This window comes from uncultured Microbulbifer sp., from assembly GCF_913055755.1.
GTDB lineage: Bacteria > Pseudomonadota > Gammaproteobacteria > Pseudomonadales > Cellvibrionaceae > Microbulbifer.
On the sequence record NZ_CAJXKH010000001.1, the window covers coordinates 1 to 115,343 of the forward strand.

A 115,343-nucleotide genomic window follows, 5' to 3' on the forward strand; every position below is an offset into this window, starting at 1 on the left:
AGTCCATCCCGCGGGTGGCCATGTTCATCGCCGCCAGCCGCCAGGTGGTGGGGTTGGATTCCTGACCGTAAATAGAGATATCACCGATGCGGCCGCCGTGGGATTCGATAAACTTTTCCGAGGATACGAAGAAGCCACCGGAGCCCATAGCCGGGTCGTATACGCGCCCCTGGTAGGGCTCCAGCATTTCGACGATCAGGCTGACGATGGATTTCGGCGTATAGAACTGGCCGCCCTTCTTGCCCTCGGCGCTGGCAAACTGGCCGAGGAAGTATTCGTACACATGGCCGAGCACGTCCTTGGCGCGGTGTTCGGTGTCGTTGAAGCCGATGGTGGCGATCAGGTCGATCAGTTCGCCCAACCGCACCTGCTTCATGCGCTCGCGGCCGTACTCGCGGTTGAGAATACCCTTGAGGCGCGGATTCTCCTTCTCGATCGCGGCCATGGCATTGTCGATGGTGCGGCCGATATCCGCCTCGCGCGCTTTGGCCTGGATACTGCCCCAGCGGGCCTCTGCGGGTACCCAGAAGACGTTGGCGGCCAGGTAGTGATCGCGGTCCTCCAGTTCACCGGCGACATCCTCGTCGCTGGCGTCCTCCCAGTAGAGCTCGTCTTGGGGGTCCTGGATACGGGCGGTGAGCTGGCTGCGGAATTCGTCGAAGCTGTCGGAGATGTACTTGAGGAAGATCAGCCCCAATACCACGTGTTTATACTCGGCGGCATCCATGTTGGCGCGCAGCTTGTCGGCGGCGGCCCAGAGGGTTCTTTCAATCTTGGCGAGCGTCTGCTCTTCTTTGGCTTCAGCGGCTTTCTTCTTACTGCTCATTGTTCGTTTCGCTTGCTTTTGCTTTTCCGCGCCACCGGGTGTGGGCGGTGCTTGTTGTCGTTCTTTGTCGGCACCCCTGGCTGGGGCCTTGGTGATACCGAAGTACACCTGCAGCCGGTACCGCAATTCCGCCTTCTTGCCATGGCCTCCGATAGCGGCCGCCTCGCACACCGCCTTCAACTCCGGCCGGCTGAGAAAGGGCAGCAGATCGCTCACCTTGATGCTGTACTTGCGTGTCAACGTCTTGATCAACGTGGGCTCGGCAGCATTGGCGCGCCGGGGCAGCTCGAAGTGATCGACGATCTTGCGCAGGGTCTTGCGTTCCAGCAACTCCAGCAGGTCGCGCTTGTGCAGCGTCGTGGTCATGGGTCTTCCTTATCACTATTGGCAGCGATACCGAGGGAACCCCGCCCAAAAAACAGACAATCGGCGCCGTGAGTGGCGTCGATATCAGCGCTTGAGATTAGCAGGTTTACAGGTGAGGTTCATGGGGGCTGAAGTGTAGGCCAACAGCGATAGTGAAGGTGGTAAGTGGCACCGCTTTCGCCAACTGAAAACCCACGACCGGCACTGGCTCGACCAAAGCCGAAACGGCCCGCCCACCCCAGACCGATTTCAGTGATAAGACTTTTCAGAGCTGCCGAAGCACCCAGCGCTACTGGGACATGGCTAGGCCTTTCTGAGTGCCAATCAGAGAAACTGATCTCCAGACACTCTGCGCTCCCTAGCACTTCGCGCTTTTCGTGCGACGAGGAAATTTTCCAGCATGTCGTCCATTGCTGCATTGGACCCCTGCAGTGAAAATCTTACAACGCTGAAACTTCCGTGCTCCATCGCCATGACAATTCCTATACGATTCCCTTCGCGGATAATCTGGTCGATATCATCGAAAGGCGTGATGCCATAAATACCTCCCTCCTCATCGGAGCTGAGGCATTGCATATTCATGCTGTATGCGGCGCTGTCGGTACTAACGAGTACCGGGTAAGTTCCACCAAGCTCACAGGTCACAGGGAACATCACCTTGTACAAGCAGTTCCCGTCGCCGAAGTTACAGACCTGCGCTAGCCCCTTGCCGGTATCACTAAAAGTCATGGCGATCGTTCCACCATCGGCGTAGTCCCACGACCAATCTCCAAACTCGCGCTCCACGGCAAATCCGACAGAAGATACCGAAAGGAGAAAGGCACCCCACAGCAACAGCAGTGATTTGTTCATTTTTTCTACTCCCCTGCGCTCTCTTTACTCGGACAGCTGGCTGATGACGCCCTCAGCGTTATCAGCCCCCAACGTGACCGAGTTAACAAAATCGCTGTAGTTAGGTCAAGCTACGGTACAGGCTTGTGACGAAACGCCAATCGGATTACCGCAACAATAGTAGTGATAAACCAAACCAATGCGCATGCCCGGGCCTATGCCTGGAGCGACAATTCAGCAAGGTTCCGGTGAGCTCACGGAGCTGACAGGGCGCCTATCGTTTACTCTACAGAGGCAGAAAATACGTCCCCGCCGAGCTCTTCCCTGACGTCAGCTGGGCTGCGCAGCTGCGGTATATCAGCAGCTTCTAAAATCGCTGCCATCACTTTCAAGCCCTTCCGGCTCAGCATCACCGGCTTCCGGCGCCGATCGTTTGGGTCAACTCGCAGTTCAATTAGGCCGAGCCCGCCTCTGCCACCCCTACCGTAGTCTCCAAGGCTGGCCAGGGCTCTACTAACCCCTGAGGTGGAAAGTTGGAGAGCCCCCGAGATCTCACGACTATCGGCGGGGTCGTCCTGCGCATCCCGTAGCGCGACAAAAAGAAGCACCTTAATCTGGTGCAGAGTAATGTCACTGTGGCCCGTTTCTTTGCCAACGGTTGTCATCAGTTGCAGCAGCTTTTTAAGCGATCTGGTATCACTGGCGATCATTCGGTCCTCCCCCCGCCAACTTCCCAGCGGAATATTGAGGCACCTATTACAACGGCGTCAATAATCCCATGTTGACCAATCATGCACACCGGTACCTGCCACTACCAAACCCAAGTGGGGGAATGACTTCCCTGCGCTCACCGGTAATAAGTAAGGAACTCTGCTAGGTTGTGCAGCTGGGGTATATCTGGGGGCAACACGCTACTCACTCCGACAAATATCCGGCACGCACTATTTCACCCAACTGCGCCCGCGGCACCATCAACTCCACCTCCCCCATGGAATAGGGCGCGATGGTGTAAACGCCGTAGAGCAGTTTCAGCCCTTCGCCGGTCAGGCGGAAATCCTCGCTGTGGGCAAACGGCCAGTTCTCGCGGAAGTCGTCGCCCAGTTTCTGCGATTCCAGCCAGTTGCGGTGTGCCTCTTCCGCGAGCTTCCAGAATGCCTGTTCCTGCCCGGGCTGGATTAAATCCGCGAGGGTCACTGCCTTGTCCGCGGCCAGGTCCCAGTTGAGCCAGTGGGTGGCGGGGATACCGTGGGCGCCACCGCTGTACATATAGCTGCTGATGGTCACGGTGAGCAGGTTGCCGTGCCGGGCGAGCTTCTTGGCGTCGCCGCTCAGTTGCCAGCGCGCGGCGGAGATTCCCGCCACTTCGCCGGCCTGCTGGATGAAGGCATCCGCCACCTGCTCCAGGCTTGTAGCACCAGAGGCGGGCGCTGCTTCACCGTTGCCCTGCAGCTGCATTAGTAACTGCTCACTTACCGCCGCATTCAGCGCCGGCCGGCCGGCAAATACTTCGCGGGTGATCGATACCGAGGTGCAGTCCTCAGCCTGCTGGCAGTCCGGTGCCAGTCGCTCGAATGTCTGTACTTCGGACTCCAGCGGTGCCTGCTTCGATGCTGACGGCCTATCACAGGCAGCCAGGGTCAACAGCAGTACTGACAGCGCGGCCAGATTGGCGGCAAAGCGAAGCTTTCCGGCGGTGTTCATGATCCACATATACAGTCCTGAATTCTGTTTTCCTGATTGACGCAGAATACCCCTGCAAGCCTCCACTGGCGAACCCTCATCGAAGCATTGTGCGCCAGCTCTCGATAACCCCCGTAGCGTGCTAAAGTGCAGGGTTTGACTGCCACACAACGCCAGCACAAACGTCGTTACGGAGCCAACTTGGTCACCTTTACCCTCAACAGCGTCCACAAGATGGTCGACGACCGCACCTTCGAGCGCGGTGCGGATTATTTCGCCCGCGGGCGCGTGCTGGAGGTGGATTACGACGCGGAAGCGGATTGTTACCACGGCAGGGTCAAGGGCTCCGGGCGCTACGTTTACTGGGTCGAACTGGATCTGGACCGCGGCAGACTGGTGGGCCTCTGCTCCTGCCCGGTGGGGCTCAACTGCAAACACGCGGTGGCGACGGCGCTGGAGCTGCTCAATGAAGCAGAGCACCCGGACAGACCACCAGCAATAAGCACGGGCCCGGCTTCGCCCGCATCATCAGACTGGCAGCGCTGGCTGGACGAACTGCCCCCGGCGCCGCGCACCGATCCGATGCCAATGGAGTACGGGCGCCACTACCTGCTCTACTTGCTGCAGCAGGATTCGCAGCAGCGCCCACAACTGGTCACCAAAAAGGCCTACCTGAAAAAAGACGGCAGCTGGAGCCAGCTGCGGCCCTTTTCCCTGGACATGGTCAATCTGGGCTGGAACAGGCCCAGCCATATACGGGATGAAGACGTCACCATCCTGCAGCTTTTACCGCGCACCAACGTACAGGGCCGCCTGGAGCTGGTGGGGGAGCAGGGCCACCGCGCCCTCAACCTGCTGCTCACCAGCGGACGCTTTTATTTTGACGAAGCCAACCTTACCCGCGGTCTGGCAAAAAACCTGTCGTGGCAGTGGCAGCAGTCCGCGGACGGCAAGCAACAGCTGGTGGCGGAGCTTGAAGACATGGAATCCACACAGCAGTGGCTGCTGATCCCGGTAACCCCACCCTGCTATCTGGATATGGAAAATGCCTGCATCGGCGAGATCATCACCGAGCTGCCCGCCGCGCGGCTACAGCACCTGCTGCGCATGCCGCCGGTCAGCGATGAGGCCCTGGGATTGATGTCGGTTCAGTTGCGGCAACAGATTCCGCAATCCCAGCTGCCGCTTCCGGTGGAGCCCAAACTGGAAAATGTCAGCGAGTTTACTCCGCACATTACCCTGGTCGGCTGCGAGCTGGAACACTACCGCCTGCCCGCACTGAAACTGCATTTCGACTACGCCGGGTTTGCACTCGCGCCACCCTACAGCCACGACTTTGAGGGACCGCAGCTGACCCGTGAGCGCGACGGCACCTATTACCAGATCCGTCGCGATATCGAAGCGGAGCACCACTGCTGCGAACAGATCCATCAACTGGACATGTACCTGATTGCGGACGACCTGGGTGGGCAGCAGGAGGTGTGGTTGCTGGATTCCGCAAGCCCGCAGGACATCCCCCAGCGCTGGCGCCAACTGGTAGAGCATGCCCTGCCCGGGCTGGCGCAGCAGGGCTGGGTGATCGATAGCGACCCCAGCTACCAATTCGCATCCCGGCAGGCGAATTTCTCCATCGAGCTTGTCGACCGCGATCACAACTGGTTCGAATTCGGCCTCGACCTGCACCTGAGTGATGGCCGCCAGTTACCCTTTATGGAACTGATCGAACACTGGCTAGTACAGGATGCGCCGGAGGAAATGACCATCAGCGTCGCCGGTGACTGGGTCAACGTGGATACACGACCGCTGCAAAATATCCGCGGGCTGTTGCTGGACCTGCTCAGGGAGAAAAAACTCGACGACCGGGTACGCCTGCCCGCATTCCAGGCGGCACAGTTTGCCGGCCTCGCCGATCTCGACCAGCGCAAGGCGCCCGCCACCCGCAAACTGCTCAACCGGCTGAAGGATTTTTCCGGCCTGGAAAACATCCCCGCCCCCAAAAATCTCAACGCGACCCTGCGCACCTATCAACAGGAAGGACTGAACTGGCTGGTATTCCTGCAGCGCTATGGCTTCGGCGGAATTCTCGCGGACGATATGGGCCTCGGCAAAACCCTGCAGACGCTGGCGCTGATCCAGCACATGAAAGAAAGCGGCACACTGAAAAAGCCCGCTCTGATCGTCGCCCCCACCAGCCTTACCGGCAACTGGCTACACGAAGCGGCGCAATTTGTCCCGCTGCTGAAAGCCACCCTGATCCACGGCGCCGACCGGCACGCCGCGTTCAGGCAAATTGCCAAAAGCGACCTGGTGATCACCACCTACCCGCTGCTGGTACGGGACAAGGCCCGCTATGACAAACGCAAGTTCAGCCTGATGGTGCTGGACGAGGCCCAGGCAATCAAAAACCCCACCACCAAAGTGGCCGAGTGTGTGCGCGGTATCAAAAGCGACACCCGCCTTTGTCTTTCCGGTACACCGCTGGAAAATCACTTGGGGGAACTCTGGTCACTGATGGACTTCGCGCTGCCGGGACTGCTGGGGGGACGCAAGAGTTTCAACGAAGCTTATCGCACGCCCATCGAAGGCCGCGGCGATGCAGACCGGCAGCACGAGCTGGCGCGCAAGGTGCGCCCGTTCATGTTGCGGCGCACCAAGGCCGAAGTCGCCACCGAACTGCCACCGAAAACCGAAACCATCCAGTATGTGGAACTCGGCAGCAAACAGCGCGCACTGTACGAAAGCGTGCGCATCAGTATGGAGAAACGCATCCGCGAGCTGGTGGCCCGTCAGGGCATGGCGAAAAGCCATATCGAATTTCTCGACGCCCTGCTGAAACTGCGCCAGAGCTGCATCGACCCGCGCCTGGTAAAACTGGACAAGGCAGCGGGCATCCAGGAAAGCGCCAAACTGGAATGGCTGGCGGAAAGCCTGCCGCAGCTACTCGAAGAGGGCCGCAGTATTCTGGTTTTCTCCCAGTTCACCGAGGTATTGAAACTGGTGGAGCAACAGCTGCAGGCGCAGAAAATCGACTACACCAAACTCACTGGCCAGACCCGTAAACGGCAGCAGGCCATCGACCGCTTCCAGAACGGCGAGGTGCGGGTATTCCTGATCAGCCTCAAGGCGGGCGGCGCCGGCCTCAACCTGACCGCGGCGGATGTGGTGATCCATATGGATCCCTGGTGGAATCCCGCGGTGGAGAACCAGGCCACCGACCGCGCCCACCGCATCGGCCAGGACAAGCCGGTGTTTGTGTACAAGCTGGTGGCGGCGGACACCCTGGAGGAGCGCATTCACCAGATGCAACAGGAAAAGCAGGCACTGGCGGATGCGCTGTTTGATGCCACCAAGGGCAGCAACCTGCCCCGCAATAAAGAGGACCTGCTGGCCCTGCTGGGGGAATAGCCGATGGGGTTCATATCTTTGCCCGGAACCGGCGCCATCCTCGCCCAAAAACTGAAGTCATTAGCGGTGACCGCCATCGAAGCCCTGTGCGCGTTACCCGTCCTAAACTGGAATGCTCGCGCATATCTGAATCAGCGGATCACGCGCCCATAAATACGGTACTGGATTCTGTTACGTCTACTCTTCCTGCTTTTCGGGTTCAGCTGTCTTTGTTCCCGGCCCGTGCTTGCCGAAACGGAAGCGTACTATCCGCTCGCGCAACGCATCAGCAGCGATACCGGCCTGTCCCAGAATGTCGTCCTGGATCTGGTGGAAGATCAGTACGGCCGCGTGTGGGTGGGCACACAGGACGGCCTCAATCTTCTCAATAACAATGAGTATCTGGTATTCAGAAGTGACCAGCGCGAGCGCTACATATCGGGCACGGTGATCTTTGATCTGGAAGTTGGCGGGGAAAATTCACTCTGGGTGGCGAGCGATGCCGGCATCGATCATATCAATACCACCACATTGAAAACCCGCCATCTCACTCTGCCACAGGCCTCCAGAATGGTCAGTCGCCTGCTGCAGACGGATGACCGCAACCTGTATTACCTTTCCGATGGTATGCTTTATCGCTACGACTTGAAGCGTGAACAGGCGCAACAGGTTCCTTTACCCACAGGTTACGGCCGCCTCGATTTCTTCCGCCCGGTCTCCCCGGATCACCTGCTACTAAAAGGCGACAAGCTTGGCGTCCTGAATTTGCGCAATGATCGGGTGCAACCGTTTGTGCCCGATATTCCGCAGGGAGAAGTCAAGTCGGCCGTAGCCGCCGGCAAGCACATCTGGTTCAGTCTCCGCGACCAGGGCGTTTTCCGCTGCCAACTGGATGGCTCAGCATGCGCGGAATTCTCGCTGCACCGGGGCAATTTCCCGAGCAACAATATCGCCCAGCTGAAAAAGCAGGGAAGCACGCTTTACTTTGCCACAGACCGGGGTATCGGCCGCCTCAACATCGATCATGATACGCTGCGCTGGATTTATCCCCACAGCAAAAACCGCGCTTATCAGGCGTCACACATTGCCCGCAACCTTCTGGTCAGCCGTTTCGGAGATATTTTCGTGGGTACCTTCAATGGGCTGTACCGGATACCCGCGGAGTACACAAAAATTCAGGCGCTGAACACCGACAGCGACACTTTCCCCGATTCCCTGATCGACCTGACGACAGTGGAACTTGGCGGAAAGGAGTGGCTGGCCATCGCGGAAGCGGAGCAGGTGAGTCTGTGGCAGCTGGTTAGCGGCAGGCTCAGAGCGGGTCCGCATTTCTATTATCCGCCAGGCTTCGAGGCAACACACATCCTGACCGATGGGAAAAGCCTGTACTTGTCTTCATTGACATCGGGAAGCTATCTGCTGGAGCCGGACAGCGGCCGCTACACACCACTGCAGCAGCGTTTTTCAGGGCTTAGCAACGACGAAATTTCCAACCTCGATTCACCCCAGGCGGATATCCGTATATTCCACTCCGACCGGGGAATGCAGGTATTCCGGCAGCGTGATGGCCGGTGGCAATTGCATTGGCAACAGGCATTTCCTGCGGGCAGCGCCGCTGCGCGGTTTCGCGATGGGCGACTGTACGTGGCCAGCTATCACAATGGCCTGCGCTCCGCGTCCATAGAAAAGGATTGGCGCAAACCGGCAACATGGTTACAGCATCGGGGACTGGGCATTGCTATCAACCTGTTCTCGACCGACGAACAGCTCTACGTACTGACTGCCAACCGCGGCCTGTTCCAGATCGAGACCGCAGCCGCCAGTTCACAGCCACGCATCACACGGGTACCGGTCAGTGACTCACTGTCGTCGCAGACACTGGTGTGCGCCCTGCAGGATGATCGCGGAAGGCTGTTAATCGCGACCCACAAAGGACTGAATATTCTCGACCGGCAGCGCCGGATACAGGCTATCCTGACCGGTCAGCAGGGGGTACACGAGCAGGAATTTGCACAGTTCCGCTGCGGAAAAATGGACGGCATTCCCTTTTTCGGCGGTGACGCCGGCCTCACCCTGCTGCACGATACCAGTATCCGCAGTACCCAGCCGGGCAAAGCCACCTGGAGCTATCTGGAAACAGAAGAGACCACACAACGCATCAACGCCGACCAGCCGTTGCGACTCACCTCACCCGGGCTATTGCGTCTGCACTTTATTGCGGTGCCGTCGCAGCTGCCGCAACAGGCAGTATATCGATACCGCATTCTGCCGTTGTCCGACAGTTGGAGCGAATTGAAATCCTCATTCGTGACTCTGACCAACCTGCGCCCAGGGAACTATCAGGTGGAATTGCAGGTGTGGAATTACGCCGCGCAGTCGGCACCATTGAGTCGAATCTCGCTCGATATCAAACCAACGTTCTGGGAATCCCCTCTCGCCATTGCCGGCTATATTCTTGCGGCACTGTCCGTGATTGCACTGATTGTCGCGAATAAACTGCGGGCTGATCGCGCGCGTCTGGAGCTGGCAGTGGAGCGCAGCCAACGCCAAGAAAATTACGCCCGCCAGTTGGAGAAGGAAGTGCAGGCGCGCACCGAGGAGCTGGAACAGAAAAAGGAGGAGGCGCAGAATGCTAACCGCGCCAAGACCCGGTTTATCGCCGCAGCCAGCCATGACCTCAAGCATCCGATTAACCTCATCAAATTCCAGGTGCAGCAGGAACCAGCCAACCCCCTTCGACACCGTATCGAAAGCAGCTTGTCATTCCTGGAAAAACTGGTGGACTCGGTGGTAGAACTCGCACGCCTGGATGCGCGGGTGATCAAACCGAATATTGCCCCACTGGACCTCAACGCTTTCCTGCAACAATTGCGCGACGAACTCGGGGACTTTGCCCAGCACCAGGGAGTGACGCTGGAGCTCCGGGCCGCAGCTGATTTATGGGTAGCCAGCGACGAGCTGCTATTGCGACGGGTTCTCGGCAATGTGCTGGACAATGCGATCAAGATCAGCGCGCCCAACACCAGTGTCACAATTTCGGCCATTCGCGAAGGACCGCGGGTTGTCGTTTCCGTAAGCGATCAGGGACCGGGCATAACCGATGCCATGCGCGAAACCCTGTTTACGCCGTTCAAACGCTGGACCCAGCGCTACCAGGGTTCCGGGCTTGGGCTCTCGGTGGTAAAAGGGATGTCCGACCTGCTCGGTATGGACCTGCAGGTGCACTCCAAACCGGGACTCGGATCCCGCTTTACCTTTACGCTACCCGTAGCCGAGCCCGTGCAGACGGTCAGCCGCGACCGGCGAGCGGTGTCGCTGGCGCTGGTTGAGGACGACCCCGAACAACGCAAGCAGCTCGAAACACAACTTTCCGCACGATTGACCGAAGTCACCAGCTTTGCCACTGCGGAGGCACTTATCGCCAGTGCCGGACACTTTGATGTCATACTTTCCGATGTGGACCTGGGGCAGGCACAGGATGGCTTCGCTTATATCGAGGCATACCGCCAGCGGCTAAAGGGAGCGAAGGTCCTGGTGTACATGTCCGGCAACCCCGAGGCTCGTGCTCGCATGCCCGAGCAGCGCGACGTGTTCTTCCTGCCCAAACCCCTAAAAATCGGTAAGCTCATGTGGATACTGCATCAGGCCAATAGGAGTCAGCTTTGAAGCCCAGCGCTCGCATTTTCGTCGCAGACGACCATCCGCTGTACCTGGAGGCTATGGTGACGGGGCTCACACGGCAGCTCCCCGACGCCGAGGTCACCACCGCTGACAACTACCTCGACCTGTTCGACGTGCTCAACAGCAGTGCCGACGATCTGGACCTGCTGGTGATGGACCTGTTGATGCCCGGCAGTTCCGGCAACAGTGGACTGTACTTCCTGCGCCGCCATTTCCCAGAACTGCCGATCATCGTGGTCAGCGCCCACGACGACCTGGCAGAGCGCAATCAGTGCCTGGCTCTCGGTGCGGCGGCCTTCATTTCCAAGTCCGCGGCACCGGCCACCCTGTTCGAGGTAGTCGAACAAATTCTCGAGGGCTGCTATGAATACTCGGAGCCGAAGGCAGTATCCCCGGAACCCGAGTCATATCAACGCCTCGCCAGCCTCACCCCCAGCCAGTTCAAGGTACTGCATCTGATCGCCGCTGGTCACACCAACAAAGAGATTGCGGAAAGGCTCAACATCTCGGAAAAAACCGTCAAGACGCACATCACCGCCATATTTTCCAAACTCGGTGTCAGTAACCGCACCCAGGCCGCACTTCTGCTGAGCGACGAGTCCAACTGATCTGACACTCGAACAAAAACTGACCGCCACTACCGCACTAATTTTGCGCAGCTCAGGATTTTTCCGCGATTCCTGTACAGATTTGGCGCAACGACCGCAAAGTTTCACTCCGCATCTACAGACCTAAGACTTTAGTCTGATAAAAATCCGAAAAAGGCCCAATAGCTGCCTCCCGCCTGGCTCCCTATAAAGAACCACCGAATAAAAAAACGTTAAAGGGAGCGTCATCATTTTGCCTCACAAAAAATCTTTAGCCCTGGCCATTGCCATGGCCACCGCCGCCTCGGCACCGGTTTACGCCCAGTGGTCGAGCGAGCCCGCCACCAGCGCCATTGAAGTCACTGACAGCGGCACCCTGCCCCTGGTCACCGCGGAAAAAGACGGTGGCATATATGTCAGCTACCGCAACGGAGTATATTTCTGCCGTCCCTGGTTGGGTCCGTGCGACTCCACCGCCAATGGCTTTGATATCTGGCTGCAACACTACGATGCCAACGGTAACCAGAGCTGGGAATCCCCACAGCTGATCTTTGATACAGACAAGCAATACACCTTTGCCTACGACATGGTTACCGATGACGAAGGCAACGCCTATATCGCAAACGATGTCTTTCCCGGCACCATTCCCTCCGTAGAAAGTACAGTCCAGATTGCGAAAATTAACCGCGACGGCACCCCGGGCTGGGAGACACCTCTGAACCTGACCCCGGACAACACCTTTGAATCGAACGGCGGCGGCCTGTCTATGGCTACCAACGGGACGGTCATGGCGGTTGCCTGGGCCAAAGGGCCGTCACGTATAGAAGATGCTTTCGGGGCACTGGCGCTTTTCGATAAAGACGGCAATGTACTCTGGAATCAGGATATTCAAATCGATGGGCGCTACACCACCGTCACCAAACCGATAGTGACGGACGACAGCGTGCTCGTGCTTCTGGAAGTGGGGCAGCAGGTAGGCACGACACAGTCCCATTACTATGTACAGAAATATGCACTGGCAGACGGCAGCCCCATGTGGAGCAAGCCGTTGGCGATCACTTCCGGTGGCAACTTTTCTCACCCGATCAATAACGGCCGTGCGGTACAGATCGTCGCGGATGGCGAAGGCGGCCTGGTGATGAGCTGGTACCACATCCTCGGCATCGGCGAGTCGTATGTGATGCTGCAACAGGTATACGCAAACGGCGACAAAAAATTCCCGGGCCAGGGTCTTCGTATCTCCGGCGACCACCTCGGCAATAGCTCCACGTCACTGGCCTATGACGGCGACACCGCTTACGTCACCTGGGTCGTTTCCAAGACCGACTATGACGAAGAGGGCTCGGTGCAGCCGTACTCAGGGGTACGTGGCGCCGCCATTTCTGCCGACGGTGAATTTATCTGGAGTGAAGACGGCTCCACCGAGCCCGCCACACTGCTTCCGTGGCGCGTCCTGGAAACACGCGCCGATTACCAGGACCAGTGGTTCCGGGGCTACACCAAAACCGCCCTGTCGCTGAATCAGGACGACAGCCTGAACCTTACCTACGCAGAGGAAAAGATCACCGCACAGACCTACGCACTGTTCACCCAGGTGTTCGATCCCGCAAATGGTGCCCCGGTTGGGGAGCCGGTTGCGTTTACCGATGGCGCTATCGCCATGGGTTCCGGTGGAGGATACGACCGCACCATCTTCGGCCAGCCGGTGTTCGCCTATACCGCGGGCAGAGAAAACGGTACCGGGCCAGTGAAACTTGTCAATTTCGATGGGCAAGGCCTCTCTGGTGTAAGCGAAGATATTCTGGTCGAAAAAAGGCCGGTTGCCACCCTGTCTCCGGGCCAGCACAAGACCCTCGAGCTGAAAGTGCTGGACAACGCCGGCAGTGCGCACGACAACATGGTTGAAAGCAATTCCAGCCTGGTCGACCTGGCACTGAACGGCAGCGATACCGACCTGCAGCTGGATGTCGGTACCGCTCACCTGCTGCTGGAAACGGTCCCTTTGAAGGTCAAGGTCCAGGATGTGAGCGACAGCAGCCGGGTGGGCACAAGCACCATCAAAATCCGCGCGCCGCACAGTGTTGTACCCACGATCGCGCCTATCGCCGATCAGACCGTAGACGAGACCGAATCGGTCACCATGATCGCGGACATTCTCTCCAGTGGTAGCGAGCTGCAAATGCACTGGCAGCAAACCGCAGGCCCGGCAGTAGAGTTCACCGGCAACGGCGCCGAGCTGACCGTTGTCACCGACTATGTAGCGGTTGACACCCTGCTGAGCTTCTCCCTCACCGTACTGGATGGCATGCAACAGGCCAGCACCAGCGTGGACATTCTCGTTGCCAACACCTCTGCACCATCCATCAGCGGCGGCGACGCCAGCGTGGCCGTCGGCGAGAGTTTCAGCTTCTCCCCGGAAATCTCCGGTGCTAAAGCGCCTTACTTCCTGAGCTGGGCGAAAACCGCAGGGGCAGACACCGTGTGGACCGAATCCTCGGACGGCACCCTGACCGGCACCGCACCACTCTCCACCGGTACCGTGGAGTTCACCCTGACTGCGGAAGATGCCAACGGCGAAGTGTTCAGCAAAAACTTCAAGCTTTCGGTCAACCAACCTGAAGAGTCCAACGAGAAGAAAAAGAGCGGCGGCAGCTTCGGCTCAGCGGCTGTACTTCTGCTGGGCCTGGCCGCACTCGTACGCCGCCGTTTCGGCAAGTCCATTTAATTCGAGCCCGGGAACTAATAATGTTTAAGAAATCTTTTATTGCCATGGCGGTCGCGGTCGGCATGACCGGCGCCACGCACGCTGCCGAAAATAGCAAACAGTTTGGCTGGCAGCACAAAGTGAACCACATCATCAATGCCGAAGCCGAGGTCGCCAGCGACGCCTCCGGCCGCAACCGCTATATGGTGCAGCTGGTGGACAAGCCCGCGGCATTGCACGCGTCGGAACTGCTGGAAAAAGAGAACGGCTTCAGCATTCTCGGCCTGAAAAAATTCCGCAGTCCACAAAAGCCTGCCGCGGTCATGCAGGCCGCGCTGAAAACCTCCGCCATGACGAACTATCGCCAGCAGGTGAATAAACACCAGGCCACGTTCATGAACGGTGCCAAAAAGGCACTGGGTCGCGAACTGAAGCCCGTGCTGAAATTCGACCTGGCCTACAACGGCATGGTGCTCGACCTGACACCGGCAGAAGCCGAGGAGCTGCTCAAGCAGCCGCAGGTGATGCGCGTGATCAAGGAAGTGCCCAACCAGCTGCACCTTGATAACGGACCCGATCACATCGGCTCCGGCGCCATCTGGGATGGCAGCGCCACCGGCGTTGACGGCGCCATGGGCGAGGGTGTGGTCATCGGCATTCTCGATACCGGCGTAAACACCGACAACGCCGCCTTTGCCGCCACCGGAGGCGACGGCTACACCGTGCAGAACCCGCTGGGGACCGGCAACTACCTGGGCGACTGTAAGATCGATGCGAGCCTGTGTAACGACAAGCTGATTGGGGTGTACAGTTTCGACGCCATCACCGCCAACTACGACGGCCTGCGCGCGGCCAACGGCGAAGACTACAACGGCCACGGCAGCCACACCGCCTCCACCGCCGGCGGCAATATCCTGCTCGACGTCCCGGTGCTGCGCCCCAGCGTGGGCGAAGCGGTGGGCGACGGCATTGAAAGCGGCTCGCTGCTGCCGCAAATTTCCGGTGTCGCGCCCCATGCCAATATCATTGCCTACCAGGTATGTGACAACAACGGCTGTTACCCCAGCCTCACCGTGGCCTCCGTGGAACAGGCCATCGAGGATGGCGTGGACGTGATCAACTATTCCATCGGCCCCACCGGTGCACAGGCCGATCCCTGGTCCGATGTCAGCCATATTGCCTTCCTGAGCGCCCGCGAGGCCGGTATTTTTGTCGCCGCCTCCGCCGGTAACGCCGGTCCCGGCCCCTACACCACCGGTAACAACTCCCCCTGGACCACTACCGTCGGTGCCAGCACCCACCAGCGCACCTGGGTGCACGATGTGGCCGGGAGCAGTGAGATGGGGGCCACCTTCGAGCCGGTGGACGGCTACGCAGACATCTATGTCATGGACCTGGCCAACCCCGGCAGAACCAATACCGTACTGACCCCCACCGAAGTGGTTTACGCTGGCGACTTCGAGGACCGCAATGGCAACAACATGGCCCTGTGCGACCAGAGTGTGTCTTTCATCGATCCCCTCAGCGACGCCTGGAAAGACAAGATCGTCGTGTGCGACCGCGGCGAAATTCCGCTGGTGGAAAAACTGAGCAACATTCGCAATACCTTCACCAATCGCATCGGCGGAATCATTATCCGCTCCACCGCCCAATCCGAGCAGAACATGGCGGCGATCCGGTACGACTACGTTGCCGGTGCCCTGCTCAACCGGGCCGATGGACAGGCCCTGCTGGACTGGATGAACACCACCCGCGCGGCGGGCGACGTACCCATGCTCACCATCGGCGCCGGCAAGCCCCAGTACGAACCCGCGCTCGCGGACGAGATGGCCCGCTTCTCCTCCCGTGGACCCTACGCGGCGCGCCCGGGTGTGATGGTGCCGAACATCTCCGCACCCGGTGTAGACGTCTACGCGGCCTATTCCGATGAACAACCGTTCCACGGCGACGGCGCAGCGCCCGCCGATTTCAGCTTCCTGAGCGGGACCTCCATGGCCTCCCCGCATGTGGCGGGTGCCGCAGCACTGGTACACCAGGTGCACCCGGACTGGACCCCGGCAGAAATCCAGTCGGCGATGATGCTGACCGCAGACGCGACAGTCACCAAAAGGGACGACGCGGGCAACGTCAGCAGCGCGGGCTATTTCGATACCGGTTCCGGCCGCCTGCAGGTGGACAAGACCGTCCAGGCCGGCCTGATCATGGACGTGCCCATTGCCGACTACATGACCGTGAGCTCCGACCACCGCGGCGACTACACCACACTCAACATGCCCTACCTGAGCAACAGCGAGTGCCCGGGAACCTGTACCTGGAGCCGCACCTTTACCGCAACGGAAGACGGCAACTGGGATGTTTCGGTTGCCGGGGATATCGATGGCCTGTCCCTCAGCGCCTCGCCCTCGAGCTTTGATATCGCCGCCGGCGAGAGTGTCACCGTCAAGTTCACCGCGACTGTGGCGCAGCGCGTGAGCGAAGACTGGAGCTTCCTGCGGGTGCAGCTCAACCCGACGCACGAGAGCCCCGCGCTGTCCATGCCGGTAGCGATCAAGCCGATGATTGCGGGCATTCCGGAAAACATGTCGCGGGACCATTACTGGAGCCGCGGTGAGGTGAATGTTGGTGAGGCCCAGTTCCGCTACCCGGGCAACGCCATGGTTGTTGCCGCCCCCCTGCAACGGGCCACCAGCTACCCGCTGACCCTGGCTGCGGACACGGACAGCGCATCGCCGTTTGACGACCTCGGTGACGGTACCGCAATCCAGTACATCGACGTTCCCGAGGGCAATGGCGAGCTGCGCGTCATCGTTGGCGACACCACCGCCAAAGACGTCGACCTGTTTGTTGGTCAGGACAGCAACAACGACGGTATTCCGCAAGTCGTGGAGATCAGCCAGGTGTGTGCCACTACCCTCAGTGTCGATGAGTCCTGTCGCTTTGCCGCGGGCACCGGTCGCTACTGGGTACTGGTGCACAACTACAAGGGCAGCGATGCGGAAACCGACAGCGTGCGTCTCGACGTGGTAATGAGCCCGAGCAGTGAGACCCAGGACGCGACCGCGCGCATGGCAAGCAGCTACCTGAACCCCTACGACCTGGTGGATGTCAGCCTTAACTGGGTCGGCGACCTCGGCGAGGGCGTCTACTACGGCAACCTGGAATTCTTCGACCGGGTTTCCAGCAGCGCCACGCGCGCGGTGGGCAACACCCAAGTGAAGATCAACCGCACCGCACCCGAGGCACAGATTGTGGCCACCCAGCCGGAGCTGTCGCGCGGGCAGGAAGCTGTGGTCACCATCACCCTGCCGGCCAATGGCACCGCGGAAGATGTCACCTACCAGGTGACTCTCGACAGCGACGCGGAGCTGGCAATCAGCGATGTATCCGCTGAAGGCGAGGCCCAGGCCAGTGCCAGCGGTGACACCGTCAGCATTACCGTGGCCGCCGGCGCCGAAGGTGCCACTGCCGTGGTGAAACTGGCGCAGCCGGAACCGAAGAGTGGTGAGTTTACTGTTCACTGGACACTGGATACCGAGCGCGAGGGCTTCTCCAGTCAGAAAGGCGAATTCACTGTCAGCAACAGCAATCACGCGCCGGAAATCGCCGGTGCCCGCAGCCTGACCGGCGACATGGGCAGCGTACTGAACTTCAGCGCCAACGCCACCGATGCAGACGGCGATGAACTCAGCTACACCCTGGTGCAGACCAGCGGCCCCGCGGTCGACATCAACCATGAGGGTGACGGCAACTTTGCACTGAGCTTGCCGGAAGTGGACACGGATCGCACCGCCGTTTTCGAATTGAGCGCGAGCGATGGCGAGTTCAGCGTCACTTCACAGCTCCACCTGACCATCGACCGGGTTGCGGAGAAGAAGAAAAGCGGTGGCTCCGCCGGCTTCGGCTTCCTGTTGCTCGGCCTGATCGCCGGACTGCTGCGCAGAAGACACATCTGATCCTGTGTGAAACAAGCCATCGCTAAAGTGGTGGCAGATCTCCACTCTTGTTGCCCCGGCCTTGTGGTCGGGGCTTTTTTATGTGCGGGAGAAAGTGGCTGCGCGAAAGCGCAATACAAGGCTTCAGAAAGAAACCGTCAGGCCGAGTCCGGAGAAGTTCGCATTCTCGTACTGCCCCACGAATTCCTGTGAGCGGCGCGCGTGGTACAGGGTGAAGCAGTAGCGGTCCGCGGTAAAGACACCGCCGAAGCGCAGCTCCGCAACCCGCGGCTCTTTCTCGATACCGTGGCTTGCCTTGTCGCTGTTGCCATCGAGGAAAATATCCCGGTCCACAAACCGCAACTGCCAGTCCGCAAACAGGAACCAGCTGCCCGGTGCAGAGGAACCGCTGAAATCAGGTGCAACGGTAGTCGGCTGCAGGCCGCTGACACCGGCGCTGGCAAAAAGATTGTTGCCCAGCCGCAGCCCCAGCCCGGTTGCCAGTTGAGTGGTGACATTGCCGGCACTGCCGCCCAGCCGTGCGGATAGTTCCCAACCGGTGCCGGAATTGCCCAGCGCGCGGATCAGCGCCCACTTTCTCGCGTAACTGACCATCAACGTCGGCTCGTCCCGCAACTGGTTGTGCCAGCCGTTGACGTCGTAGGTATCCAGCATGCGATGGGTCCAGCGCTGCGTCTGCTCCGCGCCCGCCGAGGGCCCGACAATCCCCAGGTTCAGATCCAGGCGCTCGGCACTGTACAGGCCGCGCTCCGGGGAAAGGTGTTTGGTGTGCAACCCACCACTCAGATACAACCAGCCCGCATAGGGTCGATCATCTTCGATCAGCTCGGTTTTTTCGATTTCGTAGGGAGTAAAAATTGCCTGCCCCAGGGAAAACCGGGTATGAATTTCCCGCTGTGCGTAATATTTCGGGAGAATTTTTCTGGGCCAGGAAACGGGGGTATCCGGGATATAGGTGAGTTGCAACCCCTGGGTGTAGTAGGCGTCACTGGCGCCATCGAAGGAATCGTTTTCCAGCTGCAGGGAAACACTGCCGGCTGTGGCAGTGGCGGCGCCGACAGCAAGCAACAAGGTACCCATTGCGCCCGCCAGCGAAGATCCATTTCGCGTTATATTTTTCACCCATGGAGTCTAGGAGAACCGGAAAATTCCTCCAGATTCGCGAGTTGACACAAGCGTCTGTTTTTCCAGCGCCTGAATCTTTTGGCTGTACAAGCGACTGTCGCGGCACAAAAAATATCGGCGCATGGGCGCCGATATTTTTTGCCGACTGATAACAATGTCACGGTGTAACGATATTGAACCAGAAGTCAAAGTCCTGGACGTAGGACATCAATTCGCTCACCTTGGCCTCACTACCGGCGACCTTGACCTTGCCGCCGGAAATGGCATCTTTCAGGGATACCTGCTTGAGCACAATATTATTGAGGGTTTCCCTGGTCAGTTGCAGGGTGGCATCGGCATCTTTCGCCTGGCGTTTCGGAGTGTGGTTGAGCACGCCGTTAACCATTTCCAGTTTGTATTTTTCACCGGAATCAGTGAAATCCATATTGATCACGATGCGCTTGCCCGCCGCCTTGGGTCCATTGAGTCGCATGGCGAGAAAGTCGAAGAACAGGTCAAGATCCATAGCGCGCACGGTATCCGGACTGGCAGTGTTGGGCGTCGGCAGCTTGGCAACACCATTGCGCAGCTCCTTGGCGCCGGTCAGATAGAAGTTGCGCCAGGGTCCGCTTTCCGCCTGGTAACCGAGTTGTTCCAGCGCATCCGCCTGCAGGTTTTTCGCCGCCTGGTTGCCCGGGTCGGCGAATACCGCGTGGTTCACCACCTGCGCCACCCAGCGGTATTCGCCCTTGTCGTAATAGGCTTTGGCCTTCTTCAACAGCGCATCCACACCACCCATCATTTCCACATAGCGTTTGGAGGCATCCACCGGGGTCAGTACGTGCAGGGTGGCGGGGTTGCCGATAAACCAGCCCAGGTACAGCACATAGGTGGCCTTTACATCGTGATTGACCGAACCGTAATAGCCGCGGTTGGAAAAGTGCTTGGCAACCGCTTCGGGTAATTCGATTTTTTCCGCTATCTCCACCATGGTGTAACCCTGGTTGGCGAGGCGCAGGGTTTCGTCATTGATATAGCGGTACATGTCCCGCTGCAGGCCGATATGTTTGTTCAGCTCCCTGTTGCCCCACACCGGCCAGTGGTGCATGGCGAACATCACTTCCGCCTCATCGCCCCACATGTCCATCGCCTGGTTCAGGTACTTGGACCACGCCAGCGGGTCGCGAATCTTGGCGCCGCGCAGGGAATAGGTGTTGTGCAGGGTATGGGTGGAGTCCTCGGCGGTATTCAACGCTTTTTTCTCTCGGATATAGAACAGCATTTCCGAGGGTGCTTCGCTGCCCGGCGCGTACAGAAACTCGTAGTTGAGCCCGTCGATCACACGGGTCTCGCCGGTTTCCTTGATGATGTCCGTGGGTGGAATCAGGGTTACGGTACCGGCAGAAGTGGTCGAGCCGAGCCCGGTACCCACCTGGCCCTTCGGGTCCGGCGGCAGCAGGTTGCCGTACATGTAACTGGCGCGCCGGCTCATGGCATTGCCCGCCATTACATTCTCCGCCACCGCGGCCTCGAGGAAGCCCACCGGCGCATAAATCTTGACCTTGCCGGACTTCACATCAGCCTCATCCACTACCCCGCGCACGCCGCCATAGTGATCCACATGGCTGTGGGTGTAGATCACCGCCACCACCGGCTTTTTCGGCCGGTGCTGGTAATACAGATCCAGTGCGACTTTGGCCGTCTCGGCGGAAATCAGCGGGTCCATGATGGTGAGGCCGGACTTGCCCTCGACAATGGTCATGTTCGAGAGGTCCTGGTTGCGCACCTGGTAGATACCGTCGGCGACCTCGAACAACCCGGAAATATTGATCAGCTGGGATTGCCGCCACAGGCTGGGGTTGACCGTGTCCGGCGCCGGTTCCCCTTCCTTGATAAAGCTGTATTGCTTGGGATCCCAGATCATGTTGCCCTGCTTGCCCTTGATCGCGGCCTGGGGCAGCGGCGCAATAAATCCCTTGTGCGCCTGCTCAAACGAGGTCTTATCGGAGAAAGGCAGGTCTTTTAAAAGAGCACTGTTGGCGGCCTTGGTGGCGGTGGTTGCCGGTTTCGGCTTATCGGCGGCAACGGCACTGATTGCCAGGCTGGCACCAATGACCAGACCCGCAACAAGTTTCAAACAGAGAGCATAATGCATGACGGTGACCTTTGTTGGCGAAACCCAGCAAAAAGCCTAGCCAACTGTGAACCGGCAGCCCGCTCGTAAAACTGAAGCAGGCGCCGTAGGTCATCACATTTTGTGATTACATTCTTATTTTTATATTTAAAAAGTCAGATAAAAATTGGCTCGGATTTCGGCTCTGACGGAATTTCCTCCCGCGAACCTTTCTCCTGCAATTCTTTCTCGCGCTCTTCCCTGCGCTCTTCCCTGCGCTCTTGCTCACTTTCTTCCAGCGCCCGCTGCATGGACTCGTCCAGCTCCTGCATGGTCCGCTGCAGCTCCTGGGAATACTTCTCCAGGGCCTCTGACGCCTGCTCGCTCATTTCTTTGCCGGCATGCTCCAGCTCGTCGAGCATCTGGTCCATCTGCACCCCGGCCTCGTCCGCCGAGCGCTCGAACTCTTGCGACAGATCTTTGCTGAACAGATCGAATTTGCTCAACAGGTCGCCGAATACGCCGCCCTTTAAACTCATCCCGGTGCGCTGGTAATCCACCAGCCACACGCCATCCCGTTGTACCAGATAGGTGGTGAAAGAGCGCGTGCGCGCGCCCTCCGGGCTGGACAGCTGGGACGCCACACTGGCCTCATTGCCGTCGATGATCACCCGCCCCCACTTCGGCTGATAGCTACCCCAGTCCGTTGCAAATGCGTCATAGCGCTCGGGGCTGTCGAGGGTGGAATAGCGGACGACGTCGGACCTGTCGTCGCGTACCGCCGCATCCCAGAATGCCGCGGAAACCTCCTGCGGGGATTCCGGCCCGGAACAGGCGGAGAGGAGGACCATGAGAGCGGCTATTGCCGCGGCATAGAGGTGGCGTAACTTCATATTCAGATCGTCAGGCTGTTCCACAGGAAAACGCCGGTATCGGGGATTCCCGGCACCGGCGCCGATCCGGACAATTTAACACATGGCCGCCATGACTGATTATTCAACGTTCATCTGGCCGCGGCTTTAACAGCCCACCAGCCAGCCCAATCTCAATCGACCTCTGCCTGACCCACCCGCGCACTCAACGCCTTGAGCAGCACGGCTGTCACCATGGTGGTCACTGCTTTTTCAGTACACATACCTGATCACCGTAATAGTTGTTTGAGTAGTTGCATTCGATCTCACCGGTTACCCGGGGCGTGGCTTCATGTTTGGTCATCACATTTCTCCCTGACAGATTGTTGCTACGGGGGTAAAGATAGGGATGATCCAGCCAACGTTGAAATCAAATGTTTCTCTCGGACAGATAACATAAATCTATCAATACACAACAACTGATAAACATAATCGACTGACAATTCAGAAAACTCCCGCTACCAGCCACTGGTATTCCCGACAGGACTGGGGCACACTAGTCACAAAATGAAAACGTTTACATTTTGCTGCCACACCAGATCCGGGAAGCGGCAAAGCGATAGATGGGATAGCGATAACAATCATGGACAAGCTCAGTCAGCTGCGGGCAATGACCGCTGTGGTTGCGGATACCGGCGATATCAACGCCATCCGCCAGTTCACCCCGCTGGATGCCACCACCAACCCCTCCCTGCTGTTGAAAGCGGCACAGCAGCCGGAATACCAGGCGCTGATCGACCAGGCCATCGCCTGGGCCGCCAGCCAGGGCGGCAGCAGCAGCGAACAGACCGCACTGTGCGTCGACCGCATCGCCGCCAGGATCGGCAACGAAATCCTGCAGATAGTCCCGGGACGCATCTCCACCGAGGTGGATGCACGCCTGTCCTTCGACACCGCTGCCACCCTGGAACGGGCGCGGCGGCTGATGGACCTGTACGCGCAAATGGACGTGGCGCCGGAGCGGGTACTGATCAAGATTGCCTCCACCTGGGAAGGCATCAAGGCCGCTGAAATCCTCGAGCGCGAGGGCATCCACTGCAACCTGACCCTGCTGTTCAGCTTCGCCCAGGCCCGCGCCTGTGCCGATGCCGGTGTCACCCTGATCTCGCCGTTTGTGGGCCGCATCCTCGACTGGTATCTGCAGAATACCGACGCCACGGCGTATGCCCCCGCAGACGATCCCGGCGTACAGTCGGTACGGCGCATCTACGACTTCTACAAAGCAAACGGTTATGACACCACGGTGATGGGCGCCAGTTTCCGCAATACCGGACAGATCGAGGCGCTGGCCGGCTGCGACAGCCTCACCATCAGCCCCGACCTGCTGGCACAGCTGGCAGATGACAGCGGCGATCTGCCGCGGGCACTGACACCGGCGGCCCGCACCGGCGAATCCTCGGCGCCCATCCGCGAAAGCGAATTCCGCTTCCAGCACAACGACGATGCCATGGCCCACGAGAAACTCGGCGAGGGCATCCGCAAGTTTGTGGTGGACCAGATCGCGCTGGAGCAACAGCTCGCGGCGCGCAGCAAGTGTGTTGCGGAGGTGATGCAATGAGCGTGTACCTCGGCATTGATGCCGGCACCCAGAGCCTGAAACTGCTGGCCTACGATGCCGAGCGCAAGGAAATCCTGCATGTGAGCGCGGCACCGCTGGAGCTGATCAGCCGCGACGACGGCAGCCGCGAACAGATCGCCCAGTGGTGGCTGGATGCCCTGCACCAGTGCATGGAGCAACTGCCCACACAGATCAAATCCCGCGTGCGCGGTATCGGGGTCTCCGGCCAGCAACACGGCTTTGTCCCGCTGAACAAAGCCGGCGAGGTACTGGCGCCGGTGAAACTGTGGTGCGATACCAGCACCATTGCCGAGTGCGAGGAAATCACCGCGCGCTTTGGCGGCAATGAAAATGCACAAGCGCGCTGTATCGACGCGGTGGGCAACCCGATCATGCCCGGCTACACCGCATCCAAGGTATTGTGGTTGAAGAAAAATAATCCCGAGGCCTACGCGGCGCTCGCGCATATTCTGCTGCCACACGATTACCTTAATTTCCATCTCACCGGGAAAATCTTCACCGAATTCGGGGATGCTTCCGGTACCGGTTACCTGAATATCCTGCGCCGGGAATACGATCGCGAAATGCTCGCGGCCATCGACCCCGAGCGCGATCTGCTGCCCCTGTTGCCACCGCTACTGGAGGCAAACGCCACCGTCCCCCTGAGCCCACAGGTGGCAGAACAATTCGGACTGCCCTCGGGCATCAAGGTATCCACCGGCGGTGGTGACAATATGATGGCCGCCTTCGGCACCGGTTCGGTCTCCCCCGGTGTGCTGACCCTGAGCCTGGGCACATCCGGCACCCTGTTTGCCCACAGCGGCAGCCCCGCGATTGACCCCGACGGTGACCTGGCGGCGTTCTGTTCCTCTTCCGGCGGCTGGCTGCCGCTGCTGTGCACCATGAACTGCACCGTGGCCACGGAACGCACGCGCAAGGCGCTGGGCAAGTCCATCGAGGAGTGCGAACAACTGCTGGCCGAATCCAAACCCGGTGCCGGCGGCCTGCAGGCACTGCCGTTCTATAACGGCGAACGCATTCCCAACCTGCCCCACGCCCGCGCCAGCCTGCACGGCATCAGCGACACCAACATGATCGCGGAGAACCTGTATCGCGCGGCCATGGAAGGGGCCACGTTTACCCTGCGCCGCGGCCTCGATGCCTTTGCCCGCGCCGGCCAGCAATTCACTGCCATCCGCCTCACCGGCGGCGGGGCCAAAAGCCCGCACTGGCGGCAGATGGTCGCGGACATTTTCAACCTGCCGGTGGAAGTACCGGCACAACAGGAAGGCGCCGCGTTCGGCGCCGCCATGCAGGTGCTGTGGGCCAGCGGCGGCGACGACCTGGCAACACTGATAGATGAACACCTGGCGGTGGACGAGGCCATGGGCTGCACACCAATCGCCGAAAACGTAACGGCGTATCAAGCGCTGTATCAAAACTTTCTGGATCTGCTCAGCCAGCAGTATCCGCAAATTCAATAAATATTCAGAAAATTCTGGAGAGAATTATGAGCAGAAATCTTTTTATCGGCGACAAGGAATACTTCCCCGAAATCGGCCAGATCAAATTTGAGGGCCGCGAGTCCGATAACCCGCTGGCATTCAAGTTCTACGATGCCAACAAGGTCATCGGCGGCAAGACCATGGAAGAGCACCTGCGCTACGCGGTGTGCTACTGGCACACCTTCTGTGGCAAGGGATCCGACCCCTTCGGCCGCGACACCCAGACCTTTGCCTGGGACGACGCACCCGATGCCATGACCGCCGCACAACAGCGGATGGACGCGGTATTCGAGTTCGCCACCAAACTGGGCGTACCCTATTACTGCTTCCACGATGTGGACATGTCTCCGGAAGGCAACACCGTCGCGGAAACCGAGAGCAACCTGGCGAAAATGGTCGAGCTGGCCGCAGAGCGCCAGAAAGCCTCCGGCATGAAACTGCTGTGGGGCACCGCCAATATGTTCTCCAACCCGCGCTACATGAACGGTGCCGCCACCAACCCGGACTTCAACGTGGTGGCCTACGCGGCGAGCCAGGTCAAAGCTGCGCTGGATGCCACCGTGGCACTGGGTGGTGAAAACTACGTGTTCTGGGGCGGCCGCGAGGGCTATATCAGCCTGCAAAATGCCAATACCAGGCTCGAGCAGGAAAACCTCGCGCGCTTCCTCACCATGGCGCGGGACTACGGTCGCTCTATCGGTTTCAAGGGCACCTTCCTGATCGAGCCGAAGCCCATGGAACCCACCAAGCACCAGTACGACTTCGACGCCCAGACCGTGATCGGCTTCCTGCGCCACTTCGGCCTGGAACAGGATTTCAAACTCAATATCGAAGCCAACCACGCCACCCTCGCCGGCCACACCTTTGCCCACGAACTGCAGATGTGTACCGATGCCGGCATGCTGGGCTCCATCGACGCCAACCGCGGCGACTACCAGAACGGCTGGGACACCGACCAGTTCCCCACCGATATCTACGATGCGGTACACGGCATGATGGTGGTACTGGCAGATGGCGGCTTCAAAACCGGCGGCCTCAACTTCGACGCCAAGGTACGTCGCGAGTCCATCGATATGGAAGACATTTTCCTCGGCCATATCGGCGGCATGGACACCTTTGCCCGCGGCCTTGAAATCGCCCACAAAATTCTCACCGAGTCCCCCTACCAGAGCTGGAAGGAACAGCGTTACGCCAGCTTCAGCGAGGGCAACGGCAAGGCGTTTACCGAAGGTAAGCTGAGCCTGGCAGACCTGCGCAACCTGGCCGCCGAAAATGGCGAACCGCGCCCCGCCAGCGGCAAGCAGGAACTCTATGAGAACCTGATCAATCAGTACATCTGAGTATCACTATCAACCCTGGTGACACTCAGCTGATTGATGTTCACCCACGTCAGATGACACTCTTGGGCCTGCAAATGCAGGCCTTTTTTGTATCCGGCGCCAGATATCAATTTCACCGCGTAAGCGGTAACATGCGTTTTTCCGCGCCCGCCGCTGCCGTGGTCGCCTTTTCTAGTACCCAAATAGTACCCAAGCACAGGATGAACGGTGTCCATCAAGCAAGTCGCCAAACTCGCGGGTGTCTCTACCGCCACGGTTTCCCGCTACCTGAATAGCCCGGAACAGGTAAAGGAAAAAACCCGCGACAAGGTACAGGCGGCAATCGACAAGATCGGTTACGCACCCAATGCGCTTGCGCGGAATTTCCGCCGCGGCAAGACCAGCCTGATCGTGGTGGTACTGCCCAGTATCGGCGACCCGTTTCTCGAGAGTGTGATGCGCGGTGTGTGGAAGGTTGCGGATGAACTCGGGTACAGCATCCTGATCCGCGATACCCAGTCAAACTCCCACGAATTCGACGAGTACACCGACCTGGTGTTTTCCAAACAGGCGGACGGCATTCTGCTGCTCGCCAGTATCTCGCCATTCAGCGAACCCGAAGCCCAGCGCGGCAGCCGCGGCAAAACCCATCCGCCGCTGGTACTCGGGTTGGAGAGCGTGACCAGAGAGCTAATCCGCTTCCCCAGCGTGCGGGTCGACAATGTCGCGGCGGCGGCAGAGGGTACCGATTACCTGATCCAGCTGGGGCACCAGCGCATCGCCTTTATCGCCGGCAAGCGGGACTCGCTGCTGACCCATGACCGGGAGCAGGGCTACCGCAATGCCATGGGCGCGGCCGGCCTGGAAATAGCCGAGGACTGGGTAGTGGAAGGAGAGCAGACCATCGACGGCGCCCGCCGCGCCACCCGCCAGTTGCTGCAGCTGCAACAGAGGCCCAGCGCAATCTTCTGCGCCAACGACGAAATGGCCCTGGGCGCCCTGCACGAAATCAAAAGCGCCGGACTCAAGGTGCCCCAGGATATTTCCGTGATTGGTTTCGACGATATCCGCTATGCGGAAATCACCGATCCGCCGCTGACCACCATCGCCCAGCCCGCAGAGGAAATCGGTGAACGCAGTATGCGCCGCCTGTGCCAGATCATCGACGGCAACAGCGACGAGCGCGGGCCGGAAACCGTGCCCCACAAGTTGATCGTGCGCAACAGCACCGCAAAGATTTCCGGTCGATAGTCCCGCGCGCCCAAACCGCCTTCGCTAGCACCGAGCGCCTGCTATCTTGAAAGTTTTCCACAGACTTCGAGGTAGCGCCCATGCCCGCAGCGGCACTCAAAATTCTCGGTATCAGCGGCAGCCTGCGCAAGGATTCCTTCAATTCCGCAGCCCTGCGCACTGCCGCCGAACTGGCTGGAGACACCGCAGACTTCACCTTCGGCGACCTGTCACAGATTCCCCTGTACGACCAGGATCTGAAGGACCGGGAGATACCCGCTCCGGTAGCCACGCTCAGCCAGCAGATTCTGGCGGCGGATGCCATCCTGTTCGCGACCCCGGAATACAACTACTCGGTATCCGGCGTACTCAAGAACGCCATCGACTGGCTGTCACGGCTCGACCCACAGCCGTTCGCCGACAAACCGGTGGCCGTGATGAGCGCAAGTATGAGCCTGTTCGGGGGCGCGCGGGCACAGTATGACCTGCGCCGGATCCTGATCTACCTGGACGCGCATTTCGTGAACAAGCCGGAAGTGATGATTGCCTCGGCGCACACAAAATTCGACGGCGATGGCAGGCTCGGTGACGAGGATACCCGCGCACATATCGGCAATCTGGTCACCTCACTGGAGCGATGGGCCAGGCGATTGCAGCGCTGAGCCTCGAAATACAAATATCGAAACATAAATTTCCAAACATAAACTTCCAAACAGCAAGTTCAAAAACAACAATTTCCTTACAGGAATATCACCATGAGCAACCTGGTTGCAGATGTGGTACTGCCATGTGAAGTGGACGTCGGCTGCGGTGCCATCGATATCATCATCGAACCGCGCCGCAAGGAGCTGGGCGGCTTTTCCGTGCGCCGCGCACTGCCCACCCGCGAGCGCAAAATGGTGGGCCCCTGGATCTTTTTCGACCATATGGGACCGGCGGACTTTCCCGCCGGCGAGGGCATCGATGTGCGCCCGCACCCCCATATCGGCATCGCCACCGTCACCTACCTGTTCGAGGGAGAAATACTCCACCGGGATTCCCTCGGCAGCCTGCAGGCGATCCGCCCCGGGGATATCAACCTGATGCTGGCGGGGCGCGGCATAGTCCACTCTGAGCGGGAAACCCCGGAGGTGCGCAACAGCGACCACCGACTGCACGGGCTGCAGCTGTGGCTGGCACTGCCGCAAGCGGATGAGGAGCTGGCGCCGGCCTTCCATCACTATCCCGCGGCAGAGATTCCCACTGCCTCGGTCGACGGGGTATCGCTGCGGATAATGATGGGCAGCGCCTACGGCTGTACCTCGCCGGTAAAGACCTTTGCGGAGACACTCTATGTGGAAGCCCACCTGAGTGCCGGGCAAACCCTCACCCTGCCGGACGTCGATGAGCGCGCGGTATATGTCGCCTCCGGTGCGCTGCGGGCAGCCGGGAGCGAAATCCGCGAACATGCGCTGGCGGTATTCCATCCCCAACCGGGGGTAGTCGTCGAAGCCGCCGAGGATAGCCGCATTGCAATTATTGGCGGCGAACAGCTGGGGCAGCGCTTTATTGACTGGAATTTTGTCTCCAGCCACAAGAGCCGCATTGCGCAGGCGATCGAGGACTGGAAGGCGGGGCGTTTTGACCGGGTACCGGGAGATAGCGAAGAATTTATTCCCTACCCCGGCGGCTGAAGTAGCGCGTTTCTGCCGGCTTTTTCACACACCGCGCACGGTAATAAATTTCCCGCTTGCGGCGCGCGCAAAATGCCGCTGCGCGGTGTGGATTTACACTACAGTTAAAAGGAGTAATCAAGGAGTGTGCGAGTGCGCACTCGCGATCCCAGGAGAGCCGTACCGGTCATGAACACGCAGTTACCGGCAAAAAAACAGTCCCATTCCCCCCGCCCGGTGCAACTGGCCGAGCCCTCGAAGCAGACTTCCACCAAACACCGCCGGCACGGCCACCCGGTTGAGGCCCACCCCAGCGTGGATGTGAGCCCCCCCGAAGAACTGGAACGCTGTTTCGTAATTGGCTACAACTGACTGGTCGACACCTAAAGGAAGGCAATTTTTTAGATAGCCTTCCTCCAGCTGCAACAACGCTTACCGCCAGATCGTGGACTTGTCGGTCACAGGTTTTCGTATCGATCTACTTGCCCAGCAACAAGTCAGGCTCTATGGGGTAGAACCTGCTGGCCGCGGTGATCAGCGAATTGGCGGTCAGTGATTGGACACCATAAACCTCCACGCGCTTGTCTTTCTCCACACGCAACTTATCCACAAGTATGGAGAAATCCCCGTCGCCAGAGACCAGAACCACAACATCTGCCTCGGGCGCGTACTCCAGCGCATCCATGGTGATTCCAACATCCCAGTCGCCCTTTGCAGAGCCATCGGAGCGCTGGATGAAGGGTTTCAGCTTTACCTCAAACCCAATCGCCCGCAGGATATTCTGAAACTCCTTCTGCTTCTGGTCACCACGATCCACCGCGTAGGCAATGGCCTTTACCACTTGTCTGCCAGACGTAGCCTGCGCCCAGAACCTGTTGTAGTCGAAATTACGGCTGAAGGCGTGTCGGGTTGTGTAGTAGACGTTCTGCACGTCTACCAGCAAAAGGACATTTGTAATGGTGCACCATCCCGGGATCAGAGCGTATTGGTAGAGCGCTCGATTGTACCCGACCTGGAGCGGCGCACGTAGAGCAGCACCCTAAGGCAGGACGCTCACGATGTTTTCAGGTTGCTAACCGCAATAGCCCTACCGCCCCAGCCACCACGAGTGAAAGATTCACAACCTGCTGCTCCCGGAAAGGACGACATCGGAAAAGTTGAATCGATAGCTTTCACCCGGGCGCGTGGAGAACTCAAAATCTTGAACGTGAGGCAGTGAAAGCTGACCTATATTAGCCTCCGGGGAGATTCTCGGTTTTCCGCGTTCTGGCAACGCAAAGAAGACGTTTGGATTGACACTATCCCGATTCACTGGGTGCAAATCCTCGTCCCCGTGCGCCGTAATGGATGATGGCAACCGCAAGCGACAATTTCCACCCAGACGGGAAGTCACCGTCAGGCTTTTTATCACCCCGTCTTTCCAGCTCATATCGACAACGAATCCACCCCGGGCAACCAGTCCTTTAACGCTGCCCTGGGGCCAGGCGTCCGGAAGTGCAGGCAACAGCTGTATGGCACCGTCATGACTCTGCATCAGCATTTCCGCAATACCGGTGGTAACACCGAAATTACCATCAATCTGGAAAGGGGGGTGGGCGTCGAACAGATTGGCATAAGTGCCTCCGTGCTCGGAAATCTCCTTGCCAGTGTCCTCGACCAGGGTCAGCTGATCCTCCAGTAGCTTGTACGCGCGGTTACCATCAAGAAAGCGCGCCCAGAGGTTAACCTTCCAGCCCATGGACCATCCTGTAGAAATATCACCACGGTATTCCAACGAAGTTCTCGCGGCAGAAAACAACTTGGGAGTACGGTACGGGGAAATCTGGTTGCTCGGGTAAACGCCATATAGATGGGAAACATGGCGATGGTGGTCCTCCGGATTGTCCCAATCCCAAAGCCACTCCTGCAATTGCCCGAGTCTTCCGATCTGCATAGGCATTAGCTGGTCGCGCTTGTGGGAAATTGCCTCGGCAAACTCTGTATCGACTTCAAGGATCTCCGCCGCATTGATCACGGCAGAGAAAAGGTCGTAGACAAGCTGGGTATCCATCGTCGTCCCTGCGGATACCGAAACACGGAGTTCACCAGAAGTCCGGTATGCGTTTTCCGGGGAATTGGAAGGTGCCACGACCAACCAGCCGGTCTCCGGCTCGCGCTGCAGGCTATCGGCAAAAAAGAGCGCGGCCCCGCGGAGCACCGGATAGTATTCCTGTAAAAAAGCTCTGTCACCGGTATACAGGTAGTGCTGCCAGATATGCTGGCTCAACCAGGCACCACCGCCCTGCCACTGACCGTAAAAGGCGGGGTCAACCTGTCCGGTAATACGCCAGATATCCGTGTTGTGATGCATCATCCATCCGCGAGCATTGTAGATTTTGCTCGCACTTTCACGCCCTGTCTCCGATAGATCCTTCAGCATGGAGAATAGCGGCTGGTGTAGTTCGGACAGATTGGTCACTTCCACTGGCCAATAATTCATTTCGGTGTTGATATTGACCGTGTACTTGCTTTCCCAGGGCGGGCTGACGTGAGGATTCCAGATCCCTTGCAGATTGGCGGGCTGGGTGCCGGGCTGAGAGCTCGAGATCAATAGATAGCGCCCGAATTGAAAGTACAGCGCCGCCAGTGCCGGGTCGCCATCGCGGGAAAACCGCTTTACACGTACATCAGTGGGCAGTGTGCTGTTTGGGGTATTACCAAGGTCCAGCGCAACACGCCGAAACTGTCCGTGATAAAAACCCGTATGTGCACGTTTCAACGCCGGGTAGCTTTTCCCCACCACGGACTCAAGCTGTTCTTCGGCGCGCTGTAGATCATCACCACTGACATCGCGATAACTGTTGAAGTTTGTACCCGTAGCAATGAACAGGGTTACAGCATCTGCGCCGCGAATGCTGAGAGTATCTCCCTCCGTCTTCAGGCTACCGCCATTCAACTCAGGGCGCACGATAGTACTGTAGCGGATCTTCCCTTCCAGCCCCTCATGATCTCCGCCGCGTCCGCGCACCAGCAACCGCTCCCCATCGACCTCAACATGGTGCTGCTGGGGGCTGTCAAAGGATAAATCGAGACTAATCTGTCCCGGATTATCGGCAGTCAGGCGCACAACCACAACCGGATCGGTAAGGGAGGCAAAGACCTCTCTTGAATATACAACGTCCTCTACACGATACGAGACATTTGCCAGGGCATTGCCTATATCGAGCTGTCGGCGGTAATCGTGGACGTTTTCGTGACCGGGAAAGTCCAGAAACAGGCTGCCCAAAGTCTGGTAAGGCATGCCGTTGTTGGTTTTGGAATGTAAATGCTTGTTGGCGAGCCGCTGTGCATCGGTAAATTCGCCCTTAAAAAGAGCCTCATTCACTCGCCCGATATGTGGGGCAATATCCGGGTTTACATTATTATTCGGCCCCCCGGCCCAGACCGTATCTTCGTTTAACTGCAACGTCTCACGGGCGGTGCCACCATAGACCATCGCGCCAAGGCGGCCATTCCCCACCGGCAACGCCTGATTCCAGTTGTCCGCTGGCTGGTCGTACCAGAGAGTTAGGGGCTGGCTATTCAGGTCTCGTACTTGCTGCGCACTGGCCAGGCATGCCACCGACAGCACTGCTCCGAGGCCACAGATCAGGGCGACATGCCAGAACTTAGTTTTAATTGGTTGAATGGCAATAACCACAATGCAGAACCCCAGTCTCGTCTGAATTTACTCGTAGCTGAACGTCAAGTGCTTAGGCCTGGGCGTCCGCAGTTTTTCTATCAGCGGGTGACCAATTTTTTTCATTTCTCTCAGGGCAATCTGCGCGACCTCCCTGGCTCCCAATTGATTCAGATGCGTATCATCGCGCACACCATTCGGGTAGTTGGGATGGGTGTCGGGTTTGATGTGCAGAAATCGTAGCGCGGAATTCTCATCACCCTGCTGCTGAAAGTGCTCGCGGGTAACAACTTCCATGTCAATGAAATCCACTTTCTCTGCTTTCGCCACTTCGCGGCTCAGAGGCGCATACTTGGCGTGCGTCTGTTTGATGGTGCCATCATCATTGAAGTAACGCCGGGTAATGGGACTCATCAATAACGGGTGCGCGCCTCTGGCACGGGTTTCACGTATAAAGCGTGACAGATTGGCCTTGTACTGGTCCGGCGGGGTATAGCGATCTTTCTTGCTTTCCGACGCGTCATTATGCCCGAACTGGATGATGACGAAGTCGCCCGGCTGCAAAGCCTTCTCGATGCTGTCCCAGCGCCCCTCCTCGATAAACGTGCGGGTGCTTCGACCATTCATCGCACGGTTTTCCACCGTGACACTCTCATCAAAAAATCGCGCGAACGGCATTCCCCAACCATTCTCCGGAAAACTCATCTCCGGCTTTATAGCCATGGTGGAGTCGCCGGCCATATACACGGTTTCGGCGTTGCCAGTGACAGGGAGTAATAGTGCGAAGTAAAGAAAAATTTTTTTCACTCTATTTACCTCTATTGGCAGAGCCCCGCACGCCATTCGCGGATGCGAGGGCTCTCCATCTTTAATCGATGTGTTTAGAAGTAACCCACGCTATCCGCATAGGCAATCAATTCACTTCCGTAGTTCCCACCCCACTCGTAGCCATAGCGACGCTCGGCGTCGATGGCCATGATGTCGTATTGCTTGATACCGGAGCGGTCGGCGAAGAAGCCGACATCCTGTTGCAGGTCGTAGAAGCGGTACCACATAGTGCTGCCGGATTTAGCCTGAATCGGATTCCAGGTATCGTCGCTGCTGCCGCTGGGGCGCTTCACGTAGGCGGTATCCGCCTCCTGCACCACCGGGCTGCGGTACCAGGCGAGCGCAGAGCGCACGGCATCTTCCACTTCGGCAGTCTGTGGCCGCGACATCAGGAATGCGGTCACCAGCATGGATTCCTTACCACTTTTCGATGGCAGCTCGTAGTCGCGTGCACCGCGCGGCTCGTAGGTCTCCGGGTCGTGCTGGGCACACCAGACGGTCTTGGCATCGGCCTGCACGATCTGAGCCTTGAGAATAAACTCGACACCGCCGGCGATGGCGGCCTCCATACGCGCGCGCTGGTCATCGGTGAACAGGTCGCCATCCAGCGGCGCTTTCTGCTGCACGGCGTGATCCAGCAGAATCAGCACACGGGCCATGGCACCGTCGTTAAAGGTGACATGGTTGGAATAGGTGGTGCCGGCGCGCGCGGGGTAGACCTGGGGCCAGCCGCCACTTGCATACTGCATGGTCAGCAGGAATTCCAGCGCGTCGCTCGCGGCGTCGCGATACTTGGTGTCGCCGGAGCGCTGGTAGACATCCGCCAAGAACATCAACTCGGTGACGGTCGCATCGTTGTCGATGGTTCCGAGCTCTACACCGCCAGACCCGGTCCAGCCGGAGCGCGCATCGCTGCCATTCCAGGGCGCGTCGTAAGTGGACTCACCGTTTTTATAAAAACCGCCGTGCTCCAGCTGCCAAGTAATTATGTTGTCGGCGCGGGTCGTGTCGGCGTCCAGGCTGCTGCCGAGCCAGGATTTATAATTGTCCAGCTCGCCGTAAATCGGGTTGCCAGACTGTGACAACATCGGGGCCTCGCCACCACCGGAGGAGGAGGAGCTGGAACCACCGGAGGAAGAGCTGCTGCTAGAAGAGCTTGAGCCACCTCCGGAGGACGAACTGCTGGAAGAGCTTGACGATGAACTGGAGCTCGAGGAGCTGCCGTTTACCGGCGGAATCGTTTCCGGCGAGCCGCCGCCACCGCAAGCGGTCAACAATACTGACATCGCCATTGCGGCCAGACCGGGTAAGAGCTTGTATTGCATGGATTTACCTATTTTCAGGAGCTAGATGTACACCCGCCCTGGCGCTGATGGCCGGCAGGCTCCCATTTTTATCGAGCAATTATTTTTTATACGCCCCCTTAAGCCAAAAAAGCCCCGCGGAGCGGGGCAAAAATGGCAAAAGAGGAAACCTTGTTTAGAAATCTACCGTCAGGCCAAGCTGGTAGGCCGGACCGTACTGCTCCACGTTGTAGAGAATATGACCGCCAGCATCGTCATTGCCGGCAAAGTAGTACTGGTCGACGCTGTCGCTGACATTTACCGCATCGAAGTAAACGCGCACCGCATCCGTTACCCGGTAGGTCGCCTTCACATCGAAAGTCATCGACTCATCCTGGTACATATCGCCCCAGGCACGGCAGTTCTTGGCATAGCCGAGTTCCGCATCCGCCGCCTTGTCTTCCGCGGTACAACCACCGATCTGCTTCAGGATCTCACTGGTGTAGTTGGCGATAAAGCGCAGGGAGAAGTCATCGTTTTCCCAGCCCACGGTCAGGTTGGCTGCGGTATCTGCAGTCTCCGGCAGCTGAATGGAATCAACGCGCACGGAGTCACCCACATTACCTTCACTGCTCTGCAGGGTCAGGTTGGACTGGATGAAGATATTGTCCAGCCAGCGACCAATATTGTGGTCTTCCCAACGGCCGTCGAAGTATTGGCTGTAGCTCAGCTCGACACCGTAGACTTCTGCAGACTCACCGTTCAGGTAGGTATTCACGTTGGTGAGTACGGTGTCACCCGGGATCTTGAACATGGTTACCTGATCGATCGGCAACACAAATGGCAGATCCGTGGCGATATTCACCTTCACGCCGTTGGCATCGACGATAAAGTCGGTGATGTCCTTGTAGAACAAGGCACCCTGCAGGAAGGTGTCTTCGCCGTACCAGGACAGCGACAGGTCGAAGTTGGTGGCCCGCATCGGATCCAATGCCGGGTTACCGATACGCACGGTATTGTCCGGTGACATTTCGAAGAATTCAGCCTGATACTCGAAATCACCGCCGCGGGTTGCGCCGATTTTGCTCGGGTCATCGGAGCAGACTTCTTCGCCGGTGTAGTCCGGATCGGTATTACAGAACACCACCCGGTCGGTCACTTCAAAGAAACCGCGGCTTTTACCAAAGTCCGGACGGGAGAAGCTGGTCCAGATAGAGGCGCGCGCCAGCAGGTTATCGCCCAGGTCGTGGCGATAGTGCAGTGCCGGCAGGAAGGCATCGTACTCGTTTCCGGTTTCACCCAGTGGCAGCGCGATATCCAGTGACTCCAGGCCTTCGCTCTGTTCGTTGCGGTCGTTGCGCAGGGCCATGTAACCGGTAGACGCAAACTCGGTCTGCGCGTAACGGGCACCGGCAATCAGCGTCGCATCCGGCAGCACCTGGAATTCCGCCATCAGGTAGGCCGCGGCGGTATCCTCGGACAGTTCGTAATCGAGCTTGGTGGAGTCGATTTCTTTCTGATCCGGGTCGTAGTTGTCGCCGATGGCACGGGTGGCTTCGATCAGGCGCTCTGCTTCGGCACGGGTAATTACCGCGTGGTCGAAGTTGGGGTTTTCCGGTACATAGGTGGCGAAGTCACCCAGGCGGGAACCGGCCATGGCGATACAGTCCAGATCACCGGCACAGCCTGCCACCGCCTTGTCGAACGGCACGATGCTGGCCCGGTTCTTGTCGTTGCTGCGGGTGCGCTGATTGACCTTAACCCCGGTCTTCACGTAGTTGACCATGCCGGAATCCCAGTCGTGGCGCAGGTTCAGGGAGAACTGATCTACCTGGTCTTCGCGCACGCTGTCTTCCATAAACAGGTTGTCGTAGTTCAGGTTCGGCTGCGACACCTGGCCATACTGGTAGCCGTTGGGGCCGGATACCGCCGGAGTGGTGATCTGCCCGGATTCAACCAGCTCGTCCAGCTGCGGGCCGGAAATCAGCTGGCCGTTGAGGAACTCGTCTCCGAAGCTACCCAGGGCATTCAGCTCGCGCAGGCGGAACTGCACCCGACGGCCGTCCGGCTTTTCGTTTTCACTGCGAGAAGACACCACTTCGTAATCCAGTTCCCAGCCGTCGCCGAAACGGTTTTCACCGCCGAGGGCGAAGGTGTCGGTGGTCACTTCCGACTCCTGGATAAAGAACTGCTGCTGCAGGTCGACACTGGCACCACCGAATACCTGATTTTCCGGATCCAGGAACATCAGGTCTTCATCGCCATCGCTCCAGTTGAAGCGATAGTACTCGCGCATGGCGATGTCGTTATCGGAATAGCTGGTGTGGTTTACCTTCAGGTGGTAGCGGCTGTTGTCGTCCGGCTGGTATTCGACGTTCAGCAGGCCGGCGATACGTTCGCGCTCGGCATTTTCCTGGAAGGTGGTGAACTCCCACGGAATCAGCATCTGCTGATCGCCAACGCTCACGTACTGCGGCAGGGTGCTGCCGTGATGCTTGGTCTGGTAGCCCAGGGTTTTGCGGTTTTCCCAAGAACCGGTATAGGCCACACCGATGGTGTCATTCAGGAACAGGTTAGTGCCCTGCAGGGTGACCTTGGGGGAATTTTCCTGGTACTGGTCCTGGTAGTAGTTCTGTGCGCGGAACTTGAAGCTGTTCTTGCCGCGGTCCAGGGCCGACAGGGTTTTCACGTTGATGGAGCCACCGATGGCATCCAGGTCCATATCCGGGGTCAGGGACTTGTTGACCTCAATGGACTGCAGTACGTCCGACGGCAGGCTGTCGAGGGAAAACGCGCGGTCTTCCAGGGTCTCGTTGGTACCGCCGCCGGCGTTCGCCATGGCACCGCCGTCCATGCGCACGCTGACCATGCCCGCGCCGAGGCCGCGCAGGTTGACGAATTTACCTTCACCCTCGCTTTTCTGCAGGGTGATACCGGGCATGCGCTGCAGCAGCTCGGCCACGTTCTGGTCGGAGAAGTTACCCGCGTCGTCCTGGGTAACCACGGAACTGAAGTTGTCCTTGCCGCGCTCTGCCGCACGGGCATTGACGTCGGCACTGCGCACACCTTCCACATAGACTTCTTCAACGGTAACGTCGGAAGCCTTGTCCTGTTGCGCTTCGGTTTCTGCCTCCTGGGCCACCAGGCTGGCAGAAGTTGCCATGGCGATGGCCATGGCGAGAATCTGTTTCTTATAAGTCATTTTGACTCTCCCATCGTTTTTTATTCGGCCCGCAATTTTCCTTTGCAGGCCGCTTCGATGATTCTTGTTGGTCGCCGGCCGCGATACTCACCCGACCGGCGACCCGCCCGTGGCTTACTGGTAGCTCACCTTGAAGTTGTCGATCACAACCGGCAGGTCTTCGGTGCCGCTGTCGCAGCGCACCTGCAAGAAGGAATTCGCCGTACCCAGATCACTCTCGATGGTCACGGTGCCGGTCGGCTGGTCGCCGTCCGCCAGCTGGGACGCGTACTTCTCGATCAGCTTGGAGCTGCCGCCGTGCATGGACTTGCTGGAGCTTGACGTGTTGTTGTCCACATACACCTGGCACTTGCCGGTCTCCACGGAGGTGTTGGGGTTTTCGACCACGTCAAAGGTGATGACATAGGGCTTGCTCAGGTCCAGGTCACCGCGGCCACTGGTATCGGTATCCGCAGTGTCGGTGCCCTGCAGCGCATCGCCGATGGAGAAGCGCGCGTTGTGCAGCGCCAGGGTGCCGCCGGCAACTTCAATGCGGGAGCTGCCACTGGTCACGTAGAACATGGGCTTGCTGGCGTCGCCGGACTGACCGCGGTACTCGGCGGTGAAGAAGTTGGTGTCCTCGGTATCCGAGTCTTCTACCAGGCCGATGCCGTTGAAGTTTTCTTCAAACGCTGAAGAGGCATCCGCGCCCGCATAGGCACCCAGCTCACCGATATCCGCCGGCAGTTCGCCCACCAGCTGCTCCGGCGTCAGGCCCGCAGCAGTGGCGTTGTCGGTCCACACCAGCCAGTCCATATTCGCGTGGAACTCGCTGGAGGAGCCTTCACCGATACGCATGCGGCTGCTGGAAGAGCCACCATCGCGGCCGTTACCGGTGAAGCTGCCCACTTCCACACCATCGCGGTAAACCTTGGCGGTGATGTATTCATTGCCGGCAGTAGCGGGGTCGTCGACGGTGAAGCTGACCTGATAGATGTGGTAACCATCGGTCATATCCATGTCCACTTCCGCGGTGCTGTCGTCGGAGAGGAACTTGTCCAGCTGGATCTTGTTGCCATCCGGACGCCAGATAGCTTTGATCCGTGCCGGGCCGCGGGTATCCACGCCGCCGTCACCCAGGTGCGTTTCGATCTCGAAACCGCGCACGCTGTCCTGGGTGGTGGCGAAAGAGGTATCGATACGGGCGATAAAGGTGAAGTGCTTCGGATAGGTCGCGGCGTCACCGGGAATCACGTCGTCCAGGTCACCTACCGGCTTGATATCAAAGCCAATGGTATCCAGGGTCATAACGCCGAGATCGCTGGCCTCGAAGTAAGGCAGTTCTTCCTCGCTGAATGCGAAATTGGACGCGGAGCTGCCGTCGACAACCACGGCGCCCAGGTCACCCGGGTGCATACAACCGTCGTACACATTCCACTGGATCATGTTGGTCGCCGACGGATCCACGCTGGTGGTCGGAGAGCAGTTGTCGCCCACCGGTGCTACCGGGGTTGCGGAAGCGAGTTCACTCCACTCGGAAGCGCCAACATTGTTCACCGCACGTACCCACACGTTGTAGGCACTGCCGTTTTCCAGTTCGGTCAGGGTGGTGCTGGTCTCGGTAAGGCCTTCAACCAGATCCGCAGCGGCCACGTCGGTGCCGGTGCTGTAGGCCACGTCGTAGCTGGTTGCGCTTACGGTCGAGGCCCAGCTCACGGCGATCTGTGCATCGGAAGCAAACAGACTCGGCGCTTCCGGTGCCGCTGGCGCTACCGCCGGCTGGAACACGGTACATTCCGGCAGGTCACCCTGGCCGTCGTCGCTCTGCGGTTCGATCAGCAGATCGTCGAAGATCACCGAGCTGCCACCTTCCACGCGGAACTGCAGGAAGGAGCTGGCGGTACCAACCTGGCCCGGACGCTGGTCCTTGATCTCGCCGCCCTGTTCGTAAGTCACATCGCCGGGCACGTTGATCTGCACACGCTTGCCGGGAATCAGGTCGCCCGCGGGCACGTTGAAAATACGCGAGCCCTGGCTGCCACCACCCCAGATGGAGTTGGCTTCACCGGAGGTGTTGTTGTCCACGTAGACCTGCATGTTGCGGGTACCGGAGGAGTCCTTCACACAGAAGGAGATTCGGTAGGGCTGGCTCAGATCCAGCTCACCCCAGGTAGAGACATCGTCGGAGGTAGTGGTGTCTTTTTTCGGGTCCTGGTCATCGATATCCAGGCGGGTCTGGCCGACGGAGAAGCGGCCGGTATTCAGCAGCATGGCGGGGTTGCCGTTGTCGCTGACAAGGCCCATCTGATCCAGCGCAACTTCCGGGCCATCGGCCGGATTGTCGTTGGCAAAGAAACAGCAGGTGGGATAGTAGAAGGACGGCCAGGTGTCGTTGGCGTCACTGGTGTTCAGCGCCTTGTATTCCTGGCTGAAGAAATACTGGGTGTCGGCTTCGTCGAAGTTGGCGAAAGAGCCATCGCCAAAGCTTTCGTACAGTGTGGCGCCCTCGCTGCTGCCGCCACTGGAGGAACCGCCACTGGAAGAACTGCTGCCACCGGTCGCGGGCGGCGGCGTGTTGACCACGTCCCCTTCCAGATTGGCATCACTACCACCACCGCCGCCACAGGCGGTCAGGGTCCCCATAATACAGAGCGCTAGCGCGGACTGAGTCCAGCGTAAAGGTTTCATGCTCACCCCTTTCTCTCATTGTCGATCGTTATTCTTATGAGCCTGGATACCACTGAGGCCCAGCTTGTAATACTTATTGGTTTGGCAGTCTAACCAAATTGGTTAGGCATATACAACCGTTTCTCGCAACTGGCCTGGAAGTTATTTGTGACCGACGTACCAGTGTAGAAATTCGCGACACAAGAGCACAATAATTGGGCGAAACAGGGGTTTTTGTAGCAAAACTACACGACTGTGTGCAGCGCGACGGAGACAGGTGCCCCTCCCCGTGGCGTAAAAATGATCACAAACCGGCCAGACCACATTGACCCGGAATGGCCAACCGAGCGCAAAGCGAACGGCTGCAGGTGATCGAAGCGGGTCAAAAGCGGGAACAGGAAGACAAGACAGATGAAAGACTGGCCATCAATGCAGGACGCAGTGAACAGGCCAATCTTCACCGCACCGCTACCAATAGGTGCTGGCAGCGGGCGGGAATAACAACCACAGACCCTTATTCAACGGCCTCGATAAGCACGTCGTCCACCACCACGGTGGCGCTGCTCTCGGTGCGCAGGGTTACAAAAGAGCTGTCACTGGCGGTGAGGCCGGTCACGGTGTAACTCTGCCCCTCTACCAGCTCGCTGAGCAGTATCTGGTGGAACTTGGAAGCGCCGCCCCAGATGGAATTGCTGCTGGAGGCGGTGTTGTTGTCCACGTAGATCTGGAAGTACTTACCGGTGTCGCCGCCGACACTCACCACCTTGAACGAGATCTGCCAGGGCACACTCAGGTCGAACACGCCGGTCGTCGCACTGTCGCTGCCGCTGGTGTTGACCGCCGGCGTGCTGTTGCCGATGGAGACGCGGCTGCCGGTAAGACTGAGGGCGCCGGTCTGGATTTCCGCGGTGCCGGTTACCCGGTGATACATGGGTGTGCCATCGCCGGGAGCGCCAGACAAGTCACGGTAGGCGTTGGTGAAAAAGGTACCGGTATCGGTGGCAAAGTTTTCTCCGTAGGGCAGCGCCACGTCTTCCACAGTCGGTTCCTCTTCCACCGGCACCTCACCTTCCGGCGTTACCGGGTCGGGAATGTCCAGGCTGGACTGATCCAGCTTGCCCACACCGGCGTTGGCAATCACGTAATCTTTCAGACCGTCGGTGGCATCCAGAGTGTAGCTGTAGGGCACCTGGTAGGTCGAAGTGGATTCGCCATCCTGGGCGGTAATATCGGTACCGCCACCACTGGTCCAGGTAACGCCACTGCCGAACACGTTGCCGTTCAGGTTCCAGTAGCCGATCACGTCGGAATAAAACGACACTACCGGGTTCTGAGTGTTTTCGAACAGATTGTGCTCGATCAGCATCTCGGCGCCGGCGCGGGAGTTGATCGCGGTGGAATTGATCTGGTTGTAGTAATTGTTGTACACGTGGCCCTTGCCATGGCGGTACAGGGGTACGCGGGATTCCAGATTTTCGAAACGGTTGTGGTGGAAAGTTACCAGCCGGTCGGTATCCGGATTGGTATCGTTTTCCGTGTGGCCGTGCAGTGAAGTTTTCCAGGCATCGTGCAGATAGTTATAGGACAGCGTGATATAGCGTGCGCCGCTCTTGGAATCGATCAGGCCATCGTAATAATTCTTGTCTACTGCCAGGGAGTTGTAGATCTCGCAGTGGTCGATCCAGATATGGCTGGTGGTGGAGCCGTCGTCATCGCCCTCGATACTGATATTGTCCTTCTCCTGCCCCGGCCAGGCTTCGTGGAACAGGATATTCTGCACAATGATATTGTTGGCGCGACGAATGTTCAGGCCAATACCGTCAAACTCGCCGTTTTCGCCCACGCCGATCAGTGACACGTTATCCATATCCTTGATCTGGATATCGGTACCGGTTCCGGTGTTGAAATCGGTAATGGTGCCATCGATGTAGAGGGTGATTGGCTGGCTCGCGTCTTTGGCCTCGTCCAGCTTGTCCTGCAGGTCGGCGCCGTTATTAACGGTATATACCAGGCCTCCGGCGCCGCCGGTCAGGTTATAGCTGTAGCCGGCGAAGCCGCCGTCGATACTTTCGTTGCCCCCGGAGGAGGATCCGGAGCTGCTGGAAGAGCCCGATGAACTTGACGAGCTGCTGGACGAACCGCCTCCAGATGAAGAGGAACTCGACGAGCTACTGGAACTGCTGGAACTGCTTGAGGAGCTGGATGAACTGCTGCCGGAGCCGCCGTTATCGCCACCACCGCCACCACCGCCGCATGCGGTGATGCCGGCACATAGCGCCAGGGTAAGCAGGAATTGCAATGAATTACGCATGGGTATTTCTCACAAGTGAAAAGCCCCGCGGCAGGACCGCGGGGCTTTTTTGTTTACTGAGTCAATTGAATATCTTCGAAAGTGAAGTTCTGATTGTCGTTGTAAGGTGCAGCAAACAGTCCCACTTTTATGCTGTCAGGCAGGCCGGTAAACGTGTTGGCCCCCAGCTCGGTGTAACTGACACCACCATCGGTTGAGACAGATGCGTAGTACGCCTGCCCCTGGCGCTCCAGCTTGAAGTACAGGCTGTCACCGGCAACCACGGCATCACCGCTGGCTTTGCCCCAACCTCCGGCGGCTTCGCGCACGTGGCCGTACTGGGTCACCCACTCGCTGCCGGACATGTGCATGCCCACATGTGCCAGTGGTGAGGTGGTGCCTGCGGTTGCATCGCACTCACACATCATCAGGCCAACCGGGAACTGGTTCGCCGCATAGTTTTCACCGACACTTTTCAGCTTGGCGGTCAGGATGAAGTCACCGGTTACCTGCTGGGATACCAGGTAGAACGACTGCGCCATGGTTTCGAATTTGCCATCGCTGGCGGTGAAGGTGACGCTGTTGTCGGTCTGCTCGCTGATGCTGCCGCTCGCCACGGTGGCGGAAGACTGGCTGCTGTCGCCCACCAGCAGGCCGTTGCCACTCCAGGTTTCACTGGGGCCACTGGCAACGACACAATCGTCATCACTGGTATCTTCCGGATAGGGATCCCAGCCTTCACCGCTGTTCCAGCCGGCAAAAATCTGCGCGCGCGAGCAGAAGCGGGTTGCCACTTCTTCCGCACTCAACTGGTAACAGGTGCCATCGTTGCTACAGCGGTTGCTGAGGTCCAACGGATTACCTGCGAGATCGGTGCTGCCGTATTCGCGCCAGCCAGAATCCGCGCTCGCGGTAGACGGGTTGGGGATCGGGTCCGGACGCCAGCCGATATCGGCCACATGGGTATCCATGGCTGTGTTGATGAACGCAATATTGTCGAAGTAGCTGCTGCTGCCGCCACTGCGCGCGAGGTAGGTAGTCCCCGGTTCGATGGTGACACCGGTGGGGCCAGCCCCGTGGGTCAATTTTGAGTTCAGGAATACAAAGCCCGGCACGGATTCAGTCGGGTTGCGCGCCTGCAGGATGTAGCCGCCACCGCTGGTCGCTTCGCTACTCTTGGAGTCGCCCAATGAACGGATCTCGGACTCCTCGAATACGGTAGCGGTGCTGTATCCCCAGATAAAGTCCACGTTACCGGCCACTAGCGTGTTGTAGAACCAGTTATAGCCCTTCAGCAAGAGGGTATCCTGCTCGGAGATAAAGCTGGCATCGCGTGCGATCAGACGACCTTCACTGTTGAAGTAGATGGTCTCCGCCTGATCACCGGCACCGGTGCGCTGATGGGTGTTTTCGATGGTGAGATCTGTCAGGGTGATCATGTCACCGCCCTTCACCAGGAACAGGCTGCGTCCCTCACTGCCACCGTTCAGGCCGTCGTAGTTCTCGTAGTGAATTCGGGTCTGATCGGCGCCGGCACCCTTGATGGTGAGATTGTTTTTACCGCTCAGGTACAGCATCTCACGATAGTCACCGGCGTTAATGGTAATGGTGGCGGGATCATCCGCTGCAACATTCTCCATCACATGGTTGAGGGCGCCCTGCACGGTGCGGAAATCACCGGCACCATCGTCATCCACGGTTACGTCTGCGCCACTGGGCAGTGCTGCGCGGGTGGTGAAGGTCCATGCCGCGTCCTTACCAAGACCCACAAAATCGCTGCCATTCAGCTTCGCGCCCTGTACCAGATCGGAGCTGATCGCGACGAAGTATTCCACTCCCGGCTGCAACACATCGGTGTGCGGGGAAACGGTGAGGGTATTGCCGTCGATGCTGAACGGTGTTGCGTTCAGGGTGCGGGTCTGCGCCTGGCCGTTGTAACCGAGGGTGTCGGTTTCACCCGCTGCGCGGATGGCGTCGACTTCTGTGTTGTCATCGGCGCGGAAGATACGCACAGAGCCAACTTCTGCATTCAATGTCGGTGCGTTATCGAAGGTGATGCTAAGGCGGGTGTCTTCGTATTCGCCGGTAGCGCCGGGCAGTGGAGTAACCAGGCTGCTGATATCGCCATAGGTTGCGGTGGGCATGGCAAAGGCCTTCGCCACCTCCACGTTGATACTGCGCTGCAGGCTGCTGTCGGATCCGCTGATAAAAGTAACTTCCGCGCTGCCTTCCGCCAGCGGTGACAGTTTCACCAGGTTACCGGATACTTCCGCAGACACCACACTGTCATCGCTGGAAACCACCTCGAAGGTATCCGCGGTCACACCGTCACTCTGGATTGCGGTGACATTGATTTCCAGCGCCGGATCACCGGCAGTGGCAGTCCAGGAGGGCTCAGCGTAGTCAATGGTGAGCTGTACTGGCTTCACCGCAGGATCGCCGACTTTTACATAGTCCACTTCAAACGAGCGGTTGTAGGTGAAAAACCCGATACGACCGGCGGTGGTGTACTTGCTGTCGGCATCGGAGTAGGTGCCCAGCTCTTCACCATCCAGGTACACGGTGATATCGCTGCCCACTATGTCGTAACGGACGGTATACCAGCTGCCATCGGTGGCACCTTGCTCGCCCAGCAGGATCGGCTTTTTCGCCTGCACTTCGCGGCTCACGGATCCGGTCGCACCGGCGTCTTCGGTGGCGGCATAGCCCGCTTCCACCTGGGTGGACTCGCTGCTGTTCTGCATATTGAGGCCGCCGAAATACCATTGCAGCGGCCCCTGGTAGCGGCCGATGCCGTACAGGTATTTATTGCCGGTATTGCCGTTCTGGCGCGGCCGGATGCGGTATTCCACAAAATAGTCTGCGGGCACGCTGCCGAAGACCGCTTCCTTCACCAGGATCAGCTCCCCCTCACGCAGGTTTTCACCGCGGGTACCGGCGGTGAAGCGCAGGGACTTGCCCTTATCGCCTTCATCGAGGATATCGAAAACACCTGGATCAGCGAGTCCATAGCCGTCGATCACCGCATCCCAGCTGCTGGCGAATTCCCCATCTTCAAAGTCATCGCAGAAATAGAACCCGGAATCCGGGCAGGTAAATACCGTGGGCTCCGGATCAGGTTCCGGCTCCGGCTCCGGCTCAGGTTCTGGTGGTGGATCAATGGTTACCAATTCCTCGTCCGGCATTGGGTTTAGCTGGGTGAGTTCTCTCTTCGAGCTATCATCACTACAGCCAGCCAGCAGGCTGCCGAGCAATGCGGCTATCGCCACTCTCGTATAGGTGCCGTGTACTCGCATGGAATACTCCTGTTTTAGTTATCGGCTTGTTGTTATCCGGCAGCTCTGAAGGCTGCCAGCTCTCTCACTATCTCACCCCAATGGCGCCCGTTGTCCCCAATTGGCATAGGGTAAGACAAATGATTTTTGCGCTAATAAAACCGGGCTACGCACACTCGCTCATGCAACCCGGATATCGCTTTCTAAAAACTTTTTCCAATCGGCATATCTACTTCATGCTTAATACCGATCAGAATTGTCTTCAGTAACCAACGCTCTCGGCATAGGAAATTATTTTCTCTCCGTAGCCTCCACCCCAGCTGTAACCTTCGCGACGCTCTTCAGAGATATCCATGATGTCGTAGTAAGTTCCACCATCGCGGTCACTGAAGAAGCCGTCATTGGTATACAGGTTATAAAATCGGTACCACATCCGATCCCCCGGTGAATAGACAATTTTTTCCGTGGTCGACTTGTCGTATGTGTAATCTTCGAGAATGGTATTGGGACTGCGATACCAGCCGAGTGCGGCCTTCACGGCCGTGGCAACTTCTGGTGTCTGTGGTTGCGTCATCAGGAACGCGATGATTTCCACTGACTCGCTGCCACTGAGGGATTCCAGTTCATATGCGCGCGCAGCTTTTGGCAGATAGTCGGTAGCGCCGTGTTGCGCGCACCAGGCAGTCAGCACGCCGTTCTGCTTCCACTGAGATTTCAGGATATAGTCCACACCCAGATCGATAGCCGACCTGAACTGCGTACGATCAGCGCCATCGAAAATATCACCATCGAAGGGACCCGAGCCCTTTTCCGCGTGATACAGCACCGTCAGCACTCGCGACATCGCATCATCGTTAAATGTAACGTGATCCGCATAGCCACCCTTTAGTGGATAGAACTGCGGCCAGCCACCGGACGGATACTGCATTTCTAAAAGAAAATCCATCGCCCTTCTGGCGGCATCCCGATAAACAGTATTGCCGGTGCGCTTGTACATCTCCGCCAGGTACGTCATTTCCAGTGTGGTTGCGCCATTATCAATGGTCGCCGAACCGCTGCCGCCATTCCCCGCACTGCTGTAGGATTGATTTTTGGGCCAGCCACCATTGTCGTACTGGTAGGAAAGGATGATATCGGCCTGGCCGCTATTCAGGCTCCATTCGGTCAGGTAGCGATTGAATCGATCGTGTACCGGGTTGCCTTCCTGAGGCAGAAATACCGCCTCACCATTGAAGCCGGGCAACCAGCCATCGAAAATATTTGCCACGCTATAGCTCTGGGCTTCAGCGTCTGAAAGCTGGCTGGACTGAGACACCCGCTGGGAAGTGTCCGCCCCAGGGCCACTATTCTGGTATTCGGCAAATCGCGCGGTGTCCAGCGTGTTACTGCCCATCGCCTTCCAGCCTGCGGGCAATACATGGTCGCCAAGCTTTACCCCAAGATAAGTCGCTGCGCCGTAAGGGCGCCAGTTCCTGCCAAGAGCGACGCTGTCCGCGCTGACCGACGGCGATGCCGTTACCTCACCGCCCAGAAAAACGATTCCATAGGCCTGGGTTTCCTCGGTACTGGGGGCGGTAATTGAGCTACCGCCGCCAGCGCTGTGGATTGTGCAATTGTCGAATACCGCGGTGGCACCACCAAAAATATAATCGACGGTACCTTCGACATAGCAATCGCGAAAATACTGCGACCCACTGTGTACGTAGAGGGTGTCCTGGTTGCCGAGGAAGCGGGTATTCCGGAACTGCACCCGGTCTGCAGAAACGCGCAGTGCAACCGCCTGGATTCCCGGGCCGTGGCTGTTTTCCATGGTGAGGTTTTCAACCGAGATATCATCTGCGGTTATGGAAATACTTGTACTACCGGAAGTTCCGAGTGTGCCGCCATTGCCGTCGGAGGTATCCGCCGTATCGTCATAGGTCAGGACTGTCGACGCGGCTTGGCCCTTTTCTCCACACAGAGTCAGGTTGGGACGGTCGATCAGTAGTTTTTCATAGTAGGTCCCCGGCTTGATGCGAATCAGCGTCGGCTGCGTATTCGAGGAGGAAATGCTATTGATCGCCGACTGTACCGTGTTGTACTGGCCACTGCCGTCTTTGGCGACAGTGACAACCGGTACCCCGGTAATATCGTTACAGTCGGCTGCGTCACCGTTAACCACGCCGCAGGCGCCTGTGGTCAGGCTGCTTCCGGCGGCGGTCAGCGAGTCGATATTCGGCAGCCCTCCTGAGGTTTGTGCAACCAGCCGGATAGTGTTTTCTCCCGCCTGCAACGGAAGCGTGGCGCTTTCCGTAGTCCAGCTTGTCCAGGCGCCGGTGGCGGTCAAATAGGCCGTACCGACTACAGCGCCGTTTACCTCGATATTCGCAGGACGATCACTGGTCGAAGCGTAGCGGATATCCAGCAGTGCACTATGGGCATACTCCGCGTTAATACTGTAGCTCACCGCCGCGCCGGCCTCGTTATTTGTATTCAGGAATCCGCTGCCTGAAAAACCGGTGTGATTGCTGTCGACGGAACCATCCACCGAACAGAAACCGTCGGCCTCTTCCAGGGTCAGAATGGTACTGGTGGTGGCGATGACCGCGTCATCACCATTGGAATTGAATACATTGCCGCTGGTGTCGGTGACCTTGATCCAGTAGTAGTAGGTACCATCTTGCAGGCCGCTGTCGGTATAGGTGTTGCCGCCAATACTCGACACAATACGGGTACGACCTTCCGGGTTTGAGTCGGTATCGCGATATATCGACTGGTACGCGACATCAATATTGCTGATATCCCAATTCAGGTTCGCATCGCTACCATTCACGCTGACGCCGAGATTGACCGCGCCTGTTGCTGCAGGTGTGCCGCTCGCGTAAGTTTCAAATTCAGCCACGGTCGGCGTGCCACTGCTACTCAGGATTTCAAAGTTGAGTTTGCCGAGACTGACCGCATCAAAGTTTATGGTTCCCACACCACTTCCTTCGGCCAACACCTCGCCGGTCTGGTGGTTAACCAGCTGCCAGGAGCCGATATTACCCTCGTACCCCGACGCCTCGCGGATGACCGCACTGGCAACCATGGTGGCACTGGACCACTTTACCGATACCCGCCCGGTTGCGCCTGCGGGTGCCCAGTACGAAGTCATATCTCCGTCGATCACATTGCCGTAGCTACTGCCACTCTGCTTGGACGAACCATCTGCTCCCGCACCGAGCGAAAGGTTACTCCCGGTCTGCGCCTGCAGACAGGTGGGCGCCAGCAAAGACAGGGCGACGCCGAAACCGAAAAATAATTTTTTCGCGGACATGAGATTATCACCACCAATTAGCATTATTTTTTTAAGCACTTCGGCCAAGCACAAAACTCTCGATTGCCGACAAACCGTGCTCGTTTTTTCTTTTTCTTCGAAATTTTAGTTTTGCTCAAAGAACACGAAGACCCATCCGCCAAAGGGCGGATGGGTCTGAGCGTGGCTCTCGATATTTAGCTAGTAGCCATCACTGGCAAATCACTTCCCCAAGCCCGATCACGTAACCCTGGTCATAGCCCAGCGGCGAGTTGAACGGGATCTCTCCGTCCTTGCCCGCGGTGGCGATGATGTAATCCGCCATCGCCTGGGATGCCGGCAGGTTCTGTGCGGCCATGACGTCGCGGGAATACTGGGTGTAGTCCTGGGACAGGTCGCCGACAGAGCCGGAGGCATTGGTAATTTCGTACTCGATCGATGGGTCCTGGTTACAGGCGGCGTCGGAGAACCAGAGCATGGAACCGTCGGTGCGGAAGTTGCCGTCGGCCACGTCCCGCGCCAGCTGGTCTCCGCGCTCATACAACGCCTGTACCGGATCATCCTTCTCCTGGAAATCGCGGTTGATCAGGAACATGTTGTCTTCCCACAGCACGCTCGCACCGACGCGCACACTGAGAATGTCCTTGCGATAGTTCATGAAGAAGTTGTTGAACATGTGCGAGGTACCGCGACGAATCAGCGGGATACGGCGCAGGGTATTGCCCAGCGAATCGTAGTGATCGTCGGTGGTAATGAACGCGTTGTGGTGCATGGTGGTGCGAATCTGTGCGTTGATCTCGCGGCTGTCGCTTGAACCATGCAGCGCCGCACGCTTCACATTCACCAGTTTGTTAAAGCTCATGGTGATGTTGTAAGCACCCACTTTCACATCAAACGCCGAGTCACCAGTGGTGTCGAAGGTGTTCTTGTGAATCCAGATTTCGTGGGAGGCACCGGTGTTGCGGATCATATCCGGATCGAGACCGTGGTCTTCGGTGTGACCGGCACCACGGAAATCCAGGTTGGTGAGGATCACATGCTCGGCGGTCTGGGTCGGTGCGCCCGAACTGTCGGCACCGATGGCGAAGCCGTTGAAGCGGAAGTAGGCGTTGGCCTGGCGACCGTCCAGGGTCTTGTGGGAACCGATCTTGGTATTGCGAATCGGCAGGCTCTTGTCGTTCAGGCGGTTGTTAAAGAATTCCGCCATACACGCATCGTGATCAGCATAGCCGTTGTCTGCACACCATTGCTGGTAGTCGATGCACTGTGCCTCGGAACCACTGATTGCGGCCTGTACGGAAGCATCACCACAGTGATTGCGGTACATCGCCACTTCGGTTTCGCTGGCAAAATCGAACTTGTCGAACACAATCCAGTTGAAATCATCACCGGTCACCGCATCCAGAATCTGCTGCTCGACACTGCGACCCTGGGGATCGTTCTTGGTGATGACCGTCAGCTGGCTGTTGCCATTCGGATCGTAACCGCCCATGGCGTTTTCACCGTAGCCCACTGCGCGGCCCAGAGTCTGGAACAGGCACTCTACGATTTCCTGGTCGGTGTCGAGCTCGGCGGAGTCGCGCCAGTTGACGTTCGGGTCGGTGGCCAGGATGTAACAGGCATTGCTCACTTCCGGAGACGGGAAGGCACCACCCGAGGAGGAACCGCCGCTGGAAGAAGAGGAGCTACTGCTGCCGCCAGAAGACGAGCTGCTGGAAGAGCTGGTACCACCGGAGGACGAACCGCTGCTGGAACTGCTGGTACCACCGGAAGAAGAGCCGCCAGAGGAACTGCTGGAGGAACTGCTTCCGGAAGCGCTACCGCCGGCACAATCACCGGCCACCGGGGACGCACCGGTTACTGACAGGCTGTCGATATTGGCGAGACCGGAACTGCCAGTCGCTTCCAGACGGATTTCGTTGTAGCCAGCGTTCAGGCTCACGGTAACGGAACCACTGTCCGCGTAGCTGCTCCAGGCTCCGGTATCCACCATGGTCACAGAGGCCTGACTGCTGCCGTTTACCAGCACCGCTGCCGGGCGATCGCCACCGCCATTGGCAAAACGCCAGTGGAGGGTGTAGTTACCCGCAGTGGGCACCACGACCGACCAGTTAATGCCCATGCCGCTGTCGTTGTCGGTATTGGCATAGCCGGCGCCCGCGTATCCCGCGTGCTCGGTTTCAATTGCGCCATCCACCGCACAGAAGCCGCTGTCATTTTCCTCCAGGGTCAGGGTGGAAATCGTACTGCCACCACCACTGGAACTGCTGGAAGACGAACTACTGGACGACGAACCACCGGAAGAGGAACTGCTGGAAGAGCTCGAAGAAGACGTATCTCCGGTCGCGTTGTAGATTTCAAACTCGGCAATTTGCGGTGCGCTGCTGGCGGCGTCGATCATCAGGTCGATCTTGTCCATACTCACATCGCCGAGATATACCTGCATCGCGGAACCGATACCACTGCCCGCAGCGAGCTCCTCGCCGTTGTCGTGGTTTACCAGGCGCCAGCTCTGAACACTGTTGCCGATCTCGCGAATGATCACGGTATTGAAATTGCTACCAAAGTTTTTCGCCGAAATACGCTCACCGCTGGTCGAACCCGGCTGCCAGTAGCTGGAGAGGTCACCGTCTACCGCATTGCCGTAGCTGGTGCCACCACCTTTACTGGAACCATCGGCATCACCGGACAGGGCGAGATTGCTGCCGAGCTCTCCACCTGAAGAGCCACCAGAAGATCCGGTACCGCCGGAGGAACTGGAGCTGCTGGATGAGCTGCTGGTGCCGCCGGAAGAAGATGAACTGCTGCTGGAGGTGCCCCCGGAGCTGCCAGAGGAAGAACTGCTGGAAGACGAGCTGCCGCCAGAGGAAGAGGAGCTGGAAGAGCCACCCTCTACTTCACAGGCGCCATCGCTCACCAGCAGCCCTGTATTGGCACCGGCGGCCGCCAGTACGATCTGCGGCACACAGGCTGCGTCGTCCAGGCTGTAGCTGTAGGGAATATTGATGGAAGTGGTCGATACCGGGTTGGGTCCTGCCGGGTGATTATCGGTATCGTCTGCGGTCCAGGTAATGTTGGACCAGATATTACCGTTCACTTCCCAGTAGCCCATGTCGTCGGTATAGAAAGTACCGAGCGGATCCTTCGAATCCTCGAAGTAGTTGTGTTCCGCCTTCATTTCACCGCCGATGCGGGGGTTCATCCCGGATTTGTTCAGCCCGCGGTAATAGTTGTTGTAGGCGTGCGCGGTGGCGTGACGCAACAGCGGCGTGCGGGAATCGATATTCTCGTACAGGTTGTGGTGGAAAGTGACCGGGCCGTTGTTGCTGTCGCTATCGCTGGAGCCCACAAGGCCGCCGCGACCGGAATTGCGCAGGATGCTGTAGGAAAGCGTGACGTACTTGGTCTCCGCCTTCATGTCGAACAGCGCATCATAACCGTCACTTTCACCACCGGACGCCTCCAGGGTCAGGTGGTCCGCCCACACGTTGTAGACGTTGCTTTCCATACCGACGGCATCGCCACCGTTGGAGGTGGGAGAACCGGACTTCTTCACGTTGCGCACGTGCAGGTTCTGCAGAATGATGTTGGACGCGCTGCGCAAATGGATCCCCAGCTCGTCGAACAATGCCCCACTGCCCACACCAATGATCGAAACGTTGCTGACCTCTTTGATTTCGATTTTGTCGTCGGCGGTATTACAGCTGTCACCGGATACCTTACTGGTATTGCCGTGATTGATGGTGCCTTCGACGTGAATGATGATGGGGGTATCGCTGGAGGGGCGATTACATAGTGCGGCGTGGATTTCGGTACCGGTAGTGGCGTATACCACTTCACCCCCGGCGCCGCCGGTGGTGCCTCCGTTCTGTGTGGCAAAGCCGTCTTCCGCGACTGCTCCCGCGGACATCAGGCTGCCCAGCAATGCACTCAGCATCGCTGTTCTCTTCAGCTCGAATTGCATGTGACCTTCCGTTTTTATTTTTAGAAGTTGATCAGGACGACCGGCCACGGACCTATTTCCGGGAAGAGCAACTACCCCGGGATACAGCAGAAGGGGAATTTGGACCAATCATCATCGCTGTGGGCGGCAGGTACAGCGAGATCCGCCCGGGTAATTGGATTGCCGTTATTGTTATACCAACTCTGCAACCACAAGAGTTAATTGGCAATACCAAAATTCAGATCAAGGTTAGCCAGATGGAAATTTTATGTAAAGCCTATTTTTTGAAGTGTTTGTCCAATAACCCAGAACTGTGCAGCAGTCCCTGTCGACAACAATGAGGGATGCGCCAAATACAACGGCCTATGGATATTGGCGCCATATTTCAGGCAAAAAAAAGCCGGGCTGATAAGCCCGGCAAGTCCATCCTGATGATGATGCGAGGAAATTCAATGTGCGTTGCAGCCACCAACGCGAGTGCCGCGGCCAGTAGCCGGCGGCGATACAGCCTTCCGGTCAGGCCACTACCGGCTATTCAATCAACCCCAGCGCGCGCGGCAAAAACTCGCTGATGGCCGGTACCAGGGTCACCAGCGCCAGTACCACGAACATCATCAGGTACATGGGCAGCAGCGGACGGATCAGTGCCGTAATTGAGGTCTTGGAAATACTGGCCCCCACAAACAGCACACTGCCCACTGGCGGCGTGCACAGGCCGATACACAGGTTCAGGATCATCACGATACCGAACTGCAGCGGCGACATCCCCAGCTCGGTCACAACCGGCAGGAAAATCGGGGTAAAGATCAGCACCGCCGGCGTCATGTCCATAAAGGCACCGACCGCGAGCAGGATCAGGTTAATGGTGAGCAGAATCAGCAGCGGGTTGTCGCTGATGGTGATCAGCGCCTGGCTGATGGTCTGCGGGATATTCTGGTAGGACATGATCCAGGACATCGCGGAAGACGCCGCAATCAGGAACATGACAATGGCCGTGGTCTCCACCGACTTGGTCAGCAGTGCCGGCAGCTCAGCCCATTTCACTTCCTTGTACACCACACAGGAAAGCAGCAGGGAATAGAGCACCGCAATGGCACTGGCCTCGGTTGCGGTGAAGAAGCCGCTGATGATGCCGCCGATCACAATAAAGATCAGGAACAGGCTGGGCACCGCATCCACGGTTTTCTGCAGCGCTTCCTTCACGGTGGGCTTTTCACCTACCGGATAGCCCTTCGCCTTCGCCCAGATTCCGCACACGATCATCAGCCCGAGGGCCAGCAACAGACCCGGCAGATAACCGGCGATAAACAGCGCGGCAATGGAAACCCCGCCGCTGGCAAGGGAGAACACGATCAGGATGTTGCTCGGCGGAATCAACAGGCCGGTAGTGGACGAGGCCACGGTAACCGCGGTATTGAAGTTCTTGTCGTAGCCCTCTTTGGTCATCGACGGAATCATGAAACCACCGATGGCTGAGGTGGCCGCTACCGCAGAGCCGGAAATGGAACCGAACAGGGTGCAGCTGATGATATTCACAAACGCCAGGCCGCCGGGCAGCATGCCCACCAGTACCCGCGCAAAGTCGATAATGCGCCGGGCGATACCACCACTGCCCATCAACATGCCGGAAAAAATAAAGAACGGGATCGCGAGCAGCGCGAAACTGTCGATGCCACTGGCCATGCGCTGAGCCATGGTGATCATCGCCGGATCAAAATCGATGGTGCACAGCATGGTGAGCACGGTGGCGGCACCAATACTGATGGAAATGGGTACGTTCAGGGCCAGAAGAACCAGAAAACTGACCAGCAATACGATAACTGCGACTTCCACGGTGATTCTCCTCGCTTAGGCTTCTACAGCTGCAGACTGTTTTTGATTTTCTTTCTGCCCCGCAACAGAGTCGGAAGCTTCGGCAATGTCATCGGTATAGGGATGCATCTCGGAGTCGAATTCCGCAGGAAACTCCTGATCGCTGCTCACCAGTTCGATCAGGTGGTCGACCGAGAACAGGCAGATCAGCAGGCCGGACAGCGGCAGTACGCTGTAGACATAGCCCATGGGAATATTCAGCGCCGCGGAGTACTGCTCCAGCTCAAAGGTAAGCAGCATCAGCTTGGCACCACCGTAAACCATCGCGGCCGCGGCAAAGGCGAAGCACACCAGCACCACAAACACCTGCAAGGCCTTGCGCTTGGCGCCGTGCAGGGCATTGGTGAGCAGGTCGATACCCAGGTGGGATTTTTTGCGATAAGCGTAAGCGCCGCCGAGCAGGCCGATCCACACCAGCAGGTAGCGCGCCAGCTCTTCGGTGTAGGAACTCGGCTGCATCGGCAGGAAACGGGTAAGTATCTGCCAGGTCACATCCAGCACCATCAGTGCCAGCAGGGAGGCGAGAAATACGCCCAGGACCTTTTCAATTTTCTGCATCATCTTTGCCTTCCACTTTTTATATTTATTCAGTGGGATTTTTCGTTTTACGCGCGCAGCGAACACCTGGCGGACTGCGCGCGCCGGGCGAGCGCTCTAGTTGATCGCTTTGATTTCTTCCAACAACGCACCCACCTCGGTGCCCTGATAGCTGTCGTGCAGGGGCTTTACAGCATCGATAAACGGCTGCTTGTCCGGGTAGATCACCTCCACACCTGCAGCCTTGACCGCAGCCAGGGATTCCTCGGTGGATTCCTGCCACAACTTGCGCTGGTAGGCCACGGCCTCCTCGACCGCCTGCTGCAGCCATTCCTGCTGCTGCGGCTCCAGCTTGCTCCACACCTCGGTGCTGATCAGCAGCAGGTCCGGCACATAGGTGTGCTCGTCCAGGGTGTAGTACTTGGAGACTTCGTAGTGCTTGGAGAGATAGAAACTGGGCGGGTTGTTCTCGGCGCCGTTAACCACGCCCTGTTGCAGCGCGGTGTACAGCTCACCCCAGCTTACCGGCGTGGCGGCGCCGCCGAGGGTGTTGACCATTTTGATTGCGGTCTGGCTATTCTGTACGCGGATCTTCTGGCCGTTCAGGTCCTTCGGAGTCTGCACCGCAATATCGTTCATGTAGAAACTGCGGCTGCCGGCGTCCAGGTAACCCAGGCCGCGCAAGCGCGCGTCTTCACAGGCCACCAGTAACTCCTTGCCGATATCGCTCTGCAGTACTTTCCAGAAATGCTCGGAGTCACGGAATACGTAGGGAAGGTTGAAGACCTTCATTTCCGGCACGAAGCCCTCCATGGGACTGGCGGAAACCTTGGTCATGGCCAGGCTGCCAATCTGCAGCAGCTCGATCAGTTCGCGCTCGCTGCCCAGCTGGCCGCCGGAATAGATATCGATACGCATGGAATCACCGGACAGCTCCCGCAGGCGCTTGTCCATAAATACCATGGCACGGTGCACGGAGTGCTGCTGGTCCAGGGTATGGGCCAGCTTCAGGGCCACCTGTGACTCTTTGAAGCCGCAACTGGCGAGTATCAGGGTGGTTCCAGCCAGCGCTGTCGCCAGCAGACGGCGGAGGGACCGTGTCATTATCATCATCGTTACCTGCGGTTTATTTTTTTCGGCTACAGGTTCTCTGGTAGTTACCGCGAACTTGCGGCAACAATCCGTCACCTCGGGCAACGGCAGACCAAACTGGTCAGGCCATTGTAGCGAGCGCAGTCAGGAGGTGCAACGCACCTGCCCGGGATATATCCGCTGTGGCCCGGGCGCGGGCCAGGCGGATGTGAAATATAACGCCAAATCGCACACTTTTTAACCATGAATGTGCGCAATTCGCGCCCGCTCAGCAGGCCTCCGCCGCGGGCGTTGCCGCCCCGAGGAATTCCGCACGGGGGATAATGGCGCCGCGATGGCCGATCACCCGCGCCGCACAGCGGTTGCCCGCAGCAATGGACCGCTCCGGAGTAGCGCCCTGCAAGCGCGCCCCCAGGTAGCCCGCATTAAACGAATCGCCGGCGCCCGTGGTATCCACCACGCTCGCAACCGGCGGCACCTCGAGGGCGGTCAATTCACCGTCAAACTGCAGCAATACCGGCTCTGCACCGCGCTTGATCACCAGCTCGGAGACCCCGAATCCGGTATTGCGCTTGATACAGCTACCGGGACGGCGGTCGCCCCACAGTGCCTGCTCGTCCTCGAAGGTCAGCAGCGCCATATCGGTCTGCCGCAGGAATTCCGCCACCGCATCCCGCGCCGCTTCCGGCGATGCCCACAGGCGCGGACGATAGTTGCTGTCAAAGGCCACACGACCACCATCGGCACGATATTCCTCCAGGAAGGCGAGCAGCTCGGCACGGGCCTGCGGGCTCATGATCGCGAGTGTGATGCCGGAAAGGTACAGGCAATCCATCTGCCGCAGATGCGCCTTGAGCGCCTCGCGACGGGCAGTATCGGCAAACAGCTCGCGCGCCGGGGCCTCGCCGCGCCAGTAGGTAAAGTAGCGCTCGCCATCGGGGGTATTCTGGATCATGTAAAGGCCGGGGCAGCGCCCGGGCAGACGCGCGATGGCGCCGGTATCGATACTCTCGCCGGCGAGAATAGTGAGCACTTCCTCACTGTAGGGGTCATCCCCCAGCAGGGTGACATAGCTGACATCGACCCCGTGACGGGCCACGTACACCGCGGTGTTGTAGGTATCCCCGGCGTAGGACTGGGCCAACAACGGCTTGCCCTGCTGCCCTCCAGCCCGGCCTGACTGGCCCGCGGCCTGCGGCGCCAGCTCCACCATTACCTCACCCAAAGCTGCCAGCTTCACTCGACTCTCCCAATCGTTATTAAGTTGCGGTCTAATAGTCATTATTACCATTTGGCGGGCATCAAAGCCACGGGGACGTACCGGGACACACCCACCAGGCGCTTACGCTAACATTTGCGCAAATGCCTTACCAGAATAGTTGACTGGTATAACCAATTTTTGGCAACATGGCAACAACCGGTGCAGATACCCGAATTTTTTCTGCACAGCGGTTTTCTCCATCGCCTGGCGCTCCCGGCGCAGTGGGACTGGTTTGGGCCCCTCGCCTTCTTTTAAGCGCATGCCGCCCGCTCCCGTTACAGTTTTTGCTGAACGGAGAGCCGGGCTTTTTCTTTGCGTGGCTTTCCCGCGACACCCACGCTCGTAACGTCCTAGTTAGTGGCGATGGCGATAGCACACAACAATAAGCGGAGCCGGCGCTTGCCCCCGACTCCAGATGGCAAACACGAAACCTGGAAGCCCCCAACATGACACGTCCTCTTATCCTGCATCCCGACCGCCTGTTTCCGGCCGACAAGGTAAGCCGGGATATCGCACGCAAGCTCTACGAGAGCGTGAAGGATTTGCCGATCATCAGCCCCCACGGCCACACGGATCCGTCCTGGTTTGCCGAGAACAAGCCGTTCGGCAACCCGGCCAATCTGCTGATCCGCCCGGACCACTATGTGTTCCGCATGCTCTACTCCCAGGGCATTCCGCTGGAGAGCCTGGGTATCCGCACCCAGGACGGTTCCGAAGTTGAGCAGGATCCGCGCAAGATCTGGCAGCTACTGGCGGACAATTACCACCTGTTCCGCGGCACCCCGTCGCGCACCTGGCTGGATACCGTATTCCACGATGTGTTCGAGCTGGACGTACAGCTGAGCTCCGAGACCGCGGACCTCTACTACGAGCGTATCGACAGCTACCTGCGCCAGCCGGAGTTCCTGCCGCGCGCGCTGTTCGAGCGTTTCAATATCGAGGTGATCGCAACCACCGAATCCCCGCTGGACGACCTGCGTCACCACCAGAAGATTCTGGACAGCGGCTGGAAGGGCCGGGTGATTACCGCCTTCCGCCCGGACCCGGTGCTGGACCCGGACTTCGAGGGCTTTACCGATAACCTGGCACAGCTGGCGGAAATCACCGGCGAGGATACTTCCACCTGGTCCGGCTACCTGGCGGCGCTGCGCAACCGTCGCGAATTCTTCAAGCAGATGGGTGCGACCTCTACCGACCACGGCCACCCCACCGCGACCACCGCGAACCTGTCTGCGGCGGAAGCGGAGGCGCTGTTCCTGAAGGTGAGCGCAGGGAATTGCAGCGCGGAGGATGCGGAGCTGTTCCGCGGTCAGATGCTGACCGAGATGGCGCGTATGAGCATCGAGGACGGTCTGGTGATGCAGATTCACCCGGGCTCATTCCGCAACCACAACAAGGTGGTGTTCGAGCGCTTTGGTCGCGACAAGGGCTGTGACATTCCGTCCCAGACCGATTACGTGCACGCGCTGCAGCCACTGCTGGAAGCCGTTGGCAACGAGCCGAACCTGAGCATCATCCTGTTCACCCTGGACGAGACCAGCTACAGCCGTGAGCTGGCGCCGCTGGCAGGCCACTACCCGGCGCTGAAGCTGGGCCCGAGCTGGTGGTTCCACGACAGCCCGGAAGGCATGCGCCGTTTCCGCGAGCAGGTGACCGAGACCGCCGGTTTCTACAATACCGTCGGCTTCAACGACGACACCCGTGCCTTCCTGTCCATCCCCGCCCGTCACGATGTGGCGCGCCGCATGGACTGTGTATGGCTGGCGCAGCTGGTCAGCGACCACCGCCTGCAGGAAGACGAGGCCTTCGACCTGGCCGCGGACCTCGCCTACAACCTGGCGAAGAAAGCCTACAAGCTTTGATAGGTAGAGAGAAATGAGCCAACAAAGACTCAATAACGAAATCCTTGAGAACCTCCCCGCGGAGGTGATCAAGCCGGCCTACGACCGCAACGAGGTCACTACCGGCATCGTGCACCTGGGCATCGGCGCCTTTCATCGCGCGCACCAGGCGTGGTACACGGAAAATCGCATTGCCGCTGGTGAGAAAGACTGGGGTATCGTCGGCGCTAGCCTGCGCTCCGCCGGTGTGCGCGATCAGCTGGTTCCGCAGAACGGCCTTTATTCTGTGGTAGAGAAATCCAATGCGGGCACCAAGGTGCAGATCATCGGTGCGGTGAGCGATGTGTTTGTGGGCCCGGAAAGCCCACAACAATTACTCGAGTTGCTGGCCCAGGAAAGCGTGCGTATTGTTTCCCTGACCATCACCGAGAAGGGTTACTGTCACGATCCGGCCAGCGGCAACCTGAATCCGCAGCATCCGGATGTGGTGCACGATCTGGCCAATCCGCAGACTCCTAAATCTGCATTGGGCTATATCGTCGGTGCACTGGCGCTGCGCAAGGAGCGCGGTCTGCCGGGCTTTACCGTGCTGTCCTGCGACAACCTGCCGTCCAACGGCAAACTGTTGGGCAAGGTATTGTCCCAGTATGCGGCGCAGGTCGACGCCCAGGGAGAAAACCAAGGGCTGGCGGCGTGGATTGCCGAGAACACCACTACCCCGGCCACCATGGTGGACCGTATTGTACCGGCCACAACCGATGCGGACCGCGAGGAGCTGGAGGCGATTCTGGGCTGCCGCGACGAGGCGGCGGTGATGGCGGAGCCCTTCTCACAGTGGGTGGTGGAAGATAATTTCCTGCGCGGTCGTCCGGAGTGGGACAAGGCCGGCGCGACCTTTGTGGACGATGTGGAAGTCTACGAGCTGATCAAGCTGCGCCTGCTGAATGGCAGCCATTCCATGCTGGCCTACAGCGGCTATCTCGCCGGTTGCGAGACAGTGGCAGACGTGATGGCGGTACCGGCGTTCAACAAGCTGGCACTGCATTTCATGCAAACCGAGGCCACCACCTCCATCGATGTGCCGGCGGACTTCGACATTGCCGCCTACCAGGCGGAACTGATCGAGCGTTTCGAGAACCGAGCCCTGCGCCACCGCACCTGGCAGATCGCCATGGACGGTTCGCAGAAGATTCCCCAGCGCTGGCTGGGCACCCTGCGCCATCAGCTGGCAAACGAGGGCCCTATCGAGGTCCTGAGTTTTGCCCTGGCGAACTGGATTCGCTACGTATCCGCGGTAGATGAAAAAGGCGAGGCTATCGAGGTATCCGATCCGCTGGCAGCGGAATTGAAGGCGCTGTGCGACCAGCACCAGTCCGAGGGCCCGCAGGCGCTGACAGCGGCGTTCCTGGCCTTTACCCCGGTATTTGGTGACGACCTGCGCAACAGCGAGCGCCTGCAGCAGGCAGTCGCCGGCTGGCTGGATAAGCTGCAGGCGGAAGGCACCCAGGCCTGTGTCGAGAAGTATTTTTCGATTTAAGGCCAGCAGCCAGTACTTATACGTGTTTTTTTGCAATTAAGCCCTCTTCCAGGCTTTAAGTTTCCAACTCCCTTGGAAACCCATCCTTTGGCCCGCGGCACATCACCGCGGGCCTTTTTTGTATATAAAGCACATACACAAAAAAGCCGGGCAGTGCCCGGCAATATGAAAATCAATACAAGGGAAATAACTGTGGATTATTCGTTGGACGGCTTGCCAATAGTCGCGAGGATACCGCCGTCCACGTAAACGATCTGGCCATTGACGAAGTTACTCGCCTCACTGGAGAGGAATACCGCAGCGCCCTGCAGATCTTCCGGATTGCCCCAGCGTCCGGCCGGGGTACGGCCGATAATAAAATCGTTGAACGGGTGACCGTCGACGCGAATCGGCGCGGTCTGGCTGGTAGCGAAATAGCCCGGCCCGATACCGTTCACCTGAATATTGTGGCGCGCCCACTCGGTGGCCATATTGCGGGTCAGCATTTTCAGGCCACCCTTCGCCGCCGCGTAGGCTGATACGGAATCCCGGCCCAGTTCGCTCATCATGGAACAGATATTGATGATCTTGCCGGCACCGCGCTCGATCATGCGCCTTACCACCGGACGGGTCATCACCATCACTCCGGTGAGATTGGTGTCCAGCACCTTGTTCCACTCGGACAGCTCCATCTCCAGCAGCGGCACGCGGCGGATAATACCGGCATTGTTCACCAGCACATCGATCGGCCCCTGTTCCTGCTCGATCAGGCCAACCATATCGTTCACTACCGGCTCTTCGGTGACGTTGAACAGGTAACCGTGGGCGTCGTAGCCTTTTTCCCGCAGCGCCGCCACGGCGCCGTCCAGCTTTTCCTGGGAAGAATGACCGGTGATTACCAGCTTCGCCCCGGCATTGCCCAGACCTTCCGCCATTGCCATACCGAGGCCGTGGGTGGCACCGGTTACCAGGGCAAGCTTTCCGGTCAGGTCAAAGAGTGATGTAGACATAGGTACTCCAGAAATTATTGATCAGCGCAGCTCGGTGGGTTGCACCTTATCCATATCGTCGTAGTCGTGGTTCTCGCCAGCCATACCCCAAATAAAGGTGTAATTGCTGGTACCCACGCCGGAGTGCAGCGACCAGGTCGGGGAGATTACCGCCTGCTCGTTGTGCATCCAGATAGTCCGCGTCTGCTGGGGCGGGCCCATAAAGTGACAAACTGCCTGCTCTTCCGGCAGATTGAAATACATATACACTTCCATGCGGCGACTGTGGGTATGGCACGGCATGGTGTTCCAGCAGCTGCCCGGGGCCAGTTCGGTCATACCCATCTGCAGCTGGCAGGTTTGCAGCACATCCTTCACCAGCAGCTTGCGCAGGGTACGCTTGTTACAGGTCTCGCTGGCACCCAGCTCGATCACCTGCGCATCCCCCTGACCTACTTTTTTGGTCGGGAACTCGCGGTGGGCCGGGGTGGAGAGAATGTAGAACTTTGCCGGCGATGCCTTCACGTTGCTGGAAAATTTCACTACCTCGGAACCGCGGCTCACATACAGCGATTCCTTGGTGCCGATCTCGTATACCGTGCCGTCAACCTCGACACAGCCTGCGCCACCGATATTGATAATGCCCAGCTCGCGGCGCTCCAGGAAATAATCGGACTTGAGCGCGTCCACGGTTTCCAGTTTCACTTCTGCATCCACCGGCATCACCCCGCCGACAATCATGCGATCCACGTGGGTGTAGGTCAGGTTCACGGTATCCGCGGTGAACAGAGTCGGCACCAGAAACTCGTCCCGCAGGCGCTCGGTATCGTAATTCACATAGTCAGCCGGGTGGCTGGCGAAACGTTCTTCAAAAACAGTGGTCATTTTCTTCCCCAGTTGTACATCAAGATTCCCGATAACCTCTGAGCTTGGCGGCTAAGGTTCTGATGACCGGGCCCCTTTTGCGAGACTATCGAAAAGAGGGACCTTTTCGACAAGCCCCCAGGGATGGGTTTAGGGCGTGTCTCGCAAAAGGGGCCCGGCCAGCAGAACCGCCACGGTGCAATTCAATAGCACCGGGAATCGTCTGGTAAATATTTAGGATTCGGCTTTCAGCAGCTTGTACATCTCAACGCCGGAGGTAATGAACGGCGCGGTGCCTTTGGGGTCGTCGTCGTAAATCGGCTCGCTCATGTAGTACTCGTAGCTGCCGTCGCGACCGTATCCCAGGCCGGCCACCTGACACATATCGGTGATGCTGATGGTGCCGTCGGCGTGCACCTGCACGAACTCATCCAGCAGCCCCTGATAAGCCTTCTTCGCGGTATCCAGGTACTCGTCCTTCGGCAGGTAACCCTGGTTCAGCGCCTTGGCAAAGAAATAGGTAAACATAGTGCTGGCCGTGGACTCGCGGTAATTAGCGCGCTTACCGGGCTTATCGATAATCTGCCACCAGGTACCGGTTTCCGGATCCTGGTATTTTTCGATGACCGGCGCAATTTCCGCAATCATATCCAGCAGGTACTGGCGGTCCTCAGCGTTTTCCTGCGGAATGAAATCCAGTACATCCACCAGCGCCATCGCCAGCCAGCCCATGCCGCGGGCCCAGTGGTAACCGGAAAGACCGGTTTCCTTGTCCGCCCATACCTGCTCGCGCTTTTCATCCCAGGCGTGATAGAACAGGCCGGTTTCGGGATCCTTCAGGATCTCGTTGACTACCTTGAATTCCGCCAGCACCTCGTCGACATTCGGTTCTTCCTGCATCAGGGTTTCATAGTGTGCGAGGAACGGAATCCCCATGTACACGCCATCCAGCCACACCTGGTAGGGGTAGCGTTTCTTGTGCCAGAAGGCACCTTTGGAAGTACGCGGGTGGTGTTCCAGCTGCTCGAACAGGGTATCCACGGCCTTCTTGTAGCTGGGATCCTGGTTGCGCTCGTACATGCGCAGCAGCATGGTGCCGGCGCGCACACTGTCGATGTTGTACTTGTCCTGTACGTAACCGTTGATGCTGCCATCTTCGTTGACGAAGGAACCCATCACGGTCTGCACCGCATCTGCGTAACGCGCTTCCGGCGCAACCTGGTTCAGCTCGTCGTAGGCCTGCAGCACCATGCCAGTGGTGTATTCAAAGTAAGACGGGCGCTTGCGGATATGATCGTAACCACCGAAGCGATAATCCAGGGTTTTGCGCTCCAGCTCGGAATCCGCCAGCCGCTTGCTCCACTCCAGGGCAACGCCCGCGGTCAGTGGCTGCTCGGTTTCCGCCTCGCTCGCGGCAGTCGTCAGTCGCTGGCGCAGGGGCATGGTCAGCTTTTCCGCTTCCTGCTTCAGGTAAGCTTCAAACTCGGCCTTGTTGGTAATCGGGCCGTGCTCGCTCGCCACCTCTTTTTCCCAGGCGGCGAGGAAATAGTATTGGATTTCCTTGCCTGCCGGCTTGAGGATAGCCACCTGGTTGTGCTCGTCGGTGGTCACCTCGTCGATCACCTTGCGCTTGGCCAGTACCGCCATACCCAGGTTGCTGCCGTCGAGGCTCTGGGGGCCATAGGTGCCGAGATAGGTATAGGCGTGACCGGTGATATCCATGTCGCCGACAATCAGTTCGGTGCCGGGATGATTGACGATACCCGCCACCATGTTATCCAGCTCATCGCTGGTTTTTGCATTGACCTCTACCAGGCGGCTGCCTGCGTGCATGGACAGCACCGCGCTGAGATCGGTCTGCACACCTTCAACCGGCTTCCAGCCCTGGTAGTTGATCTTGAACGCGGAATACAGGCTGCCGTTCTCGGCAATCTCCGCTCGCCAGTCCTGCACGTCGCTCACGCGAATGACTTTTTCGCCGTCCCAGTAGCCGTAACCACCGACACCCACGGCACTGCCGACCTTGAGGATATCCATACCCCAGTCTGAGGGTTCGTGATAGGAATCAAAGCCGTCCTGGCCCACGCCCTGCAGTACCGGTGCCTGGGTCTGCTTGCCGAAAATATCGAAGCCATTGCGCCAGTCGAGGTACACCCGGTAGCCCACCAGGTCGGACTCGATACCCGGGCCCTCGTAGCGGATATACCAGGAGTGATCGGTGTGCTCTTTTGGCACATCCAGCGCGCTCACGTTCTGGAAACTGCCACCCAGGTACTCGCGCTCTTTCCACTCACCACCCACCTTGTGGGAGATTTCCGCCTGGGTCAGCTTGGGGCCTTCGTGCGCCGCGTCCGCTTCGGCGATACGCAGCTTGATTGTTTCATCGACGGCAACATCCACGGTAAACAGGATCCCGTCCTTGTTGCCATCCGCATCTTTGTCGATGGCCTGTACCGGAATCTGTTCCGCCTGGTTCCACACCGCAAGCGGCGATGCGAATCCCTGTTTCAGTCCGAGTTCGTAGTAGCTGAGATATACCGCTTCATCCAGGCGCGGGAAATCAGAGGGGTTGGAAAGCTCCAGAGTGGCAACAGCGCTCGGCTTTTCTGCCTGGGCGGCGGGTGCTGCGGTTTCCGCCGGGGTCTCTACGGCTTTTTCACCGCAGGCGGTCAGGGTTGCCGCGGTCAGCGCAAAGGCGAGTGCACTCAGGCTCTGATTGCGAATGGACTTGTCAAACAGTTTCACAGACATCTCCACGAATCCGGTTATTGTTTTGTGTTCATCGGCCCAAATTACCGGGGCCAAATTGAAAAAACGGCCGGGTGCGAATTCGAATCCTTACGCCGGTGTTTCCACCGGCAGATCCCTGCACCCGGCCGCTACTTTCAGCTCTTAATCATCCTGTGAGATTAGAACTTGTACTGCGCACCTACAAAGTACTGAGAACCAGTGCTGATCTCGTTGATCATACGCTTGGCATTCCCGTCCATGTACTCGAACACCGGCTCGTCGGTGAGGTTGATCGCCTCAAAGTTAACCTTGAGGTTGTCGTTCACGCGGTAGCTGGCAGAGAAATCCAGGAAGCTGGTCGCGTCTACGTAGCGACGTTTTTCCTCGTCGGTCTCTTGCGGGCGGGTGGAGTACTCGCCGCGGTTCGCCATGGAAATACGCGCGGAGAACACGTCGTTTTCCCAGTACAGGGTCAGGTTGGAAGAGTCGTCGGACTGGCCGCTCAGGGGACCTTTGAACTCATCCGGCTCTCCGGCTTTATAAGTTACTTCGGAGTTCACCTTGGTCAGGTTGGCAAGGATACCGAAGTTGCGTACCCAGTCCGGTCCCGGCAGGAAGGTCAGCGGCTGCTGGTATTGCAGTTCCCAACCATCCAGCTCACCGCCTTCCTTACCATTTACAGTGCGCTTCACTTCGAAGTCCGCGTTGTACAGGTCGTCGTACTGCGCGCCCAGCAGGCTGTCCGGCAGGCCGGTCTCAGCCCAGGACATCACGTCGGTCTGGCCGATCGGCAGGGACTCGATGTCCTTCTGGAAGTAAGCCACAGATACAACGGCGCTTTCAGCGAAGTACCATTCAGCACCCAGGTCGTAGGCTTTCGCGCGGAACGGCTCGATGAACGGGTTGCCGTAGCTTACGGTCGGGTCGCCAAAGATGCCTACGCTGCCGCCCGGGTTCAGTGTACCCAGGTTCGGGCGGGACATTACTTCAGCGGCGGCACCGCGCACGATGAAGTCTTCGGTCAGCTCGTAAGCCACATTCAAGGACGGCAGGGTATCGCGGTAGTCGTTTTCAACGGTGACTTCCACGGTACCGTTCTGCAGACCGGTAGAGGTCAGCTCGGTCTCGACTGAGCGTACACCGACGTTACCACGCAGGCGGCGGCTGAAGAGTTCGGTATCAAAGTCTACCTGTGCGTATACACCCAGGCTTTCCTCTTCCACCTCGCGAGTATCGCCAGCGCGTACTGCGTGCGGCCAGCAGCCACTTGCCAGCGCTGCATCGACCAGGGCGAGGTCACCCTTGAAGTAAGGCAGGCCGGTAGGAGAGTCGACTGAACCCATGTCGCTGGTGATGGTGGAGCCGATACCACAGGCTTCGCCATCTTCAACCCCGTCACGTCCGTCGGCACCGGACAGGGAAGTATCCGCCCGCAGGCCGGCAATTTCATAGCCGTAGGATTTCTGGGTAACACCACCGCGCAGGGTCAGGGCATCGTTCAGCGCGTAGTCCAGGTCCAGGCGGAAAGTAGAGGTGGAAGACTCGGCGTCGAACAGGCGATCGCGAATCTCTGACAGCTCCCAGTTGGCCGGGTTGGTCACGTCGAACCCGAACATGATTTCCGGGGAAGTCATGTTGCTGTAATCGTAGGTTACGGTGTCGTTGGACTCGGCGTAATCGATCATGCGACGGGGATCGGTTTCGCTGAAGTGCTCCAGCACCAGGGTGCTTTCGCGGTTATCCAGCTGGGAATTTGATCCACCGGCGAGGATTTCCATATGGAAGTCTTCGCTGAAGTCGTGCTCCAGAGACAGGGAGTACTGGGCAAATTCAGAGCCCCAGTCCGCGAGGAAGTTTTCTGCGCGGGTGTCCACACCGTCCATAGTGGCGGAGATCAGGTTGTTGTTGCCGTCGATGGTGTAGGCGGCCACGTCGGTCTGCGCGTTGCCGGTATCACCGGTACGGGCCAGGGAAATCGGGTTGATGTTCGGCTCGGTACGCTGGGAATCCATGTTGGAGTACAGGCCGTCGAAGCTCAACAGGGTGGAGTCCGCGATCTGCCACTGCAGGGAAGAAGTAACCCCCAGGCGATCCTGAGTGTAGTTACGGTTCATGTACCGGGGGATACGCGGGTGCCAGGCACTCTTGACCCGGTCGAATTCGGCTTCGCTGTCACACGCGGTACAGCTGGCGAAGTTGTCGTCTTCCCAGCGGCCGGTGTCCGCACCGTAACCGTAGACATTGCGCTCGGACACTGCGACCGAGAACAGCGCACCCAGGGTCTGGTCTTCGTTGGTCATGCTGACCAGAGCAGAGGTGCGCGGGGTAAATTCTTCACTGCCGTCGTTGTAGCTGCCCTGAACATTGGCAACCACGGTAAGCGGGTCGTAATCGAACGGACGCGCGGTACGCAGCGCTACGGTCGCGCCCAGGGAGCCCTCTTCCAGCTCTGCGGAAGTGGTCTTGTACACATCCAGGCGATTGAACAGCTCGGAGGCAAATACGTTGAAGTCAAAACCGCGGCTGGTCTGTACGCCGCCGGAACCGGCAGCCAGAGACTGGGCCTGCATGCCGTTGATCTGCACCCGGGTAAAGGTGGAGTTCAGACCACGCACGGTGATACCGCGGCCCTGACCGCCGTCACGGTCAATGGCCACACCGGGAATGCGCTGCAGGGATTCTGCGAGGTTCTGATCGGGGAAATCCGCGATATCTTCCGCCAGGATGGAGTCAACCATTCCTGAGGAGTCGCGCTTGGTATCCAGTGCTTTGGCAAGGCTGCCCGCATAACTGGCGGTTACGGTGATCTCTTCCAAAGAGGCATCGCCGTTGGTGGAATTGCTCTCTTGCGCCATGGCCGGCACCGCTATCATGGCCATTGCAAGAGTGAGGGGCTTCAGCTCGAAGGTCTTCATGACTCTCATCTCCGCTTATCGTCGTTATTTTGGTAAAACCTGTTTTTGGTAATACCGCTTATTATTGATGCAAACCGATATTCGCACACGGATTACCAACTGGCAACTTTTGGCTGACCAATCCAAGGGCTTATTTGCGATTATTTCGCCTCATCGGATGATTTTTGCGCCATTTTAGCGATGGCAGCGGTGATTGCCACCGCTATCACCGCTTCCACCCTTCAGCTAGACCGATTTAACCTGATCCGGCTGGAAAGCCTCCCCGTTGATTTGAACATCGTCAACGGTCAGACCAGTCACCTCTTCGATGACACCCAGGGAGCCAGCCCGCTGGATACGGCTGTTGGAGATCTGCAGCCCGCGGATGGGCGCACGGGCGAAACCGCGGATATGGAAGGCGCGCTCGGCCTCCTCACAGACCAGATTCTCCACCTGAATGTTGTAAACATCCGGGTCGAAATCTCCCTTGTCCCCTTCCTCGTAATAGAAGTTGATCACAATGACGTCCTTCACCTGGCCAATAGTCAGGTTGCGCACGTAGATATCGTGAATCTCGCCGCCACGCATGGCATTGGTCTTGATACGCAGGCCGCGATCCAGGTTCGGACTGCTCATGACACAGTCTTCCAGGAAGACGTTGCGCACACCGCCGGAAATCTCACTGCCCAGCACCAGGCCGCCGTGACCGTCGCGCATCTGGCAGTTGCGCACCACCACGTTTTCCGTGGGCACATTCACCCGGCGGCCGTCTGCGTTGCGACCGGACTTGATCGCGATACAGTCATCGCCGTTATCGAACAGACAACCATCGATCAGCACATTGCGGCAGGACTCGGGGTCGCAACCGTCGGAATTGGGCCCGTGGCTTCTGGTGGTCACACCGCGCACGGTAACGCTTTCGCACAGCACCGGGTGAATCACCCAGAACGGAGAGTTTTCCAGCGTAACCCCTTCGATGAGAACATTGTTGCACTCGTAGAACTGCACCAGCGGCGGGCGTAGGAAAGCACCTTCGGCGTATTCCCGCTCTGCAACCGGCACCCCGTTCTCCGCATCCACCATCAGCGCGTCGCGCGCGGGGTGCTGGGTATCACCTTCATTGGAGCTGTTTTCACACTTGCCGTTCTTGCCTTTCCAGGGCCACCAGGTGTCGCAATCCGCGCCACCATCGATCAGCCCCTTACCGGTCAGGGCGATGTTTTCGCACTTATGGGCATAGATCAGCGGCGAGTAGCCCATCAGCTCCAGACCCTCCCAGCGGGTTTTTACCGCTGGCAGATAGCGTTCGGGCTCGGGAATGAAGTGGATCTCGGCACCTTCCTGCAGATGCAGCTCGGTATTGGAGACCAGGTGAATGGGGCCGGTACGGTAGTTGCCCGCCGGCACCACAATGCGCCCACCGCCGGCCTGGCGGCTGGCGTCCACTGCCGCGGCAAACGCCGCGCTGGCATCTTCACCCTCACCACGGGCACCGAATTCCCGGAGATCGAAATCCCGCGCCGGAATTGCCGGCAGCTTGATATCTGACAGGATCTTCGGCACCGCACTCCAGGGCCCGGTGTACTGGGCGCGGGGCGGGCGGCTCATCGCTACAGCCTGGGGGATAAAAGACGGAATGGCGGGTACCAGCGCAGGAACTACGGCGGCAGCCATCAGGGATCGCAGAAAAACTCGCCGGTTCAGTCCGGTCATAATTGCCTCCCGGGGCTTATTGTTTTGGTGGTATTCCGGCGCTGCCAGTCTAATCTGGCAAGACCAGAACGGAGGTTTCGGCAATACTGTCATACCAATTTTGGCAGGGCAATAACCAGACGGTCACTATGTAAGTAACAGCAACGGTATTCGCAGGGGATAAATCACACTGAAGACAGCGCGCGGAGCAGGGGCGAGGGGAACCACGGGGCAGAAATAAAACTGGCCCGACGGCGATACCGACGGGCCAGGGATGCAGCACACACGTGTGCGGGCGGTCAGGGCAGAGCGAAACGCTGGCGGGCGGCGCTCATTTCCCGGCGCGCGGCTTCGAGCGCCTCGGCCTCGGTGGCATCCAGCAGCTGCTGCACCACCCGCTGCAGGTGGTCGCGCATGGCGTTGCGGGCAGCCTCTGCGTCGCGGCTCTTGATCGCGTCAAGGATCTTGCGGTGTTCCTCAATACGGGGCTTGGAGCCCGCCTGACGCACCTTCTCGAGAATGCGCGCAGACACGGAGGAACTGTTGCGCAGGCGCCACAGGTGTTCACATACGGAGACCACGGCGTCATTGTGGGTACAGCGGGCGACATGCAGGTGGAATTTTTCGTCGGCAACCTCCGCGGTGGCCTCGGTAGCATTCTCCGCCACCATTTCTTCCAGGATCGATTCCAGCTCCTGCACTTCTTTCGCTGACATCTCGCGGGCGGCCAGGCCGGCGGCCTCACCCTCGAACATAATGCGCGCCTGCAGGATCTCAAATGCACCAATATCGGACTCGCCGGGGGCGAAGCCGCTGGCTTCCTGGTCAGTCACATAGACACCGGAACCGCCCTTCACCTCGACGCAACCCGCCAGCTCCAGGGCGATGATCGCCTCGCGCACCGTGGGGCGGCTGACCTCGAAACGTTCCGCGAGCTTGCGCTCAGCAGGCAGGCGAGTGCCGGCAGGGTAATCACCCGCGGCGATGGCGGCGGCCAATTTTTCCGCCACTTGCTGGTAAAGTCGCGCACCCTGCATCAGGCCACTCCCGTTTCTATATATGACGCACTAATAGTAAGCATCGGCGCAGTTTAGCAGATGGGGTTTAACCACCACAACATAATAGTCACACTCACAGTCTTACCAAAATGTTCTAGTCTTTGGATTGCGGCCTTACCAATATAGTGTTAGATTGCAACCAATCATAACGACAACCATAACCAGAGCTGACTGCAAGTCCCTAGGCGGAGTCAGAAACAGATGGATCTCATTCATATTCACACAGACGATAACGTCGCCGTCAGCAAAGCTCCGCTGCCCGCCGGAACCCTGGTGAACTGGAGTGGAAGCATGCTGCCGCTGGTAACCGACGTACCGGCCATGCACAAAGTGTGCGTGCGTGCCATTCGCAGTGGCGAGGCGGTTATCAAATACGGCCAGGTCATCGGTTTTGCACGGGAGGATATTGCTCCCGGCAGCCACGTGCACGAACACAATATGGAAGCGGGCAACCACCGCCCAGAGCACGACTTCTGCAAAGACTATACTCCCACCGAACTGGTAGCGCCGGATCAGCGCGCGACCTTTGACGGCTACCTGCGTCCCAACGGCAAGGTAGGCACGCGCAATTATCTGGCCGTAGTCTCGACGGTAAACTGCTCGGTAACAGTTTCCCGCGCGGTCGCCGCGCATTTCCAGAACAGTGGCAAACTGCGCGATTTCCCCAATATCGACGGCATCGTGGCCCTGGGTCATGACAGCGGTTGCGGCATGTCCACCGCCGGCGACGGCTACCAGACCCTGCTGCGCACCCTGCACGGCTATATCTGCCACCCGAATTTCGCCGGTGTCCTGCTGATCGGTCTCGGGTGCGAGGCGATGCAGATCACCAGTATGATGCGCGAGACCGGCCTGCAGGAATCCGACGCCTTCCAGGTAATGACGATCCAGCAGCTGGGTGGCACCCGCGCGGCCATCGAGGCAGGTATTGAACGCCTGAGCGCGATGCTGCCCGCGGCCAACGCCTGTGAACGCCAGCCGATCCCGGCCTCCGAGCTGACCCTGGCGGTGCAGTGCGGCGGTAGCGATGCGTATTCCGGCATCACTGCCAACGCGGGCCTCGGTGCTGCTGCGGATATCCTGGTACGCCAGGGCGGCACGGTCATTTATTCGGAAACCCCGGAAATTTACGGCGCAGAGCACCTGCTGACCCGCCGCGCGGCTTCTCCGGAAGTGGCACAGAAGCTGGTGGACCGAATTCACTGGTGGGAAAACTACACCCGCATGAACGGGGTAGAGCTGAACAATAACCCCTCCCCGGGCAACAAGGCCGGCGGTCTGACAACCATCGCCGAGAAATCCCTCGGCGCCCAGGCCAAGGGCGGCACCACGGCGCTGCAGGATGTTTACCTGTACGCAGAGCAGGTGCGCAAGAAGGGCCTGGTGTTCATGGACAGCCCGGGCTTCGATCCGGTGTCGGTAACCGGTCAGGTGGCCAGCGGCGCAAATGTGGTGTGCTTTACCACCGGACGCGGTTCTGCCTTCGGCGGCAAGCCGGTGCCGAGCATCAAGCTGGCGAGCAATTCCATGTTGTTCGAGCGCATGCGCGAGGATATGGATGTGGATTGCGGGGGCATCCTCGACAAACGCTACACGGTACAGGAGTGTGGCGAGAGGATTTTCCAGTACATTCTTTCTATTGCTTCTGGTGAGCAGAGTGCCAGTGAAAAATTGAATTACGGCGATAACGAGTTTGCGCCCTGGCATATTGGGGCCGTGGTTTAAGTGACCTCCGCTTGCAGTAAAAAAACCGGCTTTTAGCCGGTTTTTTTGGTTCCGGACACTATGCTCCGGAGCCTTCGATTCTGGATTCTTAACTTCGTAAGCAGGAAAGTTAACCGTAGGGTTTTTCTGGAACCTTACTCAAAAGAACAATCACAAGGGTTGCCAGGGGGCCGAAAATCAAACTGAGCACCCACCACAGCAGTCCACTGCGGTTCTTCCCCTGTGCCAACCCAGCATTGATCAGAGACAAAGTTCCCCAACCTACCAGCCATTCCCGCGATTGGATCATTACCTGATATTCTTCCATGCGCCCATACCCCGTTAGTTATCCATTAAAAACCGCGCAATGGTCCTAACACCATGCCCTTTAGCGCCCTGTGCCCACTGGTCATTCGGCGCTGGCAAGTAGGAGCCGGACAGGTCCATATGTACCCAGGCCCGCCCTTCATCGCGCACAAACTTCGCCAGGAAAGCCGCCGCGGTGGAAGCACCCGGGCTGCCATCGATTCCCACATTGGCAATTTCCGCAAAACCGGAAGGAATCTGTTCCATGTGGAATTTCTCCAGCGGTAACCGCCAGGCTTTTTCATTTTCCGCGCCGGCCGCAGCCAGTACCTTCTGCGCCATCTCGTCCTCAAAACTCAACACGGAATTGAAGTCCCGACCCACCGCCATTTTTGCCGCACCGGTCAGCGTCGCCGCATCGAGGATGTAGCGGGGGTTTTCCTCGCTCGCCGCAATCAGGCCATCCGCCAGTACCAGGCGACCTTCCGCATCGGTATTGAGAATTTCCGCGGTCACACCATTCTTGTAGCGAATGATATCGCCGAGCTTGAATGCGGAACCGGAAATCAGGTTTTCCGCGCAGCACAGGTACAGCTTGATACGCTTGTTGAGACCGCGCGCGATCGCCAGCGCCAGGCCGCCGGATACCATCGCCGCACCGCCCATATCGGACTTCATGGTGGCCATGCCCGCAGAGGGCTTGATGCTGTAACCGCCGGAATCAAAGGTAATTCCCTTGCCCACCAGGCAGATATCCACAGGCGCATCGGCGTTACCGGTCGGGTTGTAGTCCAGTTGCAGCATTACCGGTTCGCGCACGCTGCCACGACCCACCGTGTGGATACCGGCAAAGCCCTCTTCCGTCAGCTTGTCACCGGCGATGATGCGGTAGCTGACGGCATCCGGGGCCAGTTGCTCGAGCATGTCCGCGGCACTTTCCGCCAGCGCCCGCGGGGAGATATTTTCCGGACTGCCGTTGGTGATTTCCCGTACCCACAGGCTCGCCGCCTTGCGCGCTTCCAGTTCTTTCAGCTCCGCCCCGTCAGCCAGGCCCCAGTCCAGGGTGCTGTTGCGATTGGGGTTGTAGTAACCGGCCCAGAAACACCAGCGGGATTCGATATCCCAGTTATCGCCGGCGAGCAGGATATCCGTCACCCCCATGCCATCCAGACGCCGCGCGGCGCGCTGCACGGCGGTCAGGGTGCCGCCGGTGGCCTCTGTGGCGTGAATGCGGGCTTCGCTGTCGCTGAAGCTCAACAGTGCATTTTTGCCCCAATGGTCCGCCGCTGCGGTGGTTTCCAGCCGTACCTGCATCGCTGTTGTCATCTGTACACCTTGTTTATGGAACGATTAAAAAGGAGTGGTGTGTCGCATTTTTCACACCGGAAGGGGGAGATATGGGGGTCAGTTTAGCACTGCACAAGTGGCGGATTGCGCCAGCGCCCGCGCAGCCGATAAACTGCGGTAAAAACGAAACATGGAAGTACAAAATCATGGGCGAGTCCTGCCACTACCACTCCAGTGCCGATAGCACCTGGCACTGCCAGTCCTGCCAGAAGAACTACTGCGGCGACTGTGTCCCCGGCGCCGCCGACAATTACCACAAATCCACCCCCAAATGCGTGCTGTGCAACCAGCGCCTGAGCAATGTCGGTGCCAGCAACAAAGCCAAACCCTTCTGGCAGATGGGGCCATTTTACTTCCGCTACGCCATTTCACCGGGCCCGCTGACCATTTCCGGAATATCGGCAGTTTCCGCCATCGCCATGACCGGGCTCGGATTTTTGTCGATTTTTGTGCTAGTGGCGGTAATGGCAGTGGTGATCCGCTACAACCTGCTGGTAATCGAGAAACTGGCCGGCGGACAGCTGGAGGCTCCCACCTTCAGTGATGCCCAGGACGGGCGCAGCGCCGCGATGTTCGCCAAGGTGATCGGCATGATCCTGGTGGCCGGCGGCGGCGGTGTGCTGCTGGCAGGATTGGGCCAGGGCGCGGTGCAGGTCTATTCCATCGCCCTGTCCCTGCTGGCGCCGGCGGCGATGATTGTGCTGGCGCTGGAGCACAGCATGCGCGCGGCGGTGAACCCGCTGAAACTGCTGCACTTTACCCTGATTATCGGCTGGCCCTACTGGCTGCTGTGGCTGTCTACCAGTGCGGTGTCCGCGGCCCCCGCCTATCTGCTGCCGGTGGTGGCGGGCAAGGTGCCCAACTGGATGCTGCTGCCGCTGCTGGCGTTCGCCACCAGTTATTTCTCCGTGGTGACCAGCGCGATGATGGGTTACATCTGCCTCACCCGACAGCAGAAGCTGGGTGTGACCGCGCTGCTGCAGGACGAGGAGTTCCTCGAGGAGCGGGAATTCGACCGGCGCAAGGCGCTGGCGGATGCGCTGATCCTGCTGCGGGAAGGGCGCGGGGAAGAAGCGCGCAAAAGCCTGGTAACGGCCCTGCGCCAGCACCCCAACGATATTCCCCTCAACGAGCGCTACTACCGCCTGCTGCTGGCGATCGACGACAAGAAAGCCCTGCGGGAACTGGGCCCGCACCTGCTGGAGCGCTTCGTCAGCCTCAACCAGCCGCACAAGGCGGCAGAGATGTATCTCGCCACTATACAGGCCCAGGGTCAGCCGCCGGTAATCGATAAATCCCGGCTGCGTCACCAGTTGGCGGAAGCACTGTACCGCCAGCGGCAGTTCAAACCGGCCCTGGCACTGATCAACAACCTGCACAAGGAAGACGCGGATTACATGCGGCTGGATGCGGCTTACCTGCTGCTGGCAAAGATTTACATGGACGGATTCAACCGCACCGACAACAGCCGCAAGCTGCTGGCCTTTGTGCGGCAGAAATTCCCCGACAGCGCGGTAATCGCAGAGGTGAAGCAGTTGCAGGCGATCCTCGCCGCGGAAACACCGGCTACCACCTGATATACAGCGGCCGCAAAATCAGACTGCGGCCGCCGCCGGGCGCGCGGCCTCCGCCAGCGCCAGTGCGCGCCGCGCCTTTTCCTCTTCGCCGCTGCGGCGGTAATGATTGACCAGCGCCTGCGCCAGCCGCCCCATCAGCGGATGGCGTTGTTGCCGCGCCACCAGCCTGCCGAGCAGATCCTCCACCAGCGCCCAGTCCTTCTCCTGCCCCGCACGCTGTGCCAGCAGCAGGCAGGTCTTGACAGTGAGTGCCCGCGGCGCGCTGGTGCGTCCGAGATAGTCCCGCACCCCCTGTGCCACCGGGGCAAAATCCTGCTCCGGCGATTTCGCCAGCGCGAACAGCGCCAGGCAGGCGCGGTGATGGGCTTCGCCATCCGGCGCCAGTGCGCTCAGTTCAATACTTTTTTCGATCAGCGCGAGGGAGCCGGGATGCTGGCGGGCCGCGGCGGCCGCCGCCTGTCCTGCTTCCAGCAACTTGCCGTGATTCTGCAGGGACTCGATGCGCGCCAGCGCCAGTTGTTCCGGTGACGGCGGCAGATCTTCTTCCACCTGCAGCGCTTCCGCCGGGCGCAGGCGGATCAGCAGCGCGGTGGCCGCAAAGCCCGCAACCAGCCCGCCAAAATGGGCCCAGTAGGCGATATTGTCGCTGCCAAAGAAGTAACCAAACACCTCCTTGCCCAGCCACAGCGGCAACACCAGCAGCGCCGGCGCGCTGAATTCGCCAAAGGCAAACCCCAGGGTGTAGAAGAAGCGCAGGCGACGCACACCGTATACCGCCACAAACATGCCCATGACCGCGGAGACCGCACCGGAAGCACCGATCACCGGTACCAGGCTGCCGGCCTCCACCACGCAATGCATAGCGCCGGCAGCGAGGCCGCCGAGCAGGTACAGGCCGATAAACCAGCGCGCACCCAGCGCCAGCTCCACCGACAGGCCAAACAGCAACAGGAAGATCATGTTCCCCAGCAGGTGCTCCCAGCTCCCGTGCAGAAACATGTGACCAACAACCCCCTTCAGGGTCGGGTCCGACGGGGTCAGGCCGTAGGCAAAGCTGAAAAGCCGGTCGCGCAGCTGCGCAAACTCCCGCCGCTCTGCCAGCCAGCGGGTTTCCCCCTCCGACTGCAGTTGTGGCATCAGCCACTGGTGGAATTCGCGGCTCCACAGCAGTTGCTCGTAAATGAACTCCTCACCGGCCCCCTGGGCCTGGGAGCGCCACTCCGGGCGCTCCTGATTTACATACTCGTAGAAGCGGCTCTCCTCGCGGGCGGGCAGCTCAGTGGCAAAGTAGAACTCCTCCGCCCGCTGCCAGCGCGCTTCGTCGCCACTCTGGTACAGCATGAAAACCAGCAGATTGATGGCGATCAGTGCGAAACACACCAGCGGCGGCCGGCGCCAGTCGGGTTTGTTCTGAATGGGGATGATCAGCAAGAGAGGGGACCTGCAGGTTCGGCGTTGGGGAAATCGGTTAACAGATCGCCAGAATACCGCGCGCAGCGCCGATCACCAACTCTGCCGGATAGAGCGCCCCCCCACCCAGCGGCTGCGGGATCAGTGACCGGACGGGCCGCCATCGCCGCCGTCACCACCGTCCCCTTCCGCATCGGCGTCGCCGGTGTGCCAGTCCTCGACACCCGCGGAGCCACGGCGCTCCGGTACCGGGTCGCGCGCGGGGCCTGTCTGCGCGGCTTCCCGGTCGGGGGGCTGCGGCACCGCAGGCGCTGCCTCGCCCCAACTGCGCAGGTGCAGATCCCTCTGCGGGAAGGGGATCTCGATATTGCGTTCGCTCAGCTCGCGCAGCAGCTCCAGGTTGTACAGCGCCGCAAGGTCCCCCAGGGAAGTCATGGCATTGCTGTTGACCCACACTACCAGTTTGAAATCCAGGGAGCTGTCGCCGAAGCCCGTGAGCCACACCTCGCTCTTGCGCTGCCAGTTGGAAAAAGTGACCGGCACTGCCTCCGCGGCCGCCATCGCCGCCTCGCGCACCAATTCCGGGTCGGTGCCATAGGCCACACCAAAGGGAATATGTATCCGGCGCACCGGGTCTTCCAGGGTGTGGTTGGTTACGCGCCCGGTGACAAACTCCGAATTGGGCACCAGGATATCCACATTGTCGCGGGTGGTAATCCGCGTGGAGCGCACGTTGATATCGCGAATGCGCCCGAACACGCCGGATTCCAGCTCCACCAGGTCCCCCACCCGCAGTGGCTGCTCGAACAACAGAATAATGCCGGAAATAAAGTTGGAAAAAATCGCCTGCATGCCAAAACCGAGGCCGACGGAAAGTGCCCCGGCAATCAGTGTCAGCTTCGAGGTATCCAGCCCCACCATGGATAAAATGATCATGATGGTGATCAATACAATGCAGTAATTGATCACCCGCTCCACGTTGTAGGCCACGTGTTCACTGGCGCGCTTGCGGCGCATCATGCGGCGCAGGAACCAGGCCACCAGGCGCGACACAAACCAGGCGGCAATGATCACCAGAATCATCTGCGCGATATCGCGCAGGGTGATGGGCTGTTCACTGACGGTAAACAGTTTGTAATTGGCCAGGTTGCGCCAGCCGGTTTTCAGATTTGCCAACTGGTGGCTGAGACGCTCCCCCAGGGTCCGCCAATATCCCTGCTGGCGTTTGTAGACATACAGCTGCGCATTTTCATAGCGCTGCACATCCTTGATCAGATCCCCAACCTGGTTCAGGCCATTGTCAATTTTTTCAAACTCGCGCCACCATTTGGTGAGGCTGGTACCCTCTTCGCCAGCACCGCCCGCCGGGTCGCTACCGTCTTTGTCTTTATCTCCTCCCGCCCGCCAGGCCATGATCTGACGCTGGCGAACATTCAGCTGCCGCGCGAGGGTTTCGCGCACCGCCTGCGCCTTGGTAATCAGGTCTTTCTTGACCGAGAGTTCGGTTTTCTCACCGTCCGGAGCAAGCACCTGGTTCATTGCCAGCAGTATTTCCTGCTTGCGGGACTGCAATCGGTATTTTAGTGAGGCGACACTGACCTCCATGAGCTTGATCTGCTCATCGACATTGATCGAAGTATCGGAAGTTTCGACGATGATGCTCTGGGATACACCGCGCTCCCGCGCCAGTTTCTCCAGCGATGCCTCAACCTCTTTTACCGCCTCCTGCAGTTGCTCTGTCACTTCTTCGCTGTACTGCAGCTCGCCCAGCATACGGGTCAGCTCGCTGTCGCCGTGTCCCAGCTCCTCCTCCCAGGTAGCGAGCTGGGAGGTCATGGTGTGATGCTCGGCCAGAACCTGCAAATGCCGCAGCTGGGCCAGGAAAAGGGCCACCGTGCCGCTGATATGATCCGCATCGTTTTTGGCCGTCTCTCGCAGCTGCACCACCTGCTCGCGCAGTCGACTGAGCGAGCGCGGGACGATTTCATTCAACTGGGCCACTTCCAGTTGCAGGCCACTGGCACGCTGCCGCCCCCGCGCCACGCCGGCATCCGCCTCTGCCCACTGCAGAACGGTAGGCGCCGAGGGAAAGGTCACCCCCTTCAGCAGGTCAACTTTCTTGAGTTTTTCGCGATTTTCCCAGACCTTGCGGATGCCATCGAAGCGCAGGTTGACCGTGCTGATGCGCTTGTCCATGCCCTCTTCCTGGGGCAGGGTTTTACTCCACTCCAGCCAGGCCTTTTCCACCTCCTCCAGCCACTGCTGGCGCTCCTCGAGAGTGACATCCGGCCAGTTGGTCCACCAGTCTGCAGACAGCTTGTTGAAGTCCGGCACGGTCGGTTCAAACTCCTGTGGCTTGGCGGTGCCGGGGAGTTGTGCGCTGACCGGGTGGGAGAGCAGCAGGAATGCAGCGGCGAGCAGACTCAAAACGAGCTGCTGAATCACCCATCTTAAACGGGGGTAATCGGTGCCGATTGCGGACATCTGCTTCCCTGCGATACGTGTTGGCTAACCGCGCCGGTCGTCACTGATTTGCGCCGGACACAGCGGGACGCGCGCATCATTCGCGCGATCATTTTTCAGTGTAGATGAGCGGAATTCAGCGGCGACGCTGGTAGCGCTGGATGCAATCCCGGTAGGCGCGCTGGTACAGGCGCAGCTGCTGGCGCTCCAGCGAACTGCCCCGGCGCGCCGCGGTTGAGGCTTCCTGGCGGCAGGCGTTTTCCAGCAGCGCCCGGTCGTCGTAACGTCCGGGGCGTACCGTGGCATAGGGGCGACGGGAGTCGACCGCGCGCGGGTCGCGGTAGCGATCGCGGTCGGCTTCGAACAGGGGGACGCCAGTGTCATCCATTTCCCCGGGAGATGCCGGTGGAGAAGCCGGTGGAGAAGCCGGTGGATAGGCGCGGGGAATGCCGGCACGCTCACGCAGCTCGTCGATTTCCACCGGGGCGTCGTACGCATTCAGGCGATCCTCATAGGCACCGACAATATCGCCGTTGTAATAACGGCGCCAGGCGTAGGGCGGCGTGGTAATGGTGTAGCTGCGATTGCGTGGGTTGTAGCGGAAGAAGGTGCCTGTGCCGCTGAGAAAGTAGCGCTCGCCGTCAATCTCAAAACCCTTGCTGCCATAGGGCAGGAAAGAGAGCTCGGCCCCAAGCGGCGGCTCCACACGCAGATAGCCGTCATCCTCGCGACGAAAGAAATAGCCACCGGAAAAATAGTAGGTCTGACCGTCGACCCGAATTCGGGTCGCCGGCCCCGGCAGCGCGCGCTGACGGTCCGGATCCTGACGGTATTCTTCCGCCGGCTCCAGGCTGGCCTGATCGGTATCTTGGGCAAATGCGGCAAACCCGGGAGACAACAGCAAACCCGCCAGCACAACCACTTGTACTTGTGCTTGCAGCCACAGATCCTTCCTGCGAAAGAAAAATCCCACTGTCCCCATCGCGAGCACCTCGTCACAACCGTTACCACAGCTTGTGCGATAGCGGGGCTTGCAGTTATTTTTCACGTGCTTGGCATAGACGTGCCTGGCAAAGAGAAAAATGGGCGATACACCATTACCCTGCTGCAACGCAACAAGTGACCGCACGTAAAAGGGTAGCCGGCGGCGCCGCTCACCTTCGTGGCTAACGGCGAACTGTGACAGAGCGCCCGGACTCTCAGTGGCCCCGCACTTTTGCCACACGGCCGACTACATATTTAGCTTAGGGTGGTGGATGCCCTATCCCAATAAAATCATTCGGCCTGACCCGATTTCAGTTTCCGGTATCCTCCACCGGCTGCAACAGCACGCTGAGACCGCGGGCAACAAACCGGTTGCGATCCCGCACATAGCCGCCGCGGGCATGCAGGCGGCGCACCGTGGCGCCGCGGTTGATACGCAGACTGAGGTCGGCGGCAAAACTGCTGAAGCTGGAATAGAGCACAATGTCCGCAGTGCCGTAGCCACGATGGACAATGCTGTAGATTCCCCGCTCGCCGTCGTCTGGTAGCGGCTCGATCACCGGTAATTCGTCAAATTCTAGGATGTCGGTAACCAGGGCGGCGCGCCTCAGGTCGTGAAAAATCCCGAAGCCGGCGTCCGGGTTCAGAATCAGACCGATCGGGTCTATCTGGTTGAACGGCACTGCCGAGGCCGGCACCCAGTTCACCAGCAGGCGCGCGCCGAATTCGCTGAAGTCGTTCAGTGCGTGGGCGAAGAAATCCGGCGGCGCGCTGCCGAACGGGGATACATAGCCCCACATCGCCAGCGGAAGATTGTCCTCCAGTGGCTGTGGCGCTATGTCGATATCCGCCACATTGATCTCGTAGCGGTTTGGATCCGCATCACTGTCCTCATCACTGCCGGTTCCGCGGTAATTGAACCAGCCCGCCGGCCAGCGCCCGAATGCCACCAACAGTGCATCCAGGGTTCGCGGATCGAATTCTTCGGTAATGACGGTTAGTCGCGTCGGCTGCAGATGGGCGCGGCGCGCCTCGATGATTTCACTTTCTTCATCCCACTGGCCGAGAATGCGCACGCGCTGGCCAATGGAAATACGGTCGATGGAAAAGCGCTCTTCGGGGAAACGCGCATCGACCACCCGCGTGGTGCGGTCGAGCTGCACCTGGACAATATCCCGGTATACCGGCTCCAGCCCGGTGAGCCACAGGCGCGCACCCTGGATGAAAATACGGTCGTCGTCGGTGCGCGACAGTACGTGCCCGGTGACACCATCGAGATTGATCCCCGGAATGCTGTCCCCCACCAGCACCGTGTCCGCCACGAACAGCCGCTCGAAGCGCTTGAAGCGGCCGCTGGCAAAGGTCTCGATTCCCGGATCCTGTTCCGCGAGCACCCTGAGCCCCGCCGCGCCGATATAGGTTTCGCCGTTGATATGCCACACCGTATCCGCACCGGTCAGCACATCGAGCCCGCCAAAGCGACCCGCAAGCCAGTAGTTGGGGCGCACCGCGATTCGGTAGCTGTTGGCAGCTTCGTCGACGCTGAGCAACGGGCCGCGAAACACGAATGCCACCGCAGGCAGCGGATCCACTTCCGCCACCAGTACCGGGAACAGCGCCACCCGCACCACACCGACATCCACCGGATTCACCACATGGGAACTGGCGAGATCAAATGCCAGGGTCAGGGCAGCGGGCACCGCGGAATCCACCACCAGCGGGTTATCGCCATCCAGGTGCACCCTCACGGAAACCTCTTCCACCGCTTCGCCAGCGGCATCCACCACCACAACCCGGCGCACCTCACCCGCGACCTGCAGCAGGATTTCCGCGTCGCTGTAGTCCAGCACCAGTTCAAAGCTTTCGTAGCGACCCACCGGCAGGGTGGCGGCAGCGGCCAGCTCGTTGTAATCGGTAAATTCCACCAGCCGGCTTTCCGGCAACAGCTCTACCCGGGTGCCATCGTCACGCCGCAAACTCAGCGAGGCGATGCGCACGCGGTATTGCAGAAAATCCCCTTCGTCACCGGTGAGTGCAAACAGCAGCCTGCCACACTGATCCGAATCACTGTCCTCGTCCGAGGTCTCACAGCGCACGGTTTCCTCTGCCGGTGGTGGTGCGGAGCGACCACCACCGCTACTACCTCCGCCACTACTGTTGCTTCCTCCCCCGCCACTACTGCCACCAGAGCCACAGGCCACCAGCAACAGGGCAGAAATCAAGAAAGTTAATGCGCGAAGGCAACTGCGAACTGGGCGCGAAAATCCTGTCGCGCCGGCGCTATTCATCACCATCCTGGTGATCCCCATAGTAACTTCTTCGGATCCCATTAATGAGGATTAGCGCAAAGGTCGGCGGGACGCCACGGTACGACAGGGAAAATGGGAGAGAGCGGCGCCGGTATCCGCAACCGGCGCCGGGAAGGAAAAAATGAATGGATTAATCGAGGCCGGAAATCACATCCCGCAGGGTGTTCACGATGGCGTCGATTTCGTGGGTCTCGATAATCAGCGGCGGCGACATGCACAGCGCATCGCCGATACCCCGCGCCATCACCCCCGCCTCCCAGGCCAGTGCCGATGCCTTGCCGCCAAACTTGCCCTTGAGCGCTTCCGGCGCGCGCAACTCGATAGCGCCGACGAGGCCGTAATTGCGCACATCGATCACATTATCCAGGTCCGCCAGGCTGTGCAGGGCATTCTCCCAGTACTGGCCGATATCGCCGGAAGCGCGGGTCAGCAGCCCCTCGCGGTCGTAAATATCCAGAGTCGCCATACCCGCGGCACAGGCAACCGGATGCGCGGAATAGGTATAGCCGTGGAAAAACTCCACCATACCTTCTGCCGCCGCATCCATTACCGTGTTATAAATCTTGTCACTCACAAACACCGCACCCAGCGGAACCGTGGCGTTGGTAATGCCTTTTGCGGAAGTGATCATATCCGGCGTCACCCCGAACTCCTGGGATGCAAACGGCGAACCGGTACGACCCCAGCCGGATATCACCTCGTCAAAAATCAGCAACAGATCGTGCTTGTCGCAAATTTCCCGCAGGCGCTGCAGGTATCCCTGCGGCGGCAGAATCACACCGCCGGCACCGGCAAACGGCTCCACAATCACCGCCGCAATCTGGTCCGCACCGTGGAACGCCACCAGCCGCTCCAGATCCTCCGCCAGCTCGACCCCGTGCTCCGGCAGCCCCTTGCTGAACGCATTGCGCTCGATATCCAGGGTATGACGCAGGTGATTCGCCTTCACCGGCTGACCGAAAGTCTGGTAATTCGGCGCAATACCACCGACGGAAATACCACCGAAATTCACCCCGTGATACCCCTTCTCACGGCCGATAAACATCGTCCGCGTACCCTTGCCCCGCGCGCGCTGGTACTGCAGCGCAATCTTCAGCGCCGACTCCACCGCCTCGGAACCGGAATTGCCAAAGAACACCCGGTTCAGCCCGTCCGGCGTGTACTGCACCAGGCGCTCCGCGTACTCGAAGCTCAGCTCGTGGCCGAAATTGAAAATGGAACTGTAATCCAGCTTGCGCGCCTGCTCGGAAATCGCATCCGCGATCTCGGCGCGACAGTGACCGGCATTGGAACACCACAGCCCCGCAGTGGCGTCAATAATCTTGCGCCCGGATTTTTCGTGCAGGTAAATTCCCTCCGCGCGCTCAACAATGCGCGGCGCCGCCTTGAAAGAGCGGTTGGGGGTAAACGGCATCCAGAATGCGTTGGTATTCAGTTCGGACATGATTCACTCCGAGTTTTCCAAAGGTTTAGTAATTAAAAAATATCTCACAAAGTTTTAAAGCCAGAATTTAAGGCGAAGTACCGGGTATCTGTTTTCAGAAGCGTCGGCGCCATGGACGGCGCCGACGCAGCTTACAGGGACGTATTCACAGCGGTTCTGAAAACAGATACCCGGTGCTTTGCCGCCACCACAATTAATTAGAAGGCTCCACCCAAGCTACAAAGCTCAAACTCCGTAGCAGCAGTATTTGGTTTCGTAGAACTCGGCCATCCCCTCGACGCCGCCCTCGCGGCCAATACCGGATTCCTTGACCCCGCCAAACGGCGCCACCGTGGTCGAGAACACACCCGCGTTACAGGCCACCATCCCGTATTCCAGCGCCTCAACCACCCGGGTCGCCCGGTGAATGTTTTCACTCATCACATAAGCCGCCAACCCGAACGGCGTGTTATTGGCGCGCTGTACAACTTCATCTTCCTCGCGGAACTTCTGCACCACCGCCAGCGGACCGAAAATTTCCTCCCGCGCAATACGCATGGAATCGTCCACCTCCGTCAACAGCGTCGGCGCATAGTAATTTTCACCATTGGGCAGAAAATCCCCGCCCAGCACCAGCTTCGCCCCATTCGCCACCGCCTCTTCCACCAGGCCGTGTACCCGATCCACCGCCCGGCGGAAAATCAGCGGCCCCAGGGTAGTGCCATCTTCCAGCCCGTGGCCCGGCCGCAACTTCTCGATTGCCGCCGCCAGCTTCTCCACAAACCGATCGTGGATCGACTCGTGCACATAAATGCGGTTGGTGGACACACAAGTCTGGCCCGCATTGCGCATCTTAGTCGCGATACAGGCGGTTACCGCCACCTCCATATCCGCATCGTCGAACACGATAAACGGCGCATTGCCCCCCAGCTCCATGGACGTCTTTTTTACCGTGCTCGCACACTGCGCCATCAGCAGCTTGCCCACCGGGGTCGAGCCGGTAAAAGTGAACTTGGATACCCGCGGATCCTGGGTCAGCACCTTGCCGATTGCCGCGGAATCACTGCCCACCACCACATTCAGGGTGCCCGCCGGCAGGCCCGCCTGCTCCGCCAACGCACACAGCGCCAGTGCAGACAGCGGAGTCTCCGCCGCCGGCTTCACCACCACGGTGCAGCCCGCCGCCAGCGCCGGCGCCGCCTTGCGGGTGATCATCGCATTGGGGAAATTCCACGGGGTAATGCAGGTCACCACACCCACCGGCTGGCGGATGGTGGACAGGCGCATGCCCGGGTTGTGGGTGGGAATGGTCTGACCGTAGGCGCGGCGGCACTCCTCCGCGAACCACTCGATAAAGGAGGCGCCGTAATCGATCTCACCCAGGGCCTCCGCCAGCGGCTTGCCCTGCTCCAGGGTCAACAGGCGCGCCAGGTCCTCGCGGTTATCCACAATCAGCTGGTACCAGCGCTTGAGGACCGCCGCGCGCTCCCCCGCAGTCTTGCAACTCCAGGCCGGGAAGGCGGCGTGGGCCGCGGCCACTGCCAGCTCCGCATCGGCGGCGCTGCCGTCGGCAATTTCCGCCAGCAACTGGCCGCTTGCCGGGTCAGTGACCGCCAACTTACCGGCTGCATCCCGCCATTCTCCGTTGATAAAGTTCTGCTTCTTCAACAAGAGGCTTTTCTGCTCAAGAGCGTTCAGATCCATCGAATATTCCCGTAAAAGTCGTGATTTGGGCATTTGCATGGATTCTGGACCGGCAGTCTGGTGGCGAATAGTAAAAGCTCTAAAACTAAAATTTACCTTTATCAAACTTTGCTTTAGCCTCTCCCACGGCCCTTTCTGTCCACAGTTACCGCCGCGACCGGAGTCCCCCATGTCCAAGCCCAGCCCCTCCAAACATGCCCTTTCCGGCCGTTTGAGCGATATGGACCTGCGCCTGCTGCGGGTCTTTCGCGAGGTAGTGCGCGCCGGCGGCCTGGCGCCGGCGGAAGTGGCACTGAATATCAGCCGCTCCACCATCAGCGTGCATCTGAGCGACCTGGAAACCCGCCTGGGCATGCAGCTGTGCCTGCGCTCCCGCGGCCGCGCCGACTTCAAGCTCACCCCCGAGGGCGAGGCCCTGTACCAGGCGATCGCCGAGCTGGACGGCCACCTGGCCAACTTCAAGAGCCAGGTGAATGCGATCCAGTCCCAGCTCACCGGCGAGCTGCGCGTGGTACTGCCGGACGACGTACTGGAAATCCCCCAGCTGGACCTGCCCGCAACCATCGCCCGGCTGCGCGAGCGCGCGCCGCAGCTGCAGCTGAACATCCAGCTGGCGGCACCCCAGGAGCTGGAACTGGAAATCCTTGCCGGCCGTGCCGACGTCGGAATCAATCCGCTGCATTCCCGCCGCCCCGGCCTCAGCTACCAGCCCCTGTTCAGCCATCAGTCACTGCTGTATTGCGGCGCCAACCACCCCTGTGCACGCGAACGAGATCTCGCGGAAGAACTGCTCACCCAGCAGGAACTGGCAGCCCCCAGCCACGCGGTACTCTCCGGCGCCGCACACCTGTACCGCCTGTTTCCCAACCGCTCCACCGCCAACCATATGGCAGCGCGGCTGGCGATGATCCTGTCGGGGAAGTTTCTCGGGTTTTTGCCGGCGTATCTGGCGGAAACCTATGTTAAAAAGGAATCGCTGATAGCACTGCGACCGGAACGGTTTTGCTACCAGATCCAGAATGCACTCACATTCAAGAGCAGCGCCGCGGACCAACCTGCCATACAATTATTCTCCGAGACGCTGGTGATTAACAATTAAAGCAACTCACAGCAAACCGCTGGTTACATCATTCGCTCACCGGAAAGGCCATGAACAAAGATATTTTTATTGCGGAAGTTTCGCGTCGATTCGAGCAGTTATTCAAACTTTCGAAGAACGGCTATCGAACACCCGATGTCGAACGTCATCGTTTAGAGGGCTTTACCCAGGCGGGTATATTTCTGGGCATCACCGACCGACCAGAACTGGAAAGGATAATGGAGGATGTCCACTTGAGAATTTTCGGAAAGACCATTGCCGAGCGAAAGGCCGAATCAATTAGCCCTTGGGTATTTGATGCAATCGACTACAGCGCCTACGAATACCCAACATATGAAAGAAAAAAATAGGCTGACAAACCACCAGTGATCAACTGACAGGAACTGCAAATGAAAGCAGGCGACCCAGATGTACACGAATATGTACATAACCTAAAATGCTGGAAGGATGAAACAGAAGCACTCCGGAAAATTTTACTGCGCTGCGGCATGCATGAATCCCTAAAATGGGGCAAGCCTTGCTACACCTGGAGCGATAGCAATGTCGCCATACTGCAGGGGTTCAAAAACTCAGTCGCCCTTTTGTTTTTCAAGGGCGCACTGATGGAGGATCCGGACAACATCATGGAAAAACCAGGCGCAAACTCTCAGGCTGGTCGACGAATCCCATTCACCGATCTGCACCAGATCACTGCACTGGAGCCCAGACTGGAGGAGTATATCCGCAACGCCATCAAGGTGGAGCAATCTGGGGAAAAGGTGGACTTCAAGCAGACCGAGGCCTATTCCGTGCCCGAAGAACTACGGGAAAGGTTCGAGCGGGATCCCGCCTTAAAGGCCGCGTTTGCAGCACTAACCCCCGGGCGCCAGCGGGGCTATCTACTGCACTTCTCCCAGGCAAAACAGCGCAAAACCCGGGAAGCCCGGATCGAAAAATACGCCGCACATATCCATAACGGTAAAGGCATTCACGACCGATAGCCCATTTTGATCTTGCAAAGGCAACACCTGATTTATGCGCAGTTTCGAGCAGTTACTCGCCCTTCCGTGGATGACCCTATCAGTCTATTACAGCGTGCTCAGCGCGATTGCTTTTGCACTGTATTACTACGATAAATCCGCAGCCCGCAGGGGGAACCGGAGAATCCGGGAACGGACGCTGCATCTGTTCGCCCTGCTGGGCGGCTGGCCCGGGGCTCTGGCCGGGCGACGGCTACTGCGGCACAAAACCAGAAAGCAGCCGTTTAGATCTATATTCTGGCTCACTGTAATCGGTAATATCGCGCTTTTGGGTTGCTTGCTTCACTCGTCCGCAACAGGCTCACTCGCCAAACAGTTCCCGCTTCATTTTTAAAGCTCCGTTTTATAGAGAAATAGCATGGATGTACAAATCGTCACATTCCCGGAAACCAGAGTAGCGGTGCTCGAGCACCTCGGGCCACCGGAACACGAACACCAGTCAATCATGCGCCTGGTGGCCTGGCGCAGGGCCAACCAGCTGCCGCCATCACCGCAACACCGGAGCTACGGTCTGCACTACAACGATCCATTCTCAGTGCCCCCGGAAGAATACCGGCTGGACCTGTGTGTATCGTTTGACGGAGAGGTAGCGCCCAATGAATTTGGCGTGATTGGCAAGACCATCCCGGAATTGCGTTGCGCGCGCGCCCGCCACCTGGGATCACGACACCGGGTAACCGCGGCGGACCACCTTTACAGCGTGTGGCTGCCGCGCAGTGGTGAACAGATGGCGGACTACCCGATCATTTTTCACTATGTCAACGTAGGCCCGGATATCAAAGAGCCCGACATGATTACCGACGTATATCTTCCGCTGGCCTGAATATGCTGAAATCCATTCACCACGCCGCCATCATCTGCTCTGACTATGTGCGCTCGAAATATTTCTATACCCAGATTCTTGGGCTTAAAGTAATTGCGGAAAACTACCGCGCCGCGCGGGATTCCTGGAAGCTGGACCTGCAACTGCCGGACGGAAGTCAGGTGGAATTGTTTTCCTTCCCCGATGCGCCGGCGCGACCGAGCTATCCGGAGGCTCAGGGCCTGCGTCACCTGGCGTTTGCGGTGGACTCGGTGGTGACCTGCAAGAATGCACTGGAGGCGCAGGGAGTGGAGGTCGAGCCGGTAAGGGTGGATGAATACACCGGCAGCCGCTTTACCTTTTTCAGCGATCCGGACGGGTTGCCACTGGAACTCTACGAAATCTAGTTTTTTTATGAATAAAAAAGGGGAGCAATGCTCCCCGTATCAACTGTTGGTCTGCGCCGAAGCGCGACCTTCAAGGTGCCGAGATGACGGCACCTCCCTTGGCGGTTCCTTTTTCAGCATCTTTTGCTGCTGCGCGCTTGCTTGCGGCTTTGCTGCCGGCCTCGGCCTTCTTGTTCGGGCTCAGCTCCGCGAGCATCATCTTCATCTGGTTGTACTCGGCTTCATTGGTCATCTCCAGCATCAGCGGCTGGGCAACCTCGGCAAAGTAGTCCGCATCCTTCTGGTTATACAGTTCCTGTGCCATCCACTGGGCGATGTGCTGCTCCCGGGGGGCGCGCAGGTAAGCCTGCTCCAGCATGTCGGTGTACTGCTTTTTCGGGTATCCGAGCATCTCCAGGGTGATCGCCAGACCGTACCAGTGCATCGCCTGGTCCGACTGGTTGTTAACCAGGTACACAAACTGGTCGCGGGCCTGCTTCAGCATGGTCTTGTTGCGGTCTTCACCAAAGGTGTTGATCTGGCGGTTCAGCCACAACCAGGCCTGGGCCTTGCGGTACCAGTTATTGTTGCGATCAGACGGTGCTACCTGGGCCAGCAGGTGCGCGGCGCCATCAAAGTCACCAATGCGGGTCGCAGCGTCTGCGCGTACCGCCATCAGCTTCGGAGAATAAAGACCCTCCTCGTCCGCATACTTCATCAGCGGTTCCAGGCTTTCCATGTTGTAGCCGGACTTCACCACGAACTGGGCCAGCTCCAGTACTGCCCGCTTTTCGGACAGCGCTGTCATTTTCGGGCGAACGGGCTTGAAGCTAGCGGGTACTTTACCGCGGGCCATTTTGAAGCTGCCGTTCTGGAACTGGGCGTTGTACTCGGTCTCGATTTCCTCAATCGACATACCCAGGTTTTTCACCAGTGCCTTCACCGGGTCGGCACCGTCGTTGTAGTCCTTGATGAAACCCTTGAATTCCTCGGCCTTGCCACTCTGCATGATGATCCAGTGGGCCAGCATCCAGCCACTGGCATAAACGCGACCTTTCTCTTCATCCGGCGTGTTGTAAGCGGTAGCGGTCAGCAACTGCTGCAGCGGCATCGGGCTGGTATACAGCAGGGTCATGGCGCGCTCGCCGGGGATCGCGCCGATCTCGTAGGAGTCGCCGGGACCAAAGGTCATGGTGGACATGAACTCGGCAAACCCTTCGCTGTACCAGTAGGGGTAATGCGTGGTGGTACCGTTGTAGCTCAGGAAGTGCGTGTACTCGTGAAACAGGAATTCACGGGCTTCCAGCTGGCGCTCGCCGGTGCGACCATCCAGGTTCACTAGGGCGTAACTGCCCTCGGCGGTGGTATCAAACAGACCGTTGGTCATTTCGGACAGGTCCTCACCCACCAGGCCGGCGTAGCTTTTGCGGTCCGCAGCGGCGTAGATGGTCAGCTTGGCGCCATCGTCCTTGGCGCCGAGCAGGCTCAGGGCCACCGCGCGATAGCGTTCCAGATCCCGCGCCAGACTGCGCACGGCCTGCGGGTCACCATTGGTGATAATCTGAAAGTTAGCGCTGTCAATTTGATGCCAGGTGTCTTTGGCCAGATTGTCGGCCATGGCACCACTGGTAAACAGCAGCGCACTGGAAATTATGACTATGGAAGCGATGAATCGTGAAAACATATTCTGGCCACCTGGATTGCGTACTCGAAACAACTGTTGTTTTTTTGAACAACATTGCGCGAGTTGTCACCTTACCCGTTTTTGCTGGCTAAAAAAAGAACAATTCAACGCCAGAACTCCGTATTCAGTCCGATTGCCGGGACCGAGTGGTCACTTTCGCCAGTGGCTGACTAGCAAGTCCGCGGCCCAGCCCCTTCCCAGGGCACGGCCCCACGCGACCGGCAGCCAACCCAGGCGCCAAACTCCACCCAACGCACACCCACCGCACTCTGTCCTATCCCCCTGCAGATGTCGGGGTACAAACCGCTACAATTGGAAAACCTTTGCCCAAAAAATTTCCAACAATTTCTAACCTTATGCGACAGATTGCCCTCACCACGCTTCTCGCCGGACTCATTCTCCTCGGCGGCTGCGACAACTCCCCAAAAACCACACCGGACACCGACAAGCCAGCGGCGGAAGAAAGCGCCAAAGCCGTCCCGCAGCCGGCAGCGGAACCCGCGCCGGCAGAGGCCGCAGATGCCCCCGCGGGCAAATTGCCCGACGGCGTGCGCCCAACTGCCTACCGGCTCGACCTCAACCTGGACCCGCGCAAGGATCGCTTCGGCGGCCAGGTGGAAATCGACATCGAACTGGACAAAGCCGCAGACCATATCTGGATGCACGGCAACAACATCGACGTCACCGAAATCCAAGCCCTGGTCCCGGGGCAGGACGCCCCGGTATCTGCCAGCTACCGCCAGCTGCTCGACAGCGGCGTGGTGCGGGTAGATTTCGCCGAGGGCGTACCCGCAGGCAAAATCACCCTGCGCATCCAGTACAACGCCCCCTTCGACAAGAACCTCGCCGGCCTGTTCAAGGTCGAGGAGAAAGGCGATGCATACGCGCTGGCCAAATCCGAGTCGATCCAGGCCCGTCGCTTCCTGCCCGGTTTCGATGAGCCGGGATTGAAGGCCACCTACGACATCAGCCTGACCATTCCCAAGGGCTACAAGGCCATCGGCAACGCGCCGGAAGCCAGCCGCAGCGATGCCGGCGAAGGCATGGAAAAGGTCACTTTCGAGCAGACCCGCCCCATGCCCACCTATCTGCTGTCGCTGGCGGTAGGCCCGTTCGACGTGGTGGAGCGCCCGGCGATTCCCGCCAACGAGTACCGCAAGCAGGCACTGCCCCTGCGCGGCTTCGCGCGCAAGGGCCGCGGCAAGGACCTTAAGTACATCCTCGACGTCACGCCCGAGATGCTGCGCATCTACGAGGAACAACTGCAGCGGCCCTATCCGTTCAAGAAACTGGATATCGTCGCCGCACCCCAGTGGCCCAGTGGCGCCACCGAGCTCTCTGCTGCCATTACCTACCGCGAACAGCGCATCCTGGTAGAGGGCGACGAGCCGGCTCCCGGCCTGCGCCTGGCCCTGCTGGGTGTGCATGCCCACGAGATCGCCCATATGTGGTTCGGCAACCTGGTGACCCCGCCGTGGTGGGACGACCTGTGGCTGAAAGAGGGCTTTGCCACCTGGGGTACCCCGCTGGTACTGACCCTGATGGAACCGGACGGCGGCCACGACCTGAATGCCGCGGTGCGTGCCATCAGCGCCATGAAGCTCGATTCGCTGGCCAGCACCCGCGCCATTCGCGAGCCGATCGATGACAACAATGATATCCGCAACGCCTACGATGCCATCACCTACGCCAAGAGCCTGGGCGTTATCCACATGGTGGACGAGTACTTCGGCGCAGACACCTTCCGCCCGGCGCTGGGTCGCTATATCGAAACTTTTGCCGATGGCGTGGCGAACTCCCCCGACTTCTACAAGGTGATCGGCGAGGAAACCAACAGCCCGCAGCTCACCGACACCTTCCGCACCTTTGTGGAACAGAAGGGTGTGCCACTGCTGCAACTGACCCTGGACTGCAACACCAAGGGTGCCGCCAAGGTGCATGTCAAGCAGCAGCGCTACAAGCCACTGGGCTCTCCGATTGCCGGCACCGGCAGCACCTGGAGCATTCCGTTTTGCCTGCGCAGCAGCTCCGGCGATGCCCAATGTGAATTCCTGACCGAACAGCAACAGGTTGTGGATATCTCTGGTGGCCAGTGCCCGCAGTGGATACTGCCCAACGTCAACGGCAGCGGCTATTACCGCTTTGCTATGGACGAGAAGATCTGGGCAGCACTACTGGAGCGGTTCGACACCCTGAAACCCACCGAACAGTTGGCAGTGATCGACAGCGCCTTTGCCGGCTTCGAAGCGGGCCAGTTGCAACCGCAAACTCTGATCGCCGTGATCGAGAAATCCGCTGGCTCCGACAAGCGCCAGGTGGTGGCGGCACCTCTTGGCTACCTCGCCAAATATGCCGACCACTACGTGGGCACTGAACAGGCGGATAACTGGCAGGCCTTCCTGAAGAAGCTGTACGGGAAAAAGGCACAGCAACTGGCGTCCAACAGCGATAACGAAAGCAAGCTCCTGTACAGCCAGCTGCTGGGATTCCTCGCGCTGGAAGCGAAGGACGCGGACACCCGCGAAATGTTGCTGGCAAAGGCGCTGGCGTTTACCGGTTTCGGTCAGCAGAAGGATGCCAAAGCCCTGAACTCGGACCTGTACGAGAGCGCCCTGACCGTCGCCGTGCAGGATTCCGGCAAGGATTTCGTCAATCACCTGATCCAGGTGCGCAGCGAAATGGACGACCCGCTATTTGACAACGCCAGTGCCGAAGCGCTGGGCCGGGTTACCGACCCGGCACTGCTGGATACCATTCACACCCTCGCTCTCAGCGAAGACATGGGGGCGCGGGAAGCCTTTGGCCTGATCCGCAACGCCATGGCAGAACCGGCGCTGCAGGCGCAAAACTGGAACTGGCTGCGCAGCAACTTCCCGGCAGTGGTAAACAAAATCCCGGAGCAGTGGCGACGCAACACACCGCGCTTTGCCGCCAGTTTCTGCGACCGGGAATCCCTGAAAGGGGTACAGGCGCTGTTCGCCAGTGACAGCAAACTGGTGCCCGGTTACGAGCGCGCCATGGCGCAGACCGAGGAAAGCATCAGTTTGTGTATGGCATTGAAAGAAAAAGGAACAGAACTGCTCAATACTATTGCTGGCAGCAATTAAACGCCCCATTCCGGGCAAGAAAAAGGGGCAGCCGTATCTGGCTGCCCCTTTTTTTATTCCGCTACATCAAGCGGGCTCGAACAGCCCCGCCGCATCCAGTACATCCACCATCGGCTGCAATTCCGCGCGATAATGCTTCCACTTTTCCAGAGATGATCGGTAGACCGGTTGGCGCACCTGCGCAGCACTGGCGGTAGCAGTTCCCTGTCCGCGGCCGTAATAGGTATCCTGAATTGCATCATCCCAAGATAGTGCGCATTGCCGAAAAATACGCCGACCAGCCGCGGGGAGATCACTGACCAGTTGCTCATAATCGAGTTCAATAATGCGGTCCGGCACGACTTGACACCAGTGCGCCATCAACTCGCGATAACCGCAGTAATACCTGGCAAGCTCCTTCTGCCGATATGAAAATGGATATGCGCTCTTGAAAAGAGTCTTGTAGATCGCATAACAGGTATCCATCGGATCACGTTGCAGATGGATAATTTTGGCCGCTGGCAGGGCCCTTGCAATCCAGCCGAGATAGAGGAAATTCATCGGGTTCTTGTCAATTATTCGCTGCCCCCCAAGCAGCTGCGCCCTTGCATGCATCTGCTTTTCGTATGCCACTCCCACCCGATTGATATCAATCGTTTCTCCAGCACTGAGGATTACATTTTCATCTTGTGCATTTCCACTTTCAGCCGCCACCTGTAAAAGCAAGCGCGCAAAGGTGTCTGGCTCACCGGCAGAGACCACTCCGGGGGCGGCACACAGAATCCGGTCGAGAAGTGTCGACCCCGTGCGCGGCATTCCGAGTATGAAAATAATATTCTTCCCCCGGTCATGTGGCACCTCGGGCGCTGACAGGAAGTCCGCAGCAAAATTCCCGGAAATGGCCGACATGGTATCCAGATCACGGGCGACATCGTATTCAATATGCTTCCGCCGTACCTCGCTGCCGCTCTGCAGTACACTGAAGCTGCGCGAATAATCCCCCAGGTCTTCCAGCTCTTTTGCCAGTGCGAAATTCAGCTGGATCGCTGCGAAGTCAGGCTTGTTGTCATCCATCAACTGCGCCTCCAGTTGGCGCACATGGTTTCTATCTGTGGACTGCCTCCGCAGTTCTGAGCGATTTTTATAGGCCTCCCAGTCCTGAGGGTTCAACTGGATCGCGCGATCGTACAGCGCCTCCGCGCGCTCCAGGTTTCCCATTGCACGGTTGGCCGCAGCACAGTTAAACAGGTTTTCCGCGCTATTCGGTTCTCGCAACAGGACCGCCTCGTAGATTTCGAGGGCAGTTTCATGTGACTCACACAGGGTATGCAGGTAACCCAGCTGACCGAGAGTGGACGTTTTGATTTTCGCAAGCGCAGCGAACTCGGTAGAGCGCAGGGTCTGCAGGGCGCTTGCCAGGTCTCCCTCGCGGAAATAGCTGGTAGCAAAATGCAGCTTAACTGGCAGGCGCTTATCCGGCTGCTCGGATGACAGTTGCAGTGCCTGTCGCAATTGTGCGCGCGCCGCCTGATGCATGCCGCGCTGAATCAGGATGTCGGCCAGAAGGCGCCTTCCGCTGATATAGGATGGCGCCAAGTCCAGCACGGCCTCTGCCCAGCGCTGAGCATCGGACAGGTTCCCGCGCAAAAAATACTTTCTCGCTGCAGCAAACGCCTTTCTCGCGTCCGCGCCCGGTTCGGTTGCGGTCGAATAGTGGTTGTTACCAGACATAACACTCATCTTTTTCTTTTAGTCTACCCGAATATCTCCCATAAAAAAGCCGGCCCAGAGACCGGCTGAATACCACTTAGGTGAAGCAACAATGGGAATCAGAAATGATAACGCCCGGAGAGTCCCAGCGTACGCGGCAAACTGATGTAATCCTTGGAGGCATTGCCGTAGAAGTTTTCAGCTGGATCGGTGCCCATATGGGCCTCTGTCAAAGCGCCGGTCACACCATCTTCGTTGAACAGGTTTTTGGCAAACAGGGTAATATCCCAGTCTTCAGCCACCAGGGTACTGCTGGCATTCCAGAGCTGGAAAGCGTCGAACTCGGCATAGGTTCTGCCCGCACCGATCGCGTTGGTGGTTTCCGACTGGTAGTAGCCACCGAGACGCGAAACCAGGGTAAAGCCTTCCGCAACGCTGGTGGTGTGATCCAGGGAGACCGACAGCGTGTGCTCGGCAGTACCCGGCAGGGTGGCGCCAGCCTCGGCGACCATGAACTCACCCAGAATGCCGTCGCCCTGCCAGTTACCATAGGGCTGATAGAAGTCAGACGTAAGTTCCGCATCCACAAAGGCATAACCCATGCTGTAGTGAACGCTCTCGCTCAGGTTGCCTTCAAGTTCGACTTCCAGTCCCTGGGTGCGCGCCTCATCGCCATTAACCGCAGCGAAAAATCCCCAGTTGGCGGTGGCGGTATTCAACTGCGGATCCGTCCAGTCCATGCGGAACAGTGACACGGTGTAACGCATTGCGTCGGTCGCCCCCTTGATACCGAGCTCGTAGTTCATCACCTGGTCGGCGCCGTACTGCAGGTAATCCGGGCTCTCTGCAAAACCACCGGCCAGCGGCACCGCATTGGCGCCGCCGCGGCGATAGCCTTCGGACACCGTGGCGTAGAGCATGGTGCGCTCGGTCATATCCCAGGAGACGTTCGCCTTCAGCAGGGTATCCTCATCCTCGGTGGTGAAACTGGCCCGGGTGCTCTCTTCCGGCTCTGGCCAGATAGGCAGCTGCAGCACCGAGTCGTTGGTCAACTTGTTATCAAACGCACGCAGGCCCAGCGTCATCCGGAAGGTATCGCTGAAGTTGAACGTGGTTTCACCGAATACGGCGGCATCGGTAAAGTTCTGGTTGCGCCTGAAATAGAAGTCTTGATCCTGGACATTGGCGCCCCAGCCAGTAAATTCCTCGGCAAAGGAAATGCCATCTGTATAGACAGCAGGCGCAACAGAAGCCCATTCAGCCCAACCCGGCATATAGCTATTCTGTCCGGCATCGCTGTCCTGGTCCATGTAATAGAAACCGGCTACCCAGTCCACGAAGTTATCGCCGTTGGAAACCAGTCGGATCTCCTGCACCAGGGCGCTGTCTTCGTAAAAGCGTTCGGCTTTTGCCAGTGGGCGCGGAGAACCACCGTAGTATGCGGCGAACCAGTTGTTCTGGGCATAGAAACCGGAATTGTCGCTGATCGCGATACCGTCATGGGAGTAACTGGAAGTACTGGAGGTAAACGTGGCAAAACCCATATCCAGGGATATCTCCATGGATGTCAGGGAGACGTCGCGCTCGGAGGGTTCCAGGGTTACCGCGCCATTTTCGTAGTCATCGTAGAATTCCTCCTCACCGCCGACCCAGTTGGTGCCCCGCGTGACCTGGCGGCGCCCGCCAATCTCATCGCTCTGCATCTGGTGAGAGAGCAGTACGCTGAACTGGTCGCTGGGCTCGATCAGCAGCGCCGCCCGCGCATAGGAAATTTCCACGGTGTCCGCATCTTCCACCCGGCGGAAGATCGGCGCACCCGCGGCGATATCGCCTCCAGCGGCGACCGGCGCCCCCGCAGAATTCAATTCGTACACGTTCGTGTAATCTACGATACCGTCATTATCGATGGTTCCGGCGTACGCGCGCAGTGCCATCTTGTCCCCGAGCGGCATATTCACCAGGGCATCGGCACTGAGATTGGTGCCCTCAGAGCCTTCGGTCTGGCTGACACTGGTGGCGACTTTGGCCTCAAAGCCCTCCGTGGACGGCTTGGCCATGATGTAACGGACAGTCCCCGCAAGAGAACCGGAACCGTAAAGCGTGCCCTGGGGGCCGCGCAGCACTTCCACCCGCTCAATATCTTTCAGCACGAAGTTGCCATATAGGGGGGTATCGTCGATGTAGGTAGCTACCGTGGGCACCGCGGATAGCGGTACGTCACCATTGGCTCCGGTATCCACGTTCATGCCGCGAATAATGACACCGTTGACCGTGCCTGAATTTCGGTAGCCGCGATCGACAACCGTCAGCCCCGGAACGCTGCGCATCATTTCCGCCGCGTCGGTAATCTGGCTTGCCTCCAGCTCGTCGCCGGACACCGCAGAAATATTGTAGGGAATATCCTGTACGCTCTGTGCACGGCGGGTCGCGGTTACGACGATTTCCTCGATCGGCTCGACGCTCTGCGCAACCGATATCTGTGGCGCTGCTGCCAGTGTCCCCGCAGACACTGCCGCTACGGCACCTGCCAGAATGGACTTGCAAAACCCCTGATTGGATAGTTGTTTCATGCTGCCCTCGACTAGGTTTGGTTCTCTTATTTTGAATTTATTTGCCGGCCGGACTGCGCCCGCGATTACCTGTAAAAGATTCTTGTCGCTGTCATTGGCATAAACCTAGTGCCAGTTAGTGTATACCGAATGGTCCAGTTTTCCTGTTGCGATATTGACTGCTGGTTATTCGGGAACTTTCAGCGGGCCCAGCTTCTCCAGCGCGGATGAAACCGCACCGAGCTGATACTGGGGATATTGCACCCGCCCGTCGCGGAAACTTTTAAGTGTTTGCCCCAGGCCTTTCATGCCGCGCTCTCGAACCCGGGTTACTTTTTCCACATCTATTTCAAATGCAATAATTTCTTCGTCTACCGACGCCTCGTGAATCGTTTCTCCTTCCGGGCCAACGACGATGGATCGACCCACCCCCTGGGCCCCTGCGGAGTTCACATCCACTACGTAGCACTGGTTCATCACCGCGCTGGCACGCACGATGGAGAGCTCATCCTGGCGGTCGATGGTGTCGGTTTTGGTCGGATGTATCAGGACTTCGGCACCGAGCCACGCCAGTGCACGGGTCGTTTCCGGGAACCAGATGTCATAACAGATAGAAACGCCAAAACGCCCAACTTCCGGCACATCAAACACCACGAACTGGTCACCGGCAGTGACGCCTTTTTCATAGGGCAGGAAGGGGTAGATCTTGCGATAGCGATCGACGATTTCACCCGCGGGATTAATAACCGGCGTGGTGTTGAACACCGCACTGCCGCATTTTTCATACATGGAACCGGGCACCAGCCAGATACCCAGTTCCCGCGCTGCACGACAAAATGCCGCTTCTTCCGGGGACGGCAGCTCTTTTGCGTGTTGCGCACCGACCCCACGCAAGGCAAGTTCGCTCAGCACCACCATCTTTACCCAGGGGTAACGCAACTTGGTGCGCTGGATTTTCTGCAGCAGCAACTCCAGGTTGTCTGTTTCTTCCAGCTTGAGCTGAAGAGCTGCGATACCGAAAGGGCTGCTTCTATTACTCATCACACACCGGTTCCTGCTTATTCTGTAGTGAATCCGGCGGCCCCAGCCCCGGTTCTGCCTCCCGGGGTGGTACAAGGCCATCCCGAGTTGGCCTTATATTGGCCCAGCACAGGCCGGGCCTATAGGGCCAGATCGGCGCACGTCATGAGGCCAACCGGGATACTGGGCCGATCAGGAGGGTGGAAGGGGTGGTTGGATCCAACGGTGACCGGCAACTGGCACTATCCCGTCGCGTGTAATAAGTTAGCTTTGGTCCGGATCATCGCCGGTACTGTACCGGCCCGAATAACACCGATAATGATTTCCGGAGCGGTTATGCACAATTCCAGCGACCAGGCAGTATCTCCAGGGCAGCAGGAACAGAACGGCTACTCACTGCGGCACGCTATCGCCGCATTTCGCTCCAGCGATAGCTGGGTCGCGAGCGTACTTCTGGCCTTCCTGTCTTCCGCCGGTCTCTACTATGTCAATATTTTCCCGGTCATCGTGGATGCACTGATGGCCGGTGCCGGGCTATCCGCGGAACAGGCCGGGCAGATTACTTTTGCCAACACCATTGGTGCCGTAATCGGCGCCTTCTGCATTTCCTGGCTGATCCGCCATATCCCGCGCTGGAAGCAATTGGCCGCACTCCTGCTGTGCTGCTCCATTGGCATGGACGTCATCACCATCCAGCTGGCCAACCTCGACCTGCTGATCCCACTGCGACTGGTCCACGGCATTCTCGGTGGCGCGCTGGTGGGGCTTGGATTTGCCGTAATCGCCCGCAGCGGTATCGCCGGGCGCAGTTACAGCATGGTGCTGCTGGTGCAATACACCGGCGGTGCACTGGGCCTGCTGTTGTTGCCAGAACTGGTGGCACAGCACGGGACTTATGTGCCCTTTTACGCGCTGATTACTTTCAGCCTGATCACACTCCTGATGTTGCCGCTGATCGCGGACTACCCGCTGCCAACGGACGAGGTGGCACAGCGCTCATCCTCGACAGCGGGGACGCCCGCGGTTCGCTTCGGCCCCATCATCATTACCCTGATTGCACTGTTCTGTTTCCAGTTTGCCAATATGGCCCTATTCGCGTTTATCTTTGACCTGGGCAAATCATTTGAACTGCCGCTGGGCTTTATCAGTAAAACCCTGTTCTGGGCCAATCTTATCGCCATCGGCGGTGCTGCACTGGCAGCAGTCACCGGGCAACGTTTCCCGTTGGCCGGGCCGCTGGCGGTGGCACTGATTGTGACGCTGGTGGGGCTGGCAATGTTTGCATTCAGCAATATCAAGCCAATATTCATCATGGCCAATGTGGTGACCGGTGTGACCTGGGCTTTTTGCGTGCCCTATTTTCTAACCATGGCTTCGCGGTTTGATAGCGCAGGGCAAATGGGGGCATTCGGCGGCTTTGCGTCAAAGTGCGGCCTGGCTTGCGGGCCACTGCTCGCGGGATATTTTATTACCGGCGGTGGGACTTATACGCAGCTGGTCGTTATTGCCACTGCGATGCTGGCGGTTTGCCTCGCGGCGATACCGGCCGCAGCGAAACTCGATGCCGCCACTGCGTGAAAGTTATTTATTGGCGATAATGGCGGCATCAATCAACTTGCCGACGTCGTTGAACCACTTGATGCGGTGGCCATCTGTCACTACGTGAAAGCTCGCCTTGCGGCCATAGGACCAGGTGCGCCACTGGCGCACCCAGTGATCCCCATCCAGCCACCAGCGGCCGGTGTCCGTCTCGTCCATATCCACGTCATTGCGCGAATAGCCCAGCATGGTGCCATCGGCCCTGAGCTCAATACGGTAAGACTCACCAAGGGTGTTGGTGCCCAGGAAAATCGCACCGGGCATTTCCCGCTGCAGGTCCTGCGCACGCAGACGGCGGCCACCGGCAGCTTCGAGCGTTTCCTCTTCCGCCTGCAACTCTCCGTTGATTAAACGCGCCAACACCTTGACTCCCGGCTCGATCCTGTCGGCATCGATTGCAGAAAAGCCCAGGCGCACCGCGCTGCCATCCTTGACCGCCTCCAGCAACAGGCCATTTTGCTCGGCGCTGACCTGCAATTGTGCCGCATCTATATTTTCCGGAAGCTCAAGCCAGCAGGCAGTGCCGCAGCTGGCACGGCGGACTTTGAGTTTTGGCAAGTGGTACATCAGCGCTTCCCCCAGGGCGCTCCAGCGCTCACGCAATTGCTGGGTGATCTTGAACAGCGCCGCATCCAGGTGGCCGGAAGCGATAAACTTCGCCAGCAGGCGCTGGTTCACGGCCGGCGCCCGTTCCCGCAGGGTATAGCGCAGTGCGCGCAGGCGCTGGACCACCGGCTTGGGGGCAACCACAAAGGCCAACTGCATCCCCGGATCAATGATTTTGGGGAACTGATAGAGGTAGATCACCGGGCTTCCCCCCTCCATGCTTTTCAGCGGCGGAAGCGGGCTGCCGTGGTAACAGAAATCATGGTCACAGTCGTTTTCAATCACCACCGCTTTCTGCTCTGCCACCTGCTTCAGCAACTGCCGGCGGCGTTCGAGACTGGTGGTGACGGCGGTGGGATTGTGCACATTGGGTTGCAGGTAGAGGCAGCTGGCGCTTCGGAAACGTTCATCCAGCAGAGGACCATCTGCGTCCTGTGACAACGGTAGAAACTGCACCCCGGTACGCCGGAAAATTTCTCCGGTTTCCCCGGCGACCGGCTGCACCAATCCCAGCTTGCGCCCGGGCCCAAGCAACAGCTCTCCCAACAGGTAACAGGCCTGCTCGAGCCCGCTGGTCAAAAGGATCTGACCCGGCTCTACATAAATCCCCCGGCGGGGCAGCAGGCGGGTACAGATCTGTTCTACAAGGTTGCGGTCGTCGTCATTGTTGCCCAGGGTCGCCCACTGCGCGACCTCCCGCGCGGTAAAGATATCCCGCGTGCACTCACGCCATTCACTGCCGGGATAAAGCCTGGGGTCGTATTCATTGCTGACAAAGGGGTAGGGATACTGAAGCCAGTTGGCGGGGCGCGCCTGCAACGCGCGCCGGCTGACGGAAACCGGATTGCAGTGCTTACGCCAGAAGTTGCGGTCATCATCGCCGCTGCGGGGCAGCTCCCCGACACCGTGGCTCACCACACCCTGCTGGGACACCGTCTCGCTGACGTAAAACCCGCTGCGCTCCCGGGTTACCAGAAACCCATCATCCACCAGTTGCTGGTAGGCCAGTACCACGGTGTTGCGCGCCACACTCAGCTGCTCGGCCATACCGCGGGAGGAGGGCATCTTGTGCCCCGCGGGAATGCTGCCGGAAAGAATGCCCTGAATGAGTTTTTCCCGGATCTGCTGCTGCAGGCTCTTTTCCGCAGCGGGATCGAGAACAATGAGTGCTTCGCTCATGTATGGCTCGTTATCGTTGTTATGGCCTGTTGCTAAGAACCAGTCGCATACTGGTTCGCTCTCTGGCAGTTTGCCCGGCGCTGGTTTCCGGTTCAAGTACCGACAATTTACCTCAATCAGGTATGCGTTTTATGTGCCAATTTACGCAGGCGCAGTGCAAGCCACACCAGAATGCAGCCAAACACAATGGCGTAGCTGCCGATCAGCCACAATAGTGCCAGCGCGCCGGCGCCCGGGCTCACCAGCAATGCCAGCCCGAACAACACGGAAATGAGGCCGGCAAAAATCAACAGCCACTCGTGTTCAATTTCCTTGCGCAGGCGGATAGCGCCGATGATCTCAAAAATGCCCCGCACCAGTGCCCAGGCGCCGATAAAGATCACCAGCACCAGGGCGGTAACCTGCGGATAGACAAAGGTGATGATACCGGCGGCCACGCCGGTGAGACCGACAAAGAACAGCCAGCCTATGCCTTTCCGCTTGCCGCCCTTGAATGCGGAATACAGGGCAAAGACACCGTCCACCAGGGTATAGGCACCAAACAGGATGATCAGGCTGAACAGACTGATGGCCGGCCAGACAAATGTCAGTACGCCAAACAGGATCCCCAGCAGGCCGCGCAATAGCAGCAACCACCAGTTTTCCGCAAGGGAGTGCAGCAGCGGGCGGGTAGCGAGATTGAGTTCGGAGGAAGACTGCGATTCTGTGGCCATGGCGATCTCTCGGTTGCGGAAATCCGTCAGAGCTGGAGTTTTAGTCTCAGCCTGACGGATTCACGAGAGTAATTTTCCATGACCGTTCGATCACAGCGTTGCGGCGGTGCCGCGGGCGGTGGACTTATATAAAGTGCTGGACCTTGTTCTTGTAGCTGCGGCTCATTTTCAAGCGCTCGCCGTTATTCAGCACCAGGTGATATTCGCCATTGATATGCGCGCAGATCTCCTGCACCCGCTGTAAATTGACAATGGTGGAGCGGTGAATGCGCTGGAACACCTTCGGGTCCAGCTGCTGCTCCAGCTCCTTCATGGTGATGCGCATCACGTGGGTTTCGCCATTCGCGTGCACGCACATATAGTCACCGGCGGCATCAATCCAGTCGATATCCCGCGCCGGTACCAGGGTAATCTTGCCGGAGTCCTTGATCGCGATTTTTTCCGGGTAGCGGTTGCCTCCCAGCTCACCCGCCGCCAGTTTTTTCTCCAGCGCCTGCGGTGTCTCATGGGTAAGGTCCGCCACCGCCTCCAGCAACTGCTCGCGCTGGGCCGCCAGGTTCTCACTGCCCAGCTTCTCGCGCACGCGTTGCAGTGCCAGTTCCAGGCGATCCTCTTCGATCGGCTTCAGCACATAGTCCACTGCGCTCACCTCGAACGCCTCTACCGCGTACTGGTCGTAAGCGGTCACGAACACCACCTGCGGCAGCTCCTCCCGCGGCAACAGCTGCACCAGTTCCAGCCCGCTGATGCCCGGCATCTGGATATCCAGGAAAACCACATCCGGACGCAGCTCCAGAATTTTTTCCTGCGCCTCGCGGCCATTGCCACATTCCGCGACAATCTCCACCCCACCGAGATTTTCCAGCCGCAAACGCAGGCCGCGGCGGGCCAGCGGTTCGTCGTCGACAATAATGGTCTTTAAGGTTTCACTGCTACCGGTCATGGTGCTCTCACCGCCTCTGAATTGTGGTTATTCCTGTTCAAACGGAAGTCGCAGGTTTACCGCCAAACCACCCCGGGGCAAATTGGCAAAACGGGTTTTCTGTTCGTTGCCGTACAGGGCGCGCAGGCGTTCGCAGGTGTTGCGGATGCCCACGCCGCCGCCGAGGCCCAGCCCGGCGAGTTCGGATTCCGGCACACCGGGGCCGTTGTCGCTGACCTCAATCAGCAACTCGCCGGCAAATACCCGCGCGCGGATATTGATCTCCCCGCCCTGCTCCCGCTGGGAGATACCGTATTTGATGGCATTTTCCACCAAAGGTTGCAATAACAGGCTCGGCACCAGTCCCCGGGGGGCATCGCCATCCAGGTCCACATTGACCTGCAGGCGGTCGGCAAAACGCACCTTCTCGATATCCAGGTAGAGTTGCAGCGCCTCCACCTCTTTCGCCAGGGTAACCTTCTGCATCGGGTCGTTGTCCAGAGAGTGGCGCAGGAACTGGGATAGCCGGGTGACCATTTTGTTCGCCGTCTTGCCGTCCTGCTCCAGGATCAGGGTGGAAATGGCGTTCAGGGTATTGAACAGAAAATGGGGGTTCAGTTGGTAGCGCAGCATCTTCAGCTGCGACTGGTGCGCTATGGACTCCGCCCTCAGGGCCTTTTCCTGCTGCTGCAGGGAAGTCTGGTAGTACTTGATGCCATAGTACAGCGCGGTCCAGGTCATGTAGATCAGGAACGAGTAGGAGAACCAGTAGATGGCGAGCACCACCGGGTGCTCGTCGCTCTCCTTGCCATACAGCCACAGCGAGCCGCCAAACTTGATCGCGGCCCAGACTGCCGCACCCAGGATCACCACGCCCAGGGTGCCCAGCAGGCGGTTGGCCGGCGGCTTGTCCCACAGGCGCTGGAAGCCGCGGCGCATGACCTCGGTGATGGCAACCCCGGAAGCGGTAGCCACGGCGATATAGCCGGTGTGGAGCCAGTGATTCGCCACCCAGAAAAAGCTGCCGACGAAGGTCAGCAGCGTATAGCCACCCCAGCCGCTGCACTGCAGCGCCCAGTACTGGTTGCGCGGCGACGCCAGCTTTTGCGACAGCCAGTTAAAAACCGAAGTACCCATAATGCTCCATATACGGCGCAGATAGCGCGCCAATCTGGGAAAATAGCCTAATCCACCACCGCCGCGGGCGAAATACCGCCAAACGCACCAGATAGACAGGCTGCCGCAGGCAGCGGGAGAAAACAGGATGAACTACTGGCTATTCAAGTCGGAACCGGATGAATACAGCCTGACTGACCTGAAGCAGGAACCGGGTCAGATCGGGCGCTGGGATGGCATTCGCAACTATCAGGCGCGAAATTTCCTCCGCGACGGGGTCCGCGAGGGGGATGGCGTACTCTTCTATCACAGTGCCTGCAAGGTGCCGGCGGTCGCCGGTACCGCCAAAGTGGTGCGTGCGGCCTACCCGGACCCGGCGCAATTCGATCCCGAGAGCAAATACTTCGACCCCAAGGCGAGCAGCAAAAACCCTCGCTGGTTCTGCGTGGATATCCAGTGGCAAAGTGCATTCGCCAACCCGGTGCCCCTGAAAGACATCAAGCAGAACCCGGCGCTGGCAGAGATGGTGCTGGTGAAGCAGGGGCGGCTGTCGATCCAACCGGTGACGGAACAGGAGTGGACCGCACTCAACCGCCTGGGAAACTAGACCGGGCGAGGCTCAGATCGGGTCCTGCATATCTCCCGGGGCCCGAGACTGGGAGCTTTCCCCCGCGCAGGAGCAACCGCGCTTGCCCTCCGAAGTTTCCCATTCACTGTAATTCTCGGCGCGGCATTGCAGGCGCAGGGATTCGCACTGTGAACCGTAGCGGACCCGGCTATTGGTCGCCCCTTCCAGCGCAATTCTGGTCAGCGTTTCGCAGCCCACGAGGCCGGTTGAGAGCAACAGAACAAGGATGGTTTTCTTCATTATCAGCCCCAAAAGAAATATTTTTCCTAAAAACAGGTCGCTGGCAGATAAATTCCGCAATCACTTCCGGTGCTGTATACCCGCCCTCGCGCCCTCAGACCACACCCTTGGTGCGGGCAATCAGCAGGCTAAGCAGTGACAGGCCGGTAAGGACGATGACAATCACCGCCAGCAATAACAGGGGGCGGAAGGGCTTGCGTTCGACGTCGTTGTGGCCGCCCTTCAGGTACCTGTCGACCCGGGCCTGGTCTTCGTCGGAGAGTTTTTTCGGTGGAACCTGCCGTTCGCTTTCTGACATGGGATTAACGCGGTCTCTTATTGTTGCTGTGCTGCGTTTGCTTTACCCGAGTGTATGAGAAAGCCCACAACGAAAAAAGCCCCGCAGGGCGGGGCCGATCGGCAGATCAAAAACAGCGGTTCAAATGTCACCCTGTGGCGGAGCCGCTGCCGGGTACAGCTTTGCAAGACACGCCGTAAACCCATCCCTGGGGGCTCTTCTAAAACATCCCTGTTTTAGAAGGTCTCGCAAGGCTGTACCCGGCAGCGCCTCCCTCGCAGAAATCCGTGACAGGCAGAAGCGGAACTTCGGGTCAGAACAACTCTTCTTCCAGGTCCATCAGGGTCTCGCTGCCAGCCAGAACACTGCCGGCCAGTGCGGCAGATTGGGGCAGCAGGCGCGCGTAGAAGAAGCGCGCGGTTTTCAGCTGTCCCTTGTAGAAATCGTCACCCGCCTTGGGTGCAGCGACCGCGGCGACCATGGCCCACATGTAGGCGTAGGCCACGTAACCGAACAGGTGCAGGTATTCCACCGAGGCGGCACCCGGGGCGCTGGGGTCGGCCTTGGCCGCGTCGATCACCGCCGCGGTCACTTCTTTCAGGCGCTGCAGCTCGCTGGCCAGCGTCGGGATAAATTCCGCCAACGCTTCGTTGTCGCTGTTGGCATCGATAAATGCCTGCACATCCGCGGCAAACAGGTCGAAGAAGGCACCGCCGTTGGCGACGGTCTTGCGCCCGATCAGGTCCAGTGCCTGGATGCCGTTGGTGCCCTCGTAGATCTGGGTAATGCGCACGTCGCGCACCAGTTGCTCCTGGCCCCACTCGCGGATGTAGCCGTGGCCGCCGAATACCTGCTGGCCGAGCACGGTGCACTCCAGGCCCTTGTCGGTAAAGAACGCTTTCGCCACCGGGGTGAGCAGAGCCACCATGGCTTCAGCGTGTTGTTTCTCGTCGCCCTCGCCGAACTTGGCGATATCCAGCCACTTGGCGACATAGGTGGACAGTGCGCGGCCGCCGCCGATCAGGGCTTTCTGGGTCAGCAGCATGCGGCGCACGTCCGGGTGCACAATGATCGGGTCCGCAGCCTTTTCCGGCTGCTTGGCGCCTTCCGGCGAGCGGCTCTGCACGCGGTCGCGGGCGTATTCGATGGCGCTCTGGTAGGAGCGTTCGGAGGCCCCCAGGCCCTGGATACCCACACCCAGGCGCTCGTAGTTCATCATGGTGAACATGGCCGCAAGGCCCTTGTTCAGTTCACCCACCAGCCAGCCCTTGGCGCCGTCGAAATTCATGGCACAGGTGGCGGAGGCCTTGATGCCCATCTTGTGCTCGATGGAACCGCAGCTCACCGCATTGGGCTCGCCCAGGCTGCCATCTTCGTTCACCAGGATTTTCGGCACCAGGAACAGGGAGATCCCCTTCGGGCCTTTCGGAGCGTCCGGCAGCTTGGCCAGCACCAGGTGGATAATGTTCTCGGACAGGTCGTGGTCGCCACCGGTAATGAAGATCTTGCTACCGGTAATGCTGTAGCTGCCGTCTTCCTGGGGTTCCGCCCTGGTGCGGATGATGCCGAGGTCGGTGCCGGCGTGGGGCTCGGTCAGGTCCATGGCCCCGGCCCAGGTGCCGGCGTACATATTCGGCAGGTACTTCTCTTTCAACTCCTGGGATGCATGGGCGTCGATCGCCAGGCAGGCGCCGTTAGTCAGTACTGGGTAGAGGGCAAAGGAGATATTCGCGGCACAGATCATTTCCTCAACCTGAGCACCCAGGGTCTTCGGCATACCCATGCCGCCGAACTCAGGGTTGCCCACCAGCGCACCCCAGCCGCCCTCGCAGTAGGTGGCGTAGGCTTCCGGGAAGCCGTTGGGCGTGGTCACCACGCCGTCGTTCCAGTGACAGCCTTCCTCGTCACCGGAGCGGTTGATCGGGTCCAGGGTATTGGCGGCCAGCTTGGCCATTTCTTCGAGAATGGCATCGGCGGTTTCGCGATCTGCGGTTTCGGCGAGCGCAGGCAGGCGCGCCCACAGCTTCTCGGCCTCGAATACCTCGTGCAACAGGAAGTTCATCTCGCGCAGGGGCGCCTTGTACTCAGCCATTGTTTCGCCTCTCTAAATCAATCAACCGTTTCAAACACATGTTTGAAATCTAGGGCCAAGCCCAACCCAAGTCAAGCACAGCGGCATAACCAGCGGTTGAATCCGGCGAAAATCACGCGGGTTAACGTGTATGAAATGGCCTAAAGGGAGAAACAGAATAGCGCGATGGCGACCGTAGAGACTGGCGCCGCACATCGGCAGGCGACGCCAACAGGTATTCCCACTGCAGGGCTTAGTCGGGGCCTGCCTGCAGGGAAGACTCTCCCGGCAACAGCGCAGTCAGGTCCAGATGCGCCGCGCCGTTGCGGTAGTCGGCACTCTCGTCAAACGGAATCACCCCCAGGCAGGGCGCCGGCAGCAGGCCCCCCAGGGTGGCCAGGTTCTCCTCCGCGCGCACCATCATCCCCTCGCGCACGAAATTGCCCACCCAGCCCGCCAGTTGCAGGCCGTCGCGGCGAATCGCCTCCGCCGTCAGCAGGGCGTGATTGATACAACCCAGTTCCATTCCCACCACCAGGATCACCGGCAGTTGCAGTTCCCGCGGCAGGTCGGAAAGCATGATGCGCGGCCCCAGGGGCACCCGCCAGCCGCCGGCGCCCTCGATCAGCACAAATTCCGCGGCGCTGCTCATCACCCCGCGGCAGACGCCGGCGAGCCGCGACGGATCCAGCCGCTTGCGCGCCTCAAAGGCGGCGATATGCGGGGCGATGGCGGGCTCCAGAGCTACCGGATTGACCTGCTGATACGGCAGTTCGAGGGTCATCGCCTCCTGCAGGATCAGCGCATCACTGTTGCGCAGGCCGTCCTCGGTCAGCTCGCAGCCGGACGCTACCGGCTTTACCGCCGCGGTTGCCAGGCCGCGATCCGCCGCCGCCCGCAGCAGGGCGGCGGTGACGTAGGTCTTGCCGACTTCGGTGCTGGTACCGGTCACGAAAAACGTATGGGTCACGGAATCTTCCTCTCTGTATTCGGTCTTTTTTGTTGACGCCCCTTTAAACGTCGACTACGTGATGATAAATTAACCAGGTAGCGCAATATTCGTACAACCTTCTTCGCCAAGTGCCGTCGGGGTTAGGAAAATTGCCTAATAAAGGCCCCGACATTGGTCAGGGCTGACAGCCTACGACAGCGCTGTCATAACGCCATTGCGTCAAACCGTCGCACCGCGCAACCACGGTCCACCTCTCCCCGGGAGACGCGGGCGTGTGGCGGCGCGAGAGCAGGGAAGCTGAATTCGCCCCGGAAACACACTGCAAACCGTTGAGAGCTATGCGATACATAAAACTGAGTCTGATTGCCCTGCTACTGATGCCGACTTTGGTATTTGCCAAGATCAAGCCGGTTGACGAAGTCGTTGTCTACAAATCCAAGCACCTGATGCAGTTGAAACGCAACGGCAAGGTTGTGAAGAGTTATAAAGTTGTATTCGGCAAAAACCCCGTGGGGCACAAGCAATACGCGGGCGACTCGCGCACCCCGGAAGGGCGCTATACCCTGAACTGGAAAAAGAAGAACAGTACATTTTATCGCGCCATCCAGGTTTCCTACCCGAACGCGGCGGACCGCGCACGGGCGAAGAAACTGGGACGCAGCCCCGGTGGTGCGATCATGATCCACGGCCAGAAGCCGACCTGGAAAAATATCGAGAAATATCTCACCCGGATGAACTGGACCGACGGCTGTATCGCCGTTACCAACCCGGAAATGGATGAGATCTGGGCGATGGTGGATACCGGTACCCCGATCGAGATCTTCCCCTGATTCTTGGCTTCACGCTGACTGATTACTGCCCGCCTTTATCGGCGGGCAGTTTCGTTTACCACTTCCACTTTTTCCAGTGACACTGCGTGCCTTGTCAGCCGCAGATAAATTACCTCATAGCTCGCCGGCAATCCCGCATCCACACGATACGCATCATAGGCCTGTGCCAGTCGTCGCAATCCGGTGCGCCCCAACATGCCCCTGCCCGCACCGCGATTCACATTCTGCGCGCCGATACTTTTCAGCTCCCGCATCAGCCCGGTAACGCTGTCAAAGTGCAGTACCCGCTCCTCACAACGCAGCTCCCCCGCAAGCCCGGATTCCGTTGCCGCACCGATCCAGGTTTCCGCGGGTAAAAAACGGTTTACGTGCACGCGGTCGTCCACTTCCGCCCAGCTGTGTTTCAGCTCGCGCAGGGTGTCGGGACCGAGGGTGGAAATCAGTGCACTGGCACCCGGGGCCATGACCCGGCGGATTTCCGCGAACAGCTCCGGCAACCGGTAGCACCACTGCAGTGCAAAGCTGGAAAACACCAGGTCGATGCAAGCATCCGCCAGCGGCAACTGTTCCGCGTCGGCGGCGATATAGCCGTCCGCCAGCGGGCGCTCGGCGCGGGCGTATTGCAGCATCTGCGGGGCGATATCCAGGGCGATGATTTCCGCATCCGGGAAGCGTCGCCGCAGCAGCTCACTGCCGTAGCCGGTGCCACTGCCCAGGTCGAGAATCCGTCGGGGTGTGATCGATAGATTTTCGGTCTCCGCCAGCAATTGCCGGCACACCGCACGCTGCAGGTGCGCCGCCGCATCGTAACTCGTCGCTGCGCGACCGAAGGCGCGGGCCACCGCGGATTTATCGAGGGGCGTTTCCTCTCGCGGGGAAACAATCTGCCTTACCAGCGCGGCGATTTTTCCCGGCTGGCTCAGTTGCGGGCAGTGACCGGCGTTTTCGATCAGGACAACTTCAACACCCGCAGCGCGCAGTTTTTCCGCCGCAACCGCGGGCACCAGTGCGTCCTGCGCGCCAAAGATATGCAGTGCCGGGCGCTGTAGTTCTGTCAGCAACTGGCGATTATCCAGCGCGCCAAGACAGGCGAGCGCAGCATTCCAGCCCGCGGGAATTTCCTGCGGCTGCCAGCCTTTCAGGGTTTTCAGCAGCGCGCGCATATCGCTGTCGCCTCGGGCCTGCAGGCCGCAGAAACGCTGCCAGTTTTTTGCCGGTTCCCGCTGCTGGGCGCTGCAGAAATTTTCGAAAACTTCCGCGGCCATGCCGGGCCAGTCGTCTCGCACAATAAAACTGCCGTTGGCGGCTATGGTGACCAGCTGCCGCACCTTGTGCGAGCGCGCCGCCAGCTTTACTGCCAGCATGCCGCCCAGGGACCAGCCCAGCAGCAGGCAATTGTCCGGCAGCCGGGCTTCCAGCTGTTGCAGCAGTACTTCCGTTTGCGGCCACGCCTCTGCGACGCACCCGCCAAAACCCGGCAGGTCGATACACTGAATGGTTTGCGGCAGATCCGACAGCTGCTGCTGCAGTGGCTCCCAGCAGCGGCTGTCACCGCCCCAGCCGTGGAGCAAAACAATATGTTCGACAGACATTACGCCGATACCTCGGGCGAACTGGCTCGGTGCAGCGCTTCACGCAGCGCCGCAAGCAAGCCGTCGATCTGCGATTCGGTGTGGACCGCAGAGAGCGTGATCCGCAGCCGCGCGGTGCCGGTTGGCACCGTGGGCGGGCGAATGGCGCCGACGAGATAGCCGCGCTCGCGCAGTATCTCGGCCACCGCCAGTACGGTGTTCTCACACCCCAGTACCAGCGGCTGGATTGCACTGGTGGAATTTTCCAGCGGCAATGCCAGTGCGGCGGCGCGCGCGCGGAAATAGGCGATGCGCGCGGCCAGGGTTTCCCGCAGTGGTTCCCGCTGCATCAGTTCCAGCGCTTTAAGGCAGCCGGCAGCCACCGCCGGTGGCATGCCGGTGGTGTAGATATAGGTGCGCGCGAACTGGGTGAGGTAGTCGATCAGCTGTTTCGAGCCCGCCACAAACGCGCCGCCGTTGCCGGCCGCCTTGCCCAGGGTACCCATTACGATGGGCGCCTGCTCCTGACTCAGGCCGGCGGCGGCAACGCTGCCGGCAGAGGGGAAGCGCTCGCTGCCCATGACACCGAAACCGTGAGCCTCATCCACCATCAGCCAGGCGTCGTAACGGGCACACAATGCTGCGATTGCTGCCAACGGCGCGGTGTCGCCATCCATGCTGTAGACGCCGTCCACCGCCACCAGGGTATTGCCGGATCCGCTAGCGCGCGCCCGCTGCAGCTGTTGTTCCAGGGATTTGATATCGTTGTGGCCAAAGCGCAGATAGCGCGCGCCACTAATGCGACCGCCGTCGATCAGCGAGGCGTGGTTAAGCCGGTCCTGCACAATATGGTCGCCGCGACCAACCAGCGCGTTGATCACCCCCACATTGGCCATATAGCCGCTGCCAAACAACAGCGCCGCTTCGCGCCCGGTTATTTCGGCGATCTTATCCTGCAACTGCTGATGGATGGCAAAGTGGCCATTGACCAGGTGGGAAGCGGTGGCTCCGGCACCCAGCTCGGCACCGCGCTGCTGCGCGGCAATCACTTCAGGATGGGTGGCGAGCCCCAGATAATCGTTGCAGCTGAAGGTGACCAGCTCGCACCCATCCACCAGCGCCAGCGGGCCCGGCGCTGAATCCAGAATTTTATGGCTGCGGTGCAACTGCTGCGCCCGGCGCTCGGCCAGGCGCGCATCGAGGAAATTTTGCAGGCTGCTCACGGCGTTGGTCACAACGGCAACCGCACTTACGCCTTGGCGGCGTCGTAGAAAAACGGATCGTTTTGCTGCTCGGCAATACGCGATTCCAGTTCCGCCTCTACCACAGTTTCATCTGCGTACTGCTGGTATTCCTCGGGTTTGATGCCGAGGCGTGCGAACAGCTGCATGTCCTTGTTGGCTTCCGGGTTGGCAGTCGTGAGCAGTTTCTCGCCGTAGAAAATGGAGTTGGCACCGGCGAGGAACGCCAGTGACTGCATCTCGTCGTTCATGGATTCACGACCGGCGGACAGGCGCACGTGGGACTTCGGCATCATGATGCGGGCGACGGCAATGCAGCGGATAAATTCGAACGGGTCCAGGTCTGCGTTGTTTTCCAGCGGCGTGCCGGCCACCTTCACCAGCATGTTGATGGGCACGGATTCCGGGTGCTCGGAAAGGTTCGCCAGCTGCATCAGCAGGCCCGCGCGGTCTTTCTCCCCTTCACCCAGACCGATAATGCCACCGGCGCACACCTTCATGCCCGCCGCGCGCACATTGCTCAGGGTATTCAGGCGATCCTCATAGGTGCGCGTGGTGATGATGTCACCGTAGTATTCCGGCGAGGTATCCAGGTTGTGGTTGTAATAGTCCAGCCCCGCGTCCGCCAGGTCCCTGGCCTGCTCGTCACTGAGCATGCCGAGGGTCA

Annotated in this window: 77 protein-coding genes and 1 pseudogene (1 of these 78 running past the window's edge); 28 read left to right on the plus strand and 50 right to left on the minus strand. The window is 59.1% G+C overall.

Features of this window, described 5'->3' with window-relative positions:
• From QZ511_RS00005 to QZ511_RS00020, 4 genes are all read right to left on the minus strand, one after another.
• Window positions 1-1,192 (minus strand): class I SAM-dependent DNA methyltransferase (locus QZ511_RS00005; protein ID WP_295797088.1); only part of this gene is annotated, 1,192 nt, incomplete at its 3' end.
• Window positions 1,193-1,516: 324 nt separating this feature from the next.
• Window positions 1,517-2,044 (minus strand): hypothetical protein, encoded by a 528-nt coding sequence (locus QZ511_RS00010; protein ID WP_295797090.1) that lies wholly within the window; start codon window positions 2,042-2,044, stop codon window positions 1,517-1,519.
• 260 nt (window positions 2,045-2,304) lie between these two features.
• A complete protein-coding gene (locus tag QZ511_RS00015) occupies window positions 2,305-2,733 on the minus strand; it encodes a MarR family winged helix-turn-helix transcriptional regulator (protein ID WP_295797092.1) in 429 nt (142 codons plus the stop codon).
• Between the two features lie 205 nt (window positions 2,734-2,938).
• On the minus strand, window positions 2,939-3,733 hold the full coding sequence (locus QZ511_RS00020) for a DUF3298 and DUF4163 domain-containing protein (RefSeq protein ID WP_295797095.1): 795 nt from the start codon (window positions 3,731-3,733) through the stop codon (window positions 2,939-2,941).
• Between the two features lie 126 nt (window positions 3,734-3,859).
• Between QZ511_RS00020 and QZ511_RS00025 the strand changes: the two genes are divergently transcribed.
• From QZ511_RS00025 to QZ511_RS00045, 5 genes are all read left to right on the plus strand, one after another.
• Complete coding sequence (locus QZ511_RS00025; RefSeq protein WP_295797097.1) at window positions 3,860-7,108, plus strand: DEAD/DEAH box helicase; 3,249 nt, start codon at window positions 3,860-3,862, stop codon at window positions 7,106-7,108.
• 222 nt (window positions 7,109-7,330) lie between these two features.
• The gene (locus tag QZ511_RS00030; protein ID WP_295797099.1) at window positions 7,331-10,753 is read left to right on the plus strand and encodes an ATP-binding protein; all 3,423 of its coding nucleotides are present in this window, start codon (window positions 7,331-7,333) and stop codon (window positions 10,751-10,753) included.
• The gene (locus tag QZ511_RS00035; RefSeq protein WP_295797102.1) at window positions 10,750-11,376 is read left to right on the plus strand and encodes a response regulator transcription factor; all 627 of its coding nucleotides are present in this window, start codon (window positions 10,750-10,752) and stop codon (window positions 11,374-11,376) included. Before QZ511_RS00030 ends, QZ511_RS00035 begins: the two co-directional genes overlap by 4 nt.
• Window positions 11,377-11,608: 232 nt before the next feature.
• On the plus strand, window positions 11,609-14,080 hold the full coding sequence (locus QZ511_RS00040; RefSeq protein ID WP_295797105.1) for a hypothetical protein: 2,472 nt from the start codon (window positions 11,609-11,611) through the stop codon (window positions 14,078-14,080).
• 20 nt (window positions 14,081-14,100) lie between these two features.
• Window positions 14,101-18,012 (plus strand): S8 family serine peptidase, encoded by a 3,912-nt coding sequence (locus QZ511_RS00045; RefSeq protein ID WP_295797108.1) that lies wholly within the window; start codon window positions 14,101-14,103, stop codon window positions 18,010-18,012.
• A gap of 123 nt (window positions 18,013-18,135) precedes the next feature.
• Here QZ511_RS00045 and QZ511_RS00050 read toward each other — a convergent pair whose 3' ends face one another.
• The 3 genes from QZ511_RS00050 to QZ511_RS00060 form a co-directional block, all read right to left on the minus strand.
• On the minus strand, window positions 18,136-19,092 hold the full coding sequence (locus QZ511_RS00050) for a lipid A deacylase LpxR family protein (protein ID WP_295797111.1): 957 nt from the start codon (window positions 19,090-19,092) through the stop codon (window positions 18,136-18,138).
• A gap of 202 nt (window positions 19,093-19,294) precedes the next feature.
• Window positions 19,295-21,271, minus strand: coding sequence for an alkyl sulfatase dimerization domain-containing protein (locus QZ511_RS00055; protein WP_295797113.1), 1,977 nt, complete (start codon window positions 21,269-21,271; stop codon window positions 19,295-19,297).
• Between the two features lie 134 nt (window positions 21,272-21,405).
• The gene (locus QZ511_RS00060) at window positions 21,406-22,122 is read right to left on the minus strand and encodes a hypothetical protein (RefSeq protein ID WP_295797116.1); all 717 of its coding nucleotides are present in this window, start codon (window positions 22,120-22,122) and stop codon (window positions 21,406-21,408) included.
• A gap of 598 nt (window positions 22,123-22,720) precedes the next feature.
• On the opposite strand from QZ511_RS00060, the gene tal reads away from it, so the two are divergent.
• The 7 genes from tal to QZ511_RS00095 all read left to right on the plus strand — a co-directional run bounded on the left by tal (window position 22,721) and on the right by QZ511_RS00095 (window position 29,776).
• A complete protein-coding gene (gene tal, locus QZ511_RS00065; RefSeq protein WP_295797373.1) occupies window positions 22,721-23,698 on the plus strand; it encodes a transaldolase in 978 nt (325 codons plus the stop codon).
• Window positions 23,695-25,182, plus strand: coding sequence for a xylulokinase (xylB, locus tag QZ511_RS00070; RefSeq protein ID WP_295797117.1), 1,488 nt, complete (start codon window positions 23,695-23,697; stop codon window positions 25,180-25,182). The genes tal and xylB overlap by 4 nt, the downstream gene beginning before the upstream one ends.
• Before the next feature lie 26 nt (window positions 25,183-25,208).
• Window positions 25,209-26,543, plus strand: a complete 1,335-nt coding sequence (gene xylA, locus QZ511_RS00075; RefSeq protein WP_295797120.1) for a xylose isomerase — start codon at window positions 25,209-25,211, stop codon at window positions 26,541-26,543.
• Window positions 26,544-26,750: 207 nt separating this feature from the next.
• Window positions 26,751-27,773, plus strand: coding sequence for a LacI family DNA-binding transcriptional regulator (locus QZ511_RS00080; RefSeq protein ID WP_295797123.1), 1,023 nt, complete (start codon window positions 26,751-26,753; stop codon window positions 27,771-27,773).
• Window positions 27,774-27,853: 80 nt separating this feature from the next.
• Entirely contained in the window at window positions 27,854-28,414 is a 561-nt protein-coding gene (locus QZ511_RS00085; protein WP_295797126.1) for an NAD(P)H-dependent oxidoreductase, read from the plus strand.
• Window positions 28,415-28,507: 93 nt separating this feature from the next.
• The gene (locus QZ511_RS00090; protein ID WP_295797130.1) at window positions 28,508-29,425 is read left to right on the plus strand and encodes a pirin family protein; all 918 of its coding nucleotides are present in this window, start codon (window positions 28,508-28,510) and stop codon (window positions 29,423-29,425) included.
• 168 nt (window positions 29,426-29,593) lie between these two features.
• Window positions 29,594-29,776: a hypothetical protein gene (locus QZ511_RS00095; protein WP_295797134.1), complete on the plus strand. Its 183-nt coding sequence runs from the start codon at window positions 29,594-29,596 to the stop codon at window positions 29,774-29,776.
• A 106-nt stretch (window positions 29,777-29,882) separates the two neighbouring features.
• On the opposite strand, the gene QZ511_RS00100 is transcribed toward QZ511_RS00095, so the two are convergent.
• The 4 genes from QZ511_RS00100 to pelA (QZ511_RS00115) form a co-directional block, all read right to left on the minus strand.
• Window positions 29,883-30,347, minus strand: coding sequence for an NYN domain-containing protein (locus QZ511_RS00100; RefSeq protein ID WP_295797136.1), 465 nt, complete (start codon window positions 30,345-30,347; stop codon window positions 29,883-29,885).
• A gap of 174 nt (window positions 30,348-30,521) precedes the next feature.
• Window positions 30,522-33,083, minus strand: a complete 2,562-nt coding sequence (locus QZ511_RS00105) for a glycoside hydrolase family 95 protein (protein ID WP_295797140.1) — start codon at window positions 33,081-33,083, stop codon at window positions 30,522-30,524.
• A 27-nt stretch (window positions 33,084-33,110) separates the two neighbouring features.
• Window positions 33,111-33,869, minus strand: a complete 759-nt coding sequence (locus tag QZ511_RS00110) for a rhamnogalacturonan acetylesterase (protein ID WP_295797143.1) — start codon at window positions 33,867-33,869, stop codon at window positions 33,111-33,113.
• A 74-nt stretch (window positions 33,870-33,943) separates the two neighbouring features.
• A complete protein-coding gene (gene pelA / locus QZ511_RS00115) occupies window positions 33,944-34,978 on the minus strand; it encodes a pectate lyase (protein ID WP_295797147.1) in 1,035 nt (344 codons plus the stop codon).
• Here pelA (QZ511_RS00115) and QZ511_RS00120 point away from each other — a divergent pair.
• Window positions 34,959-35,240, plus strand: coding sequence for a hypothetical protein (locus QZ511_RS00120; protein ID WP_295797149.1), 282 nt, complete (start codon window positions 34,959-34,961; stop codon window positions 35,238-35,240). The genes pelA (QZ511_RS00115) and QZ511_RS00120 overlap by 20 nt on opposite strands.
• Before the next feature lie 129 nt (window positions 35,241-35,369).
• Here the strand turns inward: QZ511_RS00120 and QZ511_RS00125 are convergent, their stop codons facing one another.
• The 6 genes from QZ511_RS00125 to QZ511_RS00150 form a co-directional block, all read right to left on the minus strand.
• Entirely contained in the window at window positions 35,370-38,375 is a 3,006-nt protein-coding gene (locus tag QZ511_RS00125; RefSeq protein WP_295797152.1) for a TonB-dependent receptor, read from the minus strand.
• Between the two features lie 114 nt (window positions 38,376-38,489).
• Complete coding sequence (locus tag QZ511_RS00130) at window positions 38,490-41,042, minus strand: fibronectin type III domain-containing protein (protein ID WP_295797155.1); 2,553 nt, start codon at window positions 41,040-41,042, stop codon at window positions 38,490-38,492.
• Window positions 41,043-41,535: 493 nt separating this feature from the next.
• Window positions 41,536-43,332, minus strand: a complete 1,797-nt coding sequence (locus tag QZ511_RS00135) for a pectate lyase (protein WP_295797158.1) — start codon at window positions 43,330-43,332, stop codon at window positions 41,536-41,538.
• A gap of 53 nt (window positions 43,333-43,385) precedes the next feature.
• Complete coding sequence (locus tag QZ511_RS00140; protein ID WP_295797162.1) at window positions 43,386-46,607, minus strand: pectinesterase family protein; 3,222 nt, start codon at window positions 46,605-46,607, stop codon at window positions 43,386-43,388.
• A 241-nt stretch (window positions 46,608-46,848) separates the two neighbouring features.
• Complete coding sequence (gene pelA, locus QZ511_RS00145) at window positions 46,849-49,881, minus strand: pectate lyase (RefSeq protein WP_295797165.1); 3,033 nt, start codon at window positions 49,879-49,881, stop codon at window positions 46,849-46,851.
• Between the two features lie 190 nt (window positions 49,882-50,071).
• Complete coding sequence (locus QZ511_RS00150) at window positions 50,072-53,797, minus strand: CBM35 domain-containing protein (protein WP_295797168.1); 3,726 nt, start codon at window positions 53,795-53,797, stop codon at window positions 50,072-50,074.
• Here QZ511_RS00150 and QZ511_RS00155 point away from each other — a divergent pair.
• A complete protein-coding gene (locus tag QZ511_RS00155; RefSeq protein ID WP_295797171.1) occupies window positions 53,785-54,144 on the plus strand; it encodes a hypothetical protein in 360 nt (119 codons plus the stop codon). The genes QZ511_RS00150 and QZ511_RS00155 overlap by 13 nt on opposite strands.
• Window positions 54,145-54,334: 190 nt before the next feature.
• On the opposite strand, the gene QZ511_RS00160 is transcribed toward QZ511_RS00155, so the two are convergent.
• The 4 genes and pseudogenes from QZ511_RS00160 to QZ511_RS00175 form a co-directional block, all read right to left on the minus strand.
• The gene (locus QZ511_RS00160; RefSeq protein ID WP_295797174.1) at window positions 54,335-55,636 is read right to left on the minus strand and encodes a TRAP transporter large permease; all 1,302 of its coding nucleotides are present in this window, start codon (window positions 55,634-55,636) and stop codon (window positions 54,335-54,337) included.
• 156 nt (window positions 55,637-55,792) lie between these two features.
• Window positions 55,793-56,233, minus strand: a pseudogene (locus QZ511_RS00165) (TRAP transporter small permease); the annotation flags it as partial.
• Between the two features lie 96 nt (window positions 56,234-56,329).
• A complete protein-coding gene (locus QZ511_RS00170; RefSeq protein ID WP_295797177.1) occupies window positions 56,330-57,316 on the minus strand; it encodes a TRAP transporter substrate-binding protein in 987 nt (328 codons plus the stop codon).
• 256 nt (window positions 57,317-57,572) lie between these two features.
• Window positions 57,573-58,544 (minus strand): sugar kinase, encoded by a 972-nt coding sequence (locus tag QZ511_RS00175; RefSeq protein WP_295797180.1) that lies wholly within the window; start codon window positions 58,542-58,544, stop codon window positions 57,573-57,575.
• Between the two features lie 467 nt (window positions 58,545-59,011).
• Here QZ511_RS00175 and uxaC point away from each other — a divergent pair, with 467 nt between their 5' ends.
• Entirely contained in the window at window positions 59,012-60,427 is a 1,416-nt protein-coding gene (uxaC, locus tag QZ511_RS00180) for a glucuronate isomerase (RefSeq protein WP_295797181.1), read from the plus strand.
• Between the two features lie 13 nt (window positions 60,428-60,440).
• Complete coding sequence (locus QZ511_RS00185) at window positions 60,441-61,943, plus strand: mannitol dehydrogenase family protein (protein ID WP_295797184.1); 1,503 nt, start codon at window positions 60,441-60,443, stop codon at window positions 61,941-61,943.
• Between the two features lie 197 nt (window positions 61,944-62,140).
• On the opposite strand, the gene QZ511_RS00190 is transcribed toward QZ511_RS00185, so the two are convergent.
• The 6 genes from QZ511_RS00190 to QZ511_RS00215 all read right to left on the minus strand — a co-directional run bounded on the left by QZ511_RS00190 (window position 62,141) and on the right by QZ511_RS00215 (window position 72,128).
• Window positions 62,141-62,932, minus strand: a complete 792-nt coding sequence (locus QZ511_RS00190) for a gluconate 5-dehydrogenase (RefSeq protein ID WP_295797187.1) — start codon at window positions 62,930-62,932, stop codon at window positions 62,141-62,143.
• A gap of 21 nt (window positions 62,933-62,953) precedes the next feature.
• Window positions 62,954-63,796, minus strand: coding sequence for a 5-dehydro-4-deoxy-D-glucuronate isomerase (kduI, locus tag QZ511_RS00195; RefSeq protein ID WP_295797190.1), 843 nt, complete (start codon window positions 63,794-63,796; stop codon window positions 62,954-62,956).
• Between the two features lie 213 nt (window positions 63,797-64,009).
• On the minus strand, window positions 64,010-66,520 hold the full coding sequence (locus QZ511_RS00200) for a glycoside hydrolase family 88 protein (RefSeq protein ID WP_295797192.1): 2,511 nt from the start codon (window positions 66,518-66,520) through the stop codon (window positions 64,010-64,012).
• A gap of 164 nt (window positions 66,521-66,684) precedes the next feature.
• Entirely contained in the window at window positions 66,685-69,420 is a 2,736-nt protein-coding gene (locus QZ511_RS00205; protein WP_295797195.1) for a TonB-dependent receptor, read from the minus strand.
• Window positions 69,421-69,645: 225 nt separating this feature from the next.
• A complete protein-coding gene (locus tag QZ511_RS00210; protein WP_295797199.1) occupies window positions 69,646-71,112 on the minus strand; it encodes a glycoside hydrolase family 28 protein in 1,467 nt (488 codons plus the stop codon).
• A gap of 278 nt (window positions 71,113-71,390) precedes the next feature.
• On the minus strand, window positions 71,391-72,128 hold the full coding sequence (locus QZ511_RS00215; RefSeq protein ID WP_295797201.1) for a FadR/GntR family transcriptional regulator: 738 nt from the start codon (window positions 72,126-72,128) through the stop codon (window positions 71,391-71,393).
• A gap of 222 nt (window positions 72,129-72,350) precedes the next feature.
• Between QZ511_RS00215 and QZ511_RS00220 the strand changes: the two genes are divergently transcribed.
• Window positions 72,351-73,874 carry a UxaA family hydrolase gene (locus QZ511_RS00220; protein ID WP_295797206.1) on the plus strand — a complete coding sequence of 508 codons (1,524 nt, stop codon included), beginning with the start codon at window positions 72,351-72,353 and terminating at the stop codon, window positions 73,872-73,874.
• 109 nt (window positions 73,875-73,983) lie between these two features.
• Here the strand turns inward: QZ511_RS00220 and QZ511_RS00225 are convergent, their stop codons facing one another.
• Both QZ511_RS00225 and pepB read right to left on the minus strand, forming a co-directional pair.
• Window positions 73,984-74,181 carry an antitermination protein NusB gene (locus QZ511_RS00225; RefSeq protein WP_295797209.1) on the minus strand — a complete coding sequence of 66 codons (198 nt, stop codon included), beginning with the start codon at window positions 74,179-74,181 and terminating at the stop codon, window positions 73,984-73,986.
• A 14-nt stretch (window positions 74,182-74,195) separates the two neighbouring features.
• Window positions 74,196-75,485: an aminopeptidase PepB gene (gene pepB / locus QZ511_RS00230; RefSeq protein ID WP_295797213.1), complete on the minus strand. Its 1,290-nt coding sequence runs from the start codon at window positions 75,483-75,485 to the stop codon at window positions 74,196-74,198.
• A gap of 167 nt (window positions 75,486-75,652) precedes the next feature.
• Here pepB and QZ511_RS00235 point away from each other — a divergent pair, with 167 nt between their 5' ends.
• Complete coding sequence (locus QZ511_RS00235; protein WP_295797215.1) at window positions 75,653-77,083, plus strand: hypothetical protein; 1,431 nt, start codon at window positions 75,653-75,655, stop codon at window positions 77,081-77,083.
• An 18-nt stretch (window positions 77,084-77,101) separates the two neighbouring features.
• Here QZ511_RS00235 and QZ511_RS00240 read toward each other — a convergent pair whose 3' ends face one another.
• From QZ511_RS00240 to QZ511_RS00265, 6 genes are all read right to left on the minus strand, one after another.
• Window positions 77,102-78,514: a rhomboid family intramembrane serine protease gene (locus QZ511_RS00240; RefSeq protein WP_295797217.1), complete on the minus strand. Its 1,413-nt coding sequence runs from the start codon at window positions 78,512-78,514 to the stop codon at window positions 77,102-77,104.
• 120 nt (window positions 78,515-78,634) lie between these two features.
• Window positions 78,635-80,977, minus strand: coding sequence for a mechanosensitive ion channel domain-containing protein (locus QZ511_RS00245; protein ID WP_295797220.1), 2,343 nt, complete (start codon window positions 80,975-80,977; stop codon window positions 78,635-78,637).
• Between the two features lie 115 nt (window positions 80,978-81,092).
• Window positions 81,093-82,004 carry a DUF6515 family protein gene (locus tag QZ511_RS00250; RefSeq protein WP_295797223.1) on the minus strand — a complete coding sequence of 304 codons (912 nt, stop codon included), beginning with the start codon at window positions 82,002-82,004 and terminating at the stop codon, window positions 81,093-81,095.
• A gap of 247 nt (window positions 82,005-82,251) precedes the next feature.
• The gene (locus QZ511_RS00255; protein WP_295797226.1) at window positions 82,252-84,162 is read right to left on the minus strand and encodes a hypothetical protein; all 1,911 of its coding nucleotides are present in this window, start codon (window positions 84,160-84,162) and stop codon (window positions 82,252-82,254) included.
• Between the two features lie 217 nt (window positions 84,163-84,379).
• Entirely contained in the window at window positions 84,380-85,693 is a 1,314-nt protein-coding gene (locus tag QZ511_RS00260; protein WP_295797229.1) for an aspartate aminotransferase family protein, read from the minus strand.
• Between the two features lie 225 nt (window positions 85,694-85,918).
• Entirely contained in the window at window positions 85,919-87,376 is a 1,458-nt protein-coding gene (locus tag QZ511_RS00265; protein ID WP_295797232.1) for an NAD-dependent succinate-semialdehyde dehydrogenase, read from the minus strand.
• 169 nt (window positions 87,377-87,545) lie between these two features.
• Between QZ511_RS00265 and QZ511_RS00270 the strand changes: the two genes are divergently transcribed.
• From QZ511_RS00270 to QZ511_RS00290, 6 genes are all read left to right on the plus strand, one after another.
• The gene (locus tag QZ511_RS00270) at window positions 87,546-88,475 is read left to right on the plus strand and encodes a LysR family transcriptional regulator (protein ID WP_295797235.1); all 930 of its coding nucleotides are present in this window, start codon (window positions 87,546-87,548) and stop codon (window positions 88,473-88,475) included.
• A gap of 50 nt (window positions 88,476-88,525) precedes the next feature.
• Entirely contained in the window at window positions 88,526-88,825 is a 300-nt protein-coding gene (locus QZ511_RS00275; RefSeq protein WP_295797238.1) for a hypothetical protein, read from the plus strand.
• 39 nt (window positions 88,826-88,864) lie between these two features.
• On the plus strand, window positions 88,865-89,455 hold the full coding sequence (locus QZ511_RS00280; protein ID WP_295797240.1) for a YdeI family protein: 591 nt from the start codon (window positions 88,865-88,867) through the stop codon (window positions 89,453-89,455).
• Between the two features lie 70 nt (window positions 89,456-89,525).
• Window positions 89,526-89,828: a DUF1294 domain-containing protein gene (locus QZ511_RS16650; RefSeq protein WP_366935610.1), complete on the plus strand. Its 303-nt coding sequence runs from the start codon at window positions 89,526-89,528 to the stop codon at window positions 89,826-89,828.
• A 24-nt stretch (window positions 89,829-89,852) separates the two neighbouring features.
• Window positions 89,853-90,317, plus strand: a complete 465-nt coding sequence (locus QZ511_RS00285) for a GyrI-like domain-containing protein (RefSeq protein ID WP_295797243.1) — start codon at window positions 89,853-89,855, stop codon at window positions 90,315-90,317.
• Between the two features lie 2 nt (window positions 90,318-90,319).
• Complete coding sequence (locus QZ511_RS00290; RefSeq protein WP_366935608.1) at window positions 90,320-90,703, plus strand: VOC family protein; 384 nt, start codon at window positions 90,320-90,322, stop codon at window positions 90,701-90,703.
• A gap of 70 nt (window positions 90,704-90,773) precedes the next feature.
• Here QZ511_RS00290 and QZ511_RS00295 read toward each other — a convergent pair whose 3' ends face one another.
• On the minus strand, window positions 90,774-92,366 hold the full coding sequence (locus tag QZ511_RS00295; protein ID WP_295797246.1) for a hypothetical protein: 1,593 nt from the start codon (window positions 92,364-92,366) through the stop codon (window positions 90,774-90,776).
• Window positions 92,367-92,722: 356 nt separating this feature from the next.
• On the opposite strand from QZ511_RS00295, the gene QZ511_RS00300 reads away from it, so the two are divergent.
• Window positions 92,723-95,473 carry a M1 family metallopeptidase gene (locus tag QZ511_RS00300; RefSeq protein WP_295797249.1) on the plus strand — a complete coding sequence of 917 codons (2,751 nt, stop codon included), beginning with the start codon at window positions 92,723-92,725 and terminating at the stop codon, window positions 95,471-95,473.
• A gap of 66 nt (window positions 95,474-95,539) precedes the next feature.
• On the opposite strand, the gene QZ511_RS00305 is transcribed toward QZ511_RS00300, so the two are convergent.
• The 3 genes from QZ511_RS00305 to QZ511_RS00315 form a co-directional block, all read right to left on the minus strand.
• The gene (locus tag QZ511_RS00305; protein WP_295797252.1) at window positions 95,540-97,183 is read right to left on the minus strand and encodes a tetratricopeptide repeat-containing sulfotransferase family protein; all 1,644 of its coding nucleotides are present in this window, start codon (window positions 97,181-97,183) and stop codon (window positions 95,540-95,542) included.
• Window positions 97,184-97,281: 98 nt separating this feature from the next.
• A complete protein-coding gene (locus QZ511_RS00310; RefSeq protein ID WP_295797255.1) occupies window positions 97,282-99,732 on the minus strand; it encodes a TonB-dependent receptor in 2,451 nt (816 codons plus the stop codon).
• 165 nt (window positions 99,733-99,897) lie between these two features.
• A complete protein-coding gene (locus tag QZ511_RS00315) occupies window positions 99,898-100,752 on the minus strand; it encodes a carbon-nitrogen hydrolase family protein (protein ID WP_295797257.1) in 855 nt (284 codons plus the stop codon).
• 315 nt (window positions 100,753-101,067) lie between these two features.
• Between QZ511_RS00315 and QZ511_RS00320 the strand changes: the two genes are divergently transcribed.
• Window positions 101,068-102,309, plus strand: coding sequence for an MFS transporter (locus QZ511_RS00320; protein WP_295797260.1), 1,242 nt, complete (start codon window positions 101,068-101,070; stop codon window positions 102,307-102,309).
• Between the two features lie 3 nt (window positions 102,310-102,312).
• On the opposite strand, the gene QZ511_RS00325 is transcribed toward QZ511_RS00320, so the two are convergent.
• The 4 genes from QZ511_RS00325 to QZ511_RS00340 all read right to left on the minus strand — a co-directional run bounded on the left by QZ511_RS00325 (window position 102,313) and on the right by QZ511_RS00340 (window position 106,887).
• A complete protein-coding gene (locus QZ511_RS00325) occupies window positions 102,313-104,115 on the minus strand; it encodes a PLP-dependent aminotransferase family protein (protein ID WP_295797263.1) in 1,803 nt (600 codons plus the stop codon).
• A 116-nt stretch (window positions 104,116-104,231) separates the two neighbouring features.
• The gene (locus tag QZ511_RS00330) at window positions 104,232-104,828 is read right to left on the minus strand and encodes an HdeD family acid-resistance protein (protein WP_295797266.1); all 597 of its coding nucleotides are present in this window, start codon (window positions 104,826-104,828) and stop codon (window positions 104,232-104,234) included.
• A gap of 124 nt (window positions 104,829-104,952) precedes the next feature.
• Window positions 104,953-105,771 (minus strand): response regulator, encoded by an 819-nt coding sequence (locus tag QZ511_RS00335; RefSeq protein ID WP_295797268.1) that lies wholly within the window; start codon window positions 105,769-105,771, stop codon window positions 104,953-104,955.
• Between the two features lie 27 nt (window positions 105,772-105,798).
• Complete coding sequence (locus QZ511_RS00340; protein WP_295797271.1) at window positions 105,799-106,887, minus strand: histidine kinase; 1,089 nt, start codon at window positions 106,885-106,887, stop codon at window positions 105,799-105,801.
• 127 nt (window positions 106,888-107,014) lie between these two features.
• Between QZ511_RS00340 and QZ511_RS00345 the strand changes: the two genes are divergently transcribed.
• Complete coding sequence (locus QZ511_RS00345) at window positions 107,015-107,473, plus strand: EVE domain-containing protein (protein ID WP_295797272.1); 459 nt, start codon at window positions 107,015-107,017, stop codon at window positions 107,471-107,473.
• A 12-nt stretch (window positions 107,474-107,485) separates the two neighbouring features.
• Here the strand turns inward: QZ511_RS00345 and QZ511_RS00350 are convergent, their stop codons facing one another.
• The 4 genes from QZ511_RS00350 to bioD all read right to left on the minus strand — a co-directional run bounded on the left by QZ511_RS00350 (window position 107,486) and on the right by bioD (window position 111,052).
• Entirely contained in the window at window positions 107,486-107,734 is a 249-nt protein-coding gene (locus QZ511_RS00350; RefSeq protein WP_295797275.1) for a hypothetical protein, read from the minus strand.
• A gap of 94 nt (window positions 107,735-107,828) precedes the next feature.
• On the minus strand, window positions 107,829-108,032 hold the full coding sequence (locus tag QZ511_RS00355; protein WP_295797279.1) for a DUF3094 family protein: 204 nt from the start codon (window positions 108,030-108,032) through the stop codon (window positions 107,829-107,831).
• 292 nt (window positions 108,033-108,324) lie between these two features.
• Window positions 108,325-110,103, minus strand: coding sequence for an acyl-CoA dehydrogenase C-terminal domain-containing protein (locus QZ511_RS00360; RefSeq protein ID WP_295797281.1), 1,779 nt, complete (start codon window positions 110,101-110,103; stop codon window positions 108,325-108,327).
• Window positions 110,104-110,335: 232 nt separating this feature from the next.
• Window positions 110,336-111,052, minus strand: a complete 717-nt coding sequence (gene bioD / locus QZ511_RS00365; protein ID WP_295797285.1) for a dethiobiotin synthase — start codon at window positions 111,050-111,052, stop codon at window positions 110,336-110,338.
• A gap of 320 nt (window positions 111,053-111,372) precedes the next feature.
• Here bioD and QZ511_RS00370 point away from each other — a divergent pair, with 320 nt between their 5' ends.
• Complete coding sequence (locus QZ511_RS00370; RefSeq protein ID WP_295797288.1) at window positions 111,373-111,864, plus strand: L,D-transpeptidase family protein; 492 nt, start codon at window positions 111,373-111,375, stop codon at window positions 111,862-111,864.
• A gap of 35 nt (window positions 111,865-111,899) precedes the next feature.
• On the opposite strand, the gene bioC is transcribed toward QZ511_RS00370, so the two are convergent.
• The 3 genes in view from bioC to bioB are tightly spaced (at most 14 nt apart) and all read right to left on the minus strand, a layout consistent with a single transcriptional unit that may run on beyond the window.
• Entirely contained in the window at window positions 111,900-113,456 is a 1,557-nt protein-coding gene (gene bioC / locus QZ511_RS00375) for a malonyl-ACP O-methyltransferase BioC (protein ID WP_295797292.1), read from the minus strand.
• Entirely contained in the window at window positions 113,456-114,670 is a 1,215-nt protein-coding gene (gene bioF / locus QZ511_RS00380) for an 8-amino-7-oxononanoate synthase (RefSeq protein WP_366935609.1), read from the minus strand. The genes bioC and bioF overlap by 1 nt, the downstream gene beginning before the upstream one ends.
• 14 nt (window positions 114,671-114,684) lie before the next feature.
• Window positions 114,685-115,343, minus strand: partial view of a biotin synthase BioB gene (gene bioB, locus QZ511_RS00385; RefSeq protein WP_295797378.1) — the 3' portion only. The gene runs 409 nt beyond the window's last position; 659 of the gene's 1,068 nt are visible here — the last part of the coding sequence; its start codon lies off the right edge, out of view — the gene reads right to left on this strand; it ends in the stop codon at window positions 114,685-114,687.

Coding starts and splice junctions, on each gene's coding strand:
- QZ511_RS00215 (WP_295797201.1), bottom strand. CDS start 72,128: ATGCAGGGTGCGCGACTTTACCAGCAAGTGGCGGAAAAATTGGCCGCC.
- xylB (WP_295797117.1), top strand. CDS start 23,695: ATGAGCGTGTACCTCGGCATTGATGCCGGCACCCAGAGCCTGAAACTG.
- QZ511_RS00305 (WP_295797252.1), bottom strand. CDS start 97,183: ATGTCTGGTAACAACCACTATTCGACCGCAACCGAACCGGGCGCGGAC.
- QZ511_RS00210 (WP_295797199.1), bottom strand. CDS start 71,112: ATGACCGGACTGAACCGGCGAGTTTTTCTGCGATCCCTGATGGCTGCC.
- QZ511_RS00060 (WP_295797116.1), bottom strand. CDS start 22,122: ATGAAGTTACGCCACCTCTATGCCGCGGCAATAGCCGCTCTCATGGTC.
- pelA (WP_295797165.1), bottom strand. CDS start 49,881: ATGTCCGCGAAAAAATTATTTTTCGGTTTCGGCGTCGCCCTGTCTTTG.
- QZ511_RS00330 (WP_295797266.1), bottom strand. CDS start 104,828: ATGGCCACAGAATCGCAGTCTTCCTCCGAACTCAATCTCGCTACCCGC.
- QZ511_RS00085 (WP_295797126.1), top strand. CDS start 27,854: ATGCCCGCAGCGGCACTCAAAATTCTCGGTATCAGCGGCAGCCTGCGC.
- QZ511_RS00315 (WP_295797257.1), bottom strand. CDS start 100,752: ATGAGTAATAGAAGCAGCCCTTTCGGTATCGCAGCTCTTCAGCTCAAG.
- QZ511_RS00010 (WP_295797090.1), bottom strand. CDS start 2,044: ATGAACAAATCACTGCTGTTGCTGTGGGGTGCCTTTCTCCTTTCGGTA.
- QZ511_RS00190 (WP_295797187.1), bottom strand. CDS start 62,932: ATGTCTACATCACTCTTTGACCTGACCGGAAAGCTTGCCCTGGTAACC.
- QZ511_RS00350 (WP_295797275.1), bottom strand. CDS start 107,734: ATGAAGAAAACCATCCTTGTTCTGTTGCTCTCAACCGGCCTCGTGGGC.
- QZ511_RS00370 (WP_295797288.1), top strand. CDS start 111,373: ATGCGATACATAAAACTGAGTCTGATTGCCCTGCTACTGATGCCGACT.
- QZ511_RS00245 (WP_295797220.1), bottom strand. CDS start 80,977: ATGTCCGCAATCGGCACCGATTACCCCCGTTTAAGATGGGTGATTCAG.
- QZ511_RS00225 (WP_295797209.1), bottom strand. CDS start 74,181: ATGGAAGAATATCAGGTAATGATCCAATCGCGGGAATGGCTGGTAGGT.
- bioC (WP_295797292.1), bottom strand. CDS start 113,456: ATGTCTGTCGAACATATTGTTTTGCTCCACGGCTGGGGCGGTGACAGC.
- QZ511_RS00260 (WP_295797229.1), bottom strand. CDS start 85,693: ATGTCCGAACTGAATACCAACGCATTCTGGATGCCGTTTACCCCCAAC.
- QZ511_RS00270 (WP_295797235.1), top strand. CDS start 87,546: ATGTCCAAGCCCAGCCCCTCCAAACATGCCCTTTCCGGCCGTTTGAGC.
- QZ511_RS00300 (WP_295797249.1), top strand. CDS start 92,723: ATGCGACAGATTGCCCTCACCACGCTTCTCGCCGGACTCATTCTCCTC.
- QZ511_RS00205 (WP_295797195.1), bottom strand. CDS start 69,420: ATGAAGACCTTCGAGCTGAAGCCCCTCACTCTTGCAATGGCCATGATA.
- QZ511_RS00285 (WP_295797243.1), top strand. CDS start 89,853: ATGGATGTACAAATCGTCACATTCCCGGAAACCAGAGTAGCGGTGCTC.
- QZ511_RS00295 (WP_295797246.1), bottom strand. CDS start 92,366: ATGTTTTCACGATTCATCGCTTCCATAGTCATAATTTCCAGTGCGCTG.
- QZ511_RS00170 (WP_295797177.1), bottom strand. CDS start 57,316: ATGACACGGTCCCTCCGCCGTCTGCTGGCGACAGCGCTGGCTGGAACC.
- QZ511_RS00275 (WP_295797238.1), top strand. CDS start 88,526: ATGAACAAAGATATTTTTATTGCGGAAGTTTCGCGTCGATTCGAGCAG.
- QZ511_RS00290 (WP_366935608.1), top strand. CDS start 90,320: ATGCTGAAATCCATTCACCACGCCGCCATCATCTGCTCTGACTATGTG.
- QZ511_RS00050 (WP_295797111.1), bottom strand. CDS start 19,092: ATGGGTACCTTGTTGCTTGCTGTCGGCGCCGCCACTGCCACAGCCGGC.
- QZ511_RS00090 (WP_295797130.1), top strand. CDS start 28,508: ATGAGCAACCTGGTTGCAGATGTGGTACTGCCATGTGAAGTGGACGTC.
- QZ511_RS00130 (WP_295797155.1), bottom strand. CDS start 41,042: ATGAAACCTTTACGCTGGACTCAGTCCGCGCTAGCGCTCTGTATTATG.
- QZ511_RS00325 (WP_295797263.1), bottom strand. CDS start 104,115: ATGAGCGAAGCACTCATTGTTCTCGATCCCGCTGCGGAAAAGAGCCTG.
- uxaC (WP_295797181.1), top strand. CDS start 59,012: ATGACACGTCCTCTTATCCTGCATCCCGACCGCCTGTTTCCGGCCGAC.
- QZ511_RS00345 (WP_295797272.1), top strand. CDS start 107,015: ATGAACTACTGGCTATTCAAGTCGGAACCGGATGAATACAGCCTGACT.
- QZ511_RS00095 (WP_295797134.1), top strand. CDS start 29,594: ATGAACACGCAGTTACCGGCAAAAAAACAGTCCCATTCCCCCCGCCCG.
- QZ511_RS00150 (WP_295797168.1), bottom strand. CDS start 53,797: ATGCTGAGTGCATTGCTGGGCAGCCTGATGTCCGCGGGAGCAGTCGCG.
- QZ511_RS00355 (WP_295797279.1), bottom strand. CDS start 108,032: ATGTCAGAAAGCGAACGGCAGGTTCCACCGAAAAAACTCTCCGACGAA.
- QZ511_RS00125 (WP_295797152.1), bottom strand. CDS start 38,375: ATGACTTATAAGAAACAGATTCTCGCCATGGCCATCGCCATGGCAACT.
- QZ511_RS00020 (WP_295797095.1), bottom strand. CDS start 3,733: ATGTGGATCATGAACACCGCCGGAAAGCTTCGCTTTGCCGCCAATCTG.
- QZ511_RS00335 (WP_295797268.1), bottom strand. CDS start 105,771: ATGACCGGTAGCAGTGAAACCTTAAAGACCATTATTGTCGACGACGAA.
- QZ511_RS00265 (WP_295797232.1), bottom strand. CDS start 87,376: ATGGATCTGAACGCTCTTGAGCAGAAAAGCCTCTTGTTGAAGAAGCAG.
- pepB (WP_295797213.1), bottom strand. CDS start 75,485: ATGACAACAGCGATGCAGGTACGGCTGGAAACCACCGCAGCGGCGGAC.
- QZ511_RS00310 (WP_295797255.1), bottom strand. CDS start 99,732: ATGAAACAACTATCCAATCAGGGGTTTTGCAAGTCCATTCTGGCAGGT.
- QZ511_RS00320 (WP_295797260.1), top strand. CDS start 101,068: ATGCACAATTCCAGCGACCAGGCAGTATCTCCAGGGCAGCAGGAACAG.
- QZ511_RS00140 (WP_295797162.1), bottom strand. CDS start 46,607: ATGCGAGTACACGGCACCTATACGAGAGTGGCGATAGCCGCATTGCTC.
- QZ511_RS00015 (WP_295797092.1), bottom strand. CDS start 2,733: ATGATCGCCAGTGATACCAGATCGCTTAAAAAGCTGCTGCAACTGATG.
- QZ511_RS00220 (WP_295797206.1), top strand. CDS start 72,351: ATGGATCTCATTCATATTCACACAGACGATAACGTCGCCGTCAGCAAA.
- QZ511_RS00155 (WP_295797171.1), top strand. CDS start 53,785: ATGCACTCAGCATCGCTGTTCTCTTCAGCTCGAATTGCATGTGACCTT.
- QZ511_RS00055 (WP_295797113.1), bottom strand. CDS start 21,271: ATGCATTATGCTCTCTGTTTGAAACTTGTTGCGGGTCTGGTCATTGGT.
- QZ511_RS00280 (WP_295797240.1), top strand. CDS start 88,865: ATGAAAGCAGGCGACCCAGATGTACACGAATATGTACATAACCTAAAA.
- QZ511_RS00185 (WP_295797184.1), top strand. CDS start 60,441: ATGAGCCAACAAAGACTCAATAACGAAATCCTTGAGAACCTCCCCGCG.
- kduI (WP_295797190.1), bottom strand. CDS start 63,796: ATGACCACTGTTTTTGAAGAACGTTTCGCCAGCCACCCGGCTGACTAT.
- QZ511_RS00045 (WP_295797108.1), top strand. CDS start 14,101: ATGTTTAAGAAATCTTTTATTGCCATGGCGGTCGCGGTCGGCATGACC.
- QZ511_RS00235 (WP_295797215.1), top strand. CDS start 75,653: ATGGGCGAGTCCTGCCACTACCACTCCAGTGCCGATAGCACCTGGCAC.
- QZ511_RS00135 (WP_295797158.1), bottom strand. CDS start 43,332: ATGCGTAATTCATTGCAATTCCTGCTTACCCTGGCGCTATGTGCCGGC.
- QZ511_RS00340 (WP_295797271.1), bottom strand. CDS start 106,887: ATGGGTACTTCGGTTTTTAACTGGCTGTCGCAAAAGCTGGCGTCGCCG.
- QZ511_RS00360 (WP_295797281.1), bottom strand. CDS start 110,103: ATGGCTGAGTACAAGGCGCCCCTGCGCGAGATGAACTTCCTGTTGCAC.
- QZ511_RS16650 (WP_366935610.1), top strand. CDS start 89,526: ATGACCCTATCAGTCTATTACAGCGTGCTCAGCGCGATTGCTTTTGCA.
- xylA (WP_295797120.1), top strand. CDS start 25,209: ATGAGCAGAAATCTTTTTATCGGCGACAAGGAATACTTCCCCGAAATC.
- pelA (WP_295797147.1), bottom strand. CDS start 34,978: ATGTTGTCACAGTCTGGCAACCCGATTTACGGCGAGCTGGACAATTAT.